Source organism: Alteromonas australica (assembly GCF_000730385.1).
Classification (GTDB): Bacteria; Pseudomonadota; Gammaproteobacteria; order Enterobacterales; family Alteromonadaceae; genus Alteromonas; species Alteromonas australica.
In genome coordinates, this window is sequence record NZ_CP008849.1 from 2,476,499 (window position 1) to 2,591,841 (window position 115,343).

A 115,343-nucleotide genomic window follows, 5' to 3' on the forward strand; every position below is an offset into this window, starting at 1 on the left:
CTTACGTAGTTGAGCAACTAGTGTATTGTGCGGCTTACTCACTTCATCGGCTAGCATAGCAATGAGATCATCAAAATCTATGACGCCAAGTTGTTTTTTCTGTTTCGCCACCCGCTGTTTAATAAACGCAATTGCGTCATTAATGAGTGTGAAAACGGGCACTTGCTCTAACGCAGCCTCCTTCTCTTGTACCGCCGTCTCTATTTCTTTGGTGAAGGTTTTTATCGGGCTCAGTATTTCTTTAACGCCGGACGTGTTGCGGGCGTATCGTCGACCATCTAAAAACGCCAGTGCCTCTGCAGGCGCTAATGTATAATCCCCTTGTTTTAGCCAAGTCTTTAATGCCTCTAACTCTGCTGGCCGGGTCTTTTTGTGTGCGGGCGTTTTTATAAGTTGCGCGTAGAGCAAGTCTTCATTACTTTCAATAAGGTTCAGGTATGAAGAAAAGTGCCCAGCTTCAGTGTTGGGGTTATTTTCAAGATCAGAGATAAACGCTGACTCAATGCTTTCTTCGTTCAGAAGAATGGGCGTTAAACTACTTCTGATACTCCCATTAAAGGTACTTAACAAGCGCTCTGGTACGTGCCACCCGTATTTAGCTAACAATAAGAAATCTTCATTGTTACCCTCAACTAATGCACGACGGCTAATTTTACGGATCCAATCTTCTGTGGCTTGCAGGTATAGATCGCTGGTGTCTTTGCTGAGATTTAACGACATCGCAAAGCCGCTGTTAAAAGCCAGCTGCCCTATAACATGCTGACAGAAACCATGAATGGTAAACACAGACGCATCATCTAATTCAAGTTGAGCCGCCTTTATACGCGCTAAACTATCATCCACATCGCAAGTACGTAACAAATGCGAAAACACGGGGTCTAGGGTCTCTAAATCTGCTTCAGAAAGTGCATGTTCACTGTCTTTAACGTTTTGCCATAGCCCAGCAGCCTCGCGCAAGGTGGCGGATATACGCCCCTTAATTTCTTCGGTAGCGGCTTTGGTAAACGTCATGACCAAAATTTCTTTAACAGTAAGGTGTTTTTCCAGCAATAAGCGAAGATACAAGCGCGTGATATTGTAGGTTTTACCTGTGCCCGCACTGGCTTCAATTAGGTGCCTACCATGCAGTGGCATAGCGGGAACATTTAGCTGTAAGGCGGGTTTACTATCACTCATAGCGCCTCCTCCATCGCTGCATTGTGCACCATGGCAAACAGGATAAAGCCTTCTTTGTACGGTAAGTCACGCCAACTTACCCCCTCTGGATAAAGCCACTTTAAGTAAGGGTTATTTGCCATATCTGGGGTATATTGACCATGGGTTTGTAACCAATTTTTCAATAGCCTATCAGCCAGCTCGGTCTCAAATAATGCTGTTGCCTTTCGTAAAACATCCTGCTCTCCCTCTGATTCTACCGACATACCAGATACGTCTGAGAGCCCGTCTAGCAACTGGTGATAAACGTCAGGCTTAATCATTGCAACGACAGAGGCGCTGTCGGATTTTCGCTTGCCTGGAATGAAATCGGCGAACAAACTACGATAAAGTGGGGTTGGTGTGGTGTAGAGGCGAATAAAAAGCGCCTCTATAAACAATAAAATCTGAGCAGCGATGTCTTTATCCATAGGCATGCACCTGCGCTTCATCAATTTCGTCTCACCTTTTTCCCAATCGCAGAAATAGATATCTAATGGATAGTGGCTGTAACGTTGTCTTTCCTCTTCGCTGCAAAATACTAACTGAGATATAAAGTATTCAAGTGCTTTAATGTCGTTCACTTTACCCGCGCTTAGGGCGATTAAACTGTCTGCGCCCTCATAAGCGCTGGCGGTAAACGTAATATGTTTACCGGTAAAACTGGCACGCTTAACATCACTGTCTACTGGGCCCATAGCTTGAGTGAGCGCATGTGCCCCCTCTTTCCACATATTCAGCTCGTCTTGCGCAACAGGGTTATCAGGAATGTCGCCTCGCAAGCGCGCGAATTCTGCCACCTGTTCACTATATAACGTGTTTTCATCGTTACCACGAGCATCCATTGGCGAGGTAAAAATAGCGTCCAATACCTGATAGCGAATTAAAGCGTTAGTTTCGAAGGGCTCACTGTTATCCAACAATTCCGCAGAGTGAGACAAATTAACCCCCAACCGCTGCTGAGCAAAAAAGGCCAATGGATCTTTAAACCCGCGAGCTATTTGCGCACTAGACAGACGCAAGTCCTTCGCCTCTTGACCATCAGACAGGGCAATAGTGGGGGCGGAATTCGTCGTAGGTTCTACTGATGCATGCTTGTCCCCGGTAGACCCCCCATCATCAGGGCTTCGCTTCTGGCTGTGTAACGCCTTGGCCAACCGCAACCAGCCCTTTTCAAAACTGGCCATTCGCCCCATAAAATTGGCTTCACTAAAAGGGTGCAAAGGCGCGTGAGTAACATAACGAGACAGGGGCACTTGATAGCCAAGTGCCAGCATGTCGAGGAATTCTGCCAACACCAAGCTGGGTTGTCGTTCACTGTTATTCTTTACATCATTGCCTTGGTAGCTTAAGTAAAGACTCTCTCGTGTTGAGATGATTGCTTCCAAAAACAAATATCTATCTTCTAAACGCCTGGACCGGTCGCCAAGACGCCTTGCTGGCCCAGCCATCAGGTCTAACCCTAATGGGGTCGATTTTCGAGGAAACTCACTGTCATTCAACCCCAGGATACACACCTTTTTAAAGGGAATACTACGCATGGGCAGCATTGAACACACCGTAACCTGACCTGTCATAAAATGGTTACCCGCGTCGGGTGAGGAGAATCGATTAAGTAACAGTTCTCTGACTTGACGTAAGCTTAAAGTGTAATCATATTCAGCTTCCTCACAACGTGCGGCTAAGTCAGCCGCCACCTTCGCGATAAGATCCCAACTACGCTCTTGTTCTTCGGTTGGTTTAAAACAGGCATCCCGCAGTTCAAGAAGTACATCAGCCCAAATAGCCGGCGTTCGTGGCGTATTAAGTTGGTCAGCAAAGGTGCCAAGTAAGTCGACAATTTCGATAAGCTTACCTAGTACAAGGGCGGATTGCCCCTCTACATCTGGAATAGTCAGCAGGTTATCCACCACCCATTCTTTATCTGGCGCTAACATACCCATTAGCAATCGGCGAAGTCCCCACCACCAGCTGTAGGCGTCTTGTTCTGTGACGCCCTCCGAAACAAAGGATTTATGTTGGCTGTCTAATCCCCAATGAATGTGGGCTTGTTTTAGCCATACCAATATTTGATCGATATCACCCTGGGTAATATTAAACCGTTTTTGGACAGCATCCAGTTGCACGTAATCCATAATGTCAGACACACCAAAACGGCTGTCTGGTAGTTGCAATAATGCCATGAAGGCGGCAATTAATGGCTCCGCGTCCATAGGACTTCTGTCTGCGATAGAGCAAGGGAGGCGAACCGCCTCATTTTCTCTCAGTGGTTTCGTTCCCACACAATGAAACACAGCATCAACAAAAGGGGCATAATTTTCTATCGCGGGACACATAACGAGAATATCTGACGGCGTACGAGTTTTATCTTGCGACAACCAAAACAATAAATGGTCGTGCAACACTTGAACTTCTCGAAGTGCAGAATGCGCGCACATAATGGTGACGCTATCATCCTCTTTCTTTAATGCCTCTTCGCACTTAGGCTGGGCTGGGGCCGCGTGCAAAATATCGTGATGTATATACTCTAACAGCCCAGAAGCAGGCTCGGAAGATGACGATAACGTGAGCGTGTTTTCCTCCATCGAGGGCGCATCAAATGCACTAATCTCAAACGTGTCTAGTTCAGTGAGTAAATTAAATAATTCCCGACCCTGCTTGCCTAAATTTCCTAGCAAAGGGTTGCTTTGCTCGTTGCTCATCCATTTCTCAAGACCTTCCATACGTAGCTGTTGAGCCAATTCACTGTCACTTTTAGCATCTCCCCAATAATTAACGCTAGGGTTCAAATGAAAAATATGAATGTCAGTATGTTGTGCGAGCGCATCGAAGAAAGCGATAAGTTGGGGTGCCATGGTATTAATCGCAAATACCACTACCCGCTGGGGTAATTGGCTTGGCGCTGTGCCATGACTCAGCGCATCCAAAGTAAGTTGGTGTAATCGAGCAGGGTGTAAGGGTTCAGATTGGGTCAGTTGACGCCATATCTCACTCTGCCAGATTTCCATGTCGTTGAAAACAATACGCTCATTGTTTTCCCATGCAAAAAGCCAGTCTGGGCGATACAACAAATACTGTTCATACACATCGGCGAGGGCTGTGGCTAATTGCAATCGTTGAACACCCTGCTCTTGCTCACTACCGGCTCGTTGCCAGTAGCGCAGCACATCTTCGAATGCTGGCGCCGCCATTAATGACGAGTCTTGCAGTAGTTTGTCTATACGCCACACTAAGACTTCTCGACGATAAGGAGACTGCGTTGGTACCGTATCGCTGCCTAATACTGCTCTAGCGGTATTCCACATAAACCTGACAGGTAGAGGAAAGTCGATATTCATCGCTACCCCCTGCTCACGGGCTAATTGCATACTGATCCAGTGCTGCATGCCAGGACTTTCAACTAAAATAGTCTCAGGACAAAATAGGGGTGTGGGCTGTTGCTTCAGCAAGGTAGTAAGAAGAAAGCTTAGGTGTTCAAGCTTGTTAGAGGGGTAAAGCGCAAGCAAACGAAAATCCTTTATAAACCAGTGGCTAGCCTTTGTACATTAAGCAAGCAGCCATAATGTTGCGATGATTTAGTGTATCGCAAACCATTAACGAGTTAAGGTTTTTCTAGCAAAAAAAAACCCATACAGACCTCAGGACACGAAAAATCTGTATGGGTAAGGTTTACGGGCCACGTAGTAACAACATGAATAGGCGTTGCCTGGCACCCATTCATGTTAGCGCTACTACCCAGCGCAGTTAACACATTAGGTTTAGCAGATAAAATGCCAACTTTTTTAAGTTTATTTTTCAATAACTTACAAGCGTGAAAACGGACGCAAAAATGTAGGCAAGTTTAACCATGGTGCAGGTGCACCATCAATAAGCACTTTGTCAACGCCCCCCTTTTGTCATTCTGGTGAGGTTAAATTTCCCATTTAACAGTTTCGACTTAAACCGCAATCCAGTACAATTTAGCCCTTAAAAACCTATAAAAACCTCTTTCAGGAGCACGAATGTTATCTGCACAGCAACTCGCCACCATGCTTACTCTCCAAGATAAAATGAACGCCAAGGTTAACCCCGATTGGTTGAATGCGGGCTACGGATACTTACGTGCCGCCATGGTGGAGTCGGTTGAAGCAATTGAACATCACGGCTGGAAATGGTGGAAAGCACAACATAAAGATTTACCGCAATTACAAATGGAGTTAGTCGACATTTGGCACTTTGCGCTAAGTGCTTGTATTATCGATTTTAAAGGCGATATTGCGGCCTCCGCAAAAAGCATTGCTGCCGAATTAGCCAGTGGCAATACGCAAGTCACCTTTGACCAAAAGAACTACGATTCCTCTCAACTCTCATTGCTCGATAACCTTGAGTTGATGACAGGGCTGTGCGCAGCTAAACGCTTCAGCGTGCCGCTATTCATGCAAATTGTTGTGCAGTGTGACATGAGTGCTGATGAGCTTTATCGCCAATATGTAGGCAAAAATGTGCTTAATTTCTTCCGCCAAGATAACGGCTACAAAGAAGGAACCTATATCAAAGTTTGGCAAGGAAGAGAAGATAACGAGCACTTAGTGGACGTAATGAATGCATTAGACTTATCTAAACCTGAATTTAGCGATTTGGTTTACGAGGGATTAAAAGCGCGCTACCCGCAAAATTAAGCATAAAAAAGGTGCGTTTAACGCACCTTTTTTGTTTCAATAAATAATAATTGCCAATTTTACTTAGGCGTCTACCCAAACGAGGGGTTCATTGTAGTTGCCCTGAATAACATCGTTAAAACGGCTTTCCAGAACATGGCGCTTCACCTTTAAGGTGGGCGTTAACAAATCGTTTTCTATACTCCACTCGTTTTTCATTATTACCACTCTATCCATGACTTGGTGGCTTTCTAACTTCGCATTAATGGCATCAAAGGTTTTCTTAAGGCTTGCTTCAATGCCTTGCTTATCTTTCTTTTGGGCCTCTTCGCTCAGTACGAGCAGTGCGACAGGTTGTGGTAGATTATTTCCGGTAACACAGACCTGCTCGACAATGGGATTTTCCATAAACTTCGATTCAATTGGCGCTGGTGCAACATATTTGCCTTTTGCCGTTTTAAATATATCTTTTAACCGGCCAGTTATTTTCACATAGCCATCAGCGTCTATCACACCCTTGTCGCCGGTTTTGAGGTAACCATCTTCTGTAAACACTTCTTGCGTTTTATCAGGCTCTAAATAGTATTCAAGCATATTACATGGTGCTTTAACTTGAATTTCACCTTCTTCAGAAATACGAATATCGACTCCGTCATATGGCTTACCGATACAACCTATTTTATCGTGTCTGAAAGGCACACTGCCCGTGCCATAGGCACTGTTTTCAGTCATCCCCCAGCCTTCTGAGATCTTTACTCCAATTTTGGCAAACCACTCAATAACCGCAGGCGCTAATGGCGCAGAACCACTGGCCCATAAACGCGCATTGTCTATACCCAAGCCATTGCGTATTTTCTTCGCGACAATTTTGTTGAGAATGGGGATTTTAAGCAGTGTATCTAGCTTTTTCTGCGGCATTTTTGCTAATACGCCCATTTGGAATTTGGTCCACAAACGGGGAACGGAAATAAATAGCGTGGGTTGGCAATGCACCACATCTCGTTGGAACGTTGTTAACGCCTCTACGAAATGTATTTTACCGCCACTGTAAAAACTGGCTAGTTCCACCAATACCCGCTCAGTAATATGTGCTAATGGCAAATAGCTTAGAATGCTGTCGTTTTGATCAACACCAAGTTGGTCTAGCGACTTCTGGGCAGCCCAGCAAATGGAGAAATAACTATGCACCACCCCTTTAGGTTGTCCCGTGCTACCTGAGGTATAAATGATAGTCATGGTGCTATCCATATCGTGCACAGGCGACCCCTCAATTGGATCGCAAGCTATAAAGCTGTCCCACTGTTGTTTTGTATTGATACCTGGGTACGGAAACGCCACCGTGTGGTAAGCATCAGGAATAGACGCTACCTGCTCTTCAGTGTTATCCAACTTTCCGACAAATAGCAATTTCACATCGGCATGTTGGAGCACGTACTGAACGGTATCTGGGCCTGCGGTAGAGAAAATAGGCACAGACACATGCCCAGCCATCATAATACCCAAATCGGTGATAAACCATTCTGCACAATTTTTTGAAAATATTCCGATGCGACTGCCTTGCGGCAATGCTAAGTCTTTAAGACGTCTTGCTACACGTCGCGCCAGGTCTCCCACTTGCGTCCACGTATAGTCAATGTATTCGCCATTGATAGGCTGAGTCAGAAAAATATCGTTACCACGAGACTGCTCCCAGTGGTACAACATACTCAGTGGCGATTTGATACCTTCTTTCGTGTTTGCATTTGCTGTCATATCTAGCGGCATAGGTCACTCATTTATTGTTATAATGTAGCTTATTTTCACAATCATTTCACATACCTCTAATAAGCCTTATTTTTTTGAGAATGACAAGCTTTTTAAACGCACGTTTACATTCCATGCGACGAATGACGTGGCGTGGCAGGTAAAATTTACTTTTATTATAGTTGACGCTTTCGTATTGTGATAATTACCACTGCCTGAAAAGATAAGGCGTGAGATCTTCAGCCCGCATAGGTTTCGCGTAGTGGTAACCTTGGTGATATATGCAGCCCTTTGACAACAAGCACTCTGCCTGAGATTCTGTTTCTACGCCTTCTGCAATGCTTTGCATATTGAGGCTAGACGCTAACGTAATGGTCGTACTCACAAGGGCATCATTCGCGTTTCCAGGTGCCATCTCATTCACAAAACTCTTATCGATTTTAAGGACAGAAAGAGGATAACGTTTTAAATAGCTTAACGATGAATAACCCGTGCCAAAGTCATCCAGAGCCAATACAAATCCCTTTTCAACAAATCGAGAAATCTGTCGATATGCATTGTCGCTGTCATCCATCAACACACCTTCGGTAATTTCAAACCGAAAAGCGGTTTTGGGGAGGTGAAACTCATCGAGTAAGGCTAATACTCCCGCCAGATCAAATTCGGTCTTAAAATGCAACGCCGATAAATTAATTGACACATAACCGGTAAACCCCTCTTTATACCAATTTGATAAATCTTGCGCTGCCCGACGCATCGCCTGGCGACTCACATCAATGATGTAACGCAGTTGCTCAAGTATCGGAATAAAAGTATCAGGGTAAATAGGCGCATTATCCAACTCCCCTCTTAGCAATAATTCTACTCCTACGGTACGTTTATTTCTGGCATCGATAATAGGCTGGTAATGATTAAAGAAACATTTTTCGGAATAAGCACGCTTAACCAAATTTTCTACATGTAACCGTTGTCGAGCGCGATCATTCATGTCTTTAGTAAAATACGTGAAACCATTAAGGGTGTCTTTTTTTGCTGTATACATGGCAACATCAGACTGTTTAATCAGTTCCGCCGGTTCACTGGCATCATCAGGATAAAACGCAACGCCTACACTGCACGACACTCGCAACACTTCGCTTGCCAGGGAAATAGGGGTTTCTACCGACTCTATAAGTTGCCCTACAAACGAACTTAGGTCCTCGCTAAGGCTTACCTCTTCTACCACAATAACAAACTCGTCTCCGCCTAAGCGCGCAACTGTGCCTAAATCTGACACCAGATTACGCATCCTATTGGCCACTACACGCAATAGTTTATCGCCATAGTCGTGACCTAGGGAATCGTTGATACCTTTGAAGCGGTCTAAATCGACAAACATGACTGCCACTCTGTGGTTGTGCACCCGTGCATGTCCAATGGCGTGCTCCAACCTATCGAGCAATAAACTTCGGTTTACCAAGCCAGTTAAGCTGTCGTAGTTAGCTATTTTTAGTAATTTACGTTCAGCGTTTTTTTGCTCTGTAATGTCCGAAATAACTAACAAGTAGTGATCAGGGTTCCCCTCATCATCACTGATAGCGGTAATGTCGATAAGAACGTCGTAGTGTTTCCCGTCTGCGCCAACTATTTCCCCTTCATCTTTCCAAAACTCGCCGCCTTTAAGCTGCGTTAAACTCCCTAGCAATTGCTTTTGTAATAATGGATAACGCCCCACCAAACGCTGTAATTGCTTTGCTAACGACTCCCGAGCATTAAACCCAAACACAGTTTCAAAGGCGGGGTTGGCCGCCACGGGGGCTTTATTTTTATCGAAGATAATCACCCAATCGCGGGTTTGCCTAAAAGCGTCGCTAAACAGGGCGACTTGCTTTTGCGCATTCTGCAATCTAAATAGCTGGCGTTGACGCGACATGAGATAACTAAAGAAAAGTAAGCCAATCAGCGTGATATATGCCGCATAAGCGTAAGGAGAAAGCCAAGGCGCATACGGCATCTTGATTGAGATTTCAGCGGGCAGCACAGTATATTCAAAACTTCCCGGTGTGGGGCCTACTGAAAATTGATACTCCCCCGCATCAAGATTGGCTAACGTAATTTTCTCATCTTCGGTAATACCTTCGCTTACCACTTGCCCGTTTTTAAGCAATTTATAATGGTATTTGAGCTTTCCTATTTTACTCATCGTCATGGCTGAAAAGTGAATAGAAAGACCATAATCTGTATGCTCTAGTGCGATACTTTTGCCATTGAGATTAGTTAACGGTAAAGCTAAATTACGACTATCAATAGAGACGTGAGTAATCACCATCTGTTTTGATAATAAGCCTGCCCGTGTAATGCTTTCACTGATTTTTTCTGGAGAAAATACGATAACCCCAGTGGTAGAACCAAACGCAAGGCGCCCGTCTTGCAGGGTGTGCGCCGCCCCTTCATTGAATTCAGAGACTGACAACTCCCGACCATACACAAAGTTTTGCACCGACGAAGTAGACGGGCTGTACTTATGCAGGCCACTATGGGAACTAAACCATAAATTGCCTTTATCGTCCTTTCTTAAACCATAAACAATATTAGATAGCAGTAAGTTGTCTTCGTTGAGCTTGTAAATAGGCTCGAAGGTGTCAGCATCTAATCCAAACAGGCCGTAGCCATTAAACCCCAGCCAGAGCACGCCAAAGTCGTCAATTACCCAAGAGGAAATGGACCGCCCTACTGCCCGCTGCTTTTCGGTAAACCTGAACACCATTTCATGTTCAAAGGTAGCTAAATCCACTAGCCAAAGCCCTCCCTCCATTGCCATGAACATACGCCCACCATGGTAATCAGATTGCCCTAAGAAGCTCACAAAATAATGGGTATCAAAAACAGCGGGGTCTAGCGGTAAAGCGCTGACAGTTTGGGCGGTTAAATCATAACGGTAGAATTCATGGCCATCGGCAAAATACAATAAGCCTGCGTCATCCGATGCTATACCAGGCAACCAATTATTGAAAATATCAGGGTTTTCACTGCCGGATATCGGCGGCATTGACGCCACCCCTCTGTTAGGGTCAAAAATACGAATGCCTTCATATGTTTGAATAAATAATCGATTATCATTGGTAGGTACAATGCGCTCGATCATCGCTTCCCCTTCTATGCCATCCTCTTCGGTAACCAGATACGATTGCACCTCACCGCGACTAAAATCATAAAGGTTCAGGCCGTTTTCAGTTCCAATCCAAAGCCCATCGTTATCGGTTTGAGATAGTGACCACACCATATTGTCACTTAGCAGCGGCTCACCTCTTTTATCATTCCCCTGAATGGCAAAAATATCAGCGCTTCGAACACTAAAATACAACGCACCTCCATACACAGAGCTTAGCCATAAATTGCCGATATTATCGGTGACAATGGCAGAGATTTTCTTGTTTGAAAGCTCGGTGCGTCCGTTGTGGGGAACAAAAATATGCTCCGCTTTCCAGCCGTCTCTACCAAGGCTCAGTTCATATAACCCTTTATTTGAACCTAGCCAGAATGCATCCTCCTGAGATGGCTCCATGGTCCACACATTCGTGGAGGAAAGAATTTGCGCGAACGCACTTGCCGCGCCTTGCCTAACCTGGCGCAAAAGGGCAGATTTCGGGCTCATATAAAGCCCTTTCACCGTACCTATCCAAAAACGGTTAGCGTCATCTAACATGAGCCACTTCGTATTGGTATTGTCTTCGTTCTCGACAATCTCTTTCAGGTAATTAATTTTGACAACTGCCCCATCAGGATTCGACAAGTCGAGGGCTCTTACCCCGTTGGTCGTTGCCACGATAAGCACATTGTCCACCACAGTCGCATGTCGAATAATATGGCCTTGCTCGACAAGTTGTGGTTCCAGTGAATATAAAACGTCAATGTGGTTTGATGAAACCGTATAGCGAATTACTTCTTCAGGTAAGGCTACAACCACTTCATCTTCATTGAGCGTAAAGAAGCTTTCCGCATTTTGCTTCCATTCAGTAATATTATGATATGGTCGCGAGATAGTTTGTGTGACGTGTTGTGTTTCGAGGTCAAGTCGATAAACCCCCGAGGAATAGGTGCTTATCCATAAGGCACGGCCTTCTTCTAACGCCAGTTTATTTATAGTGGCATTAACGAAGATGTCGTCGGGCCCTTTTATCTCCAACGTTCTTACGCCATCCCATCGGACCACCCCGCCATCTGTCGCAATCCAAACAAAACCATGGGGATCGATCAGGATATCGTTAACCACATCCTGTGGCAGCCCATTTTTGGTAGAAAGCGACTGAAATACAGGGTTGGGCAATCGGGGCGATTCAGCAGCCGAGGGCAATACCGTTAGCGCGGTGAGTACAAACAGGAAAAACAGTAAGCTCGCTTGCATGAGAGTTCGATATTTATACATTATTGTTATAAATATAAGTGTATCAGAATGTTTCAGCCATTTGGAGCACCAAACCCACTTAGCTAAAACTTCTTTATTCGCCGTGTTGAAGGGGGATGCGCCCCGTTTTTACCACCTGACGCCGAATACTTGCTTGCGGGGCTAAACGGTAGAGGTCGCCATTTTCGCCAACATAATGCTTAGTCACACCACTTTGCTTTGCAATATTGGCATGGGCCAATAGGTGTTCGCGTTCACCATGCACGGGGATAGCGATACTCGGTTTCACCCAGTGGTACATCAACTTGAGTTCTTCGGCGCAAGGATGGCCGCTGGCATGCACGGGTAACTGGCTTTCCTCACTTAATATCACACCAATGCCTCGCGCTTTAAGGGCGTTATTGAGTCTCCCAACGCTTTCTTCATTGCCTGGAATGACAATGGAAGAATAAATCACCGTATCCCCTTTATCTAATGCGATTTGCGGATGGACATCTTTTGCCATGCGAGCTAGCGCGGTGTTTTTCTCACCTTGACTGCCCGTAGCCACCGCTAACACTTCCTGAGGGGGAAGGTAGCCAAGATGATGGGCATCGGCGAGGGGCAAATCGTCTGGCCATATCCCCTGTTGGCGCGCAATACCGTACATATTAACCAGAGAGCGCCCATACAGGGCCATGTACCTCCCGGTTTTCTTCGCCACCTTAGCTAATGAAATTAAGCGCGCCACATTGCTACCGAAACAGGTTACTACCACACGGCCAGTTTGTGATTTCACTGTACTTAACAACCCGTCATAACAGTTTCGTTCAGAAATCGAAAAACCAGGTTTTACGGCATTGGTGGAATCACCCACTAAGGCGAGAATATTTTCGTTACCTAAGTTTCTATACACCTGGCTATCGAATGGCTGCCCTGTCACAGGTTGAGGGTCAATTTTCCAATCAGCTGTGTGCAGTACTGTGCCAGTACAGGTGCTAATTTTTAGTGCATAAGGTTCAGGCAATGAATGAGTGACTGCCAGCCACTCTACGCTAAACGGCCCCAGGTGCATTGCACCGCGATGAGAAACCTCTACGATGGGCACCTTATTGGCGAGTTTAGTTTGTGCGAGCTTTCGTCTTAGCACTTCTGCGGTAAACGATGTGGTATAAATGGGGCATTTGAATCTGTCCCACAAATACGGAATTGCACCCACGTGATCTTCGTGAGCATGGGTAATAACGATACCCGCTAATTTGTCTTTCTGTTCCACAATGAAGGTAGGATCAGCCGCCACAATACGATGATGATTTTGAACACTATCGCCATTGTGTTTGTACTGAGGGATCAAAGGTTCATCGAACGACACCCCGCAATCTACCATTAGCCAACTGTCATCGTGGCCATAGAGGTTAAGGTTCATTCCAATTTCCCCAGTGCCCCCTAATGGTAAAAACCAAAAGTCCTCTTTTTTCGGTGATAACAAACCCAAACTACTCCTTTAATCCCATCATCTTAGGATGAAAAATACCATAACAGAATAGGCAACCACCGCATTCCAGATTGCATTTGTATTACGCTGACTAAAATGCATTATGAATGCCTCACCGATAAGCTAGCATGTGATAAAATTTTTGCTACACTGCACTATAAATAAATTGGCGTGGATTATCCTATGACGATAACACTGACTGAAAATGAAGCACGTGTTATTGGCGTGCTGTTAGAGAAATCTGTTACAACTCCCGAGCAATACCCTTTGTCACTCAATGCCTTGACCAACGGCTGCAATCAGAAAAGTAATCGCCTTCCTGTGACCCAGTATTCTGAAGACGATATCATTCAAACCTTAGACAGTTTAAAAGCAAAGCGATTAATTCAATTAGAATCTGGGTTTGGCAGCCGCGTGACCAAATATGCCCATCGGTTTTGTAACACCGAATTTGGCGATCTTAAATTGAGCGAATTCCAGCAGGCCATTATCACCGAGTTATTACTTCGCGGCCCTCAAACGCCAGGGGAGTTAAGGGGAAGATGCCAACGACTCGCTAAATTTAGTGATGTTGGTGATGTGGAATCCACCATCAACAGCCTTATCGCCTACCAACCTAACCCGCTTATTTGCGCATTACCGAAAGAAGCAGGAAAACGGGAGGTGCGCTACCGACATCTGTTTTCCCAACCGCTCACCGCTGACGAAACCCCATCACGAGCCCCAGATGCAGCTGAAACCATCGCGGAGCTTCGAGAGTCACTTTCCCACGTGAAATCACTGGTGACAGACTTGGAAGCCAAAATAAACGCCCTTGAAAACGCGCAAAATCAGGCGTAATCAAACAGACTAGTGCAAAGCGACATTAAGTTGGTCTATCACTTCGGCCCAATCGGCATCGTCTTCAATCGCATTTTTTAAAAACGCAGCCTGACTCGGCGTCCAAAACGGCGCCTCGTTCAGGTGCTGACTCTTGTTAAGCCCTTTATGTTGCTCGATAAAGCGGTCAATAGCTTGGTCGCTGCTATCTAGCCCAAGCTGCCCAAATAAGCTCGCCATTGTGGGTTGTTCAACAAACATACTCCCTCCGTGTCGTCCATTTTGCCGTTGGGGTTTAAACGGATCAGGGAGATCAGCAGATCATTAAATTTTTTCAGCAAAGTGTGCAGGAGTAATCACTTCGCCCTCTTCGCCGGGCACAGGACATACCATCACCATGAGGTCATCTTGTGTCATGCCTGGCACCCACTTCGTTAGGAAATCTTGGGTAGATATAGCCATGGTTTCACAATCCGACCAGTCTTCCGTTGCCCACAGCGCCGCTAAGCTGGCATCAGGCCATACTGGTACGCCGTCTTCTTCATCTGTGGTTAGCATAACGCAGCCGTGCTCATCTTTTAGGATAAACAACTCTTTAGCGTTTTTAATTTGCTGTAAACTGGCTTCTAAGCGTTCAAACGCATTTTTTTCAAGCAAAGGATGAGTCATAAGGATCTCTTAATAGTTAGGCTGGATTAATAGACGAGATACCGTCGATGAGGCCTTGCAAGCCTACTCGTCGAACCTGTTTCATTGTATGAAGGTAAACCTTCAATGATATATTTTCCAGTGACTGAATTTTCGTTATCGGCGTTTGCGCGGGTAGATGCACAAAGGCATCTTCAGGTAACACGGCAATGCCGCCTTCAGCATATAAATTATTTAATGCCAAGGTGAGTGAATTAGTTCTTAATTTTGCATCTCGCAATTGTGGGTAAAGTGTTAGCAGGATATCTCTCGCTTTACTGCCAAAGTCGATGGCCACAAAGTCACTCGCGCTGACCTCGGCCTGAGCATCACCCACGCGATACAGTGCTAAAGGTTTCTCTAACAGTATTTGACTGTTCACTTCTTCTGACTTTAGCGGTTCCGTGGAAAAAGCTAAATCGGTCACCCGCTCATGCAGCTGCCGAGACAAACTGTCTAACGTCAGCACTTCCGCCTTCACCGACCAATCAGGAAAATCAGCGTGTAACGCTTTAAGTGTTGATGGCAAAATTAATTCGCTAGCCAATTGGGTAGCGCCACAAACGACGTACTCAGAAGATTGAATTTGCAGTTCTTGCTTAGCTTCATTCAAGGTACTGCAAAGCTGCTGGGCATAGGGCAATAACTTTTCACCTGACTGAGTCAACTGAATACTGTTTCTTTGCCGGATAAATAACGTGGAATGAAAATACTCTTCGAGCAATTTAATACGCGCACTTACTGCAGATTGAGTAAGATAAAGGTTCTCCGCTGCTTTGCCAAAATGACGTGTATTAGCAACTTCGATAAATGTGGTGAGAAAGCGAATGTCCATGCTTCTTACATAACCGTAGAACTGATGAAAGTAAACTGTCACAGATAATACGTGATGTAAACCAAAAAGCACAGAAACACACTGCGATCCGCAGTGTGTTTAGTCAAATTTCAATCAAGTAGGCTAAAAGCTCTCCGATTGTAATCTACGTAGCTTTTCTCGACGCTGTTCGTCTCGCTTTTGCTTCGCTTTAACGTGGTCATGACGTTTTGCGCTGCGCTTAGATGGGAAGCTTTCGTCTTCTACCGAGTCCCATTCTTCACGTTGGTAACGATAGTCTTTACTCATTGTCATCTCTTGGTAATTAACACCCCTTCATTATTCGCTTTGCTCTTCAAATGAAAAACGAATATTTATCATCGTTTCGACAATAAATTTTAATAAAATGAAATTTCAAAACAGACCACGTCTGGCGAAGGCAAAATGCCACTTCCCACGCTATCTAGCGTATAGCCACGATACCGAAACAGCGGCAGAGGAAAACAAATTACTTCATTAATTTCATAAACTTAAACCAAGGAAAATCTCACTCCATACTAATACCGTAGGTGTATGATGGTAAATAAACGCCGTGGCAATCCTTGCAACAAAATTTTTTATTGATAAGAAAAAAAAGTTTTGTTTCAACTTAAATGAGTTTTGGCTTAAAAGTGCGCTTGTACATCAACTTACGCTGGAACTGTTATGAACAACATAGCTATTCGAACCTCTGCAAAACCTTTTATTGACCGTGTGAAGTTTCCTTACGGCTTTAAAAAGTCGGGTGATTTCAGTATTAGTGAAGCGAACTTACTCTCGCTTTATGGTAGAACCCTCAATGCTTTAGAAACCGGTGAGCTACAAGCCGAATCAGAAGATGAGAAACACTTCGTGGATTTTATCTCTGGGCGTGCAGAAGCCATTAACCCTGTCGAAAAAGCATGGGCAAAGTATGTAAGGCTCTCTCGTGGCAAAAAACATTTTTATACCTTGCATAGCAGCGCCAGTAATCAATCTGATTACGATGACGATTATACCGATGAAGAGTTTGACGTAGCCTAAACCGGCCTCTTCACGGCGCGTTGTGCTTTATCGCTTAGTAATAAACGGTAAAGCACGTCTCCTTTCTCCCGTAGTTTTCGATAAATTCTGATCTGTCTCAATCATCTTGCCGAACAAACCAATATAGCTTTTTATATCTACTTTGAAGGACTACACTTTAGTTAGGCGATAACGTGACAGTTTCCCCTAATGAAAAGTAGGTCGACATCGAATTACCCCAGCCGCAGGCAAAGGAGACGCAACGATGATGGTAACTTACAAACAGTTAAAACATTTTTCGATTCATGCAACAGACAAGGATATTGGCGGCATACGCGATATTTTGTTTGATGATGATAGCTTTGTAATACGCTATTTGGTTGCTGATACCAATACTTGGCTACCACTGAGTCGCAAAGTGGTCATATCCCCTATATCGGTATCCATCATTAATCGCGATCATGACACGATTGATGTGGCCATGGACGCCGAAACACTTAAAAACAGCCCAACCATTGATGAACACAAGCCGGTGTCCAGAGAATATGAAGAAACGTTATTCCGCTATTTCGGCTATGGTTATTACTGGATAGGGCCCGGCGCCTGGGGCGACTTTTCTCACCCGACTGAACTCGCCGACCCCAAATTAATGGACGAAGCCCGAGAAGATTTGTCAGCAAATAAAGAAAACCATCTTCGCGCCTGTGGCGAAGTCTCAGGTTACGAGGTAGCCACCACAGATGACAATGTAGGGCACATTTGTGATTTTGTCGTCGACACCCGAAATTGGGCAATACGGTTATTGGTGGTAGACACCAACAATTGGTTACCGGGTGGAAAAAAACTAGCCCTCTTGCCCACGGATATTCTTCAAATTGATTGGTCGTCTCACAGAGTCAGTGTGAAATTAGACCACGATGGACTGATGGCTCGCCCCGACATTGACATTGATAAACTTGGTAATGGTGAATACATTGCCGATATCGTCCATCAAATTGCTAAATAAAGCCTTGAGAGGCGGCTAGCGATTCGTGGCCGCCTTTATTCACTGCCAATTTACTCATGAAAAACGAATTTGGCGAGAACAGCAATCTCGTCTATTCAGCCAGCGCCTCTTCTGACGCACAGAAAAACTGATAAAGTAACGCCATCGTTTGGGTAACACGTTCGTCAGCAAGACGATAATAAATCGTTTGCCCTTCCCTTCTTGTGGCCACCAATGCGGCTTCCCGTAAGAGGGCCAGATGCTGAGAAATCACAGGCTGTGAAACATCTACCACGTCCAATAACTCGCTTACAGATCGTTCTTTTTCCAGCAAATTGCACAAAATCATCAAACGGGTTTTATTAGCAATTTGCTTTAAATACTGCTCAGCATCTGCTGCATGTTGATGCATTGCTGAAGGGTCGAGCTTTAGAGTCGCTAGCATAAAATGTTCTCATTTTTCATTGGGGAAACCCCTTAATGCATTATACTAAAGTATATAAGGTTTATCGAAAAGCCCAAATTGACTGTCTAACCTTGACAGTGCTGTTCTTCTTTTCCATCAAATGTTATATATAATATTATCATTATATACTAAATAGGAGATTTTACGTGCTAATAGATATCCCTACTCGATTAAAAAATATTGAGAAACCTATTCGTCGAATTACTGCCAAAGAAGCGGCGCTTGAGATTGAGAAAAATCAAGGGTTACTTTTAGATGTAAGGGAAGCCAGTGAAGTGGCCGAAAAACCGGTAAATAAAGCAACGGCCATTCCAAGAGGCATTTTAGAGATGAAGATGCTGGCACTTGTAAAAGAAGCAGATCGGCCTATATATATCCACTGCGCGTCTGGGGTGCGTGCCTCTTTGGCGGCAGAGCAACTCATGCTTATGGGCTACGAGCAAGTTTCAGTAGTCACTTGTGCGGTGGACGATATTATTGCAGCAGTAACCGATTAACGCTTACTAAGGCCAGTTTCAATATGGTATAACCCCCTAATCCCCGCAGTGAATTGAGAAAGTTAAACCATGCTAAAATCAACGTTGGAACAATGGCGCATGTTTAAGGCGGTTGTGGACGCAGGAGGCTTTAATCAAGCGGCCGCTGTGGTGCATAAAAGCCAATCCAGTGTGCATCATGCTGTGCAAAAATTAGAACATGCCATTGGCGTTGAGCTATTTGAAAATACGGGTAGAAAAGTGCAGCTTTCAGCTCAAGGTGAACTTATGTACCGTCGAGCCACTTTTTTACTCAATGAAGCACAAAAACTCGAGGCGGTAGCAACCAGTTTACAAGCGGGTACAGAAACGCTGCTGAGAATTGCCGTAGACATTATTTTTCCCTCAGACTTACTTTATAACGTCTTAAATAAAGTGTCTGAGGAGTTCCCCTTGCTACGCATAGAAATTGAAGAAACGGTATTGTCGGGCGCAAATTCAATGCTCAATAGTGGCAATGTAGATATCGCCATATCACCTTTTACCTATCCCACGGGGTTTAGTGAAGATCTCTGCGAAATCGAATTTGCAGCGGTAGCACATCCCGACCATCCATTACATGCGCTGGACAGGCCGCTAACATTAGAAGATCTCAAGTCTCATCGACAAATCGTTGTACGAGATTCCTCTGCTGAACGCAAAGTGGATGTTGGCTGGCTTGGTGCAGATCAACGTTGGACCGTCAGCCATATTCGTACGTCGGTGGATATCATTTCCCAAGGACTTGGTTTTGCTTGGCTGCCCATTGCGATTATTAAAAAAGAATTAGAAGAAGGAGCATTACTTCCTTTGCCCCTTGGTAATAACGGGGGGTTACGTAAGTCGCTGCTGTACTTATCATTTGAAGATGGTGACGGACTGGGGCCGGCGGCGCGCTCTTTCATTGGAGAACTGCGATACCAAACCATGAATCTCCCCTCGGCTCACGGTATGTTGCAACCTTGCGGTGAGCCTTTATGTTAATCCTTGCATTATTTGCTGGCCGCTCAATAAGAAACCACAGGTAGCAATAGATAAACCCAACAACGCCACCGCGCCGTCGTCGGTAGCCATACCTATGGCCATAATGAGGACTGCCACCGCCGGTATTAGCCCCATAAAAGGTACTAGTTCTAAAGGCACCATGATAAGTCCGCACAATGCACAACTCAGGGCGATTAACGAGCGAAAAATAGGTTGGCGCATGAAAAACCAACGAGGAATCAGAAACCTATCAACCCTTAATGCATAAGGCTTCATTTTCGTAACCGCCGTATGGAGGTGATCGCCCTCAATTTCGAGCTTCATAATGGCGTTAGGTAACCAAGGGTGGCGACGACCGAGTAATATTTGCAGAGCAATGAGTAATATTGTCACGCCAGTCAGTGATGGTACGCCCGGTATTGCCCCTATGGGCGTAGACGCGATAAACGCAGGCATCGCCAACATGGGGCCAAATCCTCGCTTTTCTAATGCCTGCCAAAAGTCTGCGAAACACATGCTGTTGGTATCAGGTTTCGGCTGCATTTTGCCTAGCAGCTCATATAAGGTCATTGACCGTTCAGCCTTACCGTGCAACATTTTCATTCCCTGTCGGTTATTTTTACCCTAAATGTCCGGCCTGCGTTGTTGCCATGCTTGTTGCTATGCTTGTTGCTATGCTTGTTGCTATAAACCCACCTTCAAAATTATAAAAACAGATATAAAACAATTAACTACATCAACATAAAGCCATTTTTACCGCCAACTTCCATTCTTTATATTGCTGTGAAATGACCTACACATGACGTTAAAGCAGACCAGAGTCCATAGAGATAATGCTAATTATATGCCACACACCGAAAGCGCATTTTGCGCGGTTATCTGAACGATATACCCTAGGAAAACTCAACAAAATGACGTCATGCTGGCCGTATTGTCACGCGGTACGCGAAAAAACGGCCTCCGCCCCGCTTAGAGATTTGACGTGCTGTTCTTTAACATTTTGGGTGCTTAAAACGCAGACACTGAACGCCACTTAAGTGCACTTATAGCTTGTTGGCATACTACCTGCAAAACTGTGAACCATAGTCGGCGTGTGTTTGCAAAATTGAACAGGGTTTTCACTTCAAAACGAGATTCTATTTAAAAATAAACCCCATGCGCCTTGACGTGTGCAATTGCAAATTTAGCCACGACAGGTACTATTCACTGTCGCCGCCAGAATACATTTAGTCAAAAAATAACGATTTATAATATTGATCTTATAGCCTTTTACTCCGTAGTAGTGAGGTTATTGGAAGTTTAGAAAAGGAAATTTACGTGCTTACTGTTTTGCTTGTAGACGACGATGCGGAATTTACAGAAGTTGCCTGTACGATTATTGAGTTTCTCGGTCATGAAGTTCTAACTGCTGCTAATTTAGAAGAAGCAAGAGACTGGTTAACGAAAGAAACCTTCGACCACGTATTACTCGACTTTATGCTACCTGACGGGAGCGGAGCCCATTTATTCGATGAGCTCGATACCCTTCCCAAGCGCCCCCGCGTTACCCTAATCACAGGTCACCCATCAGTGAAGGGCATTATTAAAGGCCTGTGCGGACCGAATATTGATTATCTTGTTAAACCCATTCAACGTGAAGACATAGAAGCGGTTTTATCCGGTAAACCACAAAAAGCCCCTGTGGAAGACGATATTATTGTTAAACACTTTGATTTGTTGATTGGGGAATCTGCGCCAATGCAAGAGCTGTATAAGCTTATTCAACGGGTGAGCAGAACCAGCGCTAATGTCATGCTACTAGGCGAAAGCGGTGTCGGTAAAGAAGTGGTTGCCGCCGCTATCCACCGAGCGTCAGACAGCGAAGGCCCCTATATTGCCACCAACTGTGGCGCATTTTCTAAAGAACTTATTGGCAGTGAACTCTTCGGTCACGAAAAGGGCGCGTTCACTGGCGCTGTGGGGCGCAAAGAAGGCGTGTTCGAACAAGCCGAAGGCGGCACCTTGTTTCTAGATGAAATCACTGAAATGCCTATCGACATGCAACCTAATTTGTTGCGTGTACTTGAAAACAAAGTGGTTATCCGAGTGGGTGGCACTAAAACTATTCCTGTTAATTGCCGCGTGGTTTCGGCAACCAACCGTACCATGGAAGAAATTGCACAAAGCAAAGTGCTGAGGGAAGATATTTATTTTCGATTAGCGGTATTCCCTATCACTATTCCTCCCTTGCGGGAAAGAAAGGAAGACATTCCCCTACTGGCAAAAAGTTTCATTGAAGAATTCAACAAAGACAATGGCTCAAATTTCATTTGGCAATCTAGTCAACTAGACACGCTTCAAGCTTACGATTGGCCAGGTAATGTGCGTGAATTACGCCACTTCGTTCATCGCGCCGCCATAATGAGTGATCCTGAAAAGTCGGCCATTGAGCTTCCAAAAACCATAGAGTCTCCCTTTGCGAAAAAACAAAGTACGGCCCCTGCACTGCAAGCGGGTCGCACAATTGAAGATGTAGAGAAAGAGCTTATCTACGCCACCTTAGAAAAGGTAAATGGCAATAAAACCATGGCAGCTGAGATGTTAGGTATCAGTACAAAAACCTTGTACAACCGTCTTCATGCGTATGGTGACTTGAGTAAAGAGGAATAACGGTGGGCGCCAGTATGAAAGAAGAAGAATTTGCACGTTTAAGTGTTTATGTTCACGATGCTCGAAAACCACTAAACCGGATTTCGATGCAAGCAGAGTTGGTTAAAATGGCACTAAATGGTGATGTGCCCGCCGACAAGGCTATGGCGGCGTTGGATAAAATTATATCCAGCGCTAAGGATTGTAGTCACACCCTATCTGAAATGACTTCAGAACTCGGTGATTCAGTTTCGGAATAACCTCATGGTGAATAAACTCTTATCTTCGCTGTATAGCTGGATAATTATGGTGATCGTCGTCATCGTGGTGATTACCGCAAATTCGTTTTACGTCGTAAAAACCTTAGACGATTTGTCGTCGCTGGAAGCAAGGCTGTTCACCACTAACCGTGTAATAAATGCAGTGAATAAACTGCATGTTGCGGTACTACGAGCCGAATCTGGCCAGCGAGGGTATTTGCTAACGCAAGATGAAGCGTATCTTGAAGAATATAAAGAAACATTAAACTCATTTTCTAGCTTAGCTGACGAAGTTGAGGTTAGTGCGTACTCGTCAGATTTACCCCAGCAGGTGTCACGAATCGATGAATTGCTGCTGCTTACACGTACTAAAATTAACGGTATGGTTGAAGTGGTAGAGTTAGTACGTGATGATCAAACGCCAAAAGCCTTTGCGCTGCTTGAAAGCGATAGGGGTCTCAATTTATATAATGAATTTGAAGAAATTTTTCAAAGTATAGACTCCTCTGAGCGGGCTATGCAAAGTACGCATCTCGCCAATTTAATGAAATTGCGAAGAGATTCCGTCAATACCCTCATCATCTCATCTGGCACTACCCTTTTACTGATTATTTCTATTTTCGCATTATTAAAAATGAATGTGCGAGAAAATGAAAAGCACCAACACGATTTAGAAGATATCAATGAAGATCTTGAAACTAAAATTAATGAACGCACCCAAGAACTCAGGGTGTATTCTGATGAATTAGCGCGTAGTAACAGGGAGCTAGAAGATTTTGCCTTCGTGGCATCTCACGATTTGCAAGAACCCCTCCGTAAAATCAGGGCATTTGGTAACCGTTTAGATTCAGGTTACAAAGATGTCATGGATGAAAGGGGGCAAGATTTCTTGGCGCGTATGCTAAACGCTGCCGAGCGTATGTCTATGCTGATTTCAGACTTACTGGCGTTCTCACGGGTGTCCACGCGCGGACGAGATTTTGAAGATGTGAACCTCAATGATGTTATTCATGCCGTGGTTGATGATTTGGAAATCGCCATTGAAGAAAAAGGCGCACAAATTAACATTGCCACCCTACCCACTATTCGCGCCGATAAGTCTCAAATTGACCAATTGTTTTTAAATATTTTATCTAATGCATTGAAATTTCAAGCAGAAGATACCATTCCTGTGGTGAACGTCGAGACTAGCTCTCCTGACCCAGCCGACATGGAAGGTTTATTGTTGGCCGATGAGTACAATTGGCTAAAAATCACCATTGCAGACAATGGTATCGGGTTCGACCAATCTTTTGCCGAAAAAATATTCGCGCCATTTCAACGATTACATGGACGAAGTGAGTACAAAGGAACCGGCATAGGATTAGCAGTTTGCCGACGTATTGTTGAGCGTCATAATGGCAAGATATCGGCGCAAAGCACCCCGGGAGAAGGCACCCTCTTTACTATAGTGCTACCCATAGACAGCGAGCCTTTTGGCTCTATCAATAATAGTGGAGACTCACAAGATGACGCGTAAGCAAAGCCAACCTATAAACATCCTTATGGCGGATGATGACGAAGACGATCGTTTGTTAACTGTTGATGCGCTAAAAGAAAGTCGCGTCCTTAATAATCTTTTTTGTGTAGAGGACGGAGTAGAACTCTTAGAGTTTTTACGTCACGAAGGCCGCTATACCGATACCGACAAGTACCCTCGCCCTAGTCTCATCTTGCTTGACCTGAACATGCCAAGAAAAGATGGCAGGGAGGCACTTCAAGAGCTTAAAAATGACCCTAAATTACGGGGCATTCCTGTGGTTATTCTAACCACCTCAAAAGAAGAAGAAGACATGCTAAGAGGATACGACTTAGGTTGCGCCTCGTACATTACCAAACCGGTAAATTTTGAGGGCTTGGTAGAGTTAATGCGTGCACTAGGCCGGTACTGGATTGAGTTTGTGGAATTGCCCCACGACTAACGGAGTGTGATGTGAGTGACGTTATACGGGTTCTTCTTATTGAAGATGATGAAGATGATTACTTTTTAACTTCGGATTACTTGCAAGGATGTGAAGAACCCAAGTTTCAGCTAACCTGGGTCACCAATAGTGCTGATGCGATTGATGCGCTTCAACGGCGTAATTTTGATCTTTGCCTATTAGACTATCTGTTGGGTGCTGAAAATGCCGTAGACGTGCTAGACGTACTTAAATCCAACCAATTTAGCTTACCGGTGATTATTCTCACCGGTCAGTCTGACGCGCAAGTGGACGAGCTAGTGATGCGTGCAGGTGCGGCTGACTATCTACAAAAAAGTGAAATCGAAACGCCTCGTTTCATGCGCACTATTCGCTATGCGATGGTGCGCCGTGAAATTGAAAACGAACGATTAGAGCGCCATAAAGTAGAACAAAAAAACAAAGCAAAAGATAAGTTTCTTGCCCACTTAGGCCATGAATTACGTACACCACTAACCTCGATATTAGGGTATGCGGAATTATTGTTAGATGACAAAAATAACCATGGGTTAGAGCAAGAACTTTCTATTATTCATTCTAACGGTAAACACCTACTCAGCTTGCTTAATGATTTACTCGACATGTCTCGCATCATGGCAGACAAGTTGGAATTGAATATAAAAGCAGTGAATTTAGGCGGTTTTCTAACCGACCTCCACGCCCTTATGCGCCTTACCGCGAAAGACAAGGGGTTGAGTCTGCACCTGATTTCTGAATCGAGAATTCCCGAATTCATTCACACCGACCCTACCCGGCTTAGGCAGGTATTAATTAACTTAATCAATAATGCAGTTAAGTTTACCGATTCAGGATCGGTGAATATTTCCGTAGAAGTGATTCCTCCTGCACCGGGTAAGGCAAATGAACGTATTCGATTTCGAGTAGCAGATACCGGCATTGGTATGCCACCGGACAAATTGGAAAGTATTTTCCAGCCCTTCGAACAAATTGAAGATGTGATGCGGGCGAACCACGGTGGCGCTGGCCTGGGCTTAGCAATATCGAAAGAACTGGTATCAAAACTTGGAGGCAAAATTAGCGTGGAGTCTGTCTTTGGTAAAGGCAGTTGCTTTTCTTTCACGATTGACCCCGGCGACATTACTCACCAAGAGCGAGTTAACCTAAGCTTGGAACCGGCGCCCCGAGTGGAAGACAATCCATTGCAATTGCAAGTTACAGGGAAAGTACTCATTGTCGATGATCTTCGTGAAATACGTCGACTCACTGGCCATTTGGTTAGCCAGTGCCATGCCACCGTAGCGTACGCTGAAAATGGTGTTAAAGCATTAGAAGCCGTGCTGCAAGCGCAAGAAGACAACGACCCTTTCCATTTAGTGTTAATGGACATTCATATGCCCGTAATGAACGGTATTGAAGCCTTGCATGCGTTGCGTAGACACGAGTGTTCAGTGCCCGTTGTGGCCGTAACAGCGGCGAGTCGCAAAGGATTAAAAGCCTCACTTCTAGAGGAAGGCTTTATAGATGTGATTGGCAAGCCCATTGAACGAAGCGCACTCACCCACGTACTAGAACGCTTTTTGGTTAAAGCAGAAGGCCCTTCTGTTTCAAACGCGGATATCGCCAAGCAAACCACTGAAGACACCCAACCTATTCAAAACGCGCTTAAAGTTTTGGTGGTGGAAGATGATGAAGATGCAGCAGAGCTGCTACAATTATTTTTAGTTCACCAAGGCCATGATGTCATCATTGCGCATACCGGTGAAGACGCCATATCACGGGTTAATGAGGTAATCTTCGATCATATATTGATGGATTTAACCTTACCTGACTTTCATGGGTATGATTTAGCAGAAGAACTTATGCAAATTCAGCCTAGCACCCTGTTGACCATTGTCAGTGGCCATGAACCTGACAAGCAATTAATGAAACACCTGGGGGTTAACCAATCGCTTTTAAAGCCCGTCAGCAAGGACGATTTATACCAGGCTATCCACGCGCCTAAACAAAAGTCCGCCTCTTAGCACTGAAAAAGTAGGGGCGAGTGTTAGCCCCAAAGCAAGAAACTTTTACACAAGGTGCCATGAAAGTCTTACCGCAAACCTAGACACCCACGCTAACCCCCCTCCCTCAAAAATAATAATCCATTTAAAATCAACATATTAGAAAACCATTTCGGTTGGTATAGCCATTGCACCTCTTTATAGTGCATTCATAGCAAAATTTAAGGAGAGTACTATGGCAACACAAACAACAGCTACACAGAGAACCGCGAAAGCAAACGGTGTTACAGAGCCTAGTCACCCAGTCACGGATCAACTTAAAGAAACACTGCATTCATCTGTAGATAAGTTGGCAGACAGCGCAGGTGTTGCGGAAGAGAACATTCGTCAGACCGCGTCAAAATCGGCTGAAAATATGTCGGCCCGTAAACGCCTTGCAGAGCAAAAATGGCAGGCTTCTAAAGTACGTCAGTACGCTATCGAAAACCCTGTAGCTACTGCCGGTATCGCGTTTGCAGCGGGTATGCTGGTGACGTCACTACTGCGTAAGAAGTAAACCATGCTAATCGCACCCGATTTTCGCAAGGCACGCTTTATGCCGCGTGACGAAAATCCGTTTCGCCTGACGCCCCCTCGGCGCCAGGCGATTTTCGTGCACGAGGAAAAAGCGGCGCAGCGTCATGAGCAGGACTCGCAGGATAACGAACCGTACGAGAAAGTGTCGTTTTCAGAATTTACTTACGCATTGAAAAACTACGCGAAACAGAAGCAGCACCAAGGTTTTGCACTGCTAGATTTAATCAACAGTGAACTCATGCTGATTAAGAAATCTGTTTTCGTCACGGTATTTGCGGGAATGACCGCATTTGCTATTGGCGGATTTTGTTGGATATTATTGAATATTGCCTTGGGTTATTTCGCTCACCTCGCTGGCGCGCCTGTATCCTTCATATTAGTTGTTATGCTTGTTATCAATGCCACTATTGGGGTGGTGATATTTAAGCAAGCAAAAAGCGCATTTAACTACATAAGTGCGACACGCATTATCCAGCTCATGAAACGCCTGAATGAATAACTTAGGCAGTCAAACGCTTAAAGGAACACTTTATGTCATTCTTACTTAACAAAGAACTGAAAACCATTAAGCAAAGAGAGCATGATTACCTAGCTCAAAAGCACCAAGTTGATGTGTCTTTAGATGAGACAAAAACTAAAGCAAGGCATATCATGGGGAACCCAGAAACCCTCGCGGCTATTTTTACCGCAGGCGCGTTTAAAGGCGCGAAAACTGATTCACCCAAGAGTAAACGAAATCAGGCGGTCACCTCGTTAATTCGAACAGCGGTCATTTCATTTATACAATGATAAGGAAGTTCCATGTTTAATCTTTTCTCAAACGCCACTCAAGCCACAAAGGCGTGTGACAGGTTCAAGGCCATCGCCAGGCCAGCCTCAATGGCTGCTGTATTAGCGTTAACCGCCTGCAGCACGACGCCGGTAGCGGTGCCTACACCTTACAAGGCTGCGGTAACTAAAGAAGGGTACGGTTACTCAAGTGTTCAGTTAAGTGACAACGAATATCGTGTGCTATTTAAGGCCACTGACGAAACCCCAGCTGACAAGGTACAAGAGTACGCGCTGCAACGGGCTGGGCAAATTGCCATGAAACAAGGTTATCAATACTTAGCCATTGTGAAGACCAATGTGGACAAACGTCCAATTGAAGCCCGTAGAGTCATAACAGAGCCATCTTCCCCTGCAACCTTTACCCAAGATCAGCAATGTACGATGTCTGGTTGTTCACAAGTTGCGCAACCCACTGCGGCTGAAGGGCAAAATAGTGTACAAAGCACTATGATCAATGACATTTACTATTCCATTGTAGTACGCATGGCTAACGCAAAAGAAGGCTTAGGCAAAAACGTGATGGCAGTGAGTGATATTCCGCCCATTGAGAAAAAATAACTTCTATCCCCTCTTATCGCGTCAATCTTCTATTGGCGCTGTTCTCCCTTTCCGTTAATTTTACGTAACACGCTTTCATTGTGTTAAACACCCATTCTACCTTGTCGTTTGCCCCGTTGACTTAGGGTAGTGCCCCCTTCATGAATATGTTGAAATACATACACATTGGACATGCCTGCTAGCCTGTAAATTCTGCAAATTACCTGTAACCTTTGTCGATAATCACTGTTCACAGTTGCCATGCTATTCGCCCAAAAATAGGCATTAACCATAAGAATCAACAACTTAACAATTAGGCACAACTATCGCATTAACTTATGTGAACATTATGGAGCAATAAGAGGATTTAGTTATGTTAGGTTGGGCAATTACATTTTTTATTATCGCCATTATTGCAGCAGTTTTTGGCTTCGGCGGTATCGCTGGCGCGGCAACAGGTATAGCACAGTTTCTGTTTTTTGTGTTTGTTGCACTACTTGTTATCTCTTTAGTCGCTAACGCACTACGCGGTAAGTCACCAAAGGTATAGCAATATTTTAACTTATAGGAGAAAGGATATGATCTCTATGAAAGCATTATCAAAAGTACTATTAGCATCAGCATTTGCACTATCACTAGCCGCGTGCGGCGATGGCGAAGCAGAAGATGCAGGCGAAGAAATTGATGAAGTCGTTACCGATGCCGGTAATGCAATGGAAGACGCATGCGAAGATGTGAAAGAAGGCGTCGACGCTGAAGACAAAGACTGCTAAGCGTTAAGCGAAAAAGAAAAGGGGCTGATGAAAACATCAGCCCCTTTTTTTATGCTTCTTGTCCGTTTAGCTCTCTTGCTAAATCGTCTAATTTAGACAAGGTTGAATCGAACTCCCCCATCGCCACGCGATAGCCTACAAATACGTGATGATCACTGCGCCCAAATTTTACTCGTAACGCGTCAACATCCATATGTTTCACCGTATTTAAAAAACGATAGGCGGTCATCTCACTTTCGAAAACGTATTCTATGCTGTTTTCCATATCAACCTAACCATTCAGGCCTAGCATTAACGACCGCAATAACGCGTTCAACTAAAGCGCCTTCATCCGCGGTAATATCACCTATTGCCACCCAATCTTCTAATAATTGAACAGGGTCTACTTGCTCACCATGTTCTAACTTGGCAGTCATCATGGTTAACTGAACATCGGTTCTTAGGTTAGCATCTGCTTCAGGCGTGGGCATTTCAGCCACCGCTTCAAGTGCCACGGTTAACCAGTGTCGACTGTGGCTGGCTCCGCTAGCGTGTGAAAATAAATTTGTCCAGCGTTTACCCAACAAGGCCGCATGGCTTTCGCTATTTTTAAGTGCCTCGTCGGCTCCCTCAAGCTTACACCTCAATTGCTCGGCAAAAGCCGTAGCACGCGCGTCCTGCTGGGCTTTTTTGTGAGCAATTTTTGCTTTATCACGGCTGGCGGTAAGCGTGGCGATCCGCTTTTGTAGTTTGGCTTTAAGGCCATGGGGCAAGCCTGCCGCAGCTTCTTCAACACCCGCGATAATGTCGTTGACTTCGCTTTCATTAGCCGCCTCATCAGCGGTAGACAGCGAATCCATCAATTGGGAAAATTGTGCATCAAATTCGTTAGATTGTGCCTTCCTTTGCGCTTTTAAGCGTTCAAACAAGGTATCGTTGGCTTGTTTAAAGCTTTTCCATAACCGGCTCTCGTCTCGCTTTCCTGCATGACCAATGGTTTTCCATTGAGCTTGTAACTGCTGGGCTTTTTCAGATGCACCTGAGAGCGCTTCAGCCCCGGCCAGTTGTTGGGCTTCTGCCACTAACGCCTGTTTCTGTTCTTTATTGGCCATGTTCCAAGCATGAATTTTATCTTGTGCTGGAGCAATTGCCGTTTTCCACGCGCGTTTAAGTGACTCGTAGTCTTTCTTATCTACTTGACCCGCTTGGTGCCATGCCTTACTCAGTCTATCTACCACTTTCACCACAGTAGCTTCAGGCTGGCTGAGATCAATTGACTGCGCATCGGCAACAATTGCTTCACGAACCAGTTTGGCTTCTTCCCGCTTAGCATCCATGTCGGCATAGTAATCTCGGCAAGGTTGAAATGCCTGCTCCAGGGCGTCATCAAATGCCACCTGCAACGTATCTTTATCTTCTGCACTACTTCCAAGAGAAAGCCATTGTTGTCGCAAATACCGAATAGACTCGGTTCTTGATTTCACGTCTTCCATGGGCGTCAATGCTAGTCGCTTCGCCTCTTCAAGTAACGCTGGCTTGCGAGGGCCAGCAATATAAGACTGCCAACCTTCTAAACGAGAAATTTCCTCAGCAACGCCTTCAAAACGCTTTGCTACTGCTTTTTGTGTACCTTCATCACTGCTACTGACAAGTTCACGAACTTTCTCAAATTTTGCCATGGCCGCACGATATCGACCTTGCTCAATCAGGCTTTCAATCACACTCAGTTGCTTTCTGCATTGACGAAGTTTAGCGTCAATGTTGGCTTTTTCCTGCACGTGTTGCTTATTAATACGGGCACTGGCTTTTTTCCAACGTGACATCAAACCTTTAGGTATTGAAGAAAGTTGCGCCTTAAGCCCATCAAACTTTTCGTTAAGTGCGTTGAATTCTACTTTGACGTCGACCACGTTATTCGATTGACTATCGGCTTTTTCCTCAACGCTTTCTACCTGAGATTCCGCTGAGTCAGACTTCAAGGTATCAGTGGCGGCGGTTACAGTGTCAGCCAGGGATTCCGCGTCGGCAATAACAACCAATAGTTTTTGGGCGTATTGCTGTTGCATAGAAAACGCTGTTATTTTTTCATTCAACTGCGATAGTGTCTGTGTTGTTTTATCAACCAGGCTTGAATTTGCCGACGTATTTTCAAGGTGCTCGAATGTCGCCTCTAACGCACGTACCGACTCATTAACCACGGCGACATCAGCAATGGTTGCATCGCATAATCGCTCGTAATAAAGCCAATCAACTTGCTGAGTAGCATGCTTGCGCTGCTCGTTGCACAAGGCCTCCAACTTTTCGATATGCGCTTTAGCCTGCTTGGCTTCCCATTCTGGACGAAGGCGGGCAAGGTAGCGTTCTAATGATTGCGAAATACGCAGGTATTTTTGCTCAACCTCGTCCTTATCTTGTTCAGATAAAATGGAAGCATCACGTAAAAGCGCTTTATAATCACCTTCAAGCGTTGCTTGCTTATCCTCTATATCTTCCACATCACTCTTGTCTAACAAGGCATTGTATTTTGACAGGCATAAAGTGATTTCTCGCAATAAGCGTTTGGGTTTCTCGCTGGCTTCTTTATGGGCGTTAACCCGCGCTTGTACCTCAGAATGAATGGCCTGCCCTTTGGTTTTCTTTTCCAGCTTTTGTAGCAAAGACAAATCATCTATCATCGATAGCATAACCGCCTGAAGTTCACCGCTAGCGTAGTGTAAAAACACGTTTTGGAAGAAGGCTGGCTTGGCGACTTTTTCAATTAACACTTTAGCCAAAGAAATATCGTGCAATAATTCAGGGTCAGCAAGGACAACCTGCTGTACTAAATCGCCACTGGCCGATTCTTTTAGAAATGCGGCTTTTTCGGCTCGGGAAATCGTAATTTCTCCTTCGCCCATTAGACACGCTAACACCACTTTGTTTGCTGTACGTTGTACACGTTCATGCTTAGCAATCTGGGACATTTTTTGCCATAACACGAAAGACCCCAGCTTATTTAAGGCGTCTAAGCTGACATCGGCATTTTCATCATTAAACGCCAACTCGTGTAATAGTGTTTTATCTGTGGGTTTTTCCGGTGATAGATTTTTTATGGCTTCCCGTCTTTTTTCGGGATTCTGACTGGTGTGAGAAGGAGCAAATAACCGACTAAATATCATCCTGTTTAAACCGCGCTATGGTATTGTTATCATCACTGTCGCCTTGGAGGGCGCGTTTGAATTCTTGCTTGCTTTTATGCACTATTTCACCGTTTTCATTCACGGTCATGTGTTCCGAAGACTTCGCAATTTTTGCCTGATACAGCAAAACGGCTTGCATACTGCTCGCTTTTTGATCGTCACTTAACGGCGTACCATCCGGCCACTTACCTGTTTCCACTGCACTACGCAGGCGTTCATATACGTCTGCGGTCATGCTGTTTACTAATACATCTATATTCATCAAGAAAATCGTTTAATTAATACTGTTCTTACGCGGTTCACAAGATACCACACAAAGCCCGTGATACTGCAAACAATCGCCAGGTTATGCTGTAAATCTCCTGGACGAGTACCGCCCCAATACATAAAAGCAAACCCTGCTACAAATATTAGCATGGCTAGCAATGACTGATTTTGAATACTTTGTAATTTCTTAAATTTTTGTAGCTGCTGCTTACGCTCAATATCTTCAGCCGAAGCGTTGCCAATGCGAAAGTCACAGTGGGGGCAAACTTTTGCTTTGTCTGAGGTCTTTTTGTTACATGAAGGACAATTGACGAGTGCCATTTTTTGCTCCTGTTTGTGTTGATAAAAATAACCAGGCAGCATTGGTTGCGCGAATGATGAAAAGAAACCTGATAAGAAAATGGCGAGCAGAAGCGCTTATTAAAAAATCAGAATAAAAAATGCGCGAGAGTGTAAACTTCTTGCTACCACGTTTACATCCTCACGCATTCACCATTAGCGATTACTTTTTAGTTCTAGACCAATAATCGTTCATGGTTTCTTTCATTTCTTTACTTAGCAGAACAATACCAAATAGGTTCGGTAAAGTCATTATTACGATTGCTACTGCCGATAATGCCCACACCAAGGTAGTATCAGATACGGCGGCCCAAACAAAGCCCGCAACGTAAATGACTCGATAAGGCATGACAGAACGTGGACCAAGCAGATATGTCATTGCCCTATCGCCGTAATAAGACCATGCAATTGCTGTAGAAAAAGCAAATAGCATAAGCCCGATAGAAACAATGTACTGACCAAAATTACCGAAGAAACCACGAGTAAACGCGATCGTCGTTAATGCTGCCGAGTGAACCAATGACTTACCGCTTACTTCTAAATTTTGCTTTAACGGTTTACCGTCTTCTATGGTTAATGTACCAGTAAATAAATCTTCACTTCCCACTGAATAGGTTACGTCTTCTGCAATTGAACGAGAGTTAAGTAACGTATAGCCATCACTTACTGCCGTTCCGTTAACAACAGTAATTGTGCCGTTGTAGGGCTCTATCGCCGTAAGATCGATTTCATTAAGGTAGCTAAATAGCTTTTCAACATCAGCTTGTTTATTCTCTTCGTACTTCCCTTCAACAAAAAGCATGTCAGAACGATCGAACACATTTTGGTGTTTCTCATTCCATACCCCTGAAGACAAAATAACTAAACCCGTGATGGTACAAATAATAATGGTGTCGATAAAAGGTTCAAGTAATGAAACCATCCCTTCTGACGCTGGCTCTTTTGTTTTCGCCGCGGCATGGGCAATAGGCGCGGAACCTTGACCCGCTTCGTTAGAAAACAGACCTCGGTTTACACCACGGTTAAAAGCATAGGTTAATGACGCTCCAAGGAAGCCACCCGCTGCCGCCGACCCAGTAAAGGCATCGCTAATAACGGCGGCAAAAGAAGGGCCAATGTTCTCGATATTGGCAAAAATAACGGCTAGCGCACCAATAAGGTAAATAACCGCCATGACAGGCACAACACGCGCAGTGAACGCTGCAATGCGTTGAATACCACCAAGAATAACCAGCGCAAGTAAGATACCCAGTACGCTACCCACCATCCAAGGCTCAAAGCCAAACGTCGCTTCAATACTTTGTGCAATACCGTTACTTTGGGGAAGGTTTCCTGTACCAAACGAGCTAACCACAGTGGCAATAGCAAAAGCCACCGCCAACCATTTCATATTCAAGCGGCGGTCCATATAGTACATAGGGCCACCCGCCATGGTGCCATCTTCTGTTTTCACTCGATACTTGTGGGAAAGGGTTACTTCAACAAACTTTGTTGTCATACCTAAAAAGGCCGTCACCCACATCCAAAATAATGCCGCTGGACCACCTAAAAAGATAGCAAACGCCACACCACTGATATTACCTGTACCCACAGTGCCAGAAAGTGCTGTGGTTAACGCGCGAAAATGCGTGGTATCCCCTGGATCGCTTTCTTTGTCGAATTTACCTGTAACGACTTGCCAGGCGTGTTTGAAAAACCGTATTTGTGGGAATTTAAGATAAATGGTGAAAAATAGACCCACACCAAGTAACACATAGGGAAACCAACCTGCACTCCCCAAAAACCCGTCGATCAGGATAAGAAAACTATATAACCCTTCCAAGGTAACACCCCTTCTTTATATTGTTGTTATGATTTCTATTATTGTATTTTTTTGCATGCCCTGGAACCCAAGGCATGCATAGTGATTTCGCTATTTATTATTTAAGTGCATTCACAACCGCGTTAACGGCGATAAGTAAATCTTCACCTAGTTGTTCGCTACGCTGAACCGACCAACCATACAGTTTGTCAGGTAAATCAGCATTATCTTTAAACGGCATTTCAACGGTATAAGCCATGCAGTTAAACTTTTCACCCACTGCATTCGATGCCACCGCCAAATTAGCTTCGCCTGGCGCGTCTTTATCGTAACCGAACTCATCCTGAAATTCTGGTGTTGCATTCAATAAAGCCTGTTTAAAGGTATTTTCTAATGCTTCAATTTCAGAGTTATAACTTGGATTTCCTTCCGTGCCTGCCACAAAGTTGTACGGCAATGCCTCATCGCCGTGCAAATCAAGGTACATATCTACGCCAATTTGCGACATAGCGTTAAGTACATAAAGTACCTCGGGGCTCTTCTCTTTCGTAGGTTCAGCCCACTCGCGGTTAAGGTTTGTGCCTACGGCGTTAGTTCTTAAATGCCCGCGTGCACTGCCATCTGGATTCATGTTTGGCACAATATAGAACACCGCTTTATCCAGCAATTGTCGAGCCAGTCCGTCTTGTTCATCCAGTAAGCGATAAATGATACCCTGTGCGCACCATTGTGCCATTGTTTCACCAGGATGCTGGCGCGCTGTAATCCATACTTTTTTCTTCTCAGGCGTTTCCTCACCAATAACCAGCATAGACATATCTCTGCCATCAAGGGTTAAGCCGAGGAATCGATGTTCACACAGTAAAGCATTTTGCGCTTCGTGAATAAGGTCGAGGTGACGTTCGTAGCTATAAGGAATAAAGTAAGCAAAATAGACGCTGGGCTGTTCTAGCGTTAATGAGAACGTCAGATTGTCGCCATCAAAGTCGCTCGGCACTCTGAACCAGTTTTGACGGTCGTAGGAAGCAAGTACGTTGTAGTCCTTCCAACCCTCTGGATATGCCGACGTTGCTAACTCAGCTATGGTCATAGTATGGGTAACAAAGGCTTCCCCCACTAAGCGAAAATGAAACCATTGTGCAAAATCAGACTGGTTGTCTTTGGGGATAGTTAAAAGAATATCTTCAGGGCTTGTTGCCCGCACAACATGAATGTTGCCGCTGTCAAATTGACTGGAAATATGCATAGACTGTCGTTTTCCTAATTATTTGTGCGCTAATTTAGCATAGACAACAACAAAAATACCACGCGCAGCGCGATGAATTAAAGTGAAGCCATCTTCAATTTGTTTACACATATAAAAAAACCGACCGCAAGGGTCGGTTTCTTGTTCATTTTTTTATTAAAGAGGCAGGGTCGGAAAGCTTAAGCCGGCCATATCTCGTACCACTCTCATCACTTGGCAGCTATAACCAAATTCGTTGTCGTACCACACATAAAGGGTAAGGCGATTATCTTGCGCGATGGTAGCTTGAGAATCTACCACAGACGCGGCCCGTGACCCCACTAAGTCAGTGGACACAATTTCTTTACTGGCGGTATAGTCTATCTGATGTTGCAGTGGCGAGAACAATGCGGTGTCACGCAAAAACTCATTCACGGCTAATTTGTCTGTGGTGGTTTTTAGGTTGAGGTTTAAAATAGCCAAAGACACATTCGGGGTAGGCACGCGGATAGCGTTGCCCGTTAGTTTACCCGCCAATTTCGGGTAGGCTTTAGACACCGCTTTGGCAGCGCCTGTTTCCGTAATAACCATGTTCAGCGGCGCGCTTCGGCCCCGTCTGTCACCTTTATGGTAGTTATCAATGAGATTTTGATCGTTAGTGTACGAGTGAACGGTTTCTACATGTCCATTTTCAATGCCATACTCTTCATCTAATGCTTTTAGTACCGGCGTGATGGCATTTGTCGTACAACTCGCTGCAGATACAATAGTATCTTGCGGCGTCACTTCCTCGTGGTTTACACCATGAACTATATTTTTAATGTCGCCTTTGCCTGGCGCTGTAAGGATAGCTTTCGCAGCCCCTTTTGCCTTGAGGTGCAGCCCTAACCCATCTTTATCACGCCAAATACCGGTATTATCAATAATAATTGCGTTATCAATACCGTACTGGGTGTAATCCACTTCATCTGGACTGTTCGCGTAAATAACCTGAATAAATGAACCGTTTGCTTTTAACGCATTGCGCTCTTCATCTACTGTGATACTGCCATTAAATGGCCCATGTACTGAGTCTCTACGCAATAAGCTTGCACGTTTTTCGAGATCGCCGTCTCGGCCACCACGAACCACAATAGCGCGCAGCCTTAGCTTGTTGTTTTTGCCTTGTCTTTCGATAAGTAAACGGGCTAACAAACGACCGATTCGGCCAAAACCATACAACACAACATCTTGTGGCTGTTGGCTATCGTCTTTATCAACAACTTCGCTTAACTTGTCTCGCAAATAGGCGTTAAGGTCGTCTTTGTCTACCGCCGACCCGTAGTTAAAGTCAAACGCCAACTTACCCACATCAATTTGTGCAGGGGCCAGTTTCATCTCACTAAGGGCGGCCACGATGGGGTAGCTTTCACGAAGGCGTAATTTAATCCCCTCATGCAACCGTACTTTTCGATGGGCTTTAATGACATCGATAGCACTGGCGTTTAAGAGTGAGCGACCGTATACGGAGATTTCTACGGCATTGTTACGGTAAAGTTTACCAATGAGAGGCAGCATCATTTCTGCGTATTCTTGGCGTTCTTGCCAGCTACTTTGTAGTTCCTGTTCAAACTGTTGGTTCATTCTTTTACCTTGATTGACGTAAATTAACTGTAAGAGGCACGTCAGTTTTTTAAAGTTTTAGGGTACACTAGGTGAGTTATTCGTCTGACGGTGACGAGCAGTATCTTAATCAAACAGACAGGGATGACCAAATTGTTGATAAATTTCAATAAAAATAAGAAAACGCAGTTTTTAGCTCGATTATTTAGTAATTTTTCCACATTTTCAGGAAAACCATTAGGGATTGTGCTTCTCGCGTTTCTGCTATCGAGTTGCAGCGAGTGGTTTGAGCCCACCATTTCAGAGATATGTAACACCCAGCCAAACCTGTGTCTGGACTTAAGCTTAGATGCCCGTTGCCGTTTTGAACGGGCTGAAATAATACGCCTAAGATACAACCACAAAGATGATACTTCAGAGGCGTATAAATACCCTCTTCTCCTAGCGTTTGAGAAGTATTTAGTGTGTGTAGAAGAAGTGCAGCACATTGAACATATAAGGCGCAAAGGCAAAGAAGCAACACGCCTAAAAGGTGTTATTACTGCGCAACGGGAATTGAAACGGTTAGCGCGAGAAACCAAAGCGTCGCTGGATCCGTACTTGTCTTATTATCATTGGACGCGCTTTGGTGATGAACAAGCATTTAATCGCTTCGAGCGTTATGCAGCTAGCCAGCGCATTAGCGACCCAAGCTTATTAGTAGCCCTTGCTTCGGTGCAAGTAAAAACCGACGCTAAAAAGACAGTAGCCACCTTGTATCGTGCGTTAAGTTTATACGATGATAGCGATGATGTTGACCTAGCCATTTATCATTCTTTATACACATTAGCCCTTGATAGTGAAAAGTATCGTATGGCTTATGTGTGGATGGCAGTAGCAGCAGAGTACGATGAACGTATGAATTTAGACCAGGCTAGCTATCTAAAAGAAAACCATAACTTGCCAGTCTCTATATTAGATAAAATTGTCGACGATATTGTGACGGCGTTAGATGAAGGCAGCTTTAACGCAAACAAGCTGCTTTTAGATAAACTCTAGATTATGAAAATGAATTACACCTAGATTACCTCTAAAAAAATAAAAAAACGCGCTTTAAGCGCGTTTTTTATCTCTTGGCAACGGGCAAGACACCTCAAGCAGTACATTTTTTAATCAATTGTTTACCTTTTTAACCGCGCCGCTGTATTGTTGCGGTAAACTCACTTCTGCCTTATCCCTTTACCACACTACTGTCTTTACCTTTAAAGGTAAGCGATAAAGAATTTACACAGTATCGTTGCCCTGTCGGTTCTGGTCCATCAGGGAATACATGCCCTAAATGAGCCTCACACTGCTTACACAATATTTCTACTCTGTGCATTCCATGAGTGTGATCTTCTCGGTAATCGACGTTTGCATCATTTAGCTGTTGGTAAAATGAAGGCCAGCCGCACCCTGCGTCAAATTTTGTATCAGACGAGAACAAGGGTGCACCACAGCATTTACAGACATAAAGTCCCTCACGGGTTTCATCAAGCAACACGCCAGTAAAGGGACGTTCCGTGGCGGCTTGTCTGCACACGCGGTACTCATCTTCAGATAATTTATCTTTCCATTCCTGCTGCGACATATTTCCCCCAAAAAACAAAAAAGGTGTATCTAATCATAGATACACCTTACAACTATTACCTTTTCGGTACTAACGTTTTATAGACGTTTGCGGCCGGTTTGGATCGCTCCATTCAAGGTGATATTTCTTACCAGCTGGTTTGTCTACACGTTGGTAGGTATGCGCACCAAAATAGTCTCTTTGACCCTGCAACAAGTTTGCAGGTAATACAGCCGTGCGATAAGAGTCGTAGTAACTCAATGCAGACATCATTGAGGGGCAAGGTACGCCGGCAAGCGTAGCCTGCGCAATTGATTCACGCCAATCTGACTGATACTGAGTAATTTGCTCGGCAAAGAAAGGGTCTAACAACAAATTGTCCAGTTCTTCGTTGTTCTCATACGCCTTTGAAATAGACTGCAAGAAAACGGCACGGATGATACAACCTGCGCGCCAAATTTTTGCAATTTCGCCAAACTCAAGATTCCAACCATGTTCTTTGCCCGCCATCGCCATTAATTGGAAGCCTTGGGCATAGGCGCAAATTTTTGAACAATAAAGTGCGTGCTCTAGCTTATCAATAATGGCCTGCTTTTGATCATCATCGAAGCTTACGCTTGCTGGCCCTGCTAACAATTTACTTGCAGCAACACGTTCGTCTTTTAGTGAAGAGATACTGCGAGCAAATACCGCCGAAGTAATCGTTTGCGCGGGGCTACCTACTTCTAGCGCACTGACAGCGGTCCACAACCCTGTTCCCTTTTGGCCTGCCCGGTCTAGAATAACATCAACGAGGGGTTGCTGGGTTTCGGGGTCTCGCTGCTCTAGCACGTCGGCACTGATTTCAATCAGGTAGCTATTTAACTTTCCTTCATTCCATCTACGGAAAACGGCTGCAATATCAGCTGGCGACATATCAAGGGCATCACGCATAATGTGGTAGGTTTCACATATTAGCTGCATGTCGGCATATTCAATGCCATTGTGCACCATTTTCACATAGTGACCAGCACCAATGGGACCGATATAGGTCGCACATGGCTCCCCTTCTAACACGGGTTTGCCAGGGGTAAAGCTTTCTATCGGTTTTCCCGTGATAGCATCCGCTTTTGCAGAAATAGCCTTTAATACTGGCTCGATACGTGTCCACGCGTAAGGGTTACCTGAAGGCATAAGAGATGGGCCAAATCTCGCGCCCACTTCACCGCCAGAGACAGCCGTTGAGAAAAAGATGAACTTGCCCTTGTATTGGGCTTCACGGGCCACTGAGTCGGTCCAAAGGCTGTTACCGGTATCCACGACAATATCATCGGCATGAATACCCGCATCAATAAGATGGTGACAAACGTGATCGACAGGGTCGCCTGCTGGTACGGAAATGATAATAAGATGAGGGGCTTTTAATTTGCTTAAAAGCTCTGTGTAAGAACTGCAGCCTTCAACTCGAGGGGCAACACCTTCGCCACGCTCACTTGCGTCTTTGGCCAATATAGATTCAACTTTGGGTTGATCTAAGTCGAAACATGCCACGCGAAAACCGTGGTCTACTAGGTTCATGGTAAGGTTACTTCCCATTACCCCTAAACCGATAAAGCCAATGTCGCACGCGTTTTGATCGTGCTGTTTTCCACCTTCATTTTGCATAGGATAACCCTCACTTTTCAGATGGGAGCGCATGATACCACCAACATAAATAAAGAACAGTATACCTGTGTGAAATAAATCCCATCTGTTCTATTTGTCGTCAAAGGTAAAGCTTATCTGGGGTATTATGTCCCCCTTATCTTTGGATTTCGCTAAAGCTAAATAATGAAATGGACCGGGCGGCTTGCATAAACACCTGCTGAATACAAATATTAGGCTGCTCTTTCAAAGATGCGTAACGGGTGTCTAGGCGCAACGTCCACCCCCCGTTTGGCGACAAAGTAGGCAAATGAAAGCGTACGTCGTTATCACCTGCATTAAAGCACAAAAACCAGTGTTCAGGGGTGTGCTCATCTAGCGCGCAGCCTCTTATTTCTACCCCAAAGGCTTTATTGTGCTTTTCGTTCCAATCCTCCGAAGCCTTATCGCTACCGTCGGGTTTAAACCAATTGACGTGGCTAACGTTGCGTGTGACGGTGAATGCATCATCGTCTAACCTGACTTCACTTAGCAAAGAAGACGACCGCTTTATGGCAATGACATACTTACAAAAGTCGAGAAAGTCCTGCTTTCGTTTATTCATTTCCCAGCTTAGCCAACTGATGGGATTGTCTTGGCAGTAAGCGTTATTGTTGCCTTGTTGGCTTCGGCTTAACTCATCGCCGCCTAACACATGAGGCGTGCCCTGAGAGAAAATAAGGGTGGCGAATAAGTTGCGCTTCTGTCGCTCTCTAAGCGCAAGAATATCGGGGTCGTTTGTATCACCTTCAACACCGTAATTGGCTGACAAGTTGTGGCCGTGACCATCTCTGTTATCTTCTAAGTTCGCTAAGTTATGTCGTTCGGCATAACTCACTAAGTCATGTAGGGTGAAGCCATCGTGGTAAGTGACATTGTTAACCGAGGTGGAGATATGTCGGTAGCCCTTATGAAAGACATCTCTTGAGCCCATTAACCGGGTAGCAAAATCCGGCGTCACGCCCTCATCGCCACGCCAAAATGCGCGAACAGTATCACGGTATTTATCGTTGACTTCTAACCACGGCGTAGGGAAATTCCCCAACTGATAGCCACCAGGCCCTATATCCCAAGGTTCTGCAATCAATACCTTGTTGCGCAAAACAGGGTCTTGACCAAGGGCCCGAATCAATCCCGAATAGCGATTAAAAGCTTGTGGCTCTCGACCTAAACTCACTGCCAAATCGAAACGGAAGCCGTCTACCCCTATCGTTGTTACCCAAAAACGCATGGCATCCAGAATCAACGTCATCATGTAGGGGTGAGAAGTATTGACAGTATTTCCGCAGCCAGAATGATTGGAGTAAACCAATTCTCCACGCTTAGTTTGTTCAAGTAGGTAGGCCTGATAAGGACAGAAACCCTTAAAAGATAAAACAGGGCCGCCCTTTCCACTTTCAGCAGTATGGTTAAACACCACATCGACAATGACTTCAATACCAGCATGATGGTACGTGTCTACCATGGTTTTTATTTCAGCGAGTGCATCTTCGTTTGCGTAGCGCGGCTCTGGTGCGAAAAAGTTAATGGGGTTGTAACCCCAATAGTTTGTTAACCCCTTTTCGGTAATAAAAGGCTCAGGCATAAAGGCGCACATGGGCATAAACTGCACGGTGGTGACGCCCAGTTGCTTTATATGTTCAACCACCGAAGGATGACACGCACCGAGGTATTTTCCTTGATGTGCTTTGGGCACATCGGGGTGTAATTTAGTTAACCCCTTAACATGTGCTTCATAAACGATGCGTTTGTGCTTGGCCACTTGTACTGGCGAGCTCGACTGTGTGGAATAGGCTTGCTCATTCACCACCACACACTTAGGGATCATAAACTGTGAATCGTGTTTGTATTGCCGCGCGTCCCAGTTTATGGGACGACTGAGCTTTTTGGCATAAGGGTCAATAAGCAATTTATCGGTTGGCGATGCATGAAGATCTAGATCGCCACGCAGTACGCGGTATCCATAGAGTGCACCGGCTTCTATATCAGAAACAAAACCATGCCATACGTCACCTGTTTTTTCAGGCAAAACGATTTCAGCCCAAGGTTCTTCCGTGTCTCTATGGAAAATGCACAGAATAACAGCTTTAGCATCTGGTGCATAAATGGCGAAATTACACCCGTGGTCAACCAGAGTGGCTCCCAAGGGGTAGGCTTCTCCTACTGAAACCTGAAAATCTTTGACAGCAGCAAGTACGGCGTCCACCCTTCTTCCTATTCAGTAACGTAAAACAATGTCGCTAATGGCGGCAGTGTGATTTCGACAGATTCTTTACAATCATTCCACGCAACCGGCTCACTTGATACGTGCTCAATAGTGGCATAGTCACTTCCCCAAAATAGCTGACTATCGGTATTTAGCGCAAGGCGTAATCGGCTATTTTGTTTAACGCCCAACCTGAAATGCGTTCTTGGCACCGGCGTAAAGTTACTAACCACATAAACCTGTTGTTGCTTGTCTTTAGAGTATCTTACGAAGGAAACAATACTTTGTTCAGCATTTCCGTGGTCAATCCATTGGAAACCCTGATGTTCATGATCCAATTCATGCAGTGCGGGCGTGCTCGCATAGAGGCGATTTAGCGCCTTATAAAGCGCTTGTATACCTTTATGCTTTTCGTACTGTAACAAGTGCCAATCGAGGCCGCTATCATGATTCCACTCTCGCGACTGGCCAATTTCATTACCCATAAAGCTAAGCTTTTTACCTGGGTGTCCATACATAAAGCCAGCATAACATCTCAGATTTGCCGCTTGTTGCCATTCATCACCAGGCATCTTCCCTATTAAGCTGCCCTTTCCGTGTACCACTTCATCGTGGGAAATTGGCAATACGAAATTCTCATCAAAGGCATAGACCATGCTAAATGTAATGTCACCGTGATGGTAATGCCTGTAGGCGGGATCTTTAGAAATGTAATGCAATGAATCATGCATCCACCCCATGTTCCATTTAAACCCGAAGCCTAGCCCGCCATCAAACACGGGGCGAGACACTTTGGGAAATGAGGTTGATTCCTCTGCGATGGTCATTGCATCAGGATAATGCTTGTAAACCTCTTCATTCATCCAGCGCAGTAGACTAATTGCCTCGTAGTTTTCGTTTCCGCCGTCAACATTGGGGATCCACTCCCCCTCATTTCGGGAGTAATCCAAATAAAGCATAGAAGCAACCGCATCAACACGCAGCCCATCAATGTGAAATTTATCTAGCCAAAATAACGCGTTGGCCACTAAAAACTGTCGTACGGTTTGCTTCCCGAAATCGTAAATACACGAGTTCCAATCTGGATGCCACCCCTTACGCGGATCTTCATATTCATAAACATGAGAACCGTCAAAGCGCGCTAAACCGTGCCCATCTTCAGGAAAATGTGCAGGTACCCAATCTATGATGACACCCACACCAGCCTGGTGGCATCGATCCACAAATTGTTTGAAGTCGTCAGGGTCGCCAAAACGGCTGGTGGGTGAAAACATACCCACAGGCTGATAGCCCCAAGACCCATCAAAGGGGAATTCTGATACAGGAAGTAATTCTATATGGGTATATCCCATGTCTTTCACATAGGGAATTAATTGCTCACCCAGTTCTTTGTAGGTCAAATAGCGTTGTTCGCTATTATTTTCAGGCTTTTTCCATGACCCAAGGTGTACCTCATAAATACTCATAGGTTGATGGTATTTATCCGCATTTCGTGCCGCCATCCATTCGCTGTCTTGCCATGTATAGCGAGAATGGTCGAAGATTTTAGACGCGTGCGACGGGTACTGCTCTGCACTAAACCCTACAGGGTCTGCTTTGTGGGGTAACTCGAACCCCTGAGCATCTTTAATTTGATACTTATAACGTTCGCCTTCGCCGACAGCGGGAATAATAAGCACCCAAAAGCCGAGAGAGGTTTTCTGCATGGGGTGAAGCCGTCCATCCCATTGATTAAAATCGCCAATAACCGACACAGCAGTGGCATTGGGTGCGTACACGCAAAATCGCGTAGCACTCATGTTTTCTTTGTCTGTACAAACCAGTTGGGCGCCCGCCTGGTGATAGAGGTTTTCTGGAGCAGCATCGATATAATGAACCGCATGATAAGCTTGCTCTTGAAATTGATAAGGATCAATATAGCGGTATGTGTTTACCCCAAGGTTTGCATCCCCTTGATCGTTACCACGTTGGCCCACAGCACTGACAGAAACCACCACTGTATATACATATTTTTCTGCGATGGTTGGCGCTTCACCTTCAAACACGCCAGTTTTAGTATTTAATGTTAGTACAACATCGTTAATGGATGCCGCCGAGGGCCAGGTAAGCGTGATAGATTTCGCATCGGGTCGCCATACGCGAATAATCAATGAGTCTTTATTATGAATGGGGCCTAAATGGCTGAAGGGCTGAGAACAGGCGGCGTGACTTAACTGTTGCGATATTTGCATTAAATACTCCTTTTAAAAGCCCGCTAACTAGCGGGCCCTGTGCCTAAATGTAGGCAAAGGTGTGCGCTATTGCACACCAAGCTCATTATGTTGGTTAATGAGATAGTTATTTGCTCGCTTTCAATCGAGCGTCCGTTAACCTAGCGGCTAATGCTGTTATATCATGGTTATCAAAGATGTCTTCAATATTTCGTGTTAGCTTTCGACGCCAATTCGGGTATTCATTGAAGGTCCCCGGAATATTGACGGGCTTATCCATTTCTAACCAATCTTCCAGCTGCAAACTCAATAATGCACTTGAGCCTCCGGCCATGTGAACCTGCATTCCAAAGTTTAACGCTTTCGTCATGCCTGTCATATTAACGTCGTGGCCAACCTCTTCAGACACTGAACCATGACCATGCAAGGTATTTAAAATCGCTTGCTTTTGTTGATGCCTATCAGCGTACAACACGTCTAAAATTTCGTCAGTGGGATATAGCCCAATGTCTTTACCTAACTCTAAGTCTAAACAGTGCCAATATCCAATGAGTGTGGGCATATCATGGGTGGTTAAGGTAGACATAGACTGAATAGGATAATGGCTCGGTGAAAAGAACCCACCATCCTCAGCTTGTTCAAAGAAAAACACACGATAAGAATACACACCGTTGTCTGCAAGTTTTGCGCGAATTTCTTCAGGTACTGTGCCTAAATCTTCACCAATCACTAAACTTTCATTGCGATGGCTTTCTAACGCTAAAATTCCTAGTAGATCATCAACAGGGTAATAGACGTACCCGCCCTCTTTTGCATCATCACCTTTAACTACCCACCACAAGCGCAATAAAGCCATCACATGGTCGATGCGAAGTGAGCCAGACGATGCCATATTGGCCGCGAACAAATCGATAATGGGCTGATATGCTTGCTCGTACAATTTACGCGGGTCCATGGGTGGCAACCCCCAATTTTGACCTAATGGCCCCAGTACATCCGGCGGAGCCCCTACGCTGGCATTCGTGCAGTAGAGATCTTTATTTCCCCAAATTTCAGCGCTGCCTTCACTCACCCCGACCGCTAAATCACGGTACAAACCTATCGTCATGCCACAGTCTTTCGCTTTTTGGCTGGACGCCTCGAGTTGCTGAGCCGCAATCCACTGTAAGAATAAATAAAACTTCACTTCTTTCCCGTGGGCTTTTTTAAATTTTGCCACCGCAGGGTTATGATAATCTTTGTATTGCTCAGGGAATACCGGCCAGCCCCAACTCTCCTTACCGTCCTCTTTAAGGTGAGACTGCAATGCATCATAAACGGCTAGCATATCTAAGCTTTCTCCACCTTCACTAACAAAGGCTTTAAAGGCTTTATTTTGCTTGGTGTTTTTACGCAGATATCGCGCGTCGAATACATCAAATATTGCTTTCAACGCGGTAATCTTCAGATGAGCCACCGCGTCATAATCTACATGCTCAACTTGGCGGGCATGCGCTAATGTAGTTTGGAATGCCGGGTCGTTAACAATTGCTTGTACACCCTCATCTTCAAAACCCTCAACGGCAGTGGCATCTATATAGAGGTAATTTAGCCACCGGCGTGAACTAGGACCATAGGGAGAACACGCATTGGGGTTGGCCGGATATAGGGCATGTATGGGGTTTAGCCCAATAAAATCAGCGCCGACATTAGCCGCATTCTCGATTAACAAAGACAAATCACTAAAGTCGCCTATGCCCCAGTTATTCTCACTTCGCACACAATATAATTGAACGCTAAGCCCCCAAATTTTTTTGCCCTCTTTGACACTTTGGGGCGTATAACAAGCGTGAGGCGCTATAATCAGTCTAGAGGTTGCAAACCCGTCGCCATCTGCACTCAAGGTTAGCGAGTGATAACCAAGAGGGAGTGTGAAAGGCAACGCAACAATGTATTCGTGAAATTCCACTTCATCGATGTGCGCCATGGTGGACATAGGGGCATCGATGGGAACGAAACGATGTTCGTGGGTGTCTCCATTTTCACAGGTGATTGTCATGACATGTTCATCGTTTACCAGTTCAATGGGCAAGCGAACCGCGCAATGCAGTGGCTCATTGCTACGTATCACGTGTACAGGGTTAAGCGGAGATAACCAAACCGATTGAATATCATATGCAATTTGAGACTGAATTTTTTCGTCGCTCTCGGTGTCATAACCTAGCGTGTTGAGCAACTTGGCTTTACTCGACTCTGCGATGGTTGCTGGTTTTCCCCATGCATCAACGTATTGGGTTTCAATTCCGCGCATTTCAACCAGTTGTTGCAGAAGCTGTTGTGTCATTGTGAGTGATTCCTGTGTTCAGTGAAAGCCACTTTAAAGTCAGTGTGATACATGCGCAGCAAAAACAGTTGCGCGCAAATACAAATTTTTAACATTATTCTAGAAAGATGCGCTTAGGAAAACTGAATACGATTGCATAAGTACAAATTCGTAATTTTGCAACATTTTAGCTTTTTCTTTTGCCAATTATGGCATTTTGATCCATACTTTACGTAATTTATTTTCATATTTTAAACAATTATCGAGGTACGTCATGACAATTCGCATCGGTATCAATGGTTTCGGTCGTATAGGTCGTTTAGTAATGCGCGCAGCTGCTGCTCGCGAAGACATTGAAGTAGTCGCCATTAACGACTTATTAGATACAGACTACATTGCCTACCTTTTGAAGTACGACTCGACTCACGGTTTATTCGACGGTGAGATCAAAGTAGACAACAATAACCTTGTTGTAAACGGTAAAAACATTCGCATTACATCAGAAAGAGATCCTGCTTCATTGAAGTGGAACGACGTTGATGTTGACGTGGTTGTAGAGTCTACGGGTTTATTCCTAACGAAAGATACCGCTGCTAAGCATATTGAAGCTGGCGCGAAGAAAGTGGTTATGTCTGCCCCATCTAAAGATGACACGCCAATGTTTGTTATGGGTGTTAACCACGACAGCTACGAAGGTCAAGAAATTGTGTCTAACGCTTCTTGTACCACAAACTGTCTTGCACCACTGGCCAAAGTACTAAATGACAAATTTGGTATTGTTGATGGTCTTATGACGACAGTTCACGCCACAACGGCAACTCAGAAGACCGTTGATGGACCTTCGATGAAAGATTGGCGTGGTGGCCGCGGTGCTGGTCAAAACATCATTCCATCATCGACAGGCGCTGCAAAGGCGGTAGGTAAAGTTATTCCTGAGCTTAACGGCAAGCTAACAGGTATGGCATTCCGTGTACCTACGCCAAACGTGTCGGTTGTTGACCTAACTGTTAACTTAGCAACACCTACAAGCTACGAAAATATCTGTGCTGCCATGAAGGAAGCCTCTGAAGGCGAGCTTAAAGGCATTATGAGCTATACCGAAGATGCGGTTGTATCTAACGATTTCATTGGTAATGCAAACACCTCTATTTTCGATGCTACTGCCGGTATTGCGTTAACTGACACCTTTGTAAAAGTGGTATCTTGGTACGATAACGAATGGGGTTATTCAAACAAGGTATTAGACTTGGTAGCACACATTTCTAAGTAATAGGTGGCTATTACTTATGTGTTAATAGACATAAGTATAGTATGGCATGCTTAAATGCCGAAAAAAGGTGCGATTAATGTCGCACCTTTTTTGTTTTCATCACATAATAAACATTCAATAAAGACAGGCATGACATGACCGCGCCAACCCTATTGCAGCGCAGATTCACGGAGAAAATATGACACTTGTAGATTCAATAACCGTAAGTGAGGCGGGAGGTTTGACGTTTCTTGATATAGAGAACGACTTAGCTTCAGCTAAAATTAGCTTATTCGGTGGTCATGTGCTTTCTTACATCCCTAAAAGCGATAACCAAGAAAGGCTTTGGTTAAGCCCTCATGCTTATTTAAACGGCGAGCGTCCAATTCGCGGCGGCATTCCCGTTTGCTGGCCATGGTTTAGTGACGATCACGGTAAAGAGAAGGGTGAACTTCCCTCTCACGGCTTTTTACGAACGCAAACGTGGAAGATTGTATCGACTGAAGAAACCGGTGAAGCTACTCACATTGTATTGGCCCCTTCTTTTACCCGTGCAGAGGGCTTTGAATACGATTGCGAAGTGACGCTTTCAGTCACTGTAGGTGCCTCGCTGACGGTCACCTTGGCCACTAAAAACACCGGCGTTGTTCCCTTTGAATATAATTGTGCACTGCACACTTACTTTCAAGTAGACCATATTCAAAAAACAGCACTAACCGGCATTGCTGGTCAGTATAAAGATAAAACGCAAAACTGGGCGGTGAAAGAGACCCCCTCCCCCTATACCTTCCATCAAGAAACCGACCGTATTCACCTTGCAGCCATTGCTGAAACCTATATTGAAGTTGAAGGCAATGACTTTACCCAAGTGAGCTCACAAGGCAATGACTCTTTGGTTGTGTGGAATCCTTGGCAGGGTGCCGCATCAATCTCTGACATGGATGCGTTTGGGTATAAACACATGGTTTGTGTGGAAAGTGCTATTACGGGGGGAAAAACATTAGCGCCTCAAGCTGAACACACATTGATACAACGCGTATCTCCTAAATAGTGTTTAGCTGCGCATCACTGATGGATGTTTGCTGTTCCTTTAAAATTCTATCGTGGCGCTTGCCAACCGTCATAAGAAAACGGTTAACGTACAAACAAAAACGCCTTAGTGTTTAAAACCAAGGCGTTTATAATATTATCGCGTAAAAACAGGTTTAGCTGTTTTTCGCACCCGCTACCGCTTCTTTCGCCAATTGGGTAATACGTGCCCAATCACCCGATTCAATGGCATCATCTGGGGCTAACCAAGAACCACCCACACACTTCACGTTTTTCAGTGCGAGGTAATCATTATAGTTACCCGGTCCAATGCCACCTGTTGGGCAGAAAGTGAAGTCTGGGAATGGACCACTAATTGCTTTGATAGCCTTAACACCACCCGAAGCCTCTGCTGGGAAGAATTTAAGGTGGGTGTAACCCGCATCTTTACCTTTCATCAGGTCAGAGGTAGAAGAAATTCCTGGAATCAATGGAATTTCAGCTTCCATTCCAGCTTTTAACAAATCAGCGGTCATACCTGGGCTTATGGCGAACTTAGCGCCAGCTTCCGTCACTGCTTTCAATTGTTGTGCATTAGTTACTGTCCCTGCACCAATTAAAGAATCTGGCACCTCTTGTGCGATACGTTTGATCACATCAATCGCAGCCGGGGTTCTTAAGGTAACTTCTAATACTTTAATTCCGCCTTCCATAAGCGCTTTAGCCAGTGGTACCGCCTTTTCCACATCGTTAATGACCAATACTGGTACAACGGGGCCGGCCGCAAATATTTCCTCTGGTGAATATTTCCATTTTGTTGTCATAAATCAGCTCGCAGTATGTTGTTGAAGATAAGCAGCCGCCCCCAATAAACCGTGGTCTGGCTCTGCTATCAAGTAGGTAGGAATGTCTTTCACGTAGTGCTTCATCTGCCCTTTCGCTTCAAATCGCGCTCTAAAATCGCTTGATTTAATAAACTCAGGGAAACGGTTAGCAATACCACCGCCAATGAATACACCACCCGTAGTGGCCATGTTTAACGCCAAATTACCGGCAAAGCTACCCATGATTCGACAAAATTGGGTGAGTGTTGCTACCGCAATGTCACAGGTATTTTCCAATGCCGCTAAGGTAATTTGCGCAGGCTCTGTAAACACTGGCGTATTGCCGCCGTGTAGAGCCAATGCAGTATAAATATTGAGTAAACCTCTACCCGACATCACCTCTTCTGCTGATGCACGGCCAAACTGCTTTTGCAAATGACGCCATACAACCACATCAGTTTCATCTACAGGGGCAAAATCTGTGTGACCGCCTTCGCCGTCGAGGGTCTGCCAACCTGAGGATGTCATGGTGATATGCTCAACACCCAAACCGGTGCCTGGGCCGAAAACGGCAATATTGCCCTCAGCCACCGGCGTACCTTCACCAATTTGAACCACTTGATCTTGCGCTAGCACAGGAAGCGAATGCGCCACCGCAGTAAAATCGTTGATCACATAAAGGCTATCTAGGTGTAACTGAGCTCTCAGCGCTTGTTGAGAAAAAGACCAACTGTGGTTCGTCATTTCCACTAAGTCACCGAGTACAGGGCACGCAATAGCAATACAGCCTTGCGTAAAGGTGTGTTCTGGCATATCAGCAAAATACTGCGCAATCGCTAAATCAATGCTGGCAAAGTCATTGCACATGTATTTCTTAATGTCGGCGACGCCTGACTCGGTAACCCTAGCCACGCGAATATTGGTGCCGCCTACATCAGCCACAAACTTCTGGCTCATTACGCTTGCTCCTGAGTGTAAAACAGCGAACACGCACCTTCTTCTGCACCAGTCAGAACAGCGCGCATACCGCCGAATAGCTCACGCCCCATACCAATATGGTGATGATCGATATTGGCAGGTTTTGCTTCACGGGCAGCTAACACTTCATCATCAACCAGTAGTGACAATGCGCCCGTTTCCGTGTTGAGTTCGATAATATCGCCCTCTTCCACTTTCGCTAACAAACCGCCTTTGAACGCTTCTGGGGTAACATGGATGGCGGCTGGAACTTTACCTGACGCGCCTGACATACGGCCATCAGTGACCAAAGCTACTTTGTAGCCTTTATCCTGAAGCACACCTAGAGGAGGAGTTAAGCGGTGAAGCTCTGGCATACCAATAGCAGATGGGCCTTGGAAGCGCACCACAACAATACAATCTTTATCCAACTTCCCTTCTTTGAAAGCCGCATCAAGATCGAATTGATCTTCAAATACAACCGCTGGCGCTTTAATTACGCATTGAGGCTCTGGCAATGCAGACGTTTTAAATACCGCGCGGCCAAGATTACCTTCTAATACACTAACGCCACCGTCTGGTTTAAACGGCGTTTCTACTGTGGCTAAAACTTCTTTATCGAGAGACTCAGTTGGGCCATCACGCCACTCTACTTCGCCGTCTTTGAGCATAGGCTCTTTGGTATAGAAATCTAAGCCTTCACCACAGATGGTTTTCACATCGTTATGCAATAAACCAGCATCTAGAAGCTGTTTAATAAGCAATGACATGCCGCCTGCTGCCACGAAATGGTTAATATCAGCAGAACCATTTGGATAGATACGTGTGAGTAGAGGAACAGCATTTGAAATGTCTGAGAAGTCATCCCAGTTAATAATGTAACCCGCTGCACGCGCAACTGCGATGAGGTGCATCGTATGATTCGTAGACCCACCGGTTGCCAACAAGCCCACTAGGCCGTTTACAATGGCCTTCGCGTCAACGATATGACCAATTGGCGTATATTCGTCGCCAAGGTCGGTAATGCGTGTAGAACGCACAGCCGCAGCGCGGGTAAGTGCATCACGTAGCTCTGTACCTGGATTAACGAATGATGAGCCAGGAAGGTGTAACCCCATCATTTCCACGACTAACTGATTAGAGTTAGCGGTACCATAGAAGGTACACGTTCCAGCAGAATGATACGATTGCGATTCGGCTTCAAGCAGTGCATCACGACCCACTTTACCTTCTGCAAACTCTTGTCTTACACGGGCTTTTTCTTTATTCGGCAACCCAGAAGGCATAGGGCCGGCTGGCACAAATACCGTGGGTAAGTGACCAAAACTCAAGGCGCCCATAAGCAGCCCTGGTACAATTTTGTCACAAATGCCTAGCATTAGCGCAGAATCAAACATGTTGTGCGATAGCGCAATGGCTGCACCTTGTGCTATGTTGTCACGACTCATTAGGCTCAAATCCATACCGGTTTGGCCTTGGGTAACACCATCACACATCGCAGGTACGCCACCTGCAAATTGTGCAACACTGCCTACGTTTTTTACCGCCTCGCGGATAATCGCTGGGTAGGTTTCGTAGGGTTGGTGAGCAGACAGCATATCGTTGTACGCAGACACAATGGCCACGTTCGCTTTCGTCATAGAACGCAGATCGGCTTTGTCTGCTGTACCACATGCTGCGAAGCCATGAGCCAAGTTACCACATGACAATACGCCACGATGAGGACCTTGTCGGCGCGCGGCTTCTATTTTGTCTAAATAGGCTTTACGTGTTTCTTTACTGCGCTCGATAATGCGCTGTGTAACCTCGGCAATACGTGAATTCATTTCAATCTCCTATGGCGCCCACATCAAGGTCACCGGGGCTCTATTAACCACGGCTGTGATGGGCTTTTGCGCTTCGGTTGCATTGTCCAGTGCATCAAGCAATACATGCTTTTTCTTTTCACCGGTTAAATGCAAGAAAATGTTACGACTGTTCAGCAAAGCTGGCAGTGTGAGAGAGATGCGCTGGTGAGGGGCCGTGGTAGGCTGAACTGCAATGCACGTTCTGCCGCTGCTCATATCAAGGCCGTCATTTATCTGCTCAGAACAGGGGAACAAAGACGCGGTGTGTCCGTCTTCTCCCATACCGAGAATTAACGCATCAAAAGGTTGAGACATGCTCGCGAGGGCGGCCTCAGCAGCATTAACGCCTTCATTGGCGTCGCTTGGTTCACTTTTAAGTTCAACGAAGCGTGCTGCACTGGCTTTATTTTTTATCAGGTTATTTTTTACTAGGCTGGTGTTGCTGTCTGCGTGGTCTTCATCCACCCAACGCTCATCAGCCAAAGTGATGTCCACTTTATCCCATTCAAGGTTGGTTTCGCTAAGCTGCTTGAAAAGCGCAAGTGGCGTTCTGCCGCCACTTACCACTAGCGAAGCACGACCACGGGTACGAATACCCGTTTTCAAAATGCTGACCAAATCTTCGGCAAACGCTGATGTTAGCGCTTCAGGATTATCAAATGATAGTGTGGTTAATGCCATATTATTTCTTCTTTACCGTTTTGCTTTCGTACCAACTGCGGTTAGCGCGTGCTAACAACCCAATTGAGTCCACAGGACCCCACGTACCTGCTTGGTACGGCTCAGGTGGCTCGCTAGATGACTTCCATGCTTCTAAAATTGAATCAACCCATGTCCAGGCTTGTTCTATTTCATCGCGACGTACAAATAGCGCTTGGTTACCTAACATAACTTCTAGAAGTAGCTTCTCGTAGGCATCTGGAATGCGTTCATCGGCAAAGGCTTCAGAGAAACTTAAATTCAGTTTAGACTTCTGTAAATCCATCGACCCTGAATTAGTTAATCCAGGCACCTTATTCATGACCGTGATTTCCACGCCTTCATCAGGTTGAAGACGAATAACCAATTTATTGGGTGGTAGGTTTTTAAAGCTATCGCCAAACAAATTGTGAGGCTGACGCTTAAAGTAAATAACCACTTCACTGACTTTATTTGGCATGCGTTTGCCCGTTCTTAGATAGAAAGGCACGCCAGCCCAACGCCAGTTGTCAATTTCGGCTTTAATGGCCACAAAAGTTTCAGTTTTGCTTTGTGTGTTAGCACCTTCTTCTTCGAGGTACCCAGGCACTTCTTCGCCTTTCACAAAGCCCGCGGTGTATTGACCACGCACGATGCTTTCACTGATGTTAGACGCATTGATTGGGCGCAGTGCTTTCAGCACTTTAAGTTTTTCGTCTCGAATGCTATCGGCATCTAACGTTGTTGGTGGCTCCATGGCAACCAAACTTAAGATTTGAAGTAAGTGGTTTTGCACCATATCGCGCATTTGACCTGCATCATCAAAGTAGCCCCAACGCCCTTCTATACCCACTGATTCAGCAACCGATATCTGTACGTGGTCGATACAGTTGTGATCCCAGTTAGTGGCAAAAATTGAATTGGCAAAACGCAGTGATACAAGGTTAAGAACCGTTTCTTTACCTAGATAGTGGTCGATACGGTAAATTTGTTTTTCGTCAAAGTATTCAGCAACTTGCTCATTGATGACTTTAGACGATTCTAAATCGTGACCAATGGGCTTTTCGAGAACCACACGTACGCTGGAATCGATAATCTTACAGCTATGTAAACCACGGCAAATATCACCATAAATGGCAGGCGGCGTAGCAAGATAACATACCATGGTGCGTGAAGGGTCTACATGGTCATCAAGCACGCAGTAGCTGTCGACATCTTTCATATCAACACAGGCGTAATGCAAACGCGCTTTCATGCGTTCCCACGTGGCTTGGCACAAATCTTTTTCACCAAACTTAACTAAGTTGGTATGAACTTCTTCTATATAGTCGTCTAGAGACATGTCTTGACGCGCAACCCCCACTATTGTGGTATCTGGGTGCATGAGATCTGCTTTCTCTAATTGATAAAGCGATGGCAAAAGTTTGCGTCGTGAAAGATCCCCTAATGTGCCGAATAGCACGAAGTCACAGGGTTCATAGGAATTTTCCAATACCATATTCGTCGACCTTAAATTGTGTGTGCGGTTACGCTGCTATAAAAAAGGGTTCTAGCAGCAATAACAAACTTGTTATTAGCATATAGTTAACACCAAATGTAGTAAAATTACAACTTTGGTGAACCATGGAAAAGAATTTCTTATTATTTAGGTGAAACCTAACGCTTTACACCCTTAATTTCATCTAAAAATGTCAAAAAATTACATTTTTCTTGTCACTGCTGTCACATTGGGTACTATTAAGGTAGAAACGTTCACTTATTCTCTCTATTAAATGCTATACCTGTATGAACATATTAGAAAAAATAACCCAAAATAAAGCAGCATTCAGTAAATCGGAACGCAAGGTTGCAGAAGTGATTCTTGCAAACCCGCAGACAGCCATTCATTCGAGTATAGCAACCCTGGCCAAAATGTCGGATGTCAGTGAGCCTACGGTCAATCGTTTTTGTCGACGTTTGGACACCAAAGGTTTTCCGGACTTCAAGTTACATCTGGCACAAAGTTTAGCTAATGGTACACCCTATGTTAACCGACATGTAGATGAAAATGACGGTCCAGATGAGTATACCAATAAAATATTCGAATCAACCATGGCTTCTTTGGAAGTAGCCCGTCAATCTCTTGATGTGCACATCGTAAACCGCGTTGTTGATTTGCTCACTCAAGCCCAGAAAATTTCATTCTTTGGACTTGGCGCATCAGCGTCTGTGGCGCATGATGCACTGAACAAGTTTTTCCGATTTAATGTGCCTGTGGTTTACTTCGAAGACATACTCATGCAACGTATGAGCTGTATGAACAGTACCACCGGTGATGTGGTTGTGCTCATTTCCCACACTGGCCGAACAAAAAGCTTGGTGGAAGTAGCGCAAATCGCGCGAATGAATGATGCGACTGTGGTTGGCATTACCTCTGGAGATAGTCCACTGGCACAAGAGTGCACCTATGTGCTTTCACTAGAAGTACCTGAAGACACCGACATGTATATGCCGATGGCCTCGCGTATTGCCCAGTTAACATTGATAGATGTGCTAGCCACCGGTTTCACGTTGCGTCGTGGCAACAAGTTTAGAGAAAACTTGAAGCGGGTAAAAGACACCCTGCGGGGATCTCGTTACGAGAAACGCCCTGATTAACCATTATCGCGTTTTACGCCTTTAGTAACGCCACGTGTGTCGCCCTAAGTTTAATGTAATGTTAATGGGCGACAGGCGTTAAAATCTTTATATCATCGGCACTTGGCTAATGCCCTTGATGGGCGTTAAAATTCTACTAACATCATGGGTAAAAATCGGCTCTGCCCGCCCAACTGGTCGAGCCAGTTGCCAGATTTTCTTTCTTTCATTCACATTTCTGTCAGATTCAACTACTATTCTGTAATAAAATTACGTAAAGCGATTACAGGCGAATTTATAATCTAATTCACCTTGTATGTCATATGATACTTCATCCAGAAATAGCGACGGAATAACATGACCAGAAGAACGAAAATTCTTGCCACTTTAGGCCCTGCAACCGATTCAATTGAAAAGATTCAGGCCATCATAGCTGCTGGCGCAAATACAGTACGCATGAATTTTTCTCACGGCCAAGCAGAAGACCACATCGAACGTGCGAAGCGTGTTAGAGAAGCTGCTAAGAATTTAGGAAAGTACGTTGCTATATTGGGTGATTTGCAAGGGCCTAAAATCCGCGTAGCGCGATTTGTAGACGGTGCTGTTCACCTCGATGTTGGCGCGACCTTTACCCTAGATGCCGAACTCGACCGTGACGCAGGCGACGCTACCCAAGTGGGTATTGATTACAAAGCGCTACCTGACGACGTATCAGCAGGCGACATCTTGCTTTTAGATGATGGCCGTATACAACTTCGCGTAACATCCGTTGAAGGTCGCAAGGTGATTACTGAAGTGACTGTTGGCGGCAAACTTTCTAACAATAAAGGTATTAACCGCCAAGGCGGTGGTTTGTCAGCAGAAGCGCTCACCGAGAAAGATAAAGAAGATATTAAGACGGCGGCAAAAATTGGCGTAGACTATTTAGCGGTTTCATTCCCTCGAAGCGGAGCTGACTTAGATTACGCACGTGAACTCGCTGAGGCCGCTGGCTGCTACGCAAAAATTTGCGCCAAAGTTGAGCGTGCTGAAGCCGTCGCCACTGACGAAGCCATTACTGACATCATTAGTGCTTCAGATGCGGTGATGGTTGCCCGTGGTGATTTAGGTGTGGAAATTGGCGATGCTGAGCTTGTTGGGGTGCAAAAGAAACTCATTTCTCGCTCTCGCCAGCTAAACAAAGTGGTGATAACGGCGACACAGATGATGGAGTCGATGATTGATAGCCCTATGCCAACACGTGCCGAGGTAATGGACGTTGCAAACGCCGTTCTAGACGGCACAGACGCCGTTATGTTGTCAGCAGAAACCGCTGCAGGTAACTTCCCGGTAGAAACTGTGACAGCCATGGCGAGAGTGTGTGAAGGTGCAGAAACCCATCCAAGCATCAAAATCTCGAAGCATAGAATGGATGAATTATTCTCTTCTACCAGCGAATCTATCGCTTTATCAGCCGTTTATGCCGCCAACCACCTTCCTAGCGTTAAGGCCATTGTCGGTCTAACAGAAAGCGGCAACACGCCTAAATTGATGTCACGCATCACTACCTCGCTACCTATTATTGCTATGTCTCGTCATGAAGACACCCTTAATAGCATGGCGCTTTACCGAGGTGTTAAGCCCGTCTATTTCGATTCTTCAGACAGCGAGCCTGGAAAATTGAAGTACGACGTGATTGCCGCTCTTAAAGAAAAAGGGTTAGTGAAAAGTGGTGACAGCATTATCCTTACTTATGGCGATGAAATGGAAAAAGTTGGTGCGACCAACACGCTTAAGATTGTTGATGTAGAATAAACCTCAATGTGATTGCAGTGGTGCGAGCGTGCTACTGCAATCACACTACCCAACCTGTTTACGTATAATCTCTCTATCTACCTCACATTTTTATTCTCTCAAGCAAAAAAAATCTGGTGGTCATATCCGATGATTACCTGCATGATAAACACATCAAGACACCCATGTTAGATCATTACATCAGAAACACATCAAGACACCCATGTTAGGTCATTACATCAGGACAGCCATATTAACCTTACCGAGGCTATCATTAGAAAAATTATGAAAAAAATCACACTATCTGTCATTTTATGGACACTCATGTCTTCCTTGGCGTTCTTTGCAAAAGCAGAATTTAACCACGTTGTTGTTGAAAGTGCTGCCACGCCATTACAACCTATAATGATTCAAGGCCCAATGCCCATTGAAGCTGAATATTTCGCAGGCTTGTTAGACAATGTGCAAATAGAAAAATCTGGAAACGCTACCTTTTATAATGGCACACTAAACGGCTATCCTGTAGTGGTAGTTAAAACCGGTAAAGGATTAGAGAATACAGCTGCAGCAACGGCTGTAGGGATTATTAAGTATCGCCCCCTTATCATTATCAACCAGGGAACCTCTGGCGGTCACGACCCCAAACTACAGGTGGGTGATATTGTACTCGGCGCAAGAAGCGTCAACATCGGCAATTTCAAGACACCCAAGTTAGCAAAAGCGCAAGGCTCCAACCCCCTAACCTGGACACCCATGGATTTGATGGCATCTGAAGGCAGTGCTGGCGAAGGTGACAGCGCCTCAGACGCTAACAAAATTAGGTATTATGCGGGTGACGAGACACTCATATCTGTAGCGGTCAGCATTAGGGATACCTACACCCGTGGAAAAATTGTGAAAGGCACCATCGGCAGCGCCAATTTCTGGAATAATGAACTAGACCGTATCGCGTGGCTTCACGAAGATATGGGCACAAGTGTAGAAGAAATGGAAACAGCCGCAGCCGCACAAGTTGCTTATGCGTACAAGACACCCATGTTAGGTATCCGTGTGTTATCAAACAATATAACAAACCATGGTGAATATGACCCTTCCACAGCGAAAGCCTGCCAGTCATTCGTTAAAGGCGTAGTAGAAGCTTACATAAATCAACTAAACACAACATTAAAACCGCTTTAGTTTTTAAGAACTGTCCTAAGCGACAGGTTGTTTTTCGAGTACGCCTGATAATATATAAACTAAATACCTATGAGTTTAGATTTATGGCAACACGTCGAAGCGACCTCGTCAATTTATCCGAAACACCGTTTTACCATTGCGTAACGCGTTGTGTTCGGCAATGCTATTTGTGCGGATATGATAAAAACACAGGGCAAAGTTTTGAACACCGCCGAGGTTGGGTTGAAAAAAGAACGTTATTTTTGTCATCCGTTTACGCCATAGATTTATGCGCCTACGCCGTGATGAGCAACCATGTTCATGTTGTTTTAAGAGTAGATGAGAAATCAGCTAACTCACTTTCAATGCGGGAAGTGTTAATACGATGGCACAAACTCCATAAAGGCACATTACTCACTAAATCCTACCTAGCTGGCGAAGCCCTCTCTGAAGCAGAATTGTTGAGTGTAAAGCGTACCGCTGCCGTATATCGAAAACGATTATTTAGTATCAGTTGGTTTATGCGGGATCTTAATGAGTACATCGCTCGCGCAGCAAATGCTGAGGACGAATGTAAAGGGCGCTTCTGGGAAGGTCGTTTTAAGTCTCAAGCGCTTTTAGATGAGAAAGCATTACTTAGTTGTATGGTCTACGTTGACTTGAATCCAATACGTGCATCATTAGCCAGCACCCCTGAAGACTCCGAGTACACCAGTATTAAACGGCGTATTGAATGTAAGTTAACACGTAAAACGTCAACGGGAATTCTACCTTTTAAATCCGATACTGCTTGTTCAAATCAATATTGCCTCAACCTAACTTTTACAGAGTATGTGACGTTACTAACTCAGACGGGTAAAGCTGTGAGAGATGATAAAGCGGGATTTATTGACGGTGAGTACCAAGCTTCATTGAACCAAATAGCCTTATCTAGTTCCCAGTGGCTGAAAGCCAGTCTCGAATTTGAACAACACTTCTCTATCGCAGTGGGTAGTGTAAGTAGGATAAAAAATTCCAGCACACTACCGGGCGGCGAAGGTTAAAAGGGGTTTCGACCGCCCGGAAACTCTTTGGTTAACGTCTACAAACTCGCAAACTCTGACGAGGTATGAACGTAATTTTGCTGATGATGAATAAGAATACTTTTTGCTCTATTGACCATATCATCTCGCTGAAATTCCCAATTTCTTAAATCAGCTTGCTTTGCCTGCTTCAAGTAGTAGGAGATTCGCGCATTTCTAAGAAGATGACTCTTTCGATTAAAGTCAAACTCAGCACTGTTGTAAATCGTTTCAATCTTGATGATAGAGGGATGATACGGCTTATCTGTATTACCAGCATTTGCCTGGCTGATAAGATTCGTACCACTCATTAAAAGCCCAGCTATCATGATTCCAGCGGAGATTAGTGAAGCTGAGAAAATCCAGCGTAAAATATTCATCGCGTTAGTCCCTTGCAATAATATAAATTAAAAAGTCACTGGGAATAAAGCACTTCTCATGCCATCACAAAAAGCATTTATAATCAATAACTTAAACTCTCACAGCAAATAAACTCACGCAGACAAAAAGTAAGTTCTACACTACATAAGGAACATTCTTCTAATGGCCTGCTATAAAGACACCCATTACTTTCACCTTGGATATTTTAATATGACCTACACAATTAATATGCAGAAAGACACCCTTTAAAACAACGCTGATCTAATGGTCTTTGAGTGGCTGTCCATTAAATGCCACTAGTAAACATATCTCGTGAAATTAAGTATCCGAAGAAACCCAGAGTGGATTAGTTGGGAGTAAGCGCAGTGAAGTGGGTGTCTAATTATTTTTAAGTTGGGTGTCTGAATAGATTGTCTATCTTCTAAACCCAATAAAAAAGGAGCCGAAGCTCCTTTTTTATCGCAAGGTCAAGACTAGTTCATGGCTGTCTCGGTAGCGGTATCAGGAACAACCTCTAGGTTGTCCTCTACGTCTTTAACATCTGACGCATTTTTTGCAATTTCAATAGCGAGTTGTCGCTCCGCATCGGAGTCAACCTCACCCGTTAATACTACATTGCCGTTTTCCACGTCGACGTCGATATCAAAACCTGAAATATCAGTGTCCATTAGTAACCGAGTTTTGATAACCGTCGCAATTTTAGCATCTGTTAACGCGCTTTCAGACTCTTCTTTCGATTCAGCAAGATCATCTTGCATGTCCTCGGAACTTTCAGAGAGATCTTTTTCCTCAACCACTGTGAGTCTGTTGTCTACCGACATTACACCATCAATGTTCGCAACTAACTCTTCAGCTAGCTTTTTGTCGACGGAGTTAGACACCTTACCCGTTAAGATAACATCACCGTTATCAACGTCGGTATTGATATCGAATGAGTTCAAATTGCCATTGAATAATAGCGTTGCTTCAGCTTTACCATCTATCCAAGCATCCTTTGCGCCTTTTTCCCATTTGTTATCCGATTCCATATCCCCGGCAACAGCCGCTGAACTTATGGATGTAGCAACTAATAGTGAGATCAAAGTACGTTTCATAACATTTCTCCTTTGTTGAAACACATTAGTTACTAAGCGAAAGTCAAGCCACTATTTTAAACCATTGATTTAATGAAAATTTATTTAAAACACCTAATATTAACGCGTTCCCTATTTTGCAAAGTTTGCCCGTGATTGCGAAGTTTTTACTGAGCCACGTGATATATACGGTACAAATTTTGTATACCATATACGCAATAACGCGAAGGCGAAATTTCAATTATAACCTTAGCAAAGGCAAAGCCACGCCTGGTGTGGATTGTAGTGCTTTGTTACCTTTTCAATTAACGCAATGTCAGGAAGGACGATGAACATTTTACTGGATACAGTAGCAATTCTACTCATACTTATTACGCTGGCCCCCTCTCTTCCTTCTTCCCACTGGTTAGTTAGAGTTTGGGAATTTCCCCGCCTTCAAATTCTGTGCATCATGTTGATAACATTAACGGCTAGCCTTTTAATAGGAGGGGCTGAAGGCCTAGGATTCAATATCCAAAGCCTGCTATTACTTGTACTCGTGGGCTGTGCTATATACCAAGCCTTCTGGATTTATCCCTACACACCGTTGGCTTCCAAAGAAGTGGAAAGGGCTGAGTCGCCGGACCAAGACAATAAGATTAGCATTCTTTCAAGTAACGTCTTTATGCCCAATGAAAACTACCATAAACTTCTTTCTCACGTAAAAGACACCCAACCCGACTTCCTAGTCACCTTAGAGTCGAATAAGCGATGGCAGAATGCACTTGCAGAACTAAATTCGGATTACCCTTATCAGAAACACTGTCCGTTAGAAAATTTGTATGGAATGAACCTGTATAGCAAAGTGCCATTGGATACCGTAGAACTGCATTATTTTGTAGAAGATGATGTGCCTTCGTTCAAAGTCACTTTCACAAAAAACAATAGCACTGTAACAATATTTTTCCTTCATCCTAAGCCGCCAAGCCCTACTGAAAATAAAAGAGCGAAACCTCGGGACATAGAGTTAGATCTGGTAGGCAATATAGTTTGTGATTACGAAGAGCCAGTGATTGTCGCTGGTGATTTAAATGATGTGGCTTGGTCTCCCACCACTCGTAAGTTCAGAAAAGTGAGCGGCCTTCTAGACCCGCGTATCGGGCGAGGCTTTTATAACACCTTTCACGCCCATTACCCTTTAATTAAATGGCCTCTTGATCATTTATTTCATTCGAGTCATTTTTCACTTGTGGATATACGCAAGCTTGGTGATATCGGCTCCGATCACTACCCGTTATTGACGACGCTGCAGTTGAAAGGGTGAAATCTAAGGTAAGTCGTAACTTGATGAAGGAAAAAAGTCTCAGCCAATTAATTAGGCAGTTTGGGTACTCACATGTTCAACCGGTCGTTTTCTTAGGTGTTTCACACACCACATCACGCTATCACAAGCGTCTTCCCTACGTTTAAAGTGAGACAAACCTAATAATCTGTCACTCCTAGGCCAAACCGCTTGATTTAGCACAGCGACATCACTTTCCGTGAGGCGTGAGGCATCCAACACTATTTCAATCGCTTTTTTATTAGGTTTAATCAAAGTGGGATTAGCAACGGTTACCAAGGATTTATCGACACAAATATACTCCCGTTTAACTGGGTCTCTTACCACTCCTACGGTATTGTCATCGCAAATAATCGCCGGCCAACCTTCAGAAATACGACTTTGACCAAACATGAGTAGTGTAAAGGCAACAAGCACAAAGAGAGTAAGGCCAATAAACTGAACACTTAAATCAGGTGCAACAGAGACAATAACAGCCACAATAGCCACGAAAAGGATCCAACCACCGAACACCCTTCTCATCGCATTCGGAGAAATTCCTGAAATGATATCAACGTGTTTCAGCGTTTGCTTATCATATTGACGAAGTACTACAGATGACTGCGAGGACACAACTCACTCCCACGATTATTTCGATGAACTTTATTAGCTAACAGATACGAAAACAAGTATGCAAAAGGTTAAATTTGAAGGCTAACTATGCCGTTTTAGGTAACTCTGATGACAACTGACATATTTCAAAATGCATGGACTCTGGATGCTTAGCTTGATGACGTCGTACTTTCGCTAGCACATTGAGCTCGTCGGGCTCACCAAAGAAAAACCACTCCGCAAACTGCCTGCCTAATCCACCACTTCTCAGTTGATAGACATGAACAACGTAACGGTAACCGCTATCGTACGCGCTCTGATAGGCTGAACTTTCATTTATGGAAGTAAAACCGCCGCGAGGATGAATAGCAAAGCTCTTAACGCCGGCACCTCTTCGCGTAAGGAAAGATAGCCCAGTTTGCGCTACACGTCGAAGCGCTGCATCTCTCACCTGTTCAAGCGTGACATCAAGGTAAGGAATGTCAATTTTTCCAAACATCCTGCACGCGTTAGGGCAGCCCGGAGCCAGTCCGATGGAAAAAGCGGTATGCTCCCGCCCCTCCCAAGGTCGCGTCCATACATATGGGCTTATGTGCACATAAAGTGTTTGCCCATCACAAGGGAGAACAAACACATCAGGTACGTTGGGATTCCGTGCATTAACGAGCTCGTTTAGGCTATTACTAGCATATTGCACGATCAGCCTCCTCAAACCACACTGCCTTCATGGCAAAATTATACTTAAGTATAACATACACGAATTATTTCACAATCGCAGAACCTTTGTTAGAACGATATGAAATAACCAATGATGAGTTATATTTAGAAATATAACTCATTGATATAATTAAATGTTTCTTCTAGTGGGATGAGGACATTTCGGTCAATTCAATCGTGTCTTCTGCCACGATTTTCAGGCACAGCAACTAGTTGCTCTTCAACGTAGGCGCATACTCCCTCCAAGGTGTCACCATGAGGAGATTCAAAGCTTACGCTGTCACCTTCCGACTGGCCTTCACAAGCTTCAATAGCTTCTGGTGGTGGCGTTCTTGGGCGTTCATGCTGTTGGGCAAATGCATTAGAAGCAGCGGTAACTAAGCCAGTTACTGCAATTAAACTCAATACCGTCTTTTTAACGTTTATACTCATAACTATTTCTCCACTGCATGGGTGTCTTGTTGTTTACTCTGGATTCAAGAATACGCTTGGTACTGAATCACTATAACGAAACAATGTGCAGTTCTAACGCAGCAAGTGTGTAAATACAGTGAATAAATGTTAAGCATGCTTGTGCCCCACCCTACCTTATATATAATTTACCCATGAAATTGTCCTATAAATTCCTGTGTTTACTGCTAGGCTTTACGTGCTTTTCGTTATTGCTTTCGCTCGCATTGGCCCGTTGGAGCTTTGAGCAAGGGTTCACAGAATTCATCATTAACCAAGAACGCGAGCGTTTAAATCAACTCGCGGTTCAACTCGTCGATGAATATCGTGCTAACGGCAACTCGTGGGAAAATGTAGAACTAGATAATGCTTCCTTTTTCTCTGGCCCTCCAAATAGAAAATTTGGCCCTCCTCGCCGAATGGGGCCGCCACCGCGATCACGGTCAATGGCTGCAAACAACCTCGACCTTGGCCCACCAACTGCACTTTTCGATAATGAAGATAATGTAGTAACTGGCAATGTCTCTAGAGATTCATCTGCAAAGCAAGTTACCGTGGATTTAATCTCAGACAGAGGGCGTATTGGTACGCTAATCAGTTACCCGCCACCGACGCCTAATTCAGAAATAGCCGTTGCATTTGCCGCCCAGCAAAATCACGCCATTATCATTATTGGGTTGGTTTCCTTCGCACTGGCAATCATCATAGCGTTGGGCATTACACCACGAATATTACGACCGTTTGAGTCGATATTAGCCGCAGTAAAAGCCCTGACTGCTCGTAAATACGACACCCACCTTCCAAATGAAAGAGCCGATGAATTCGGAGAGTTGATGAGCCATATCAATACGTTATCTACTACGTTAAAAAACAATGAAAACACAAAAAATCAATGGCTTGCTGACATATCTCACGAATTAAGAACACCGCTTACGATACTTTCTGGAGAAATAGAACTCATAAAAGCAGGCATACGCCCTTTAGACCAAAAGCAATTACATTCTTTCGATCAAGAAGTATCTCGATTGTCATTGCTTGTTGAAGACCTTTATCAATTGTCTCTCTCAGACATTGGCGGTTTGCGATACCATTTCCTGAGTGTCAATTTACGTGACGCTGTCATCTCACAAAAAGACACCCTATTAAGTAAGTTTATGCAGAAAGGCATCGATATTGAGATAGCTGAGGCTTCGCCCATATTCATAGATGCTGACCCTCAAAGAATAAACCAGTTAATCACAAATCTATTGGTGAATGCATGTGAATATACAGACGCGCCAGGTAAAGTCGTGATTACGCTCAAAGATAGCGGCCCCTCTGCTACACTACTTATTGAAGATACACCGCCTGGAATAAAGAAAGGCAATGAATCTTTATTATTTGAACCCTTATTTAGAGAAGACGCCTCTCGTGCTCGCCGAAGCTCTGGAGGCGGCCTAGGCTTGTCCATTTGCAAACAAATAGTTAACGCTCATCAAGGGAAGATTGTTGCAGAGCCCTCGAAGCTTGGCGGTATTAAAATCACAATCACGTTGCCAAAAGAACAACTTATAAAGGATAACTGATGCGGTCTGACAACCATGTTCTTATCGTAGAAGACGAAGAAAAAATTGCACAAATTTTGGTGGATTTCTTTGCGTTAGAAGGTTTTGATAGCCACGTATTACACTCAGGTGAAGGCGTTATAGATGAAGTTAAAAAACGCCCGCCAACCGCCGTAATCTTAGACAGAATGCTGCCTGGCGTGGACGGGTTAACCTTATGTAAGCAGATTCGACAATTTTCACAGGTTCCCATCTTAATGTTGACAGCGCGAGTGGATGAAATAGACCGCCTTATTGGTCTAGAAGCTGGCGCCGACGACTACGTATGTAAGCCTTTTTCTGCACGTGAAGTCGTCGCAAGAATACAAACCATCTTACGCCGTACCGCGCGTGCTCCCGACACTGAAGAATACACTAATGTATTAGTCTTCAAGCATATTGAACTTGATATCGCTAAATTTCGCTGCAGCTGCAATGGTTCACCGGTAGAACTGACGCCTGTCGAATTTCGGTTACTTAAAACCATTATGACTAACCCCGGCGTTGTGTATTCACGAGAGCAGCTAATGGCATCGGGTTACCAAGACGGTAGAGTCGTGAGCAACCGTACAATAGACAGTCATATGAAAAACTTGCGGCACAAGCTAACCGCGGATCACCTAGAGTGTCCAATTCAAGCCGTGTACGGCGTAGGCTACAAAATCGTCTAAACCTTAAAACTTCTTTAAACCCCCTTAAATCCTGCACAATATCTGCACTTTTAGCCGATAGGATGACGTGCAGGTAAATCATTAACAAGACACCCACGACAATTCTGTTTCTTATGGGTGTCTTGATAATCAACCAATAATCAAACGCTCGTTATACGCGCAAAAAACCGCGTTTTATCATGGGTGTCTCGTTAGCGTTTTTTATCATGGGTGTCTTGTTAGTGTTGTTAGCGGATAAATGAAAAATGCAGCGTTGGCTATTAATTAAAAGGTGGGTGTCTTTATATGAATAAAAAAGAAACTAGGTATTTGCTGGGTGCTGCATTACTTATTCTTACGTTGGTAGCGTGCGGTGGTAGCGATAGTTCAAGTACCGTTGATACAGACACTACGTCTGCATCAGACACGGATAATACACAATCAGACACCCAACTAGGGTTAGATCCTGACAACTTTCTCACAGACGCCTTAGCCCAAGACATAAGCACAACCTCTTGTACCTTATCTGATGGCACAGAGACCCAATGCTACGAAATAGTCATCAATGGCGTACCTTCAAATAATGAAATAGGGCCATTTTGCCCTACACATATTGATGATGACGAAACACAAGGGGGGGTATGGTTTGACGGAAGCGGCGAGCTGTATCAACTCGATGGTGAGTTTATTGTGTATACCAAAACGCTCTACGGAGATGATTGGCAGCTATATGACGAGACCACTGGTGAGGTATATGTAACAGACACCCAAGTCGCCTGTGAAGCAGCAGCGCGACCCGATGTAGATCCCGAGTATCAAAATCACTGTGTGCAATGCGATATCGAATACTATAACGGGGGGGTTCAGCAAACTTTTCTTATCCCCGTTACTCCAGTAGCGTTATCCAACCCAGAACAAGTCAGTGCTGATATAGGTGTAGCACTCAACGGTGTTGTTATCGCGGGCCCCGCGCCTGTTAGCGACATTCTCGCCGCCAACACCATTGCCGCTTTTGACGATTGCGGCGGGCATATAAACCCGGTGGAAGGCTATCATTACCATGCAGCATTAGGCTGTAGTGATGTCATTACCTCAGTAGACGGCCACGCAAACCTCATTGGTTATGCGTTAGACGGGTATGGCATTTATGCCATGTTGAATTCAACAGGCGAAGAAGATTACGATCTTGACGAATGTAGAGGTCATAGCGACGACACGAGAGGTTATCATTATCATGCTGCAAGTGCGGCTGAAAATATGTTTATCGGCTGTTACAGTGGAGCGCAGGGAAGTATAGAGGTAGCGCAGTGATAAAACCAGTCACCTTATTGAGCTTGCTATTACTCAATTCATTTGTTTTTTCGTCACAAAGTTATGCGCACAATGGGCATGTTTTTGATGCCTCAATTAACGCTTGCAGAGCATTAAGCGTAAGCGACGAATGTCAGTACGAGTCTGGAGGCGACAAACGCTTTAAAGGCACATGCCAAGTTTTCAATGGCACGAAACTCTGCGTACGAAATCAGCCTATCGAATTCATCAAGGGGGATGGTGCTAAGGCAAACCCTGATTCACACGAGCATCATCACGAAAACAGTCCCCACACCGTCGCCACTCACCTACCCCCACAGCTAAGCAACCCGCTTCTAACATTCTTTTAAGCTTTGCAATGCCGTTCAAACCTTGGAACGGCAACCACTTTGCTGTGTAAATATCTTTCACTCACAATGAAATGTTTGCACAATACGTGTGTATAGCCCGCCGAAAAATAAAAATTTCAATTAGAAAACATGCAGTTACTGGAATGGTACAGCTATTGCTACTTTAGTAGTAATTATCACGCAGGTTGTCGAAACATTGGAGGTTGTCATGCACTTACCAGTAAGCGTAGTTACCATAGTAAAAAGCCGTACTGAAAAGCTCTGTCACTTGATTGAGCAACTAGAACATTGTCACCCCTCGCCAGCTGAACTCGTTATTGTATGGATGTCTTCACCGTCTGAACTGTCTCTTATACGAAGCGAAAAATTCGATATTGTGCACAAATTTGTCAACCAAGACGATTTACCCATCGCAAGAGCCAGAAACAAAGGCTTGCTTGAAGCAAAACATGACACCCTCGTCTATATGAACGTTGATGCCATATGTGCGCCAAACTTCATTGAAGCAGGCCTTAGAGAATGGTCACAACATAGCGTTCTGCACACCAAGGTAAAAATGATAGACGCAGAATGCTGGCACCTCGACCACAATCTAATCAGCGCGTCGATGTCGTCTGAAACCACACTAACAGACAGTGATGCCAACGACACACCTAAAAAAGATACTCCTTCAGAAGATGGCCCCTCTGAAGACAACAACGAAATCCCTCACCGAGACCAAATAACAATTAAGCAGGAAAATCATCATGGAAAGTTTAGTCACGATAGTATTTGTTCTACAGTGTTTTTTATTAATAAGACAGATTTCGAGAAAACCGGCGGTTTCGATGAAGGCTACAGCGGCTTCGGAATAAACGACGAAGATTTTTTCACCAATTGCAGAACTTTAGGGTTCGCCATTAAAGAAATACCACAAATCACCTTCTTACCTGAGCGGCCGAATTATCAATGCCCGGTTAATCACCTACTGGATTTCGTTAAGAACGCTGAACGTTACTATTCGAAATGGGGCAAGTACCCCCGCCCCGACGTGCTAGATGCCTACGCCGAAGCAGGCTATATCAATCAAGACTATATTGAAAATGGCATTCAGGTTTTACAACTTCCTAACGCAAGTAAAAACGAAGACGATACAGAGACACCCATGCAAACATCGCCAGAATTGAGCGCTGCATCTATCACGCCCTCACGTATGGCAGCTCAGGTAGACAAGCAGGTTACGCAGCTACGGAACCTAAATACAGGTGTAGAACAAGACACCCATGATGCAGCCGCAAACAACGCTATCGTTGCCTCACGTGTTTACACTGCGTAATAGCGAGTTTGCGATGAATGAGGAAAGGTTATGTCACTTTTAAAACCGAATCTCTCAGCGCAACTTAGTGAGTTTATAGCTCAGCCTGCATTTCCATGTGCAGGCGCAAAAACCGCGCTCACCAAAGATCAAGTACACGTAAAACAGTACGACGATCTATCCTGTGAAATGAATAATATTGATATGCTTTCGGATATTTACGATTTTATTCATCAATTCAACATGGAAAAAGACATTTACTCGTCGTTGGTATTTACCTTTGAACTCCCAGATGTACTGAACGAAACTGTGTTCGACAAACTGTTGTGGAGAAAGCTGCAACAACTCCATGAAATTGACGCATGCATAAATGACTGGGACGAGAATGTGGCCGACGATCCACATCACCCTAATTTCAGTTTCAGTTTAGGCGGCTGTGCCTTTTTCATTATTGGCCTGCACCCTGCGGCTTCGCGTAAAAGCAGGCGCTTTTCACGGCCAGCACTGGTTTTTAACCTTCATGCGCAATTTGAAGCGTTAAAAGAACAAGGCAAGTTCACTCCGTTACGGGATCATATCAGAGAGCAAGATGCTATTTTTTGTGGCAGTGAAAATACGCTGCTCGACAATCATGGAGAATCCTCGGAGGCCCTGCAGTACAGTGGCAAGCAACAGCCTAAAAACTGGCAATGCCCGTTCCACGCTGCATCAAATTAAACCATAAAAAGAGTCAAACAATGAGACAAACAATACAACCTAGAAGCGGCACAGCATTTACGATTAAAAAAGGGGAAAGATTAAAAGTTATCGACCCCGAGGGTGAACAAGTGGCCGATATTTATGCGTTTAACGAACACGACAAAACCGAGTTTCTGTCATCAGGCAGAACCCTGGATTACAACGAAAGCATTCGCTTTAAAACCGGCAGCAAGCTTTACTCCAACTTAAGTGAAGTCATGTTTGAAATAATCGAAGACAAAGTGGAAGATCATGACTTCTTGCTCACGCCATGCAGTGTGGACACATTTAGACACTTTTATCCTGACGAAGAACCCGTCCCTGGCTGCTACGGCAATCTTGTTGCCGCCTTCGCGGAATTTGATATTCCTGCTCACCATGTAGGCACAACGTTCAATACCTTTATGAATGTGGATATTAGCGACAGCGGAAAAATTGCGGTTCTGCCGCCAAAAAGCCAAGCCGGTGACTTTACCGTATTTGAAGCCAAAATGGACATGATAGTGGGCTTAACCGCCTGTTCTGCTGGCGAGTCAAATAACTTTCGCTATAAACCTATACAATTTGAAATTTTACCAGCCCAGACAGTATAAAGCCGCTACCTATCGCAGCGGCTTAAAACAGGCTTACACCAGCTTATTTTTCAACGACTTGAACACTTATCGGGTTTTCAAACGCGTTTAACTTGTCTTCAAGCAGGGTAGAGAATGCTTCGGCTGAATGAATGGCCTCGTCTCTTTGAGGCCACACCGCCAGAATTTTGTATTCGAATGCGGTTAATGGCTTGAACATCACTAAGTGATCGAATTCGCCTTTTTCTACGCCGACGACTTGGTCTAGCCTGTAAAATACCGCTAGGCCCAATTTATCTTGGTCGCCTAGCACACTTTGAGGCCCCCACGTCCCAATCACGCCCCACTCAGCGCCTTTTACATCAATAACTTGTGTATTATCATGCGCGACTAACCCCGCCACTATTCCTGACGCGGCTTCTGATGCTTTCACGTTAATATGGGTGGTTGGGTCAAATGCATTAATTCGGTATACCGTTTGAATGTCTACCCCCGCTGAACCGTTTTCATCCAAAGCCCAGTTTTCATAATTCACTTTAAAAGAGGCTGAAGTCTGACTGTTCTCAAGCAAGGTATAAGACGTATTATCTACATATTGAAAATGTAATATGCCATCGTCGGTCTTTCTTCCAAGGGCGCCAACACCCAAAGATTTACCTACTTTAAGCGCATCTCCCCCCCACTCACTGAGTGAATGATAACTGTCGTAACCATCCTGACCTACTTTTGATAGAACCGGGTCGCTTCCTGTTTTCACAAATACATCAATCGCATTACGCCAATCGAAATATAGACGATAGCCTACTTTGTCGGATTCCCAGCCTGGCCCTTCGTAGCGTAAATAATAAGAATGATCGGTAAGCTGCTCAGGTGCAACAAAGTGTTCCACCGTTTCGAAGGAAAATTCTTGTGCTTCATATACCGTGCCGTTCCATTCGCCGCCGGTTCTGATCGAAAGCTCTGCATGCGCAAAATCTTCAACGGGTTGGCCTGCGCTAATTCTGGTTAGGGGATAATACTCCGAAGCGCCTGGCGCCACGTTAATGGCGGCAAAAAGTGCTTTTCCGCCTTCCGGCGTATTGCGCCATTCAGATGGCACCCCCTTTACCCGCCATTGTGATTCCGCGTCGGGTACCGGTACGGAAACCCATTGTGTCATCGTGCCCCCTTCTGCTGGGTTATTAACCAGCACACCCTTTTCTTTTATATTTTTTGCATTATCGCACGCCGTCAATATTGGCAATAAAACCAAACCTAACTTCATGACTTTATTCATAAAACCTCTCCTAACGATGAATTTATCGGTAATTACTCACTCAGTTTATTTTAAACAATATATTGACAAATGCCACCGGTGGCAATTATTTTAAATTTTGTTAACGGAATTTTTCAATTTAGTATGTCGTTTGTATATATCGATGTCGGTTTAAAGGGTTACTCAAATGGTGAACTTCAGTTTAGAAGGCAAAAGAGCGCTGGTTACAGGGGCTAGTCGAGGAATTGGTCAAGCCCTATCTCTTGCGCTCGCCCAGGCTGGCGCGCATGTTATCTGTGCAAGCTCTCGCGCCGGAGGCTGCGACCACACAGTAAGTAAAATCCTGGCAACGGGGGGGTCTGCCAATGCGGTAAGCGCAGATTTGTCTAATTCAGAGCAAGTTGCGGCCATGGCAGAAGAAGCGATGGGGCTAAAAGGCAATATCGATATTTTAGTCAATAATGGGGGCACTATCCATAGGGCACCAGCCACCGACTTCCCGCTATCAGCGTGGCAACATGTGCTTGCGGTTAATCTTGATTCTGCGTTTATTTTAAGCCAAGCCATAGGCCGCAACATGATTCAGCAACAGCAAGGGAAAATTATCAATATTGCCTCAATGCTGAGTTACTCTGGCGGTATCACTGTACCTGCCTATACCGCAAGCAAACACGCCATTGCGGGTCTTACCAAAGCATTAGCGAATGAATGGGGTCAATTCAATATTCAAGTGAATGCCATAGCACCAGGCTATATCAAAACTGACAACACTCAAGCACTGCAAGATGATGAAAAACGCAGTAGCGAAATATGTGCTCGAATACCTGCTGGACGATGGGGGCAAACCGATGATCTCGCTGGCGCTGTGGTTTTTTTAGCCAGCCAAGCCAGCAATTACGTTAATGGGCACACCCTCGCCGTCGACGGCGGCTTTTTAGCACGATAGGAACCGTTTACTATGAACAACAAAATTGATTGTCGTTATGCTATTGGAAAGAAAGAGGCCAACGCCTACAACACCAATGAGCTAAGAGAGGCGTTTTTAGCAGAAAGCTTAATGACGCCGGGAAAAGTGGTATGGATTTACACTCATTACGAGCGCTTTATGCTAGGAAGTGCGGTGCCAACCACCACCCCGCTGACACTAGAGACCATTGAAGACCAGTTAAAAATGCCCTTCTTTACCGCGCGTAGAGAGGTGGGTGTTATTAATATCGGAGGTCCAGGCACTGTTGAAGTCGCGGGTGTCAGCTACGATTTAGGCAATGAAGAAGCGCTTTATATCGGAAAAGGCAACGATAACGTCGTTTTCTCCTCTAAAGATGCGAATAACCCAGCAAAGTATTATCTTAATTCTGCCCCTGCACATCACAGCTACCCATGTAAAAAAATTGGAGAGCTAGAGGCAAATGTGCTGAATTTGGGCAGCCAAAGCACCTCCAATGAAAGAGACATTAAACAGCTCATCATTAATTCGGTGGTTGATACTTGCCAACTCCAAATGGGGCTCACTCGCCTGAAAAATGGGTCGGTATGGAATACCATGCCTGCTCACCAGCACGACAGACGTAACGAGGTTTACTTCTATTTTGATTTAGGCGATGACAAACGCGTTTGTCACTTCATGGGCGAACCCCACGAAACCCGCCACCTTTTTGTGGCAAATGAGCAAGCCGTGATTTCACCTCCTTGGTCGATACACTGTGGCGTAGGCACAGGAAGTTACGCCTTTATCTGGGGAATGGCTGGCGAAAACCTAGACTACGACGATATGGATAAATTTCCACCTTCGGCTCTTCGTTAAGGCGTGTCAACTATGCAGTTTTTGTCAAAGATAATGGTTATCGGCTTTACCGTCGCCACTCTTATGAGTTGCTCCAGCGAGGAGGTCGACCCGGATATCACTGTCCTTCGCATTGGTCATTCTTTGGATACACAACACTCAGTGCACAAGGCGATGGAGTATTTAGGTGAGCGGCTCGCCTATTATTCTAACGGAACCATGAATGTGGTTATTTACCCCAATAGTCAATTGGGCACTGAGCGCGAAATGATTGAGCTATTGCAGATTGGCTCTTTAGCAATGACGAAAGTGTCCGCCAGTCCCTTGGAAGGCTTTGCGCCTGAAATGAAAATATTCAGCATTCCTTATTTGTTTAGAGATAGCGAGCATTTCTGGCGCGTTCTTAATAGTGATCTAGGCAGCGCACTGCTTACCGGTATCGAAGATTATCGCTTAAAGGGCTTAGGCTACTATGACGCAGGCAGCCGCAGTTTTTATACCAATGACAAACCCATTCGCCAACCCAGTGACCTAAGCGGCCTTAAAATTCGCGTGTTAAACAGCCCAACCGCCGTTGCGAGCGTTCGTGCACTAGGCGGCGCAGCCACGCCCGTGTCATGGGGAGAGCTATATACTGCGTTACAGCAGGGTGTGGTAGACGGGGCTGAAAATAACCCGCCAAGTTATTACCTGTCTCGTCACTATGAAATTTCACGATATTACAGCCTCGATGAACATACGAGTGTGCCTGACGTTATGCTTGCTTCACTGCCGGTTTGGAACCGCCTTACTGATACTCAAAAGGAGTGGCTAACCAAAGCCATGGCCGATTCGGTGCAATACCAGCGTCAGCTTTGGAAAACGTCCACTATCGAGTCTCTTGCCAAAGTGAAAGCCGAAGGCGTCTCGGTCATCTACCCCGATAAAGCGCCTTTCTTAGAAGCGGTAAAGCCGCTTCATGAAAGCTTTAACGGCACACCAATAGGTGGGCTTATCCAAGACATTAAGGGGATGTAAAAATGACAATAATAAAATTCATCGATAAAACCTTGGCCGCAGCACTCGTTGTCGCAATGACCTGTATTTTACTGACGGTTATTTGGCAAATTGTCTCTCGCTATCTACTTCAAGATCCCGCAGCGGCAACCGAAGAGCTCTCTCGATTTTTCCTCATCTGGATAGGAATTCTAGGCGCCGCTTACGCCTATAAACAGCGCGCTCACCTTGGGTTTAACCTCATCGTAGAGCGCCGTTCTTTTGCTATTAAACGAATTCTACTTACCCTCGTTGAGTGTGTTGTTATTTACTTCTGTGTGCTTGTCATGGTTTATGGCGGCTCAGAATTAGTCATGCTAACCCTTGAGCTCAACCAGATATCAGCAGCGCTAGGCGTCAAAATGGGACATATCTATCTCGTCCTTCCTCTATCAGGGCTACTGATTATTGGCTATAGCCTTGTCAACATTGCCACCCTGTGGTCTCAACCTCAAACGAGTACGCAATAATGGAATTAACTGGCATTATTTTAGTCGTCGTATTTTTTGCTTTATTGCTATTAAACGTCCCTATTTCCATCAGCATTGGTGTAGCGACGTTACTTGCCATGCTGATGAATATGGATGTAACCCCCGCCACCATTACCATTGCCCAGCGTATGGTGGGCGGGTTAAATAGCTTTGCCCTTTTGGCCATCCCCTTCTTTGTATTATCAGGTTTAATTATGGGGCGCGGGGGAATTGCTAAGCGCCTCATCGAATGTGCCATGGCGTTAATTGGCGCGTTGCCTGGAGGATTGGCATTAGTCAATGTGGTCTCTTGCATGATGTTCGGTGCTATTTCTGGTTCTGCGGTTGCCGCCACCTCTGCCATTGGCAGTTTTATGCTACCAGAAATGAAAAAGGCAGGTTACGAACCAAATTTTAGCGCCGCCGTTACGGCCGCCGCTGCCACCACAGGCATGCTAATCCCGCCCAGCAATATTCTTATTGTGTATGCCATTGCCAGCGGAGGTGTGTCTATCGCCGCACTCTTTATGGCGGGATATATTCCAGGCATCATGGTGGGGCTAGCGCTTATGATGGTGTGTTACGGATATGCGAAAATCAAAGGGTACCCATTGGCTCCTCGCTTGCCTTTGTCCGTGGTATTTAAAAAAGTACTGCAAGCCATTCCTTCGCTGTTTCTTATTATCTTGGTTATTGGCGGCATAGTTGGCGGTATTTTCACCCCCACAGAAGCAGGTGCAATTGCCGTGGTATATGCCCTATTACTGGCTGTGGTTTTCTATAAAGAAGTGGCGCTAAACGCGTTACCCGGTATCATGTTGAAAGCGGCGGAAACCACCGCCATCGTAATGCTACTCATTGCAGCATCTACCGCAATGTCATGGCTACTTTCTTTTGAAAACATTCCACAAACCCTCAGTAATGCATTACTCACCGTTAGCGATAATCCATTACTTATTTTACTGCTAATTAATTTGCTGCTTATTGTCGTTGGTGCATTTTTAGATATGACACCTGCTGTTCTTATCTTTACGCCAATTTTCTTACCGGTGGCCACGCAGTTAGGCATGAGTGAATTGCAATTTGGTATCATGCTAGTGCTCAACCTATCAATTGGATTGTGCTCTCCCCCCGTGGGCGCTGTATTATTCATTACCTGTGCCATCGCGAAAACTAAGTTAGAAAATATTATTAAACCATTGCTCCCACTCTACGCGGCCATGTTTGTGGTGTTAATGCTCATCACCTACGTTGATTGGTTTAGTGAAGCGCTTCCAAGAGCATTGGGCTTTTAAATGATTGTTTTTAATGGAAGGGGCTTTATGTGTTAATATCTGACGAATTGGAAGTTAGCGCAGAAAAACAGATTGCAATGAATAAGCGCCCCACAATTAATGATGTAGCCCATTTAGCCGGTGTCTCAAAACGTACGGTGTCTCGTGTGATTAACGGGGCATCTAACGTAGGCAAGGCTACGAGGGAAAGGATTGAAGCCGTAATTAAAGAAACGGGCTTTGCGCCAGATAAACAAGCGCGAGGGTTAAGCACCAGTCGCTCTTATCTCATTGGGCTTATCTACGACAACCCGGATGCGCTTTATATCGACCAGGTGCAACGGGGAGTGTTAAGCATCTGTTCAGAACTGGGCTACGAACTGGTGGTACATCCGTGCCGCTATAAATCCGAGGGATTTATAGAAGACTGTATTCACTTTGTTCGCCGTTCAAATATTGATGGCGTTATCATTTTACCGCCTGTGTCTGAATCTAAATTGCTGGCCGACACCTTACAAAGTAAGCATATTAATTATGTGCGCATGGCCTCAGTAGACTTAGACGATCACAAGAACATTGTTGTATCCGATGATCGTGCCGCACTGCGTGATTTAGCACGATATATGGTTTCGTTAGGTCACACCGACATAGGTATTATTAGCGGTCCGCAACAATATTACTCATCAAAAGAGCGCCTTGAAGGCTTTTTAGAAACCTTACAGTCATTAAATGTCGACGTGCCCCCATCGCGGATTGTTGAAGGGAAAAACAGCTTCGAAAGCGGAATTGAGTGCGCTCGTCACTTGCTCATTCAGTCACCACGCGTCAAAGCTATTTTTGCGAATAACGATGAAATGGCCGCAGGCGTTTTAAAAGTTGCCCACGAAATGGGGATTGCCGTCCCCGATGACCTTTCAGTAGCCGGCTTCGACGATAACTTACTAGCAGCCCGTGTGATCCCTGCCCTCACCACAGTCCAACGACCTGTGGGCGATATGGCAGCCATAGCGGCCAGAAAAATCATTGCTCATATTCAGGGTAAAGAAGTGAGCGAAAGTGAAACCTACCTAGTAAAACCGCATTTAATTATTAGGGACTCAATAAAAAAAGTATGATTTAAGCTCAGAATTGTTGCTTAGATCTTCGTTTGGCCTTATTATGCCACCGGTGGCATAATTAAATATAAAAAGAAACATTTTGTAAACATAAGCAGCGCGTAGCACTGCAAAAGAAATTAAGTTGGCGGGAAAATAATGAGTGCAGTAATTCAACTGGTAAAAGTACATCCGAACGATAATGTGGCTGTTGCTACTCAGCCTCTCGTACCAGGCACCGTTATAAACACTGAAAACCTGACGGTAGAAGAAGCAATTCCAGCCGGTCACAAAGTCGCCCTTACGTCTGTCGATAAAGGGCAGGTAATCATTAAGTATGGCTTTGAAATAGGCGAAGCAACAGAGAATATCCGCCAAGGTGAACACGTCCACAGCCATAATTTGAAAACCAAGTTAAACGGAACCGAAACCTACAGTTACCGCCCTGTTTCTGCGAGTCAAGGGCCTCAACTTCCCCGCCAACAGTTTTTTGGTTATCGCCGAGAAAACGGAAAAGTCGGCATTCGAAATGAAATCTGGATTATCAATACTGTGGGTTGCGTTAATCGCGCAGCCGAACGTATTGCCGACGAATGCAGCCGCCGCTTTACCGGGGAGTGTGACGGTTTTAGAGCCTTTACCCATCCGTTCGGTTGCTCGCAACTAGGGGATGACCTAGATGACACCCGCACTATCCTGTCTTCGTTAGCCTCTCACCCAAATGCAGGCGCAGTCTTAATCATCGGGTTAGGATGTGAAAACAACCAGTTAGCGTCTATGTTGCCACAGGTAGACAAGCCCGAGCATCGCGTAAAGTTTTATAACGCCCAAGAAGTCGAGAATGAGATAGAAGAAGGGGTAAGCGCTGTACTGCAATTACTCACTGTCATCGCGGGCGACAAAAGAGAGCCCATAGATGCCAGCGAATTAGTATTAGGAATGAAGTGTGGTGGAAGTGACGCGTTTAGTGGTATCACGGCAAACCCAACGGTAGGCCGAGTGACTGATTTAATGTGTCAGTTAGGCGGTTCGGTCATTCTCACTGAAACACCTGAAATGTTCGGTGCAGAACAGTTACTTATGAACCGTGCTAAAAATGAAAACGTGTTCCAGGAATTTAATCATTTAATCACAGCTTTTAAAGATTATTTTATTGCTCACAATCAGCCTATTTATGAAAACCCCTCTCCTGGGAATAAAGCTGGTGGGCTCACTACCCTAGAAGAAAAGTCATTAGGCGCCGTACAAAAAGGCGGCCAATCAACCATACAGTCCATATTAAATTATGGTGAGCCGCGAAAAGAAAAAGGGCTGAGTTTATTGCAAGCGCCTGGGAATGATGCGGTCAGTGCCACTGCCCTTGCTGCATCGGGCGCCCACATTGTTTTATTCACCACGGGCCGCGGTACTCCCCTCGGCTTTCCTGTACCTACAATTAAGATATCCTCCAATTCAGATATCGCAAATAAGAAGCCTCATTGGATAGATTTTAATGCCGGAAAAGTTCTTGAAGGCACTTCTATCGATAAGTGTGCCTCCGAGCTATTGCATCACTGTTTAGCAGTAGCGTCTGGTCAACAAACCTGCAACGAGAAAAATGGCAGCCACGAGATTGCTATTTGGAAACGTGGCGTCACCCTCTAAAAAGAGAGAGTTATGGAATCGATACTATTACATGAAGATAGGCTTTTTCCTGCCGACGAAGCAACAAGACAGGTCGCTCGCGGTTTATATCAGGAAATACGCCATCTCCCTATTATAAGCCCTCACGGACATACTGACCCACGCTGGTTTGCTGAAAATAGTCATTTTACTAACGCTACAGAGCTGTTTATTACACCTGACCATTATGTGTTTAGAATGCTCTATAGCCAGGGCATTAAACTTAGTGAACTCGGCGTGCCCCGTTGGGATGGCGGAGCCACAGAAAGTGATCCTAAGAAGATTTGGCAATTGCTTGCTGATAATTATCATCTTTTCGCAGCAACCCCCTCTCGACTCTGGCTTGATACCGTGTTCCACGATGTCTTCGGCTTAGAAGAAATGCTGTGCCCTGCTAATGCGACGCACTATTACGATGTCATTACCGCAAAGTTACAAAGTGATGCGTTTAGACCCCGCTCGCTCATGGACAGGTTCAATATAGAACTTATCGCCACCACGGAAGGCGCGCTGGACAGCTTACCGCACCATGCCAAGTTACAAGGTACAGGTTGGGAAAAACGGGTGATTACCACCTTCCGCCCAGATGATGTTGTTGATGCATCAAGAGAAGATATTGTTGATAACATCGCCAAACTAGGCACGATCACCGGCGAAGATACTTCAACGTGGCAAGGTTATCTCAACGCCATACGCGTGCGTAGAGAAGTGTTCAGACGCCATGGCGCCACAGCAACAGACCATGGTCACCCCACGGCAAATACAGCAGACCTAAGTAAACGTGAGTGTGAGGCTTTATTTGAGAAAGTGTCTACCGGTAACAGCAACGCGCAAGAACAAGAGCTGTTTAGAGCACAAATGCTAACTGAGCTTGCGGGTATGAGCATTGAAGATAAGATGGTCATGCAAATCCATCCAGGCTCGTTTCGAAATCATAATTCGCGTTTGTTTTCCCAATTTGGTCGGGATAAAGGCCACGATATTCCTACGCAAACAGATTATGTGAATGCGTTACGCCCGCTATTGAGTAAATACGGCAACGAAGCGAATTTGAATATTATTTTATTCACCTTGGATGAAACCACTTATGCAAGAGAACTTGCACCTCTCGCTGGCCACTACCCTTGCCTTAAGTTAGGCCCAGCGTGGTGGTTCCACGACAGCCCGGAAGGTATGTTGCGCTTTCGCCATCAAACCACAGAAACCGCGGGCTTTTTCAACACAGTAGGGTTCAATGATGATACCCGTGCCTTTTTAAGTATTCCTGCCCGGCACGACGTGGCTAGACGCATAGATTGTCGTTTCTTAGCACAGCTAGTGGTTGAGCACAGATTGAGCGAAACAGAGGCCGCGAGTATTGCGAAAAAGCTGACGTACGACTTTGCCAAACAAGCGTATAAGCTAGGTTAATCATGAGTAAACAACTTTCACTCCACACCCTAGGTGAACTAAAAGCAGACATTGAAGTACCCAACTACGATTTAACCACCACTGGCTGTGGCATTGTTCACTTGGGTCCTGGGGCTTTTCATCGTGCCCACCAAGCATTTTACACTGAACGCGCACTGGCTTTTGGTGGAGATTGGCGGATACACGGTGTCTCCATGCGCAGCGCCTCCTTGAAAGATGCGTTAGCTCGCCAAGACAACTTGTATGCCTTAAGTATTGTTGACGACGAACCTAAAACTCAAGTCATCGGTGCTATAGGCCAGCTCTCTACACTCTCCCGAGACAGAGAGCGTATTGTCGAGGCCATGGTAAATAGTGCGACCAAAATAATATCACTCACCGTCACCGAAAAAGGGTATTGCTTAAATTCGTCCGGGCACCTAGATACAGAGCACCCGGAAATTATCTCGGATTTGCAAAACCCAGAGAAACCAGTGAGCGCAATAGGCCTTATTGTTCAAACGTTGAAGTTACGCATGCAAGCGGGCTACGCCGATGTCACTGTTATTAGCTGTGACAATGTTTCCGATAATGGCAAAAAGCTACGTCAGGCTGTGACTGAATACGCGGGTATCTTAAGTCAAGCGTTAGAGCAATGGATTACTGAGAATATCGCCTTCCCTTGTACCATGGTAGACAGCATTACACCGGCGACGGACAGTGAATTCAGCTCCTACGTAGAGCAAAAACTTGGCGCAAAAGACAACTGGCCTATTCAGCGTGAGGCATTTACGCAATGGGTAGTAGAAGATCATTTTTCTTCACCTAGACCTTGCTGGGAAAACGTAGGCGTAACCTTTACGCACGACGTTAGCTTTTTTGAAAAAGCGAAATTACGCATTCTGAACGGTACCCACAGCACCCTAGCGTACGTCGGGTTATTATTTGAAAAAGAAACGGTTTTTGATGCGATTAGCACCCCTTTCATGCATCAGCTAATTTCACGATTGCTTAGCAACGAAATTGTGCCCTCGTTACAGGGGAACGATGACTTCGACATAAATCAGTATGCTGCCAGCATTCTCAAGCGCTATGAAAACAAACATATTCGACACATGCTTTCGCAAATTGCTTGGGATGGTTCGCAAAAAATTCCATTTCGAATTCTCGATACCATTAGGGACAACATAAGCGCTAATCGTTCTATAGATTTATTATGTACCGCAGTAGCAGCATGGTGTGTGTTCATCAATGAGAGGTCGCTGCGTAATGCTCCCATTACCGACCCACTCGCTGATGAGCTTAATGCACTAGCGCAGGCCTGTGAGCACAAGGTGTCGTTACTTGCGAGTAAATTGATAGGTATAGAGCGCATTTTTGCCGAGTTAGTCCATCATCAAGGTTTTCAATCGACGGTGTTGAACAAAGTGGAAGTATTAACGGCTTGTGCAGAGCAAGGATTATCCCAATTAGACAGCGACAAGATGCTAGCAAAATTAGCAGGAGATCAATAATGAGAGAAGTACGCGCCACCTGTTTTTCAGCCCTCTATACGTAGGTTAACACAATGAAGAGAATAGTGATTTATGGCGAATGCATGGTGGAATTACGTACTGAATCTGCGCAGACCCTAACAAAAAGCTACGCGGGCGACACCTACAATTCAGCCGTATACTTAAAGCGATGTTTACCCTCATCTTCGGTCAGTTTTCTCACTGCTATTGGAGCGGATTTTCTTAGTGACGAACTCATGTTCAATATGGGTGAAAACGAAATCAACACCGATTATGTTTTTCGTTCTGTTTCCCGAAATCTGGGGCTCTACATGATTCGCAATGATGAGCACGGCGAAAGAGATTTCGCCTATTGGCGATCACAATCTGCAGCCACCCAAACCTTCACATTGTTGGAAGAAACAAAAACCTCCATCCACTGTGACTGGTTTTACTTTAGTGGTATTTCTATCGCCATTTTAGACGTACCTCAGCGTGAGTCGTTATTTGCGGTAATCGATGAGCTGTCAAAAAATGGCAGTAAAATTGTCTTTGATCCCAACTATCGCGCTAGCCTTTGGGACACAAAGGAAGATGCGCAATACTGGACTGAACGCGCCTATCAGGTGTCTGATTTAACCTTCCCTGGCGCTGATGACCACCTTATGCTTTATGGGCACAGAACTGCAGACGACATCTTTAGTTATTTAGCCAATAAAAACATCGATGAAATTGTGGTGAAAAATGGGTCTGTTGGCGTGCACATACTGGAAGGGAAAGAACAACGTATTGTTCCCGTGGAGCGAGTTGAACAGGTGATAGATACCACCGCGGCAGGAGATGCATTTAATGGCGGTTATCTTGCAGCACGACTATCAGGGAAAAAACCGGTAGAAAGCGCTAGCTATGGCGCAAAAGTCGCAGCGACGGTCATCACCTATCCTGGCGCCATTATTCCTCTTATCGACTTTAACAACCACATCCCCACGTTATAGGGGATGTGAAACACATCTTACTTTGTTAACCCCTACAGCAACGTTCGGTATACATAATCTGCCAATGGGTGATTTTGGGCTTTAAGCGCCCTAACAAACAGTTGAGAAACTTTTGTTGCGCCCACCACATTAACGTGTGTGTTATCGACTTTACCGTTTGGAAACTTCGCGTATATACCCGCTGGCACCTTAATAAAGTAATCTTCACTTGCGCCATCACCAATACTCGCGAAAAAATCGCAGGTTAAGGTGTTCATAGGAATAAAAGTCACCTTATGTTTTCGTGCAACTTGCTCAGCGGCGCTAGCGTAACGAGTTAGCGTACGCTTAAGCTTTCCTTCATTATCAAAATGTCTTCGGCAAATACTACTTGCAATCATAATATGGGCTCCCCGCTCAGTCACATCATTGATAAAACCCGTTAAATATTCAGGATAATCATTTTCCGCATCAGCATAGCGAGAGGGAGAGTCTTTTTTCTGATCGTTATGACCAAATTGTACCAAAACATAATCCCCCGCTGACAACTCTGATAGCAAGTATGCCCAACGCCCTTCGTCCACAAACCGCTTAGTGCTTCTTCCATTGGCAGCATGATTCATAATTCGCAATTGAGGTAGCATAAAACCAGGCAGTATCTGCCCCCAGCCTCTCTCTGGGTAGTTAAGGTTCTCTTTATTCGACATGGTTGAATCGCCCACAAGGTGCAAGGTAGTTGGAGGAGGAAGTCCGTCTGCAATACAGGTTGTCGACGCCAGCATGGCAAAGAGGATAAACGCCCGACTTGCTAGTCGCCTACTTGCTACTCGATAGTGGTCGTTGCTATTTCTCATTTTGTTAGCCCAATTTTTGATAAAAAAATGGCCATCATAAAGATGGCCAAACACACCCGTTTTCACGGCACACAAAGTAATTAAAGGTTGTAACGCGCTCCTAAGAAGAACTGTCTACCTGTATGGTTATACTCACGCATTAAATTCAAGCTGCCATCACCAGTAGTAAATAGGCGCTCGTACTCATCGGTGAGGTTGATAACTTCGAAGGTAAGGGTTAATTCATCGCTAAAGTTATAGAATGAAGAAAAATCTACCTGAGTAGGACCAGTGGTGCCATGAGCAACGTTACCATTGCTACCGGTAAAGTCCGTAATATAGTCATCCCGCTTGTTCACTGAGACTCGAGCACCATACACATCGGTCTCGTAATACACCGTAAAGTTATATGAGGTTTCACTCATGCCCTCGATATTGTCTGCGTTAACATGGGTGTAGTTAGATACAATCCCCATATTTTCGAAGAATCCAGGCAAAAAGGTTAACGGCTGCTGATAAATCAATTCGTAACCACTGATCGTGCGGTCTTCCGCATTAATTGGGCTACTATGCTCATAAGCCACTTCCCGTGGGTTTAACGCTATTTCTGGATCATACTGTGCATCGTTATCAATGAAGTCGTAATAGGCGCTGTCGACCATACGCTCTTCCGAAGCTCTCACTATCCAGTTATCAATATCTTTATAAAATAGCGTGGCAGCAATTAAGGCTTCATCATCAAAGTACCACTCTACCCCTAAATCCACGTTATCAGAGGTGAAAGGGTCTAGGAACGGATTGCCCACACTCACCGAGCCATTGATATAATCAAAACTTGGATTACCTGGGTTCAATGAATTCAAGCTCGGACGTGTCATTGATTGAGTTAATCCCAAACGTACGACAACATCATCCGTAGCATCAAGGGCGAAATTGATGGCGGGCAAGAAGTTGTTGTAGTCGTTTTCGATTGCCACTGCTTCACCTTGAATAAAGCCTTCAGCCTGCGTGGTCGTTTTGACGTAACGCACACCATAATTGGCACGTAAAAGCATGTCGACAATTTCATAGTTGGTATCTACTTCGATATACAACGCCGATGTTTCTTCACCAACTTGCCAGCTCTGTGCAGAGCGAGGGGTCCAGGTCACATCTAACAATTCACGATTAATCGCGTCAAAATCTGCAACAATGAACGGTGATAGTTCACCATCAAAGCCACTGCCAAAATCGTCGACTGGCATCATTTCCGCAAAGCCCACAGCAGAATCTTGATCAGGAAAACCGTTAATTTGTTCTTCGCTATAAGACACCACACGGTCATTATAGGCGAAGCCCATTTTGATGGTGAGATCTTCGCCTAAGTAGGTGGTATCGAGTTTGAGCGTATCGTTTTCACGCACAACGTCCGTTGCACGCAAGCGACCATCACTTAGGTTATAGTTGCTAGCATCATTAACCTCGTAACCATAGGCAACATCGGGCGCATTAATATTGTCACTGAAATCAAATGAAAATGATGTCGGTTCAAGTAGCGTCATGTTGTAACGATACTGCTCAGAACGTGCATCCGACTCTGCGGTACCCGCCATCACATCCACACGAAAATTATCAGAAACAAACCACTCGCCGGATAATACAAACTGTGAAAAGTCGGTGGTAGATTCTTGAAGTCGACTTTCTATTCTTGATTTAACACCTTCATATGTCCCTGCGAGCACCTGCTTACCATTTGGATGAACAGTAATGGCGGTAGGCGTTATTTCATCAAAGGTACTTCTAAACATGTGGAAAAAGTTGTACATGGTTCGTGTATTATCGAGGGTGGATAGCAAACCATCTAACGTTAGCGTGAAATCATCGCTCACCTGCCATTGAAGTGAACCGGTAAAGCCTACGCGCTCTTGATCGTTCCCAAAGTAATCAGGACGAGGTAATCGGGGAGACCATAAACAATTGAGTGGATCGACCGCTTGCCCATCAGCTTCGCAACTCCCCACATCTGGTGTGCCCGTCACCTGCGTGTTAGACGTATCAGCAAATAATCCACCACCGTCTCTAACTGGCGTGGTCCAACGCACTGTACCGTAACCTTCCTGACGCACAGTACGCTCAGAAAAGGCGGCGGAGAATAAAACACCTATCTTGTCATCGGCAAACCTGTTACTCACCATAAAGGCGGCACGAGGATCCACTTCTTCGGTAATGCTGTTATACCCACCTTGCAGCGAAGATACGAATTTAAAGCCATCATAATCAAAAGGTTTGGCAGAATATAAGTCAACTGTACCGGCTATGCCACCCTCCTCCATTGAGGCTGTAGGTGACTTTTGAATATCAACTCGGTTAAACAATTCTGACGCAAAGATATTGAAGTCAAATCCCCGACCACCATTCACACCACCACCAGAATCAGTACCATCGGTACTGGCAGGCACTTCCATGCCATTTAGCGTGGTTCGCGTAAACGACGGGCTTAGACCGCGCAGCGTAATTTGCCTACCTTCTCCGCCTTCACGGGAAATAGCAACACCCGGTACCCGTTGAATTGATTCGGCTATGTTCAAGTCTGGGAACTTTCCTATATCTTGAGCAACAATCGACTCTTTACTGTTCACCGAGGTGCGCTTCTCCAGCAACGACTTATTTAGTGAGCCTCTAAAACCAGAAACCTCAATCACTTCTATCGCTTTTTCGTCTGCCTCTGTAGCGGCATTTTCAGCTTCTTGTGCCTGAACTTGAATGCCAGACATTGCTAGCGTAACCAGAATAGCAAGTTGCTTTTTCTTTGGTATCATCGTTGTTTCTCCGATTTTATGTGTCATTGGCTGCGCGGCACCCACATTTGGCACAGAGTTGGGTAAAGTGACCATCTTTTCTACTGGATGTAGATGTCCTAACGTTAAGACCGTCTCTTTACTCAACGAAGTTAACCTTGCTCGCAAACCTAATTTTCTTGTAATTGTTTAAGAAGCAGTTCTATTTTGCCTAAATCAAACTCGCCATTAAAAAACCCTATTGAAAATAGGCCTTTGGAATAGCTTTTCAGACAACAATGAAAGCCTAAATGACAACCAAGACTTTACATTTGATTTACATCCTAATGATTTATGCCACCGGTAGCAACCCCGTTTTTAATAATTTTTTAGTCTTATTAGTCTTTCCCAATGATAGACGTGTTAAAATCTCAATATAAAAATGCAAACACAAAACAATAAATGACGACTAAATCTTTTATAATCAAAAAGATAAAAATAATACCATATTTACACACTCAATATATCGATTAACATTTATTAACATATTTATTGACAAAAAGTGGGGGTATCATCAAAATGCTACCGGTAGCACCACGTGTTTTTAAAATGTTATTTTATTAAGGTCTCTTTATGTTGAAACATCTACTCAGTGCAGCTGCACTTCTTGCGTCGTCACTCACGTTGTCAGTAGGATACGCGGAATCATTACCCTCACTAGACAATACTAAGCCGTGGTCTATTCGTATGATTGAATCAGAAATGACACGCTTCCCAGAAGCCTGGCAAATTGATTGGGATGAAAAACCGCAATGGGACTATGTACACGGCCTTAATTTACTCGCCATTACCGAAGTGTATAAAAAAACCAAGAACCCCGACTATCTGCGTTACGTTGAGGGCTACTACGATATGCTCGTTAATGAAGATGGAAGCATAAAAACCTACGTCAAAGAAAAATACAATATTGATATGGTTAATCCAGGCAGGGTTCTCTTTTTCCTTTATGAAACCACCGGAAACGTAAAATACAAAAAGGCCGCAGACACCTTAAGAGCTCAACTGGACACCCACCCACGTACAGCGCAAGGTGGCTTTTGGCATAAGAAAAGATACCCACATCAAATGTGGCTGGATGGCCTTTATATGGGCGCGCCATTTTATGCTGAATATATTGTTAAATATGGTGATATGAGTGAACTAGACGACGTCTTCCTGCAATTCGAGCTTATTGAAGAGAATTTATATGATGAAGACACAGGGCTGCCTCGCCACGGCTGGGATGCGTCGAAACAGCAAAAGTGGGCGGATAGTGAAACTGGCCTTTCCGACAACCACTGGTCGCGAGCATTAGGCTGGTATGCCATGGCACTGGTAGACGTATTGGCCATCGTACCTACTGACCATCCTAAAACCCCGTGGCTCAATGCCCGTTTTCAGTCTTTTATTGACGCCGCATTAAAATACCAAGACGTGTCTGGTAACTGGTATCAGGTTACAGATAAAGGGGATTTGAACGGAAACTATCTAGAAGCTTCGGGCACCGCTATGATCACCTACGCCATTGCTAAAGGCGTTGAATTAAAATTTTTGCCTGCCAAGTATAAAAAGTATGCTCAAAAAGGCTTTTCAGGCTTAGTTGATCAGATGATTTCTGTGAAGCCTGATTCCAATGTCATTACCCTTGAAAATGTGTGTAGAGTGGCGGGGTTAGGCGGCTCTCCGTATCGAGACGGCTCATTCGAATACTACTTAAGTGAACCCATTCGCCCGAATGATGCTAAAGGCGTTGGCCCTTTCATCATGGCTGCACATTTTCTAGATCAATAATAAAGCTCGGGTAAAGGATAATTATGGAAACTCAATCATCAAGACGTCAGTTTTTAAAATCTACTTTAGCGTCTTCCAGTATGTTGCTTTCGTCCGGCGCCATGATGGGGGGATGTTCCACATCCTCACCCGCGGTGCGCTCACAAGCGCAATGGGATAAAGAAGCGGCACTAGTGAAACAAAGAATAAACGCCCCTAGCTTTCCCAATTACGCGGTATCAATCAGCGATATTTTAGAAGCGCAACAACGAGAGCTTGGGAGTGCTAATGTTCGCCAAGCCATTCATACCGCGTTAGCAAAAGTAGCACAAAATGGTGGCGGAAAAGTGATTATCCCCCCAGGTGTTCATTACTGCGATGGCCCTCTGCATTTAATTTCAAATACTAACTTACATTTGGAAAAAGGGGCTACCCTCACCTTCTCTACTAACCCTGAAGATTATAAGCCATTTGTATTCACGCGCTGGGAAGGCATGGAGCTAATGGGGTATTCACCTTTAATTTACGCCTTTGAACAAGAAAATATCGCCATTACTGGTGAAGGCACCATTGACGGTGCTGCGTCTGCGGACAATTGGTGGCCTTGGAAAGGAAAATGGAAATCTGCGGATTGGGGCAACCATCCTGTGGCGAATCAAAAATTCACCCGAGACGCATTACAAGTGATGGTTGAAGAAGAAGTTCCTGTGGCGGAACGCGTATTTGAACACAACTATTTACGCCCACCGCTGATACAGCCTTATCGTTGCAAAAACGTATTGATTGAAGGCGTCACTTTAACGCGTTCACCCTTTTGGTTAGTGAATCCCGTATTGTGCTCAAACGTAACAGTTACCCATGTTCATTGTGAAAGCTTCGGGCCTAACTCAGACGGCTGTGACCCTGAAAGTTGTACCGATGTGCTAATAACCCACTGTGTCTTCGATACAGGAGATGATTGCATAGCCATTAAATCGGGTCGAAACGCAGATGGCCGGCGAATTAATGTTCCCTGCCAGAATATCGTTATTGAACACTGTGAAATGAAAGCCGGTCATGGTGGCGTGGTTATCGGTAGTGAAATTTCAGGGGGAGTAAAAAACCTTTACGCACAATATTGCACCATGAGCAGCCCAGATTTAGACAGGGGCATCAGAATAAAAACAAACAGTATCCGAGGCGGACGACTGGAAAACTTAAATTACAGGAACATTGATATTGGCCGCGTAAAGGATGCGGTGGTGGTTAACTTCTTCTACGAGGAAGGTGACGCAGGCGCCTTTAGCCCCCATTTGGAAAACATCAACATTGAGAATTTAACGGTAGAAGCGGCTCAACGGGCGTTCTATTTACGCGGCTACGATCATACGCCTATCGAAGGGCTGACATTAAATAACATTGTCATTAAAAACGCGCAGTCGCCTTCCATTATTGAGAATGTTGAAAATATATCAATTAATAACGTGATGATAAATCAACAAACGTTTGCGCTTTAAGCCATAAGGAAAAGAGCGATGTCTTTTGGGGTTCGATGGCTACTCATGGTGCTGACCGTATTGCAGGTTCAAAGTGTATTGGCCAGGGAGAGCACGGCGACTTTTCCTGATAATGTGACCGTCATAGTGAGTAAGTCACCACTAGACACGCACCTACCCCAATTTCGTACCGTCAGTGAAGCGTTAAAGGCACGCTCTTTTCTTGACCCATCCTTAATAGCGAACGAGAAAACAGCGCAGAAACCTGGTACGCCCTTCGTAATTTTCATTAGGCGCGGCACCTATAATGAACGTGTCGTTATAGACGATCACAATATCAAACTAATCGGGGAGCAGAAAGAGAGTACCATCATCAGCTACGGCAGATATGCGGGGCAACGTGTAGACACGCCTGAACAGGCTAAGATTAAGAAGAATTGGGGTACAGGCCGCACTGCCACAGTGGAAATCAATGGTAGCGCAATTACCCTAACCAACCTTACTGTCAATAATACCTTCGACTTTCTAAGCAATGAACAATTGGCCGATGACGACACTAACAAAGTCAGGGGTACGCAGGCGGTTGCACTAAAAACAGGGCTTGGCGCTGACAAAATATTTTTGAATAATGTGGCACTATGGGGCTATCAGGACACCCTTTATCTTAACGGGGACAGAGCTTACATAAAAGGCGGCATGGTAGCGGGGAATATCGACTTTATCTTCGGTGAAGGCACCGCCGTTTTTGATGGCGTTACTCTCTTATCTCGTCAACGAGGAAAGGAAGTCAATGAAGGCTATGCTGGCTATATCACGGCACCAAGCACATTAATTTCACGTCCGTTCGGCTTCGTTTTTATAGGATGCACTCTTGCCCGGGAAAAGGGCGTCCCCCAAAAAACGGTGGCACTAGGCAGACCCTGGCACCCCACCACGACATTCGCTGATGGAAGATATGCCAACCCTTACGCAGTAGGAAATAGCACCTTTATTCGTTGCAATATGGACAGCCACATTGCAAAACACCCGTGGACGAGTATGTCTGGCACCCAAAAAGACGGAAGCAAGCGTGCTTTCAGCCCATTAACAGAAGCCCGTTTTTCAGAATACGGTTCCTTGGGCCCAGGTGCTGAAAGAAGTGCTCAAGGTCACACGGTACTTAACGAAAAAGAAGCGAGCTTTTACTCAATCGAGGCTATTTTGAGAGAATGGAAACCCAAAGAATAGCTACCTCAGCTTAGAACAGCTTTCTCCCTATTCACCTTTTATTGCTATAAATACACTTAGCGTGAAATCGCTATTGAACGAAATTGCGTATATGCTTTGTAGAATATATATTTAGTTTTTTCCGCGAAGCCTTTTTATGTCGATACGTTTTCGATACATCGTTGCACTTACCCTGATAGCGTGCCTTGTTACGTTATCGTTTTTCTCCATGACAGGGTTATTTTCCTCTCAGCGAAACGACGCAGAAGTCATCAACATTGCTGGGCAACAACGTATGCTTTCTCAGCGTATCGCACTCATCTCGGCTCACCCTTCATTTTGCGATTCCTCGGCAAGTACTCAGCAAATGTTGGCCAGTACCCTCGACACCTTCATATCGAACCATACCCGGCTAACGCAACTCACATCATTACCTAAGCAAGTGGAACAACTGTATTTTTCACCTGGTAATTTAGATACTGAGGTGAAGCAATATATACAGCAAGCTCAGTCGCGCCTAACGCAAGTCAATTGTATGCAGCCAACGTCCCCATTTACGCTCGACCAAGTCTCCAATCTTCTCGCAAAACTGAATGAAGTGGTGTATCAATTTGAACTGCACGCCAAACGTAGAGTAGATAAAGTGGCTAACATAGAGTTGTTTCTTTGGCTGGGTACGTTGGTTTTATTATTGCTAGAAGCAACATTCATTTTCTCCCCCATGCGCAAAGCCATAGAAAGCACCATAGCGTCGCTTAAGCAATCTCATTTAGAAGCCAAAACAGCAATGGACGAGGCAAAAGCTGCCAGCCAAGCAAAGTCAGACTTTTTATCCAGCATGAGTCACGAATTACGCACCCCAATGAATGGCTTATTTGGCATGATAGAACTTGCCTTAGATACCCCTGAAAAGAGTGAAAGTTATTTAAAAAAGGCCAAAGCCGCTGGTCGCCAACTCCTTTCATTGATTAATGACATCCTTGATTTATCAAAGATAGAAGCCGGAAAAATAAAAGTAGAGAAAAGCCCAGTAGATCTTCTGCAGCTTATGGATGATGTGGTCACCATACAGCGCGTCTACTGCGTGAATAAGGGGTTGACATTCAATTATTGTAAATCTGCCACCCTGCCTCACATTATCGAGGGCGACTCAACTCGCATTGCTCAAATTCTTCATAATTTGCTAAGCAATGCCATTAAGTTCACGGAATCAGGGGCAGTATCGTTAGCGGTGAATGAAACCCATATAGACGATAAGCCAACTATCGTGTTTACGGTAACGGACACAGGAATTGGTATTGCCGATGAGAAGCTTAGTGCCATCTTTCAAAAATTTGAGCAAGCAGACCAATCTACCACGCGCTTATATGGCGGCACCGGATTAGGGTTAAGTATCGCTAAACGGTTAGCCGTGTTAATGGAGGGCGACATCAGCGTTTCATCCACGCTGGGTAAAGGCAGTGAATTTACCGTTAGCCTCCCCCTTATTGAGGCGAACCTTCCCCCATTGGAGGTTAACGAGGTGGCGAGCCTACGTTGTGCCGTTGTTGACGATTTGCAAACCAGTCGCGAATATCTTCAACACGTATTAACGGCTATGGCGATACAACCTACCACCTTTGCCAGTGCCGATGCATTTTTAGACGATCATCCTGAACAGTTCGATTTACTGATTGTGGACTTAGCGATGCCAAACAAATCGGGCGTCGACCTGCTTCGAGAAATGGCCCACCTGAACATTTACCCTTTCCCACGAGTAATGTTAATCAGTGCAGAATTAGAGCTATTAGATTGTGAACAAGAAATACGGCGGCTAATTTGGAAAACCCACGCCAAGCCCATTAACAGAAGAGAGCTTGAGGCCGACTTAACGAAATTAATTAACAACGATACCCCCGACAATACCGCGCAGCGCTCAAAAGCGCAGAAAATGCGGGTGCTCATTGCCGAAGATAACGATATTAATTCGGAAATAGTCAAAGCCATGCTAGAAGCTGAAGGCTTTAAAACCCTTCATGTAAAAGATGGCGAGCAAGCCGTAGCAGCTTGCTCAAAGCATAAGTTTGACTTTATTTTGATGGACTGCAACATGCCTGTCATGGACGGCATTATGGCCTCAAATATCATTCGAAACGAACTTAAAGTTAGTACCCCCATTGCCGCCCTAACGGCGAATGTGTTTCCAGAAGATAAAGAAGAATGCCTGAAGGCAGGCATGAACGATTTTCTAACAAAACCCTTAAATAAAGGCGCACTGCTTGCCAGCATTCGCTTGCACACCCAGAGCGATGTTGGTTAAGGCCAGCGCGTTGACCCGCTACCCATAGGTGGTTTGCTCGGCAATGTAACCTGGCGCAATGGCAAGGTTATCGATATTGGCTAACACCTCATGGTTTTTTAACCATAATTGGTACTCACCGGTGCGCAAACTGGCGTGCTTAGTACAATCTACATTCCAGCGGCGCAATAAATACCCCGCCATTGCACGTCGCACGTCAATGCTAAGCACACCATTTTGCATGCCGTAATCAAGTTCAATGGCCGTTGGATGCTTAATATTTTTCGGGTGAGGAATAATTTCTAGCGAGATTTTATGCTGCCACGCAGTGTCGTGACTGACTTCCTCGTGAGGATGCGGGGAGGTTTTCACTGTCACCTTACTCATTCGAGAGAGAACGAAATCACGGAAGCTTTTTGACTTTCTATCATAAGCGCGAACATGCCAACGCTGCCCATTATCTACAATACTATGCGGCACCAATTCACGTGCGTTCGACCCACTTGATAAAGAGGTGTATATAACGCTAACAGATTTATTGTTCACAATGGCCTGAACAATTTTTGCCACGATATAAATATCAGGAACATTTAGCGAGGAGGCACTTTCTACCGGAAACTCAATATCGCCTATGGCGTCAAAGCCATCTGAGATATCGTTTGCCAATTTCACTAACGTGCGTTTTGCATCATGTTCGAAAAGGGGTTCAAACTTTTCAGTCTGAAAGTAACGTTTTTCTCGTGCATCGTAAATCAAGTTATGTGGCGCGAGTTCTTTGTAAAGTGAAAAGTCCCTTGAGCCAGCAGACAAACCCACTTCAAAACGATTGATTAAATCCTGACGATAAATCGCACCTTTAAAAAGCAAACAGAAATCGATATAAGCCAAGCGTTGTCGCTGGGCAAAGCTGATTGTTTCTAACATCACTTTCTCAACCATTGTATTTTTAAACAGTGTGGTTCATTTGAAACTGGAAGTAAACCTTATTTTTAGTCAAAAAAACGCCCCCTTCATAAGCAGCATCTTACTGATTATTGAAGGAGGCGTTTCAGCACCCCGTTTTTGAGCGTAGGTGTATTAGTTGCTGTAACGGCTTACATACTGATTGAAGCCTTCTTGGAACGTGTCTTTAAGACGTAAGCACTGCTGCGTATTGTCTAGCATAACGTCATAACTTCTTGCCATACCTTGATGCTTGTCTTTAAGCGGCGCATAAAACGCTTTGGCAAGATTGAGATTTTTAGTGTCGCAGGTAGTAGAAACAAACTCTGGCATTCTCGACACGTGATAATCAGGCATTTTACCTATAAGCGCATCTAGGTTTTCGTTCATCCATGAATATAACAGTGTTTTGTCTTCTAAATTACGCGATACACTCACAACCATATACAAAGTGTTTGCGGGTGTGACTAAGTCTGTCAACGCAATATCCAGCATTTTGTTAACGGTTTCTTTGTCAGTAAAGCTCATAGAATAAAGCAGCGTGTTTTTCACATTAGGTAGTGTCGCCTTTTTGAAGGCGTCCACTATGGTGTCAAACATAGCCGTATCACCGTGCTTAGTGGTAACAGCAATTGCTGTTCTAGCAATGCCGGCCGGTACGCTTGTGGTGTCTTTAACGTATTGCTTTGCTAACTTTTCACTTTTTTCAATCAGTGAGTCATTTTTCGCATACTGCCCTAGCAAACCATACAAGCTATTTCGTAGTCTAATTTCACTCTCTGATTCACCTTTTGCCGGTGTTAAGGTAAGCGCGTTAAGAACAGGAAGGTACTCTTGCGTTAATAAGGCCGCATAATTATCTCGGTTAGTGTCATCGACAAGGTATGTAAACTCAGCTAACACTGCAACTGCTGCGCGCTTCACCACGGCTTCGTCATCTTTTGCCAACGCATTGACGACGGGCATAACATCACCAATGTTAATAACGCCAGCATTAAGTATGGCCTGAGCGTTATACAGTACATTTTTCTTTTCTCTGTTATTTAATGCACCCAAATCATTAAGTAACGCCGTCATTTGTTTTTTTGAAATAGCCCAACGGAAATAACCTGTGGCGTTGTCGTTTGGAAATACCCACTCGGCCTCGGCTAGCTGAGGTAGTGTGGTGGTCTTCTCATCAATAAATACCACCTCTTGCTTTATATTGCCCTTCACTTTATAGGTAAGTTTCAGCGGCACAGCCCAGGTTTGCGGGGCCACTTCAGCACCAGCATAGTGAAAGCGTGACTGTGTTACTGTGCCGTTCTTATCAATACTAATAAGTGGATAACCTGGCTGTTCTAAATAGGCCTTCATCATGGCACTTAAGTTAAAATCAGAAACGTTGTCTAATGCTGCCCATAAATCGTCAGCAACCGTATTTCCCCAAGCATGCTTATTCATGTAGTTGCGCACGCCGTCACGGAATTTTTCCGTACCAATAAGTGACTCAATCATTTGCAAGATTGACTCACCTTTTGAATAGTTAAGCCCTAGCCCATCCATCACATCAGGTTGAGTGCGCACTATCTTTTTCACTGGCTTAACCGTAGGACTAGCGTCAGCACCAAAGGCACCTTCTTGAACAATACGATCGGCAAAGTTCAGTTCTGGGTATAATTCCATCATGGTATAGCTGGCTGCCCAAGAAGCAAATGCTTCGTTAAGCCATAAGTCGTCCCACCACTCCATGGTAACTAGGTTTCCAAACCACTGGTGAGCCAGTTCATGAGCAATGACGTTTAACGGCCCTGAGCGCTCAGTTAAAGAGGGGTTATCTTCTAGCAACAACAAACTATCGCGGTAAGTGATCAAACCCACATTTTCCATTGCGCCGTGTGTGAAGTTTGGCACAGCCACAAAGTCTAGCTTTTTATACGGATATTTAATGTCAAAGAAAGCTTCTAAAGAGGCAAGAATTTCTGGCGTATGCTTCACCACAAATTTCGTTTTATCTGCATAGCCTTTTGGTACATATACCTTGCCTGGCACCGATAAACCGGTAAGTTCAGCACTGTCAAACGGGCCTACAGCGTAGGCGATAAGGTAAGTGGGCATGGGCTTGGTTTTTTCAAAAACCACGGTTTGTGCGCCGTTTTCCACTGTGCGCTTCGCCACCGGCGTGTTAGACACCACAACTTGCTTTTCTGGCGAGGTAATGGTCATTTGATAAGCAATTTTGAACGCAGGCTCATCAAAGCTTGGAAACGCTTTACGTGCATGCATGTCTTCAAATTGGGTGAAGATATAATTGTTCTCTTCAAAGCGTGACAAATACATGCCATCTGATGAGGTATTTACTTTGCCTTTAAATTGAATATTAAGCTGGTAGTCGCCTTTCGCAATATCAGACTCGGCTTCACCCCAGTTCATGTTGTAATCGCCTTCACTCACCGTTAGCGCAATGGTAGTGTCTCCTTGCGTAAGGAAAGCCTGAGTTACGGTTAGATCTTCTTGATAAAAGCCGACTTTTTTAGTGGGCGTATTCACCGAAATATCAATCACTGTAACGCCAGAATAATCCGCAGCGTCTGGGTCAATATTTAGGTGGATTTTTTGAAATGTGGGCGTGACTGAAGACGGTAAACGGTATTCAACGTCTTTGGCAAACGCAGAAGAGATAGATAGCGTTACCGACATTACCACACAACTCATTAAAGCTATGATGCGTCGCATATTTTTATTCCTTTTTTATTGTTGGTGTGGCGCTGTTGTCACCACACCTCATTTTACCGGCAAGATACTAGTTCCACAGGGCGTCGCTCGCAACTCCACATAGGGGTTAACCCTGCCTGAAATTGTTACGAGACATGTCTAGCGCAAAATTCCGAGATTTCACCGCAACACTGCCCCCCATCACCTTGCCCTTGCAACTGGCCTTACGCGGCGTTATTTACCCGTCGATTTTTGTGGTGACAACCCGAAGAAAAGTGAATACAACACAGGCACAACGCCTAAGCTCAACACTGTGCCTAAGGCTAAGCCAAATGCAATGGCACAGGCCATAGCGTAAAACAGTACATCTCCACTTAATATTAACGGAACCAACCCTAATATGGTGGTCATTGACGACATCAAAATGGGCCTTAGCCGCCGCACACACGCCGTAACTACCGCTTCGCTCTGCGCATCTTTATCATCAGCATCAACGTCTTGCCGGTCAGCATCTATACGCTCAATAAGAACAATGCCGTTGTTGACGATGATACCGGCCAACGCATACAGCCCCAATATCACCATAAACCCAAAGTCGCCTTGCATTAACAGCAGGCCCAATGCGGCACCTATGATGATAAGCGGAATGGTTAAGGTAATGATAAGTGTGCGCCGATAAGACCTAAACTGGGCAATTAATAACAACATAATGATACCTATACACAAGGGTAAATAGGTATTCAGCGACGATTTAGCCTTTGCTGACTCTTCAATAACCCCATCGTATTCTATGCTGTAGCCCACCGGCAATTGCTGCTTTAACTGCGCTAACTTTGGCGTCAGTAAAGGCACCATTTCTTCAGCATTGAGAACATGATTCTTGGCTTCAATACTAATAGTGCGAAACAAGTTTTCTCGGGCGATACGCGAAAACCCGGTTTCGTAGTTAATATCTGCCACCTGCAATAAAGGTACACTCACCCCTCGCGCGTTAGAGAACACATTAATACTTTCAACCCGTGAAAGATCGAAGCGTTCCTTATCTCTACTTTGCACAATAATGGGCAGGATGTCATCACCTTCAATAAATTCAGAAATAATGCGACCACTGTAATAGGTGTTTAGCGTCTGCGCTATATCAGCAGAACTTACACCAGCTCGCCGGGCTTTTTGCTGGTTAACATCTATGCGTAAACGGGACACACGATTTTCCCAATCATTGCGGATGTCATAGGTATTAGGTAAAGAGGCCACCATGGCTTCTAGCTTTTTAGATAATGAAAACAACACATCTTTATCTGGCCCCTTAATTTGCAACGCTATTTTGCTGGAATCGGAAGGGCCAAGAAACATTTTCGTTACCCGCGCAAACACATCAGGATAATGAGCAGCAAATTGCGCTCGTAATGCGTCTATTGTGGGTTGAACATGCTCTCCTTTGTCGATATCCAACATCATAAACCCTTTTGCTTCGTCTGGGTCTATGGGTGTCAGTGACAGCACGAACCTTGGCCCACCAAACCCTCCGTAGCCCACGGCATTTTGCACATAAGGGAACTGCTGTTTGTCTTCTAAATCCTTAAATACCCGCGCTAATGTATGATTAGTTTTGCGTATAGAGCTACCCGCTGGCATATCCAAATACACCAGCACCTGTGTGCGGTCGGAGTCGGGGAAGAACTTAGCCGGCACTTTCGAGAGCGCAAAACCACCCGCAAAGAAAAGCCCCACCATGATAGCCATAAACAGGAGGCGCATGTTCAGCACCCGACGCAGCAGCGATTCATAGTAAGGGTTCAGTTTATTGAAATACTCACTGATGTTGGCTTTGCCTTGTTTTTTGCTACCGTCGGGGCTAGGTACAAAGTGGTAACAAAGATAAGGGGTAATAGTTTGAGACAACAACCAAGACACCAGTAACGCAATTAATATCACCAATGAAATTGACCGTGTGTACTCTCCCGCCACACTGTCCGCAAGCATAAGCGGTAGAAATACCAAGATAGTCGTGAGTGACGAGGTAAGTAAGGGGAATGCAAGAGACCGACTAGAATTTGCCAGCGCTTGCTCTCGGTCCTCTCCATCTTCTAACCTTCTTTTAAAGTCTTCAGCCACAACGATGCCGTTATCAACCAGCACGCCTAATGAAATAATTAATGTCGCCAACGACATGCGCTCAAGCACCATACCGGAAAACGCCATTATCGAGATGGTGATGAGAATCACACTAGGCACAATCCCTCCCACAATGAGCCCAGCTTTCACGCCTAAAAACAGCAACACTACGGCGCTAACAATCGCAAGAGTTTCTAACACGTTAATACTCACGCCATTGATGGCGTTTTGCACCACATCGGCTTGCCGGGTAATCGTGGTAAGCTGCATGCCCACAGGCAATATACGATTCAAGCTAGCGAGCTGCGCTTCAATCTGAGGGCTAAAGGTTAATACATCTACATGGTCATTTTTTGCAATCGCAAACACAATGACAGGCTTGCCATTGAGATAGGCGGTGCGAGAAGGTGGGTCTTCAGCTTCCCGGCGCACCTCGGCGATATCTTCAAGCAATACCGTTTCTTGACGTTCAGGTATGGAAATAAGCGCCTTTTTTACGTCTTCTAGAGATTGAAAGTAGCCAGACGGTTGCAGCGTATAATTGGTGCCCCCCGCATCTATCGTTCCGCCAGGTTGAATAACGTTTTGGGCCTGCAGCAGTCCAATCACTTGTTCGGGAGACATGCCAAAATTGGCCAGCTTGCCATTATTGATGGCGATGGTAATTTGCTCTGAACGGGCACCTAAAATATCGATACTTTTTACGCCATCCACGCGAAACAGAGTGTCACGAACGTGCTGGGCAATGTCTCTACGTTCGTCAAATCCATAGCTTTCATCCGCCTCAAGCGCAATGGTTAGTACCGCCACGTCGCCAAAGCTGTCATTCACCAGTGGCGTACTGGTACCCTCGGGCAAACTTGGTGTCACTTGCTCTAGCTCATCTCGCAAATCATCCCAAATTTGCTCAAGCTCAAAATACCTGTCTTTAATTTTCACGTGTAACGTCGCTTGCCCTGTCATAGACACCGAACGAATTTCATCGATTTCTGGTAGCTTCCGCGCCGCTTCTTCTAAGGTTTTTGTTATCAACAACTCCACTTTATCGGCGGGCAAGCCAGGGTAAGACGCAGTCACTAAGGCTTCGCGTATCGTAATATCGGGGTCTTCTTGGGCGGGTAGCGTAAAATAGCTGTATAGGCCAAAGACCATTAGAATACTGACAATGGCCAGCATTAAGCGGTTATGAATAAGGCTTAGTTCGGAGATAGATTTCACGGCTTATCCTTGCTCGTTACTCGTTGAAAAAGTGCGTATCGCCGTTTGCCACGTGAACCCGCTGATCGGCACTTAAATGCGCCACCCCTGCACGCACCACTGAAGGTAACCCATCAAATTCTCCTTCAATCAGCGCGGTGTCCTTATTCATATTGAGTAGGGTTACGGGAACTTTAGTCACACGGTAAACAGGCGATTTGTCACCCGATTCTTGCTCAATCGGCGTTGCGGTATAAACGAAATAACTGTCGTCACTGCCATTACCCAGTGCGGACAAGGGCACAATAAAGCCCCCGCGACTTTCCCTATTGTTATTGGTCTTGCCGGTATAGCTTAAGGTAACCTCAGCACTCATTCCTGGCTGCAGCCCCTTTGGCGCATCGTCTAATTGCACCGTTACAGGAAATGCATTGGCGCTGCCTGCACGGCTGCTGACTTCAAAAATTCGCCCTTTCAGATTGGTTTCGCCCAGTGCATAAACCGTTACCTTAACCACATCTTGAACGTTCAGGTAATTTATCATGCTTTCAGGCACGGAAAGCGCCACTTCCAAACCCGCTGTCCCCTCTACCGTAAAAGCAGGTTGTGCGGGAGTCACTCGTTGGGAAGGCTCTATATGACGTTGAGCAATGGTGCCAGCGTAAGGGGCAACTAATGTGGTGTCAGCCAAGTCTTCTTCGGCAATACTTAGTTGCGCTTCAGCGACCTCTGCTTGATCGCTCAGTGCATTTAATTGAGTGAGGGCAACATCGTACTCTGCTTGCGAAACCGCTCCGGTTTCAACTAACTGCTTTTTTCTGTTTACGTCTTTTTGTGCATCTTTTATCCGCGCCTGAATTTCAGATAGCTGCCCTTGGCGTTGTTTCACGGCAAGCTCAAACACTTTGCTCTCTATTCGAGCAAGCTTATCTCCCCGGGCAATGGTATCACCTAAATTCACGTTAACGTTTTCTACCACCCCGGCCACTTCAAAACTCAGCTGGCTTGTTTCCGCTGCTTGCACTACACCAGATAAAACATGAGACTGCTGACCATCGTAGGCTTGTACCTGGCTAACCATCACTGTACGTAACAATTCAGCTTGAGGCTTAGGGTCAGCGCACCCTGACATGATTAATATTATTGAGAAAACGCCAGCCATACTGAGTTTCATTATCGCTCCTTGATGCAAGATTAATATTGTCTATACAGAATATTGTTCACTTTGGTTTTTTCATATTTTGCGTCGCGCGGCAGCCATAAGGACACTAACCTAGTGAACACCACAAACAATACAGAAATGGCAGTACGGTAGAAAGTACGGTAGATTGATATTTGACACCCATACCGCCCCGCGACACAATGCCAACACCCTTGCACCTCAATGATTAGGCTTTTTCCACACCCCATGCTGTCTCTTTCCCAATTTCAAATTAAAACCCAACACCACTTTATTTCTCCCGCATTCTCGTTGACTCTCTCATTGCCAGGGAATTACCTATTGGCAGGCAGAAATGGTTCAGGTAAATCGCTATTGTTAGCAGCGCTTGCAAATAACGGCACGCCCATGGCTGGCGTTAGAGAGTGCAAGGTATCAATAGCGCAGGTAAGCATTGAAATGCAACAGCAGCTTATTGCTGAGGAAAAACAAAAAGACAGTGCAGATATACTTGATGTCATTGCCACCCCCACCAAAGTATCAGAGTTACTGGAGCAAGGCGCCAACAATGTCGAGCGTCCTTCAAAAGACACCCATTACACCGAACATCCTGTGTATCAAGAACTGATAAACGTCTTACGCATAGCACACCTCCTTGATGCCGAGTTTTTATCGTTATCAACGGGAGAAACTCGCAAAGTATTAATCGTGTTGGCATGGCTCAGCGGCGCCTCGTTAATCCTTCTTGATGAGCCCTTTGAAGGATTAGATGCAAAAGCAAAGCAAGACTTTAGTAAGTTTCTTTCCTCTCAACAGCAAGCATCATTAATTATCACGGCCAATAAATTAGATGACATACCCGATGATTTCAATGCCAACCTACTGGTAATGAAGGACTTAAGCGTGGCTTGGCAGTCGGACCAAACATTAACCACAGAGGAAATTCGGTATCAATTGGGGACTTGGTTCGCTTTAGAAAGTGAAGATATTATGCTGCCTGCCCCTTTAAGTGAGCATCAACATTCGGTGCCGGAAACCTTAATTAAGCTTAATGCGGGTCGGGTGAGCTATGGGGACAGAGTCATTTTTGAAGGCGTGGATTTTCAGCTGGACAAGCAAGAACATTGGCAAATAAGTGGCCAAAATGGCTCTGGAAAAACCTGTTTGCTGCAGATGTTTACCGGCGACAACCCCCACTGCTACACCAACGATTTAACCATGTTTGGCATTCAACGTGGCTCCGGCGAAAGTATTTGGGACATAAAAAAACATATTGGCATTATGTCCAACGCGTTACATTTGCAATATAAGGTGAACACCAGTTTAGAAAATGTGATTTTATCTGGTTTTTACGACAGTATTGGATTGTACTCCAAACCCTCCAATACTGAGCGCGAAAAAGCAGCGCAATGGCTGGCGGTTTTAGGGTTAAGCAAGTATGCAGATTCACCGTTTCAATCTCTTTCTTTTGGTGATCAGCGCCTTGCCCTTATTGCCCGCGCCATGGTGAAACATCCTGCGTTGCTCATACTTGATGAGCCCTGCAACGGACTAGATGAATTTAATCGAGTGAAAACCCTGAAACTGATTGAGAAAATAGTCGCCCAAGGACAGAGCACTGTACTTTATGTTACCCACAGCCAACGTGAAACCATTGCGGGCATTCAACATCATTTGACCATGGAAGATTATCATCCCGCCTAATTTTGGCAAACTGGGGCATGCTCAGTATTGTCTACGATGCCGAGGGTTAACCTTCACCTGCTATTTCATACGCGCTTTTCCACCAATAATTTTATAGGCGGGCGTGCCTCTAATTAAGGTTTCTCTAGCAAAAACCTGGTGGCAGTTTGGGCAACAACATGGGGTTAGAGTAAAGTCATTTACAATGCGTTCTATGAAGCATTTTACCAAGGCCCCCTTCCCGCCTTTTCTGTACTTAAACAGCATAGCTTTACACTTACCACAGACAATATCTACGGTTTGTACCGGCCCTTTTTTGTTCGGCTTTGCCATGACGTCTCCTTTCCTGTAGGCATTCACTAACTTTCTAAGCCACTCGTTTAGCCACTAAAAGCCACTTTCTATTTAGTCTAATTACAACTATTGGACTATATAAAAACGTCGAGATTAATGAAGATAATAGGCACGCTTCACACGAGGCTATTTAGCGAAAAGAGTGTAACAAATTCAAAAAAACCATGCAGATGCTAATGTCTTGCCGGTAGACAGATACTCTTTTTAAAGGAAAAGTTAAATTCTACTACTATACTTTCAGTGTCAGTGCAGTAGTTAGATATAAATCAACTTGGTTAGGCACCCATCGCTGCGGTTGTTAGCTGCGCGTTACGTTAACTTTCCGGGATCACTAGAGGTATTATTCATGAAAATCGCACTTTTACTCTGTTGTATGTTCGCCCTGCCAGTCAGCGCAGCCAATGTCATTATTATAAATGCAAACAATGCAACAGGTGTGGATGCCGATACCGTCAAACGCATTTACTTAGGGCGCGCCAAAAATTTCCCCGATGGCAGTAAAGCGCTACCCCTTACCTTCGAAAAAGGCAATGATTTAAGAGCGACTTTCAATAGCGAAGTATTAGGAAAATCAGAAAGCCAATACTCTGCCTTTTGGTCTAAACTGGTGTTTACTGGCAAGGGCACGCCCCCTGAAGAAGTCACCACGGCCGAAGAAATGCTTAAATTAGTGTCTGAGAACCCCAATACCATCGGCTTTATAGATGAAAGCATGGTTGACGGCAGTGTGACGGCAATAGGTACGTTTTAATTGAAGGACTAATCCAGCTTTCGGCTTTGCCCCACGTCATTTAAGGTGGGGCAACAGAAACCCCCACTACATTAGCTAAGCGCTTTCACCGGCGCGCAAGAAGCTCGTTTTGTCAATGAGCAAGAAATGAGTAATTTCTGCGCATGCTCCCCTTTATTCTTCATGACTTCAAAAAGTACTTTCGCTGCCTCTTTTCCAATAATGTAAGGCTCTTGCTTAACTACGGTAATAGGCACCTTGAAAAATTCAGCCATGGGAATGTCGTCAAAACCAATTAGCGACACATCAGTGGGGATGGCAATATTTTCTTGGTTTAAGTAAGCCAATAGCTCTGTGGTAATCGCTAAATGTTGACTAAACATTGCCGTTGGCGGGTTTTCTTCCGCTAGTAATGCTTTAGGTGACACTTCAAAACCTGTCTCTCGATGCCAGTACTGCACCAGAGCATCATCAAAGGCAATAGCATGAGCCGTTAGCGCATCTTTATAGCCTAAGAACCGCTCGTAGCGGGATTTTACATTGGTGAAGGATTGTGTAAAAAAGCAAATTCGTGAGTGCCCGAGTGAAATCAGATAGGACGTCGCCTCGAATGCCGCTTTACGATAGTCTGACAGCACTAAATTCTTTTCCAGCCCATCATACTCAATCTGAAAATGAACAATTGGCATCCCCTTCTCGATGTATTCGTTGATTAACGCCGTATTTTTACCTGACCCGGCGATAATAATGCCATCCACCCCCATTTGATATAAAGCCGCAAGAGATTGCGCCTCGGTTTCGGGGTTAAAATCGGTGTTGTAAATAAACGCGTTATACTGGTTAGCCTTGCAAAAATCATCTACACCTCTGATAGTTTGGCTAGTATCAAAGCCCGTAATATCCCTCACTATCACACCAATGGTTTGAGTTTTAGTACTTTTTAGGCTCCTCGCAATATGATTGGGGGTGTAATCTAGCTCTTTTACCGCCGCACGAATGCGCAATTGGGTCTCTTTCGACATATAGTCAAAGCGCCCATTTATGTACTGGGATACCGTACTGTTCGATACCTTAGCGCGTTTCGCCACATCCGTTAGTTTTGCTTTTTTCATCGTCTGGCTACACACCTATTAACGTTATTAACCTTTTGTTGACATTATGCCAACTTGTGCTAACTTCTACAACTAAAACGTTTTACTAAAACGTTTTATATCGATTTTTAGAAGGTAGATCCCCGTGAAGATTAGTCAAATACAAGTATTCGTGTGTAGCCCAGGTAGGAACTTTGTCACTGTGAAAGTCACCACAGAAGATGGCACAACAGGTATAGGGGATGCCACGTTAAACGGTCGTGAAATGGCCGTAGTGAGTTGTCTGGAACAGCATATTGCTCCTTGTTTGATTGGCAAAGACGCCCAAAATATCGAAGATATTTGGCAATACCTTTATAAGGGCGTTTACTGGCGCAAAGGACCGGTTAACATGGCGGCGATTGCAGGTATCGACATGGCACTGTGGGATATTAAAGGGAAAGTCGCAGGCCTACCCGTTCACCAGTTGCTTGGGGGAAAAAGCCGCACGGGAGTTACTCTTTATGCCCATGCCAGTGGTGAATGCATTGACAGTACCCTCTCAAAAGCCGAACATTTGATTAACCAAGGCTTCCGCGCCGTTCGTTTACAAACCGCCATACCAGGCCTAACGGCTACCTACGGGGTACTTGGTGATAAAAAAGACTATTTTGAGTTACAAGGTAATCGTCCACTCCCTCCGGAAGAGCCTTGGTGTACACAAAAGTACTTCTCCGTTGTGGTTGAATTATTTAGACAAGCACGCAAACGGCTAGGCGAAGAGGTACACCTTCTTCACGACGTACACAGCCGATTAACTCCCATTGAAGCGGCGCGACTAGGGAAATTGTTAGAACCCTACCATCTCTATTTTTTAGAAGACGCTGCTATTGCGGAAAATCAAAACAGCTATCAGTTAATTCGTCACCATACTACTGTGCCATTAGCCATAGGCGAAACATACAACACCCTTTGGGAATGCAAAGATCTTATTCAACATCAATGGATAGACTTTATTCGAACCGCTGCAACCCACGCAGGTGGTCTAACTGGTTTGAGAAAAATCACCGAATTTGCCAATGTATTTGATGTTCGCATTGCCCCCCATGGTGCGCCAGATTTATCGCCAGTGTGTTTTGCTACCCATCTTCACATCAACATATGGGCACCCAATTTTGGTATTCAGGAATTTGTTGGTTTAGATAACCCTCAACTTAACGAAGTATTTACCCACGACATCCGGGTTGAAAATGGCATGGCACTCCCTAGCGACCTCCCAGGTCTGGGAATAAGTTTTAACGAAGATGCGGCTAAAAAACACCCGTATAAACGGTCTTATTTACCCGTCAGCCGCCTAGAAGACGGCACCATGTGGCATTGGTAAATGCTTACCCGCAATCACTCTACATTCAGACAGGACTAAACAATGCGTAAACCTATAAAAGTACTCATTCATGGCACTGGCTTTGCCGGTCAAGGCCACGCAGAAGCCTTCCGTTATGCAGGCGCGGAAGTGGTTGGCATAGTAGGAAGAACAGAAAGTGTAGTTAAGGAAGTAGCAGCGCAGTTGGCTATCCCTTACGCGGGAACCCACTGGGAAGAGGCGTTGCAAACATTAAAGCCCGACATCGTGTCCATTGCAACGCCAGGGGGTGCACATGAGATACCCATTATCCAAGCCATACAACATGGGTGTCATGTTTTTAGTGACAAGCCCTTATCTACCACCGGAGAGTCTGCCCAACGGCTGTACGAACTTGCCGAACAAAAGCAGGTTAAAACCGCCTTTGCCGCAAGTTTTCGCTACATGCCCGATGTTATTCATGCAAAACGACTTATTGAAGCCGGTGAAATAGGCGAACCGCAAGAAGTGGAATGTATCTCTCACTTTAATCTTGAAAAGCATATCCCCTATGGCTGGTCTCACAGAAAAGAAGATGGAGGCGGTCGGCTCAACAACAATTTCACCCATAAATTGTCCATTGTCACCTCAATGATTGGAGAGCACCTTTTATCCATGATGGGAGAAGTGAGGGATGACTTGGGCAAAGCCCCTATTGTAGAAGGGGTACACAATTTCAAAAAACGCCGAGACTTTATTCCACAAGATATCAACGATCCTGATTTGACATGGGGTGAGTCAAATGTGGAGTGGTCTTATACCGTCTTGGCTCAGATTCAAAGCGAACTAGCAAAGAAACCTGTGTCGGTATTGTTTAAACATGGGGGGCTTCACCCTCGTTTTAACGACGATCACATTGTGGTGTACGGCAGTAAAGGCGCAATTTACATTAAGGGGCACTACGCCAGCGGCCCCTTATATTTATACAGAGATGGAAACTGGGAAGCGCAGCCTTTACCACAAGATATTATCGAACGTATTCCCGAAGGCGAAAGCGATACCGAGCGAAACTGGCGCTATCTTATTCGCCTACTGGTAGAAGACGTGCAAGGGAATGGCGTGCAACCCTATCAAACCTTCAAAGAAGGCGCTCAATACCAAAAACTCATCGATTTAATTCGTCAAAACAACAACTGGGTTGACGTTAGCCAACTGTAAAGGCCTTCTTATGATGTATGAATACCTGGTTATTGCGGGCTACTTCTTGTTGATTATTGGCATTGGGTTTGCCTTTAAATCAATGGCGAAAAACTCAACCAGCGATTATTTTCGCGGTGGCGGCCGAATGCTTTGGTGGATGGTAGGCTCAACCGCCTTTATGGCGCAATTTTCTGCTTGGACATTTACCGGGGCCGCGGGAAAAGCCTTTAGTGATGGTTTTGCCATTAGCTTAGTGTTTTTCGCCAACACCTTTGCCTACTTTTGCGGATGGGCCTATTTTTCTGCCCGCTTTCGTCAAATGCGGGTAGACACGCCCACTCAAGGTATTAAGCGTCGCTTTGGAAGTCAAAACGAGCTGTTCTTTTCATGGGCGCTTATTGTATTTAGCATGATTAATGCTGGGGTATGGCTAAATGCACTAGGTGTATTTTCAAGCGCCGTCTTCAATGCCGATATTAGCCTAACCATTATCGCCACCGGTTTGACGGTCCTCTTTGTCTCCGTACTTTCAGGGGCTTGGGGGGTGGTTGCCTCCGACTTTGTACAAACACTCATTGTCGCTATTATTTCTACCGCTTGTGCCATTGTTGCGTTAGTAAAAGTGGGTGGCCCGGTAGCCTTGGTTAACGACTTCCCCGTGGATTTTGTGATGGGCCCTGATATGAATTACGGCATATTGTTGTTTGGTACTTTTGTTTTCTTCTTAGCCAAACAACTTATTACTATCATGAACCTGAACGATTCATTTCGTTTTTTAAACGCCAAAGATTCCATTAACGCCAGAAAAGCCGCGCTCTTAGCCATGGTATTAATGGGTGTAGGCAGTATTATCTGGTTTATTCCGCCCTGGGCGGCTGCCATATTGTATCCTGACGCCGCCAGCGCTTACCCCCAATTAGGCAATAAGGCCGGCGATGCGGTTTATCTGGTGTTTACGCGCAACGCCATGCCAATAGGAACTGTAGGCTTGTTGCTTGCCGGTTTATTCGCTGCCTCTATGTCATCCATGGACTCAGCGTTGAACAAAAATGCCGGAATATTTGTGCGCAGCGTGTACCAACCTTTTTTGCTTAAAAAAGCCAAAGAGGTATCAGACCAACATCTGTTGAATGTCAGCCGTTTGGTTAGTTTTATCAGCGGTATTTTAGTGATTGTGGTGGCCCTATTCTTTAAATCATTAAAAGAACTCAGCTTGTTTGAACTCATGATGAATGTGTCCACCATGATTCAAGTCCCCTTACTCATTCCATTGATATTTGGGCTATTAATTAAACGTACGCCTCAATGGGCACCATGGGTAACGGTGATTATTGGCTTAGCGGTGTCGTGGATAATGTCTGACCTAATTACACCAGATAAACTGGTCTCATGGCTGGAATTGAATATTGTACTCACTCGTCGAGAAAGCGTTGACGCAGGCCTGATGCTGATGATCTTAGCCCACCTAGTGATTACGGCTGGCTTCTTCTGTGCCACCTCGTGGTTCTATCGCAGTGATAAAGACCCTCACAAGGCCCAAACCGACTTATTTTTTGAAGACTTAGCCACTCCCGTTATTGCCGATTACGAGCAAAGCGAGGTAGACCGCCAGCAGCGAGAGAAACTTGGCATTATGGTGATAATTATGAGTGTCGGCATGCTAGCGATGACGCTGATACCCAACCCTTTGTGGGGGCGCGGCATGTTTCTTGTGTGCAGCATAGTCATGGTATGTATTGGCGTACTGCTCAAACAAAGCGCAAAGAAAAAACCATACCCACCTGTGCATTCACCATTAGCGAGTGAAAAGTAATGAAGCCTGTTTTATTTTTTATGTTTGTGATGTTAACCCTGCCATTCATGCAAGGGTGTAGCTTATCTACATCATCAGTCGCCGAGCCACAAGCCGTCACTTTGCGACACGGCGTAGACACCACGGCAGGTGGTTTGGCCGTTTTCATTATTGAGACACCCACCGCAACCTATTATCTCGATAAAAAGGGCGGCGGGTTGTCCTCCCTGATTGATGCAGACGGTAACGATTGGATTGGCTTTGCTCCCACGCCAGGCTCTGGCTGGCAGGGGGAGTATAGAGGGTTTCCCAACGCGGTTCACAAACAAGATGGCAATTACTTCCACCCTGTGAATGCGAGCACGGATTTATCTAGCAGTCACATTACCCATCACAGTGCGAAACACGTACAAATAACCGTGGACTCTGGTAATAAACAATGGCAAGCAGTGTGGGACTTTTATCCAGACAGGCTAGATTTTACGATGGCGAAAGTAAGCCAGGGATACACATACTGGGTGCAATATGAAGGCGTACCGGGCGGCACCCTAAACGACAGCGATTTCTACTATAATAGTGCGGCGCCTACTCGCCGCAATATTCAAGAAAGCTTCCATGGCGACCTCCCTTCCCCAGAATGGTATGCCTTTGGCGATACGCAAGCCTCGTCAATGCTGTACTTATTACATCATACCGATGATACAGCCCCTGATAGTTACGAGGGCCGCCCTTTTATGACGGTTCTCGGTTTTGGCCGCCAACATAAAAACAAATATCTCACGACACCCTCTCGGTTTTCCTTGGGCTTTATTCGCAGTCACGATTACCACACCATAAAACAAAAAGTGACAGCATTATCATCCCCCACCCCTTAAAATAATACGTAAATTACTACAGATATTTCAGAAACTAAACGCTATAGTAATAGTATTATTCTTGCGTTATTTAACTATGATTTGGAAAGCGCTAAGCGGAATCTATAAAGATCGAATAAGCAGTAAGCCTGACACTTTTCACGAAATAAGACGCCAGCGCTTGATGCAAATAGGCTGTGTGACTGCTTTGGGTTTACTCGCTGCACTCACCGTGGCCAAAAGTTCAACCTTTACTATTATTGTTACAGGGTTAGCCAGCCTCGTCGTCTCTTTTACGCTTAGCTACAAGCATAAGCTGCTGGCTGCAAGCTTGGTCTTGTTAGGTGCAATGTCTAGCATGCTTTTCGCCCTAGCGATAACTGGGGCAGGCATTTATGACCTCGCGGTATTAGGTTTTTCCGGCATCATTATATTCGCGGCTATTTTAGGCGGAGTCGCCGTTTTTCTTGCCGTATTAGCATGGATAATTGCACTTTGTTTGTTGATGGCGTGGCTTACGCTTAGCGGCCACATTGTGCCCAATACTCCTAGGCTGACATGGTCTCATGTGGTCTTTTTGAATATTATTTTAATGGTTATAGGCTTGAGTGTGTATATTCTGGTGCAGGATATTAAACGCTTGTTGTCGTCTCTTAAGCATGAACATAAAAAGGTACAACAAAGCCGTACTCGTATTCAGCATCTGGCTCATCATGACGCGTTAACTAATCTTCCCAATAGACGCTGTGGTGAAAAACGTTTCGCACAGCTACTGGCTAATTGTGCGAACACCAATAAAAACCTGGCCATTCTCTTTATCGACTTAGACAATTTCAAACCCGTTAATGATGCTTTAGGTCATGAATCGGGCGACTTATTATTGCAACAACTTACCCACCGTATAACCAGCAATTTATCAAAAGAACAATATCTTATTCGCTTTGGTGGCGATGAATTTTTGGTGCTCACCCAATTTGAGCACAAAGAAGAGCTGGAAACCCTCGCCAAATCACTTATTTTACACTGTGCGTCGACCTTCTTAATCCGTAAAACACGGGTAAGAGTGTCGGCCTCAATAGGGATTGTTCAAGCGCCAGAGCACGGCATTAACTTTAAATCCTTGTGTCGCAAAGCTGACATTGCGATGTACCACGCTAAAACCGGCGGAAAAAACACCTTTAGGCATTATGACTTAGCCCTCGACGCCGAAAGTGAAGCTAAATTCACCATAATGCAACGGCTTAAGACCGCCATTGCCGAAGATGAATTTGAAGTTTATTACCAGCCTGTTATTCATTTAGAAACTGGCAAGTTAGAAGTTGTTGAAGCGCTTCTTCGATGGCCTCAGCAAGACGGTTCGCTCATTTCTCCAGAGTATTTTATTCCCTTAGCAGAGACCGCCGGCATTATTAACGATATTGGGCTGTGGGTGATGAACGAAGCTTGCTTATTCTGCGCTAAAATGCGCGCAGAAGGGTTTGAACATTTGCGTGTGGCGGTCAACCTTTCAACGTTACAGTTTCAAGATGGAAAGCTGCCTTCTATTGTGGAGTTTGCACTGGCCCAAAGCGACTTGCCTGCCAACGCATTGGAATTAGAAATTACCGAGTCTGTACTGATGGATGACGTGGCCAATATTCAACACCAACTAGATGCGCTGGCTAGCTTAGGGGTGAATATTGCTATCGACGACTTTGGTACAGGCTACTCAAACTTGAGCTATTTGCATAAATTTAATGCTCAAACCCTTAAAATAGACAGAAGCCTAGTCACACAACTAGGCCCGACAAACGAAAACTTGCCGCTTGTGACCGCCATTATCAGCATGGCCAAAAGCCTACATTTAAATACAGTGGCGGAGGGCATAGAACACGAATCTACAGCTGCAAAATTAATAAACCTAGGATGCACCCGTGGTCAGGGTTTCCTTTGGTCGAAGCCCCTTCCCCCAGATACCTTATCGCAACAGCTTAAATCACATTATTGAAAACCCGATAACACAAACTTCTGCACCCGGCGGCCGGTATTCACTTCCGAGGTGTAAAGATTACCTTGGCTATCAACCACTACACTGTGAAGCCAGGTAAACTGGCCTGGGTAACGCCCCGGGCGACCAAAACTACCGAGTACTTCATACGTATCATGCCATAGTATCCACACGCGCCCATTCATCATGTCAGCCACGTACATGTATTTATTGTCTGGCGAAAACGCGATATCTGAGGCCGTTCCTAGTCCGCCTGTATCTCCCTCAATAATAAGGTCTTGCAAAAACACCACCTGCCCATCGGTGTTTGCTTTAAATATTTGAATACGATTATTGCGTCTGTCGCACACGTAAATGCGGCCATCATCAGCTTGTGTGACACAATGAACTATGTCACCAAAGTTCTCTGCTTTTGTGCTAGTATTTGCAGCGTTTGCCGTTGCCTGAGACTGATCGAAGCTGCCCTCGCGAGTCCCGCCGCCCGGAGGTTTGCCGTAGGCCCCCCACAACTGCTCAAACCCATTATCTGTAGAATCATAGGCCGTTATCCGTTTGTTGATATAGCCATCTGCAATGAAGACTTTTTTCGTTTGCGTGTTATGGTAAATATCGGCTGGGTTGCCTAGTGCCTCTTCACTCAAGTTTCCGGCGGTTTTTCCTCGCACACCAAATTGGCGTATAAACTCACCCTTGGGGCTGAAATTTAAAACTACGTGATCACCGTCACCATTTCCGCCTAGCCAAATCGTATCTTCACCATCCACAAACAAACCGTGTACGGTGCTGGGCCATTGATTTTCGCCGTCTATACTAGGTGTGATTTCAGGACCACCCCAGCTGGCTAATACCTTTCCTTGGGGTGAAATCTGCAACACGTGAGGCGCCGCCTCGCAACATAGCCCCATACCGTTCTCTAAACCCAAATCTAAACGGCTTAATGAATTTGGACGATGCAGTATCCACACATTATCCTGGCTATCTACCGCAAGGCCCGGCACCTGGCCAATTAACCAAGTGGAAGGGAGTGAAGGCCAACTGGTTTCTACACGAAACTGCGGCACTTTGTGCTGCGCCCCTTCGACCGGATAAAAAACCACATCAACCAAGGCATGTCCGCCTGCTTCACTTGCAACCTCAGGCCTTTGTTGGTTGCGCTCCGCGTGTGCGGCTCCCGTTAACATACACGCTAACATGGCGGTATATGCTAACCAGCCATGGTTTTTTATTCTACCTAACATAACAATTCCTTAGTGTGGATGGGCAAACAACAATTTAACTATTTGGGCATGGCTTAAACGCCATCATTATCCCTATTGGATCAATGTCAGCACGTTAACTTTGTGTGCTCAACGGCTAATATCATTGACCGAGCAGACACCTAAAATATTCGAACTAAAGTAAATTATCTATCTTCATTCCATGATATTTCGGCGAAGTGCGCGTGACGTCGTTCATTGTAAGCAAGACAATGAGGGCAAGTAGGCTTGTAGAGGCGAAGGAAAGTATACAAAGAGCAGTATGCCAAGCGGATTGAGAATAAAACAAC

The 115,343-nt window shown here is 45.0% G+C and carries 96 protein-coding genes and 1 pseudogene (1 of these 97 cut by a window edge); 53 read left to right on the top strand and 44 right to left on the bottom strand.

What is annotated here, in order from left to right:
* Together recB and recC are read right to left on the bottom strand one after the other, a co-directional pair.
* On the bottom strand, positions 1–1,176 hold the 5' portion of the coding sequence (gene recB / locus EP13_RS10990; RefSeq protein ID WP_052364368.1) for an exodeoxyribonuclease V subunit beta. 2,619 nt of this gene lie to the left of the window's left edge; only the first 1,176 of its 3,795 coding nucleotides appear in the window; it begins with the start codon at positions 1,174–1,176; its stop codon lies beyond the left edge, outside the window.
* On the bottom strand, positions 1,173–4,700 hold the full coding sequence (gene recC / locus EP13_RS10995) for an exodeoxyribonuclease V subunit gamma (protein WP_044057327.1): 3,528 nt from the start codon (positions 4,698–4,700) through the stop codon (positions 1,173–1,175). The genes recB and recC overlap by 4 nt, the downstream gene beginning before the upstream one ends.
* A 495-nt stretch (positions 4,701–5,195) precedes the next feature.
* On the opposite strand from recC, the gene EP13_RS11000 reads away from it, so the two are divergent.
* A complete protein-coding gene (locus EP13_RS11000) occupies positions 5,196–5,852 on the top strand; it encodes a dUTP diphosphatase (RefSeq protein WP_044057328.1) in 657 nt (218 codons plus the stop codon).
* A 63-nt stretch (positions 5,853–5,915) separates the two neighbouring features.
* Here the strand turns inward: EP13_RS11000 and EP13_RS11005 are convergent, their stop codons facing one another.
* The 3 genes from EP13_RS11005 to EP13_RS11015 form a co-directional block, all read right to left on the bottom strand.
* The gene (locus EP13_RS11005) at positions 5,916–7,595 is read right to left on the bottom strand and encodes an AMP-binding protein (RefSeq protein WP_044057329.1); all 1,680 of its coding nucleotides are present in this window, start codon (positions 7,593–7,595) and stop codon (positions 5,916–5,918) included.
* 184 nt (positions 7,596–7,779) lie between these two features.
* A complete protein-coding gene (locus EP13_RS11010) occupies positions 7,780–11,958 on the bottom strand; it encodes an EAL domain-containing protein (protein ID WP_044057330.1) in 4,179 nt (1,392 codons plus the stop codon).
* Between the two features lie 94 nt (positions 11,959–12,052).
* Entirely contained in the window at positions 12,053–13,363 is a 1,311-nt protein-coding gene (locus EP13_RS11015) for a ribonuclease J (RefSeq protein ID WP_408605297.1), read from the bottom strand.
* Positions 13,364–13,615: 252 nt separating this feature from the next.
* Between EP13_RS11015 and EP13_RS11020 the strand changes: the two genes are divergently transcribed.
* The gene (locus EP13_RS11020) at positions 13,616–14,272 is read left to right on the top strand and encodes a YceH family protein (RefSeq protein WP_044057331.1); all 657 of its coding nucleotides are present in this window, start codon (positions 13,616–13,618) and stop codon (positions 14,270–14,272) included.
* Between the two features lie 9 nt (positions 14,273–14,281).
* Here the strand turns inward: EP13_RS11020 and EP13_RS11025 are convergent, their stop codons facing one another.
* The 4 genes from EP13_RS11025 to EP13_RS19305 form a co-directional block, all read right to left on the bottom strand.
* Positions 14,282–14,512, bottom strand: a complete 231-nt coding sequence (locus EP13_RS11025; RefSeq protein WP_044057332.1) for a DUF2789 domain-containing protein — start codon at positions 14,510–14,512, stop codon at positions 14,282–14,284.
* A 63-nt stretch (positions 14,513–14,575) separates the two neighbouring features.
* A complete protein-coding gene (locus tag EP13_RS11030; protein ID WP_044057333.1) occupies positions 14,576–14,920 on the bottom strand; it encodes a DUF2750 domain-containing protein in 345 nt (114 codons plus the stop codon).
* A 16-nt stretch (positions 14,921–14,936) separates the two neighbouring features.
* On the bottom strand, positions 14,937–15,773 hold the full coding sequence (locus EP13_RS11035; protein ID WP_044057334.1) for a LysR family transcriptional regulator: 837 nt from the start codon (positions 15,771–15,773) through the stop codon (positions 14,937–14,939).
* Positions 15,774–15,896: 123 nt separating this feature from the next.
* Positions 15,897–16,061 carry a hypothetical protein gene (locus tag EP13_RS19305; protein WP_172655519.1) on the bottom strand — a complete coding sequence of 55 codons (165 nt, stop codon included), beginning with the start codon at positions 16,059–16,061 and terminating at the stop codon, positions 15,897–15,899.
* A gap of 396 nt (positions 16,062–16,457) precedes the next feature.
* Between EP13_RS19305 and maoP the strand changes: the two genes are divergently transcribed.
* On the top strand, positions 16,458–16,814 hold the full coding sequence (gene maoP, locus EP13_RS11040; protein ID WP_044057335.1) for a DUF413 domain-containing protein: 357 nt from the start codon (positions 16,458–16,460) through the stop codon (positions 16,812–16,814).
* 244 nt (positions 16,815–17,058) lie between these two features.
* A complete protein-coding gene (locus EP13_RS11045; RefSeq protein ID WP_044057336.1) occupies positions 17,059–17,799 on the top strand; it encodes a PRC-barrel domain-containing protein in 741 nt (246 codons plus the stop codon).
* Positions 17,800–17,890: 91 nt separating this feature from the next.
* Here the strand turns inward: EP13_RS11045 and EP13_RS11050 are convergent, their stop codons facing one another.
* Positions 17,891–18,223 carry an ArsR/SmtB family transcription factor gene (locus EP13_RS11050; protein ID WP_044057337.1) on the bottom strand — a complete coding sequence of 111 codons (333 nt, stop codon included), beginning with the start codon at positions 18,221–18,223 and terminating at the stop codon, positions 17,891–17,893.
* Between the two features lie 167 nt (positions 18,224–18,390).
* On the opposite strand from EP13_RS11050, the gene EP13_RS11055 reads away from it, so the two are divergent.
* Entirely contained in the window at positions 18,391–18,741 is a 351-nt protein-coding gene (locus EP13_RS11055) for a rhodanese-like domain-containing protein (RefSeq protein WP_044057338.1), read from the top strand.
* 69 nt (positions 18,742–18,810) lie between these two features.
* The gene (locus tag EP13_RS11060) at positions 18,811–19,743 is read left to right on the top strand and encodes a LysR family transcriptional regulator (RefSeq protein WP_044057339.1); all 933 of its coding nucleotides are present in this window, start codon (positions 18,811–18,813) and stop codon (positions 19,741–19,743) included.
* Here EP13_RS11060 and EP13_RS11065 read toward each other — a convergent pair.
* Entirely contained in the window at positions 19,735–20,340 is a 606-nt protein-coding gene (locus EP13_RS11065; protein WP_197035927.1) for an exopolysaccharide biosynthesis protein, read from the bottom strand. The genes EP13_RS11060 and EP13_RS11065 overlap by 9 nt on opposite strands.
* Before the next feature lie 720 nt (positions 20,341–21,060).
* Between EP13_RS11065 and EP13_RS11070 the strand changes: the two genes are divergently transcribed.
* The 9 genes from EP13_RS11070 (at position 21,061) to EP13_RS11110 (ending at position 28,557) form a co-directional block, all read left to right on the top strand.
* Positions 21,061–22,392 (top strand): sigma-54-dependent transcriptional regulator, encoded by a 1,332-nt coding sequence (locus EP13_RS11070; protein ID WP_044057340.1) that lies wholly within the window; start codon positions 21,061–21,063, stop codon positions 22,390–22,392.
* Between the two features lie 14 nt (positions 22,393–22,406).
* Positions 22,407–22,631: a hypothetical protein gene (locus tag EP13_RS11075; protein WP_044058929.1), complete on the top strand. Its 225-nt coding sequence runs from the start codon at positions 22,407–22,409 to the stop codon at positions 22,629–22,631.
* A gap of 4 nt (positions 22,632–22,635) precedes the next feature.
* Positions 22,636–24,150 carry a sensor histidine kinase gene (locus tag EP13_RS11080; RefSeq protein ID WP_044057341.1) on the top strand — a complete coding sequence of 505 codons (1,515 nt, stop codon included), beginning with the start codon at positions 22,636–22,638 and terminating at the stop codon, positions 24,148–24,150.
* The gene (locus tag EP13_RS11085) at positions 24,140–24,592 is read left to right on the top strand and encodes a response regulator (RefSeq protein WP_044057342.1); all 453 of its coding nucleotides are present in this window, start codon (positions 24,140–24,142) and stop codon (positions 24,590–24,592) included. Before EP13_RS11080 ends, EP13_RS11085 begins: the two co-directional genes overlap by 11 nt.
* An 11-nt stretch (positions 24,593–24,603) precedes the next feature.
* On the top strand, positions 24,604–26,613 hold the full coding sequence (locus EP13_RS11090; protein WP_052364369.1) for a response regulator: 2,010 nt from the start codon (positions 24,604–24,606) through the stop codon (positions 26,611–26,613).
* A 214-nt stretch (positions 26,614–26,827) separates the two neighbouring features.
* Positions 26,828–27,148 (top strand): hypothetical protein, encoded by a 321-nt coding sequence (locus EP13_RS11095; protein ID WP_044057343.1) that lies wholly within the window; start codon positions 26,828–26,830, stop codon positions 27,146–27,148.
* Positions 27,149–27,244: 96 nt separating this feature from the next.
* Positions 27,245–27,667 carry a hypothetical protein gene (locus EP13_RS11100; protein WP_156026749.1) on the top strand — a complete coding sequence of 141 codons (423 nt, stop codon included), beginning with the start codon at positions 27,245–27,247 and terminating at the stop codon, positions 27,665–27,667.
* 32 nt (positions 27,668–27,699) lie between these two features.
* Positions 27,700–27,957 (top strand): hypothetical protein, encoded by a 258-nt coding sequence (locus EP13_RS11105; RefSeq protein ID WP_044057345.1) that lies wholly within the window; start codon positions 27,700–27,702, stop codon positions 27,955–27,957.
* 12 nt (positions 27,958–27,969) lie between these two features.
* Positions 27,970–28,557, top strand: a complete 588-nt coding sequence (locus tag EP13_RS11110; RefSeq protein WP_231401285.1) for a CC0125/CC1285 family lipoprotein — start codon at positions 27,970–27,972, stop codon at positions 28,555–28,557.
* 83 nt (positions 28,558–28,640) lie between these two features.
* On the opposite strand, the gene EP13_RS19250 is transcribed toward EP13_RS11110, so the two are convergent.
* Entirely contained in the window at positions 28,641–28,799 is a 159-nt protein-coding gene (locus EP13_RS19250; protein ID WP_156026750.1) for a hypothetical protein, read from the bottom strand.
* A 110-nt stretch (positions 28,800–28,909) separates the two neighbouring features.
* Here EP13_RS19250 and EP13_RS19110 point away from each other — a divergent pair, with 110 nt between their 5' ends.
* Positions 28,910–29,086 carry a DUF1328 domain-containing protein gene (locus EP13_RS19110; protein ID WP_044057346.1) on the top strand — a complete coding sequence of 59 codons (177 nt, stop codon included), beginning with the start codon at positions 28,910–28,912 and terminating at the stop codon, positions 29,084–29,086.
* A 28-nt stretch (positions 29,087–29,114) separates the two neighbouring features.
* Positions 29,115–29,309: a hypothetical protein gene (locus EP13_RS11120; protein WP_044057347.1), complete on the top strand. Its 195-nt coding sequence runs from the start codon at positions 29,115–29,117 to the stop codon at positions 29,307–29,309.
* A 49-nt stretch (positions 29,310–29,358) separates the two neighbouring features.
* On the opposite strand, the gene EP13_RS11125 is transcribed toward EP13_RS11120, so the two are convergent.
* The 7 genes from EP13_RS11125 to EP13_RS11155 all read right to left on the bottom strand — a co-directional run bounded on the left by EP13_RS11125 (position 29,359) and on the right by EP13_RS11155 (position 37,722).
* Positions 29,359–29,574: a hypothetical protein gene (locus tag EP13_RS11125; RefSeq protein WP_044057348.1), complete on the bottom strand. Its 216-nt coding sequence runs from the start codon at positions 29,572–29,574 to the stop codon at positions 29,359–29,361.
* A gap of 1 nt (position 29,575) precedes the next feature.
* Positions 29,576–32,446: a DUF349 domain-containing protein gene (locus tag EP13_RS11130; RefSeq protein WP_044057349.1), complete on the bottom strand. Its 2,871-nt coding sequence runs from the start codon at positions 32,444–32,446 to the stop codon at positions 29,576–29,578.
* Positions 32,436–32,729 (bottom strand): YeaC family protein, encoded by a 294-nt coding sequence (locus EP13_RS11135; protein WP_044057350.1) that lies wholly within the window; start codon positions 32,727–32,729, stop codon positions 32,436–32,438. Before EP13_RS11135 ends, EP13_RS11130 begins: the two co-directional genes overlap by 11 nt.
* On the bottom strand, positions 32,729–33,055 hold the full coding sequence (locus EP13_RS11140; RefSeq protein ID WP_044057351.1) for a Zn-ribbon protein: 327 nt from the start codon (positions 33,053–33,055) through the stop codon (positions 32,729–32,731). The genes EP13_RS11135 and EP13_RS11140 overlap by 1 nt, the downstream gene beginning before the upstream one ends.
* Positions 33,056–33,236: 181 nt before the next feature.
* Entirely contained in the window at positions 33,237–34,895 is a 1,659-nt protein-coding gene (locus EP13_RS11145; RefSeq protein ID WP_044057352.1) for an alanine/glycine:cation symporter family protein, read from the bottom strand.
* A gap of 97 nt (positions 34,896–34,992) precedes the next feature.
* On the bottom strand, positions 34,993–36,120 hold the full coding sequence (locus tag EP13_RS11150; protein ID WP_044057353.1) for a M14 family metallopeptidase: 1,128 nt from the start codon (positions 36,118–36,120) through the stop codon (positions 34,993–34,995).
* Positions 36,121–36,276: 156 nt separating this feature from the next.
* Positions 36,277–37,722, bottom strand: coding sequence for a glyceraldehyde-3-phosphate dehydrogenase (locus EP13_RS11155; protein WP_044057354.1), 1,446 nt, complete (start codon positions 37,720–37,722; stop codon positions 36,277–36,279).
* A gap of 123 nt (positions 37,723–37,845) precedes the next feature.
* On the opposite strand from EP13_RS11155, the gene EP13_RS11160 reads away from it, so the two are divergent.
* On the top strand, positions 37,846–38,739 hold the full coding sequence (locus EP13_RS11160; RefSeq protein WP_156026751.1) for a DUF2989 domain-containing protein: 894 nt from the start codon (positions 37,846–37,848) through the stop codon (positions 38,737–38,739).
* A 172-nt stretch (positions 38,740–38,911) separates the two neighbouring features.
* On the opposite strand, the gene msrB is transcribed toward EP13_RS11160, so the two are convergent.
* The 5 genes from msrB to malQ form a co-directional block, all read right to left on the bottom strand.
* Positions 38,912–39,310: a peptide-methionine (R)-S-oxide reductase MsrB gene (gene msrB, locus EP13_RS11165; protein WP_044057355.1), complete on the bottom strand. Its 399-nt coding sequence runs from the start codon at positions 39,308–39,310 to the stop codon at positions 38,912–38,914.
* 69 nt (positions 39,311–39,379) lie between these two features.
* Positions 39,380–40,933 (bottom strand): NADP-dependent phosphogluconate dehydrogenase, encoded by a 1,554-nt coding sequence (gene gndA / locus EP13_RS11170; protein WP_044447779.1) that lies wholly within the window; start codon positions 40,931–40,933, stop codon positions 39,380–39,382.
* Positions 40,934–41,069: 136 nt separating this feature from the next.
* Positions 41,070–43,157 carry a glycogen debranching protein GlgX gene (gene glgX / locus EP13_RS11175; protein ID WP_044057356.1) on the bottom strand — a complete coding sequence of 696 codons (2,088 nt, stop codon included), beginning with the start codon at positions 43,155–43,157 and terminating at the stop codon, positions 41,070–41,072.
* 8 nt (positions 43,158–43,165) lie between these two features.
* On the bottom strand, positions 43,166–45,388 hold the full coding sequence (gene glgB, locus EP13_RS11180; RefSeq protein ID WP_044057357.1) for a 1,4-alpha-glucan branching protein GlgB: 2,223 nt from the start codon (positions 45,386–45,388) through the stop codon (positions 43,166–43,168).
* Positions 45,389–45,494: 106 nt separating this feature from the next.
* Positions 45,495–47,690, bottom strand: a complete 2,196-nt coding sequence (malQ, locus tag EP13_RS11185) for a 4-alpha-glucanotransferase (RefSeq protein WP_044057358.1) — start codon at positions 47,688–47,690, stop codon at positions 45,495–45,497.
* A 253-nt stretch (positions 47,691–47,943) separates the two neighbouring features.
* On the opposite strand from malQ, the gene gap reads away from it, so the two are divergent.
* Both gap and EP13_RS11195 read left to right on the top strand, forming a co-directional pair.
* Complete coding sequence (gap, locus tag EP13_RS11190) at positions 47,944–48,939, top strand: type I glyceraldehyde-3-phosphate dehydrogenase (protein ID WP_044057359.1); 996 nt, start codon at positions 47,944–47,946, stop codon at positions 48,937–48,939.
* A gap of 178 nt (positions 48,940–49,117) precedes the next feature.
* Positions 49,118–49,969 carry a D-hexose-6-phosphate mutarotase gene (locus EP13_RS11195; protein ID WP_044057360.1) on the top strand — a complete coding sequence of 284 codons (852 nt, stop codon included), beginning with the start codon at positions 49,118–49,120 and terminating at the stop codon, positions 49,967–49,969.
* A gap of 154 nt (positions 49,970–50,123) precedes the next feature.
* Here the strand turns inward: EP13_RS11195 and EP13_RS11200 are convergent, their stop codons facing one another.
* Genes EP13_RS11200 through zwf form a run of 5 tightly spaced genes read right to left on the bottom strand, consistent with a single transcriptional unit; the run spans position 50,124 to position 55,751 of the window.
* Positions 50,124–50,771 (bottom strand): bifunctional 4-hydroxy-2-oxoglutarate aldolase/2-dehydro-3-deoxy-phosphogluconate aldolase, encoded by a 648-nt coding sequence (locus EP13_RS11200; RefSeq protein WP_044057361.1) that lies wholly within the window; start codon positions 50,769–50,771, stop codon positions 50,124–50,126.
* A gap of 3 nt (positions 50,772–50,774) precedes the next feature.
* A complete protein-coding gene (glk, locus tag EP13_RS11205; RefSeq protein WP_044057362.1) occupies positions 50,775–51,728 on the bottom strand; it encodes a glucokinase in 954 nt (317 codons plus the stop codon).
* Positions 51,728–53,554: a phosphogluconate dehydratase gene (gene edd, locus EP13_RS11210; protein WP_044057363.1), complete on the bottom strand. Its 1,827-nt coding sequence runs from the start codon at positions 53,552–53,554 to the stop codon at positions 51,728–51,730. The genes glk and edd overlap by 1 nt, the downstream gene beginning before the upstream one ends.
* 9 nt (positions 53,555–53,563) lie before the next feature.
* Positions 53,564–54,256 (bottom strand): 6-phosphogluconolactonase, encoded by a 693-nt coding sequence (gene pgl, locus EP13_RS11215; RefSeq protein ID WP_044057364.1) that lies wholly within the window; start codon positions 54,254–54,256, stop codon positions 53,564–53,566.
* A 1-nt stretch (position 54,257) separates the two neighbouring features.
* Positions 54,258–55,751, bottom strand: a complete 1,494-nt coding sequence (gene zwf / locus EP13_RS11220) for a glucose-6-phosphate dehydrogenase (protein WP_044057365.1) — start codon at positions 55,749–55,751, stop codon at positions 54,258–54,260.
* A gap of 287 nt (positions 55,752–56,038) precedes the next feature.
* On the opposite strand from zwf, the gene EP13_RS11225 reads away from it, so the two are divergent.
* The 4 genes and pseudogenes from EP13_RS11225 (at position 56,039) to EP13_RS11240 (ending at position 60,878) form a co-directional block, all read left to right on the top strand.
* Complete coding sequence (locus EP13_RS11225; RefSeq protein WP_044057366.1) at positions 56,039–56,890, top strand: MurR/RpiR family transcriptional regulator; 852 nt, start codon at positions 56,039–56,041, stop codon at positions 56,888–56,890.
* Between the two features lie 336 nt (positions 56,891–57,226).
* Complete coding sequence (gene pyk / locus EP13_RS11230; protein WP_044057367.1) at positions 57,227–58,663, top strand: pyruvate kinase; 1,437 nt, start codon at positions 57,227–57,229, stop codon at positions 58,661–58,663.
* A gap of 264 nt (positions 58,664–58,927) precedes the next feature.
* On the top strand, positions 58,928–59,821 hold the full coding sequence (locus EP13_RS11235) for a 5'-methylthioadenosine/S-adenosylhomocysteine nucleosidase (RefSeq protein ID WP_044057368.1): 894 nt from the start codon (positions 58,928–58,930) through the stop codon (positions 59,819–59,821).
* Between the two features lie 83 nt (positions 59,822–59,904).
* Positions 59,905–60,878, top strand: a pseudogene (locus tag EP13_RS11240) (transposase).
* 3 nt (positions 60,879–60,881) lie between these two features.
* Here the strand turns inward: EP13_RS11240 and EP13_RS11245 are convergent.
* Complete coding sequence (locus EP13_RS11245; RefSeq protein WP_044057369.1) at positions 60,882–61,241, bottom strand: hypothetical protein; 360 nt, start codon at positions 61,239–61,241, stop codon at positions 60,882–60,884.
* 474 nt (positions 61,242–61,715) lie between these two features.
* Positions 61,716–62,336 carry a BON domain-containing protein gene (locus EP13_RS11250; RefSeq protein ID WP_044057370.1) on the bottom strand — a complete coding sequence of 207 codons (621 nt, stop codon included), beginning with the start codon at positions 62,334–62,336 and terminating at the stop codon, positions 61,716–61,718.
* A 307-nt stretch (positions 62,337–62,643) separates the two neighbouring features.
* On the opposite strand from EP13_RS11250, the gene EP13_RS11255 reads away from it, so the two are divergent.
* Complete coding sequence (locus EP13_RS11255; protein WP_044057371.1) at positions 62,644–63,618, top strand: endonuclease/exonuclease/phosphatase family protein; 975 nt, start codon at positions 62,644–62,646, stop codon at positions 63,616–63,618.
* 51 nt (positions 63,619–63,669) lie between these two features.
* On the opposite strand, the gene EP13_RS11260 is transcribed toward EP13_RS11255, so the two are convergent.
* The 3 genes from EP13_RS11260 to EP13_RS11270 form a co-directional block, all read right to left on the bottom strand.
* Complete coding sequence (locus EP13_RS11260) at positions 63,670–64,248, bottom strand: hypothetical protein (RefSeq protein ID WP_044057372.1); 579 nt, start codon at positions 64,246–64,248, stop codon at positions 63,670–63,672.
* An 85-nt stretch (positions 64,249–64,333) separates the two neighbouring features.
* A complete protein-coding gene (locus tag EP13_RS11265) occupies positions 64,334–64,924 on the bottom strand; it encodes a hypothetical protein (RefSeq protein WP_156026752.1) in 591 nt (196 codons plus the stop codon).
* Positions 64,925–65,115: 191 nt separating this feature from the next.
* A complete protein-coding gene (locus tag EP13_RS11270; protein WP_044057374.1) occupies positions 65,116–65,376 on the bottom strand; it encodes a hypothetical protein in 261 nt (86 codons plus the stop codon).
* A gap of 173 nt (positions 65,377–65,549) precedes the next feature.
* On the opposite strand from EP13_RS11270, the gene EP13_RS11275 reads away from it, so the two are divergent.
* The 7 genes from EP13_RS11275 to EP13_RS11305 all read left to right on the top strand — a co-directional run bounded on the left by EP13_RS11275 (position 65,550) and on the right by EP13_RS11305 (position 71,913).
* Positions 65,550–66,959, top strand: a complete 1,410-nt coding sequence (locus EP13_RS11275) for an ATP-binding protein (protein ID WP_044057375.1) — start codon at positions 65,550–65,552, stop codon at positions 66,957–66,959.
* On the top strand, positions 66,959–67,648 hold the full coding sequence (locus tag EP13_RS11280) for a response regulator (protein ID WP_044057376.1): 690 nt from the start codon (positions 66,959–66,961) through the stop codon (positions 67,646–67,648). The genes EP13_RS11275 and EP13_RS11280 overlap by 1 nt, the downstream gene beginning before the upstream one ends.
* Positions 67,649–67,933: 285 nt before the next feature.
* The gene (locus EP13_RS11285) at positions 67,934–68,938 is read left to right on the top strand and encodes a YHYH protein (RefSeq protein ID WP_044057377.1); all 1,005 of its coding nucleotides are present in this window, start codon (positions 67,934–67,936) and stop codon (positions 68,936–68,938) included.
* Positions 68,935–69,288: a hypothetical protein gene (locus EP13_RS11290; RefSeq protein ID WP_044057378.1), complete on the top strand. Its 354-nt coding sequence runs from the start codon at positions 68,935–68,937 to the stop codon at positions 69,286–69,288. The genes EP13_RS11285 and EP13_RS11290 overlap by 4 nt, the downstream gene beginning before the upstream one ends.
* Positions 69,289–69,496: 208 nt before the next feature.
* Positions 69,497–70,603, top strand: coding sequence for a glycosyltransferase family 2 protein (locus tag EP13_RS11295; protein ID WP_052364371.1), 1,107 nt, complete (start codon positions 69,497–69,499; stop codon positions 70,601–70,603).
* Between the two features lie 30 nt (positions 70,604–70,633).
* Positions 70,634–71,299, top strand: coding sequence for a guanitoxin biosynthesis heme-dependent pre-guanitoxin N-hydroxylase GntA (gene gntA, locus EP13_RS11300; RefSeq protein ID WP_044057379.1), 666 nt, complete (start codon positions 70,634–70,636; stop codon positions 71,297–71,299).
* A 20-nt stretch (positions 71,300–71,319) separates the two neighbouring features.
* Complete coding sequence (locus tag EP13_RS11305; RefSeq protein WP_044057380.1) at positions 71,320–71,913, top strand: DUF1989 domain-containing protein; 594 nt, start codon at positions 71,320–71,322, stop codon at positions 71,911–71,913.
* Between the two features lie 43 nt (positions 71,914–71,956).
* Here the strand turns inward: EP13_RS11305 and EP13_RS11310 are convergent, their stop codons facing one another.
* Positions 71,957–73,168 carry a DUF4861 family protein gene (locus tag EP13_RS11310; protein WP_044057381.1) on the bottom strand — a complete coding sequence of 404 codons (1,212 nt, stop codon included), beginning with the start codon at positions 73,166–73,168 and terminating at the stop codon, positions 71,957–71,959.
* 166 nt (positions 73,169–73,334) lie between these two features.
* Between EP13_RS11310 and kduD the strand changes: the two genes are divergently transcribed.
* From kduD to EP13_RS11360, 10 genes are all read left to right on the top strand, one after another.
* The gene (gene kduD / locus EP13_RS11315) at positions 73,335–74,093 is read left to right on the top strand and encodes a 2-dehydro-3-deoxy-D-gluconate 5-dehydrogenase KduD (RefSeq protein WP_044057382.1); all 759 of its coding nucleotides are present in this window, start codon (positions 73,335–73,337) and stop codon (positions 74,091–74,093) included.
* Between the two features lie 12 nt (positions 74,094–74,105).
* Positions 74,106–74,951, top strand: coding sequence for a 5-dehydro-4-deoxy-D-glucuronate isomerase (kduI, locus tag EP13_RS11320; RefSeq protein ID WP_044057383.1), 846 nt, complete (start codon positions 74,106–74,108; stop codon positions 74,949–74,951).
* Between the two features lie 63 nt (positions 74,952–75,014).
* A complete protein-coding gene (locus EP13_RS11325) occupies positions 75,015–75,947 on the top strand; it encodes a TRAP transporter substrate-binding protein (protein WP_231497957.1) in 933 nt (310 codons plus the stop codon).
* 2 nt (positions 75,948–75,949) lie between these two features.
* Positions 75,950–76,435: a TRAP transporter small permease gene (locus EP13_RS11330; RefSeq protein ID WP_044057384.1), complete on the top strand. Its 486-nt coding sequence runs from the start codon at positions 75,950–75,952 to the stop codon at positions 76,433–76,435.
* Positions 76,435–77,730 (top strand): TRAP transporter large permease, encoded by a 1,296-nt coding sequence (locus EP13_RS11335; RefSeq protein ID WP_044057385.1) that lies wholly within the window; start codon positions 76,435–76,437, stop codon positions 77,728–77,730. Before EP13_RS11330 ends, EP13_RS11335 begins: the two co-directional genes overlap by 1 nt.
* 77 nt (positions 77,731–77,807) lie before the next feature.
* A complete protein-coding gene (locus EP13_RS11340; RefSeq protein WP_044058936.1) occupies positions 77,808–78,824 on the top strand; it encodes a LacI family DNA-binding transcriptional regulator in 1,017 nt (338 codons plus the stop codon).
* 138 nt (positions 78,825–78,962) lie between these two features.
* A complete protein-coding gene (locus EP13_RS11345; RefSeq protein ID WP_044057386.1) occupies positions 78,963–80,447 on the top strand; it encodes a UxaA family hydrolase in 1,485 nt (494 codons plus the stop codon).
* 12 nt (positions 80,448–80,459) lie between these two features.
* Entirely contained in the window at positions 80,460–81,875 is a 1,416-nt protein-coding gene (gene uxaC, locus EP13_RS11350; protein WP_044057387.1) for a glucuronate isomerase, read from the top strand.
* Between the two features lie 2 nt (positions 81,876–81,877).
* On the top strand, positions 81,878–83,368 hold the full coding sequence (locus tag EP13_RS11355) for a mannitol dehydrogenase family protein (protein ID WP_044057388.1): 1,491 nt from the start codon (positions 81,878–81,880) through the stop codon (positions 83,366–83,368).
* Between the two features lie 53 nt (positions 83,369–83,421).
* The gene (locus EP13_RS11360) at positions 83,422–84,342 is read left to right on the top strand and encodes a sugar kinase (protein WP_044057389.1); all 921 of its coding nucleotides are present in this window, start codon (positions 83,422–83,424) and stop codon (positions 84,340–84,342) included.
* 32 nt (positions 84,343–84,374) lie between these two features.
* Here EP13_RS11360 and EP13_RS11365 read toward each other — a convergent pair whose 3' ends face one another.
* Both EP13_RS11365 and EP13_RS11370 read right to left on the bottom strand, forming a co-directional pair.
* Positions 84,375–85,175 carry a rhamnogalacturonan acetylesterase gene (locus EP13_RS11365; RefSeq protein ID WP_052364535.1) on the bottom strand — a complete coding sequence of 267 codons (801 nt, stop codon included), beginning with the start codon at positions 85,173–85,175 and terminating at the stop codon, positions 84,375–84,377.
* Between the two features lie 80 nt (positions 85,176–85,255).
* Entirely contained in the window at positions 85,256–87,952 is a 2,697-nt protein-coding gene (locus tag EP13_RS11370) for a TonB-dependent receptor (RefSeq protein WP_044058938.1), read from the bottom strand.
* Between the two features lie 591 nt (positions 87,953–88,543).
* On the opposite strand from EP13_RS11370, the gene EP13_RS11375 reads away from it, so the two are divergent.
* The 4 genes from EP13_RS11375 (at position 88,544) to EP13_RS11390 (ending at position 94,699) form a co-directional block, all read left to right on the top strand.
* Positions 88,544–89,740, top strand: coding sequence for a glycoside hydrolase family 88/105 protein (locus EP13_RS11375; protein WP_044057390.1), 1,197 nt, complete (start codon positions 88,544–88,546; stop codon positions 89,738–89,740).
* 23 nt (positions 89,741–89,763) lie between these two features.
* Positions 89,764–91,215, top strand: coding sequence for a glycoside hydrolase family 28 protein (locus EP13_RS11380; RefSeq protein ID WP_044057391.1), 1,452 nt, complete (start codon positions 89,764–89,766; stop codon positions 91,213–91,215).
* A gap of 18 nt (positions 91,216–91,233) precedes the next feature.
* Complete coding sequence (locus EP13_RS11385) at positions 91,234–92,421, top strand: pectinesterase family protein (RefSeq protein WP_044057392.1); 1,188 nt, start codon at positions 91,234–91,236, stop codon at positions 92,419–92,421.
* A 136-nt stretch (positions 92,422–92,557) separates the two neighbouring features.
* Positions 92,558–94,699 carry a response regulator gene (locus tag EP13_RS11390; protein ID WP_044057393.1) on the top strand — a complete coding sequence of 714 codons (2,142 nt, stop codon included), beginning with the start codon at positions 92,558–92,560 and terminating at the stop codon, positions 94,697–94,699.
* Positions 94,700–94,717: 18 nt separating this feature from the next.
* On the opposite strand, the gene EP13_RS11395 is transcribed toward EP13_RS11390, so the two are convergent.
* From EP13_RS11395 to EP13_RS11410, 4 genes are all read right to left on the bottom strand, one after another.
* A complete protein-coding gene (locus tag EP13_RS11395) occupies positions 94,718–95,602 on the bottom strand; it encodes a WYL domain-containing protein (RefSeq protein WP_044057394.1) in 885 nt (294 codons plus the stop codon).
* A 153-nt stretch (positions 95,603–95,755) separates the two neighbouring features.
* On the bottom strand, positions 95,756–98,335 hold the full coding sequence (locus EP13_RS11400; RefSeq protein WP_081869494.1) for a M1 family metallopeptidase: 2,580 nt from the start codon (positions 98,333–98,335) through the stop codon (positions 95,756–95,758).
* Positions 98,336–98,548: 213 nt separating this feature from the next.
* On the bottom strand, positions 98,549–101,647 hold the full coding sequence (locus EP13_RS11405) for an efflux RND transporter permease subunit (protein WP_044057395.1): 3,099 nt from the start codon (positions 101,645–101,647) through the stop codon (positions 98,549–98,551).
* Positions 101,648–101,663: 16 nt separating this feature from the next.
* Entirely contained in the window at positions 101,664–102,800 is a 1,137-nt protein-coding gene (locus tag EP13_RS11410; protein WP_044057396.1) for an efflux RND transporter periplasmic adaptor subunit, read from the bottom strand.
* Between the two features lie 234 nt (positions 102,801–103,034).
* On the opposite strand from EP13_RS11410, the gene EP13_RS11415 reads away from it, so the two are divergent.
* Complete coding sequence (locus tag EP13_RS11415) at positions 103,035–104,489, top strand: ATP-binding cassette domain-containing protein (protein ID WP_156026814.1); 1,455 nt, start codon at positions 103,035–103,037, stop codon at positions 104,487–104,489.
* 60 nt (positions 104,490–104,549) lie between these two features.
* Here the strand turns inward: EP13_RS11415 and EP13_RS11420 are convergent, their stop codons facing one another.
* Entirely contained in the window at positions 104,550–104,801 is a 252-nt protein-coding gene (locus EP13_RS11420) for a hypothetical protein (RefSeq protein WP_044057398.1), read from the bottom strand.
* Positions 104,802–105,168: 367 nt separating this feature from the next.
* Here EP13_RS11420 and EP13_RS11425 point away from each other — a divergent pair, with 367 nt between their 5' ends.
* On the top strand, positions 105,169–105,573 hold the full coding sequence (locus EP13_RS11425) for a type 2 periplasmic-binding domain-containing protein (RefSeq protein ID WP_044057399.1): 405 nt from the start codon (positions 105,169–105,171) through the stop codon (positions 105,571–105,573).
* A 71-nt stretch (positions 105,574–105,644) separates the two neighbouring features.
* Here the strand turns inward: EP13_RS11425 and EP13_RS11430 are convergent, their stop codons facing one another.
* Complete coding sequence (locus tag EP13_RS11430) at positions 105,645–106,664, bottom strand: LacI family DNA-binding transcriptional regulator (RefSeq protein WP_044057400.1); 1,020 nt, start codon at positions 106,662–106,664, stop codon at positions 105,645–105,647.
* A 124-nt stretch (positions 106,665–106,788) separates the two neighbouring features.
* On the opposite strand from EP13_RS11430, the gene manD reads away from it, so the two are divergent.
* The 5 genes from manD to EP13_RS11455 all read left to right on the top strand — a co-directional run bounded on the left by manD (position 106,789) and on the right by EP13_RS11455 (position 113,797).
* A complete protein-coding gene (manD, locus tag EP13_RS11435) occupies positions 106,789–108,006 on the top strand; it encodes a D-mannonate dehydratase ManD (protein WP_044057401.1) in 1,218 nt (405 codons plus the stop codon).
* Between the two features lie 42 nt (positions 108,007–108,048).
* Positions 108,049–109,182: a Gfo/Idh/MocA family protein gene (locus EP13_RS11440; RefSeq protein WP_044057402.1), complete on the top strand. Its 1,134-nt coding sequence runs from the start codon at positions 108,049–108,051 to the stop codon at positions 109,180–109,182.
* Between the two features lie 10 nt (positions 109,183–109,192).
* The gene (locus tag EP13_RS11445; RefSeq protein ID WP_052364373.1) at positions 109,193–110,977 is read left to right on the top strand and encodes a sodium:solute symporter family transporter; all 1,785 of its coding nucleotides are present in this window, start codon (positions 109,193–109,195) and stop codon (positions 110,975–110,977) included.
* The gene (locus EP13_RS11450) at positions 110,977–111,831 is read left to right on the top strand and encodes a hypothetical protein (RefSeq protein WP_044057403.1); all 855 of its coding nucleotides are present in this window, start codon (positions 110,977–110,979) and stop codon (positions 111,829–111,831) included. Before EP13_RS11445 ends, EP13_RS11450 begins: the two co-directional genes overlap by 1 nt.
* A 61-nt stretch (positions 111,832–111,892) precedes the next feature.
* Positions 111,893–113,797, top strand: a complete 1,905-nt coding sequence (locus EP13_RS11455) for a putative bifunctional diguanylate cyclase/phosphodiesterase (protein WP_231497856.1) — start codon at positions 111,893–111,895, stop codon at positions 113,795–113,797.
* Here EP13_RS11455 and EP13_RS11460 read toward each other — a convergent pair.
* Complete coding sequence (locus tag EP13_RS11460; RefSeq protein WP_081869496.1) at positions 113,791–115,035, bottom strand: NHL repeat-containing protein; 1,245 nt, start codon at positions 115,033–115,035, stop codon at positions 113,791–113,793. The genes EP13_RS11455 and EP13_RS11460 overlap by 7 nt on opposite strands.
* Between the last annotated feature and the right edge of the window lie 308 nt (positions 115,036–115,343).

What these genes read in the sequence shown, in the direction of transcription:
- EP13_RS11330 (WP_044057384.1), top strand. Translation starts at nt 75,950, where the DNA reads ATGACAATAATAAAATTCATCGATAAAACCTTGGCCGCAGCACTCGTT.
- EP13_RS11280 (WP_044057376.1), top strand. Translation starts at nt 66,959, where the DNA reads ATGCGGTCTGACAACCATGTTCTTATCGTAGAAGACGAAGAAAAAATT.
- EP13_RS11295 (WP_052364371.1), top strand. Translation starts at nt 69,497, where the DNA reads ATGCACTTACCAGTAAGCGTAGTTACCATAGTAAAAAGCCGTACTGAA.
- EP13_RS11345 (WP_044057386.1), top strand. Translation starts at nt 78,963, where the DNA reads ATGAGTGCAGTAATTCAACTGGTAAAAGTACATCCGAACGATAATGTG.
- glk (WP_044057362.1), bottom strand. Translation starts at nt 51,728, where the DNA reads ATGAGCCAGAAGTTTGTGGCTGATGTAGGCGGCACCAATATTCGCGTG.
- EP13_RS11020 (WP_044057331.1), top strand. Translation starts at nt 13,616, where the DNA reads ATGACGATAACACTGACTGAAAATGAAGCACGTGTTATTGGCGTGCTG.
- EP13_RS11360 (WP_044057389.1), top strand. Translation starts at nt 83,422, where the DNA reads ATGAAGAGAATAGTGATTTATGGCGAATGCATGGTGGAATTACGTACT.
- EP13_RS11150 (WP_044057353.1), bottom strand. Translation starts at nt 36,120, where the DNA reads ATGCATATTTCCAGTCAATTTGACAGCGGCAACATTCATGTTGTGCGG.
- EP13_RS11110 (WP_231401285.1), top strand. Translation starts at nt 27,970, where the DNA reads ATGTTTAATCTTTTCTCAAACGCCACTCAAGCCACAAAGGCGTGTGAC.
- EP13_RS11130 (WP_044057349.1), bottom strand. Translation starts at nt 32,446, where the DNA reads ATGATATTTAGTCGGTTATTTGCTCCTTCTCACACCAGTCAGAATCCC.
- kduD (WP_044057382.1), top strand. Translation starts at nt 73,335, where the DNA reads ATGGTGAACTTCAGTTTAGAAGGCAAAAGAGCGCTGGTTACAGGGGCT.
- EP13_RS11140 (WP_044057351.1), bottom strand. Translation starts at nt 33,055, where the DNA reads ATGGCACTCGTCAATTGTCCTTCATGTAACAAAAAGACCTCAGACAAA.
- EP13_RS11060 (WP_044057339.1), top strand. Translation starts at nt 18,811, where the DNA reads ATGCTAAAATCAACGTTGGAACAATGGCGCATGTTTAAGGCGGTTGTG.
- EP13_RS11305 (WP_044057380.1), top strand. Translation starts at nt 71,320, where the DNA reads ATGAGACAAACAATACAACCTAGAAGCGGCACAGCATTTACGATTAAA.
- EP13_RS11105 (WP_044057345.1), top strand. Translation starts at nt 27,700, where the DNA reads ATGTCATTCTTACTTAACAAAGAACTGAAAACCATTAAGCAAAGAGAG.
- EP13_RS11045 (WP_044057336.1), top strand. Translation starts at nt 17,059, where the DNA reads ATGATGGTAACTTACAAACAGTTAAAACATTTTTCGATTCATGCAACA.
- EP13_RS11000 (WP_044057328.1), top strand. Translation starts at nt 5,196, where the DNA reads ATGTTATCTGCACAGCAACTCGCCACCATGCTTACTCTCCAAGATAAA.
- EP13_RS19305 (WP_172655519.1), bottom strand. Translation starts at nt 16,061, where the DNA reads ATGAGTAAAGACTATCGTTACCAACGTGAAGAATGGGACTCGGTAGAA.
- EP13_RS11035 (WP_044057334.1), bottom strand. Translation starts at nt 15,773, where the DNA reads ATGGACATTCGCTTTCTCACCACATTTATCGAAGTTGCTAATACACGT.
- malQ (WP_044057358.1), bottom strand. Translation starts at nt 47,690, where the DNA reads ATGACACAACAGCTTCTGCAACAACTGGTTGAAATGCGCGGAATTGAA.
- EP13_RS11325 (WP_231497957.1), top strand. Translation starts at nt 75,015, where the DNA reads ATGAGTTGCTCCAGCGAGGAGGTCGACCCGGATATCACTGTCCTTCGC.
- edd (WP_044057363.1), bottom strand. Translation starts at nt 53,554, where the DNA reads ATGAATTCACGTATTGCCGAGGTTACACAGCGCATTATCGAGCGCAGT.
- gap (WP_044057359.1), top strand. Translation starts at nt 47,944, where the DNA reads ATGACAATTCGCATCGGTATCAATGGTTTCGGTCGTATAGGTCGTTTA.
- gndA (WP_044447779.1), bottom strand. Translation starts at nt 40,933, where the DNA reads ATGCAAAATGAAGGTGGAAAACAGCACGATCAAAACGCGTGCGACATT.
- EP13_RS11250 (WP_044057370.1), bottom strand. Translation starts at nt 62,336, where the DNA reads ATGAAACGTACTTTGATCTCACTATTAGTTGCTACATCCATAAGTTCA.
- EP13_RS11125 (WP_044057348.1), bottom strand. Translation starts at nt 29,574, where the DNA reads ATGGAAAACAGCATAGAATACGTTTTCGAAAGTGAGATGACCGCCTAT.
- EP13_RS11195 (WP_044057360.1), top strand. Translation starts at nt 49,118, where the DNA reads ATGACACTTGTAGATTCAATAACCGTAAGTGAGGCGGGAGGTTTGACG.
- EP13_RS11460 (WP_081869496.1), bottom strand. Translation starts at nt 115,035, where the DNA reads ATGTTAGGTAGAATAAAAAACCATGGCTGGTTAGCATATACCGCCATG.
- glgB (WP_044057357.1), bottom strand. Translation starts at nt 45,388, where the DNA reads ATGCAAATATCGCAACAGTTAAGTCACGCCGCCTGTTCTCAGCCCTTC.
- EP13_RS11445 (WP_052364373.1), top strand. Translation starts at nt 109,193, where the DNA reads ATGATGTATGAATACCTGGTTATTGCGGGCTACTTCTTGTTGATTATT.
- msrB (WP_044057355.1), bottom strand. Translation starts at nt 39,310, where the DNA reads ATGTCGCAGCAGGAATGGAAAGATAAATTATCTGAAGATGAGTACCGC.
- EP13_RS11080 (WP_044057341.1), top strand. Translation starts at nt 22,636, where the DNA reads ATGGTGAATAAACTCTTATCTTCGCTGTATAGCTGGATAATTATGGTG.
- EP13_RS11285 (WP_044057377.1), top strand. Translation starts at nt 67,934, where the DNA reads ATGAATAAAAAAGAAACTAGGTATTTGCTGGGTGCTGCATTACTTATT.
- EP13_RS11255 (WP_044057371.1), top strand. Translation starts at nt 62,644, where the DNA reads ATGAACATTTTACTGGATACAGTAGCAATTCTACTCATACTTATTACG.
- EP13_RS11450 (WP_044057403.1), top strand. Translation starts at nt 110,977, where the DNA reads ATGAAGCCTGTTTTATTTTTTATGTTTGTGATGTTAACCCTGCCATTC.
- EP13_RS11275 (WP_044057375.1), top strand. Translation starts at nt 65,550, where the DNA reads ATGAAATTGTCCTATAAATTCCTGTGTTTACTGCTAGGCTTTACGTGC.
- EP13_RS11430 (WP_044057400.1), bottom strand. Translation starts at nt 106,664, where the DNA reads ATGAAAAAAGCAAAACTAACGGATGTGGCGAAACGCGCTAAGGTATCG.
- EP13_RS11380 (WP_044057391.1), top strand. Translation starts at nt 89,764, where the DNA reads ATGGAAACTCAATCATCAAGACGTCAGTTTTTAAAATCTACTTTAGCG.
- EP13_RS11335 (WP_044057385.1), top strand. Translation starts at nt 76,435, where the DNA reads ATGGAATTAACTGGCATTATTTTAGTCGTCGTATTTTTTGCTTTATTG.
- EP13_RS11135 (WP_044057350.1), bottom strand. Translation starts at nt 32,729, where the DNA reads ATGAATATAGATGTATTAGTAAACAGCATGACCGCAGACGTATATGAA.
- EP13_RS11155 (WP_044057354.1), bottom strand. Translation starts at nt 37,722, where the DNA reads ATGAACCAACAGTTTGAACAGGAACTACAAAGTAGCTGGCAAGAACGC.
- EP13_RS11245 (WP_044057369.1), bottom strand. Translation starts at nt 61,241, where the DNA reads ATGAATATTTTACGCTGGATTTTCTCAGCTTCACTAATCTCCGCTGGA.
- EP13_RS11410 (WP_044057396.1), bottom strand. Translation starts at nt 102,800, where the DNA reads ATGAAACTCAGTATGGCTGGCGTTTTCTCAATAATATTAATCATGTCA.
- EP13_RS11415 (WP_156026814.1), top strand. Translation starts at nt 103,035, where the DNA reads ATGCTGTCTCTTTCCCAATTTCAAATTAAAACCCAACACCACTTTATT.
- EP13_RS11340 (WP_044058936.1), top strand. Translation starts at nt 77,808, where the DNA reads ATGAATAAGCGCCCCACAATTAATGATGTAGCCCATTTAGCCGGTGTC.
- EP13_RS11365 (WP_052364535.1), bottom strand. Translation starts at nt 85,175, where the DNA reads ATGAGAAATAGCAACGACCACTATCGAGTAGCAAGTAGGCGACTAGCA.
- EP13_RS11355 (WP_044057388.1), top strand. Translation starts at nt 81,878, where the DNA reads ATGAGTAAACAACTTTCACTCCACACCCTAGGTGAACTAAAAGCAGAC.
- maoP (WP_044057335.1), top strand. Translation starts at nt 16,458, where the DNA reads ATGAACAACATAGCTATTCGAACCTCTGCAAAACCTTTTATTGACCGT.
- EP13_RS11440 (WP_044057402.1), top strand. Translation starts at nt 108,049, where the DNA reads ATGCGTAAACCTATAAAAGTACTCATTCATGGCACTGGCTTTGCCGGT.
- EP13_RS11095 (WP_044057343.1), top strand. Translation starts at nt 26,828, where the DNA reads ATGGCAACACAAACAACAGCTACACAGAGAACCGCGAAAGCAAACGGT.
- EP13_RS11030 (WP_044057333.1), bottom strand. Translation starts at nt 14,920, where the DNA reads ATGACTCATCCTTTGCTTGAAAAAAATGCGTTTGAACGCTTAGAAGCC.
- EP13_RS11375 (WP_044057390.1), top strand. Translation starts at nt 88,544, where the DNA reads ATGTTGAAACATCTACTCAGTGCAGCTGCACTTCTTGCGTCGTCACTC.
- EP13_RS11310 (WP_044057381.1), bottom strand. Translation starts at nt 73,168, where the DNA reads ATGAATAAAGTCATGAAGTTAGGTTTGGTTTTATTGCCAATATTGACG.
- zwf (WP_044057365.1), bottom strand. Translation starts at nt 55,751, where the DNA reads ATGGTATTGGAAAATTCCTATGAACCCTGTGACTTCGTGCTATTCGGC.
- EP13_RS11200 (WP_044057361.1), bottom strand. Translation starts at nt 50,771, where the DNA reads ATGACAACAAAATGGAAATATTCACCAGAGGAAATATTTGCGGCCGGC.
- EP13_RS11085 (WP_044057342.1), top strand. Translation starts at nt 24,140, where the DNA reads ATGACGCGTAAGCAAAGCCAACCTATAAACATCCTTATGGCGGATGAT.
- EP13_RS11010 (WP_044057330.1), bottom strand. Translation starts at nt 11,958, where the DNA reads ATGCAAGCGAGCTTACTGTTTTTCCTGTTTGTACTCACCGCGCTAACG.
- EP13_RS11015 (WP_408605297.1), bottom strand. Translation starts at nt 13,363, where the DNA reads ATGAACCTTAACCTCTATGGCCACGATGACAGTTGGCTAATGGTAGAT.
- uxaC (WP_044057387.1), top strand. Translation starts at nt 80,460, where the DNA reads ATGGAATCGATACTATTACATGAAGATAGGCTTTTTCCTGCCGACGAA.
- EP13_RS11235 (WP_044057368.1), top strand. Translation starts at nt 58,928, where the DNA reads ATGAAAAAAATCACACTATCTGTCATTTTATGGACACTCATGTCTTCC.
- pgl (WP_044057364.1), bottom strand. Translation starts at nt 54,256, where the DNA reads ATGGCATTAACCACACTATCATTTGATAATCCTGAAGCGCTAACATCA.
- EP13_RS11420 (WP_044057398.1), bottom strand. Translation starts at nt 104,801, where the DNA reads ATGGCAAAGCCGAACAAAAAAGGGCCGGTACAAACCGTAGATATTGTC.
- EP13_RS19110 (WP_044057346.1), top strand. Translation starts at nt 28,910, where the DNA reads ATGTTAGGTTGGGCAATTACATTTTTTATTATCGCCATTATTGCAGCA.
- kduI (WP_044057383.1), top strand. Translation starts at nt 74,106, where the DNA reads ATGAACAACAAAATTGATTGTCGTTATGCTATTGGAAAGAAAGAGGCC.
- EP13_RS11395 (WP_044057394.1), bottom strand. Translation starts at nt 95,602, where the DNA reads ATGTTAGAAACAATCAGCTTTGCCCAGCGACAACGCTTGGCTTATATC.
- EP13_RS11370 (WP_044058938.1), bottom strand. Translation starts at nt 87,952, where the DNA reads ATGATACCAAAGAAAAAGCAACTTGCTATTCTGGTTACGCTAGCAATG.
- EP13_RS11425 (WP_044057399.1), top strand. Translation starts at nt 105,169, where the DNA reads ATGAAAATCGCACTTTTACTCTGTTGTATGTTCGCCCTGCCAGTCAGC.
- EP13_RS11160 (WP_156026751.1), top strand. Translation starts at nt 37,846, where the DNA reads ATGACCAAATTGTTGATAAATTTCAATAAAAATAAGAAAACGCAGTTT.
- EP13_RS11025 (WP_044057332.1), bottom strand. Translation starts at nt 14,512, where the DNA reads ATGTTTGTTGAACAACCCACAATGGCGAGCTTATTTGGGCAGCTTGGG.
- gntA (WP_044057379.1), top strand. Translation starts at nt 70,634, where the DNA reads ATGTCACTTTTAAAACCGAATCTCTCAGCGCAACTTAGTGAGTTTATA.
- pyk (WP_044057367.1), top strand. Translation starts at nt 57,227, where the DNA reads ATGACCAGAAGAACGAAAATTCTTGCCACTTTAGGCCCTGCAACCGAT.
- EP13_RS11385 (WP_044057392.1), top strand. Translation starts at nt 91,234, where the DNA reads ATGTCTTTTGGGGTTCGATGGCTACTCATGGTGCTGACCGTATTGCAG.
- EP13_RS11120 (WP_044057347.1), top strand. Translation starts at nt 29,115, where the DNA reads ATGATCTCTATGAAAGCATTATCAAAAGTACTATTAGCATCAGCATTT.
- EP13_RS11225 (WP_044057366.1), top strand. Translation starts at nt 56,039, where the DNA reads ATGAACATATTAGAAAAAATAACCCAAAATAAAGCAGCATTCAGTAAA.
- EP13_RS11400 (WP_081869494.1), bottom strand. Translation starts at nt 98,335, where the DNA reads ATGCGACGCATCATAGCTTTAATGAGTTGTGTGGTAATGTCGGTAACG.
- EP13_RS19250 (WP_156026750.1), bottom strand. Translation starts at nt 28,799, where the DNA reads ATGGCAACTGTGAACAGTGATTATCGACAAAGGTTACAGGTAATTTGC.
- EP13_RS11005 (WP_044057329.1), bottom strand. Translation starts at nt 7,595, where the DNA reads ATGCCGCTAGATATGACAGCAAATGCAAACACGAAAGAAGGTATCAAA.
- EP13_RS11050 (WP_044057337.1), bottom strand. Translation starts at nt 18,223, where the DNA reads ATGCTAGCGACTCTAAAGCTCGACCCTTCAGCAATGCATCAACATGCA.
- EP13_RS11270 (WP_044057374.1), bottom strand. Translation starts at nt 65,376, where the DNA reads ATGAGTATAAACGTTAAAAAGACGGTATTGAGTTTAATTGCAGTAACT.
- EP13_RS11075 (WP_044058929.1), top strand. Translation starts at nt 22,407, where the DNA reads ATGAAAGAAGAAGAATTTGCACGTTTAAGTGTTTATGTTCACGATGCT.
- EP13_RS11390 (WP_044057393.1), top strand. Translation starts at nt 92,558, where the DNA reads ATGTCGATACGTTTTCGATACATCGTTGCACTTACCCTGATAGCGTGC.
- EP13_RS11065 (WP_197035927.1), bottom strand. Translation starts at nt 20,340, where the DNA reads ATGTTGCACGGTAAGGCTGAACGGTCAATGACCTTATATGAGCTGCTA.